88 protein-coding genes and 1 other RNA gene (1 of these 89 cut by a window edge) are annotated in these 109361 nt (G+C 40.8%); 46 read left to right on the forward strand and 43 right to left on the reverse strand.

The features are described 5' to 3' along the window. Positions 1 to 151, forward strand: the final stretch of a protein-coding gene (locus FC093_RS09640; RefSeq protein ID WP_137261565.1) for a nucleoside deaminase. Its footprint begins 323 nt before the window's first position; the window shows 151 of its 474 coding nt (coding positions 324-474); its start codon lies beyond the left edge, outside the window; the stop codon is at positions 149 to 151. 254 nt (positions 152 to 405) lie between these two features. Here FC093_RS09640 and FC093_RS09645 read toward each other — a convergent pair whose 3' ends face one another. From FC093_RS09645 to FC093_RS09655, 3 genes are all read right to left on the reverse strand, one after another. After that, positions 406 to 2022 (reverse strand): hypothetical protein, encoded by a 1617-nt coding sequence (locus FC093_RS09645; RefSeq protein WP_137261566.1) that lies wholly within the window; start codon positions 2020 to 2022, stop codon positions 406 to 408. Positions 2023 to 2041: 19 nt separating this feature from the next. After that, entirely contained in the window at positions 2042 to 3637 is a 1596-nt protein-coding gene (locus FC093_RS09650) for a hypothetical protein (protein ID WP_137261567.1), read from the reverse strand. Positions 3638 to 4043: 406 nt separating this feature from the next. After that, positions 4044 to 4964 carry a DUF6089 family protein gene (locus FC093_RS09655; RefSeq protein ID WP_137261568.1) on the reverse strand — a complete coding sequence of 307 codons (921 nt, stop codon included), beginning with the start codon at positions 4962 to 4964 and terminating at the stop codon, positions 4044 to 4046. A gap of 736 nt (positions 4965 to 5700) precedes the next feature. On the opposite strand from FC093_RS09655, the gene FC093_RS09660 reads away from it, so the two are divergent. After that, positions 5701 to 9063: a PKD domain-containing protein gene (locus tag FC093_RS09660; RefSeq protein ID WP_206106542.1), complete on the forward strand. Its 3363-nt coding sequence runs from the start codon at positions 5701 to 5703 to the stop codon at positions 9061 to 9063. 106 nt (positions 9064 to 9169) lie between these two features. On the opposite strand, the gene FC093_RS09665 is transcribed toward FC093_RS09660, so the two are convergent. After that, a complete protein-coding gene (locus tag FC093_RS09665) occupies positions 9170 to 11485 on the reverse strand; it encodes a Tex family protein (protein ID WP_137261570.1) in 2316 nt (771 codons plus the stop codon). 648 nt (positions 11486 to 12133) lie between these two features. Here FC093_RS09665 and FC093_RS09670 point away from each other — a divergent pair. The 4 genes from FC093_RS09670 (at position 12134) to FC093_RS09685 (ending at position 18903) form a co-directional block, all read left to right on the forward strand. Beyond that, positions 12134 to 14341 carry a Calx-beta domain-containing protein gene (locus tag FC093_RS09670; protein ID WP_137261571.1) on the forward strand — a complete coding sequence of 736 codons (2208 nt, stop codon included), beginning with the start codon at positions 12134 to 12136 and terminating at the stop codon, positions 14339 to 14341. 58 nt (positions 14342 to 14399) lie between these two features. Beyond that, entirely contained in the window at positions 14400 to 17429 is a 3030-nt protein-coding gene (locus tag FC093_RS09675; protein WP_137261572.1) for a Calx-beta domain-containing protein, read from the forward strand. A 472-nt stretch (positions 17430 to 17901) separates the two neighbouring features. Next, on the forward strand, positions 17902 to 18234 hold the full coding sequence (locus tag FC093_RS09680; RefSeq protein WP_137261573.1) for a YbjQ family protein: 333 nt from the start codon (positions 17902 to 17904) through the stop codon (positions 18232 to 18234). A gap of 45 nt (positions 18235 to 18279) precedes the next feature. Further along, positions 18280 to 18903 (forward strand): hypothetical protein, encoded by a 624-nt coding sequence (locus tag FC093_RS09685; protein WP_137261574.1) that lies wholly within the window; start codon positions 18280 to 18282, stop codon positions 18901 to 18903. Between the two features lie 5 nt (positions 18904 to 18908). On the opposite strand, the gene FC093_RS09690 is transcribed toward FC093_RS09685, so the two are convergent. Then, complete coding sequence (locus tag FC093_RS09690) at positions 18909 to 20234, reverse strand: exonuclease domain-containing protein (RefSeq protein ID WP_137261575.1); 1326 nt, start codon at positions 20232 to 20234, stop codon at positions 18909 to 18911. Positions 20235 to 20429: 195 nt separating this feature from the next. On the opposite strand from FC093_RS09690, the gene FC093_RS09695 reads away from it, so the two are divergent. From FC093_RS09695 to FC093_RS09710, 4 genes are all read left to right on the forward strand, one after another. Further along, positions 20430 to 20681: a hypothetical protein gene (locus tag FC093_RS09695; RefSeq protein WP_137261576.1), complete on the forward strand. Its 252-nt coding sequence runs from the start codon at positions 20430 to 20432 to the stop codon at positions 20679 to 20681. 194 nt (positions 20682 to 20875) lie between these two features. Continuing rightward, positions 20876 to 23548, forward strand: coding sequence for a valine--tRNA ligase (locus FC093_RS09700; RefSeq protein WP_137261577.1), 2673 nt, complete (start codon positions 20876 to 20878; stop codon positions 23546 to 23548). A gap of 148 nt (positions 23549 to 23696) precedes the next feature. Continuing rightward, on the forward strand, positions 23697 to 24185 hold the full coding sequence (locus FC093_RS09705; RefSeq protein ID WP_137261578.1) for a GNAT family N-acetyltransferase: 489 nt from the start codon (positions 23697 to 23699) through the stop codon (positions 24183 to 24185). 128 nt (positions 24186 to 24313) lie between these two features. After that, complete coding sequence (locus FC093_RS09710; protein WP_137261579.1) at positions 24314 to 25756, forward strand: NAD(P)/FAD-dependent oxidoreductase; 1443 nt, start codon at positions 24314 to 24316, stop codon at positions 25754 to 25756. A 268-nt stretch (positions 25757 to 26024) separates the two neighbouring features. Here FC093_RS09710 and FC093_RS09715 read toward each other — a convergent pair whose 3' ends face one another. From FC093_RS09715 to gyrA, 3 genes are all read right to left on the reverse strand, one after another. Continuing rightward, positions 26025 to 27125, reverse strand: a complete 1101-nt coding sequence (locus tag FC093_RS09715; RefSeq protein ID WP_137261580.1) for a class I SAM-dependent methyltransferase — start codon at positions 27123 to 27125, stop codon at positions 26025 to 26027. A 148-nt stretch (positions 27126 to 27273) separates the two neighbouring features. Further along, complete coding sequence (locus FC093_RS09720) at positions 27274 to 28590, reverse strand: hypothetical protein (protein WP_137261581.1); 1317 nt, start codon at positions 28588 to 28590, stop codon at positions 27274 to 27276. Between the two features lie 45 nt (positions 28591 to 28635). Further along, the gene (gene gyrA / locus FC093_RS09725; RefSeq protein ID WP_137261582.1) at positions 28636 to 31302 is read right to left on the reverse strand and encodes a DNA gyrase subunit A; all 2667 of its coding nucleotides are present in this window, start codon (positions 31300 to 31302) and stop codon (positions 28636 to 28638) included. Between the two features lie 385 nt (positions 31303 to 31687). Here gyrA and FC093_RS09730 point away from each other — a divergent pair, with 385 nt between their 5' ends. Next, the gene (locus tag FC093_RS09730) at positions 31688 to 32665 is read left to right on the forward strand and encodes an MBL fold metallo-hydrolase (protein WP_137261583.1); all 978 of its coding nucleotides are present in this window, start codon (positions 31688 to 31690) and stop codon (positions 32663 to 32665) included. A 63-nt stretch (positions 32666 to 32728) separates the two neighbouring features. Here the strand turns inward: FC093_RS09730 and FC093_RS09735 are convergent, their stop codons facing one another. Further along, positions 32729 to 34582, reverse strand: a complete 1854-nt coding sequence (locus FC093_RS09735) for an alpha-amylase family glycosyl hydrolase (protein ID WP_137261584.1) — start codon at positions 34580 to 34582, stop codon at positions 32729 to 32731. A 152-nt stretch (positions 34583 to 34734) separates the two neighbouring features. Further along, positions 34735 to 36126, reverse strand: coding sequence for an MFS transporter (locus FC093_RS09740; RefSeq protein WP_206106543.1), 1392 nt, complete (start codon positions 36124 to 36126; stop codon positions 34735 to 34737). 110 nt (positions 36127 to 36236) lie between these two features. Here FC093_RS09740 and sucD point away from each other — a divergent pair, with 110 nt between their 5' ends. The 10 genes from sucD to FC093_RS09790 all read left to right on the forward strand — a co-directional run bounded on the left by sucD (position 36237) and on the right by FC093_RS09790 (position 46880). Next, positions 36237 to 37109: a succinate--CoA ligase subunit alpha gene (sucD, locus tag FC093_RS09745; RefSeq protein ID WP_137261585.1), complete on the forward strand. Its 873-nt coding sequence runs from the start codon at positions 36237 to 36239 to the stop codon at positions 37107 to 37109. A 249-nt stretch (positions 37110 to 37358) separates the two neighbouring features. Next, the gene (gene rpsF / locus FC093_RS09750) at positions 37359 to 37724 is read left to right on the forward strand and encodes a 30S ribosomal protein S6 (RefSeq protein WP_137261586.1); all 366 of its coding nucleotides are present in this window, start codon (positions 37359 to 37361) and stop codon (positions 37722 to 37724) included. Continuing rightward, positions 37717 to 37983, forward strand: coding sequence for a 30S ribosomal protein S18 (gene rpsR, locus FC093_RS09755; RefSeq protein WP_137261587.1), 267 nt, complete (start codon positions 37717 to 37719; stop codon positions 37981 to 37983). The genes rpsF and rpsR overlap by 8 nt, the downstream gene beginning before the upstream one ends. 186 nt (positions 37984 to 38169) lie before the next feature. Further along, the gene (gene rplI / locus FC093_RS09760) at positions 38170 to 38616 is read left to right on the forward strand and encodes a 50S ribosomal protein L9 (RefSeq protein ID WP_137261588.1); all 447 of its coding nucleotides are present in this window, start codon (positions 38170 to 38172) and stop codon (positions 38614 to 38616) included. Between the two features lie 302 nt (positions 38617 to 38918). Then, the gene (pheT, locus tag FC093_RS09765) at positions 38919 to 41345 is read left to right on the forward strand and encodes a phenylalanine--tRNA ligase subunit beta (protein ID WP_137261589.1); all 2427 of its coding nucleotides are present in this window, start codon (positions 38919 to 38921) and stop codon (positions 41343 to 41345) included. A gap of 32 nt (positions 41346 to 41377) precedes the next feature. Further along, an RNA gene (gene rnpB, locus FC093_RS09770) (RNase P RNA component class A) lies at positions 41378 to 41740 on the forward strand. Positions 41741 to 42058: 318 nt separating this feature from the next. Then, on the forward strand, positions 42059 to 43150 hold the full coding sequence (locus tag FC093_RS24035) for a BON domain-containing protein (protein WP_206106544.1): 1092 nt from the start codon (positions 42059 to 42061) through the stop codon (positions 43148 to 43150). A gap of 288 nt (positions 43151 to 43438) precedes the next feature. Further along, on the forward strand, positions 43439 to 44620 hold the full coding sequence (locus FC093_RS09780) for an acetyl-CoA C-acyltransferase (RefSeq protein ID WP_137261590.1): 1182 nt from the start codon (positions 43439 to 43441) through the stop codon (positions 44618 to 44620). A 244-nt stretch (positions 44621 to 44864) separates the two neighbouring features. Further along, positions 44865 to 46385, forward strand: a complete 1521-nt coding sequence (gene lepB / locus FC093_RS09785; protein ID WP_137261591.1) for a signal peptidase I — start codon at positions 44865 to 44867, stop codon at positions 46383 to 46385. A 9-nt stretch (positions 46386 to 46394) separates the two neighbouring features. Beyond that, positions 46395 to 46880: a cytidine deaminase gene (locus FC093_RS09790; protein ID WP_137261592.1), complete on the forward strand. Its 486-nt coding sequence runs from the start codon at positions 46395 to 46397 to the stop codon at positions 46878 to 46880. 23 nt (positions 46881 to 46903) lie between these two features. Here the strand turns inward: FC093_RS09790 and FC093_RS09795 are convergent, their stop codons facing one another. The 5 genes from FC093_RS09795 to FC093_RS09815 all read right to left on the reverse strand — a co-directional run bounded on the left by FC093_RS09795 (position 46904) and on the right by FC093_RS09815 (position 53229). Beyond that, a complete protein-coding gene (locus tag FC093_RS09795; protein ID WP_137261593.1) occupies positions 46904 to 47926 on the reverse strand; it encodes a PorP/SprF family type IX secretion system membrane protein in 1023 nt (340 codons plus the stop codon). A 1352-nt stretch (positions 47927 to 49278) separates the two neighbouring features. Next, on the reverse strand, positions 49279 to 49770 hold the full coding sequence (locus FC093_RS09800) for a TlpA family protein disulfide reductase (protein WP_137261594.1): 492 nt from the start codon (positions 49768 to 49770) through the stop codon (positions 49279 to 49281). Between the two features lie 87 nt (positions 49771 to 49857). After that, positions 49858 to 50199 (reverse strand): heavy-metal-associated domain-containing protein, encoded by a 342-nt coding sequence (locus FC093_RS09805; protein ID WP_137261595.1) that lies wholly within the window; start codon positions 50197 to 50199, stop codon positions 49858 to 49860. A 124-nt stretch (positions 50200 to 50323) separates the two neighbouring features. Further along, on the reverse strand, positions 50324 to 52429 hold the full coding sequence (locus FC093_RS09810) for a putative porin (RefSeq protein WP_137261596.1): 2106 nt from the start codon (positions 52427 to 52429) through the stop codon (positions 50324 to 50326). Between the two features lie 143 nt (positions 52430 to 52572). Next, positions 52573 to 53229: an ABC transporter ATP-binding protein gene (locus FC093_RS09815; RefSeq protein WP_137261597.1), complete on the reverse strand. Its 657-nt coding sequence runs from the start codon at positions 53227 to 53229 to the stop codon at positions 52573 to 52575. A gap of 119 nt (positions 53230 to 53348) precedes the next feature. On the opposite strand from FC093_RS09815, the gene FC093_RS09820 reads away from it, so the two are divergent. Next, positions 53349 to 53570, forward strand: coding sequence for a DUF2795 domain-containing protein (locus tag FC093_RS09820; RefSeq protein WP_076374923.1), 222 nt, complete (start codon positions 53349 to 53351; stop codon positions 53568 to 53570). Positions 53571 to 53856: 286 nt separating this feature from the next. Here the strand turns inward: FC093_RS09820 and FC093_RS09825 are convergent, their stop codons facing one another. The 6 genes from FC093_RS09825 to FC093_RS09850 all read right to left on the reverse strand — a co-directional run bounded on the left by FC093_RS09825 (position 53857) and on the right by FC093_RS09850 (position 56809). Next, positions 53857 to 54435 carry a YdeI/OmpD-associated family protein gene (locus tag FC093_RS09825; RefSeq protein WP_137261598.1) on the reverse strand — a complete coding sequence of 193 codons (579 nt, stop codon included), beginning with the start codon at positions 54433 to 54435 and terminating at the stop codon, positions 53857 to 53859. A 9-nt stretch (positions 54436 to 54444) separates the two neighbouring features. Further along, positions 54445 to 54828 carry a DoxX family protein gene (locus tag FC093_RS09830; RefSeq protein ID WP_137261599.1) on the reverse strand — a complete coding sequence of 128 codons (384 nt, stop codon included), beginning with the start codon at positions 54826 to 54828 and terminating at the stop codon, positions 54445 to 54447. 6 nt (positions 54829 to 54834) lie between these two features. Further along, entirely contained in the window at positions 54835 to 55299 is a 465-nt protein-coding gene (locus FC093_RS09835; protein WP_137261600.1) for an SRPBCC domain-containing protein, read from the reverse strand. A gap of 6 nt (positions 55300 to 55305) precedes the next feature. Beyond that, positions 55306 to 55629: an ArsR/SmtB family transcription factor gene (locus tag FC093_RS09840; protein WP_137261601.1), complete on the reverse strand. Its 324-nt coding sequence runs from the start codon at positions 55627 to 55629 to the stop codon at positions 55306 to 55308. Between the two features lie 170 nt (positions 55630 to 55799). Next, positions 55800 to 56507, reverse strand: a complete 708-nt coding sequence (locus FC093_RS09845; protein ID WP_137261602.1) for an NAD-dependent epimerase/dehydratase family protein — start codon at positions 56505 to 56507, stop codon at positions 55800 to 55802. Between the two features lie 113 nt (positions 56508 to 56620). Next, the gene (locus tag FC093_RS09850; RefSeq protein ID WP_137261603.1) at positions 56621 to 56809 is read right to left on the reverse strand and encodes a cupin domain-containing protein; all 189 of its coding nucleotides are present in this window, start codon (positions 56807 to 56809) and stop codon (positions 56621 to 56623) included. A gap of 376 nt (positions 56810 to 57185) precedes the next feature. On the opposite strand from FC093_RS09850, the gene FC093_RS09855 reads away from it, so the two are divergent. Beyond that, the gene (locus FC093_RS09855; RefSeq protein ID WP_137261604.1) at positions 57186 to 59447 is read left to right on the forward strand and encodes a GH92 family glycosyl hydrolase; all 2262 of its coding nucleotides are present in this window, start codon (positions 57186 to 57188) and stop codon (positions 59445 to 59447) included. Positions 59448 to 59550: 103 nt separating this feature from the next. Here FC093_RS09855 and FC093_RS09860 read toward each other — a convergent pair whose 3' ends face one another. After that, complete coding sequence (locus tag FC093_RS09860) at positions 59551 to 60840, reverse strand: PQQ-dependent sugar dehydrogenase (RefSeq protein ID WP_137261605.1); 1290 nt, start codon at positions 60838 to 60840, stop codon at positions 59551 to 59553. A gap of 204 nt (positions 60841 to 61044) precedes the next feature. On the opposite strand from FC093_RS09860, the gene FC093_RS09865 reads away from it, so the two are divergent. Continuing rightward, positions 61045 to 62142 carry a hypothetical protein gene (locus tag FC093_RS09865; protein ID WP_137261606.1) on the forward strand — a complete coding sequence of 366 codons (1098 nt, stop codon included), beginning with the start codon at positions 61045 to 61047 and terminating at the stop codon, positions 62140 to 62142. Between the two features lie 53 nt (positions 62143 to 62195). Here FC093_RS09865 and pncA read toward each other — a convergent pair whose 3' ends face one another. Beyond that, positions 62196 to 62804: a bifunctional nicotinamidase/pyrazinamidase gene (pncA, locus tag FC093_RS09870; RefSeq protein WP_137261607.1), complete on the reverse strand. Its 609-nt coding sequence runs from the start codon at positions 62802 to 62804 to the stop codon at positions 62196 to 62198. A gap of 282 nt (positions 62805 to 63086) precedes the next feature. Then, on the reverse strand, positions 63087 to 63995 hold the full coding sequence (locus FC093_RS09875; RefSeq protein ID WP_137261608.1) for an NAD(P)/FAD-dependent oxidoreductase: 909 nt from the start codon (positions 63993 to 63995) through the stop codon (positions 63087 to 63089). A 170-nt stretch (positions 63996 to 64165) separates the two neighbouring features. Here FC093_RS09875 and FC093_RS09880 point away from each other — a divergent pair, with 170 nt between their 5' ends. Further along, complete coding sequence (locus tag FC093_RS09880) at positions 64166 to 64540, forward strand: Fur family transcriptional regulator (RefSeq protein WP_137261609.1); 375 nt, start codon at positions 64166 to 64168, stop codon at positions 64538 to 64540. Positions 64541 to 65010: 470 nt separating this feature from the next. Here FC093_RS09880 and FC093_RS09885 read toward each other — a convergent pair whose 3' ends face one another. Together FC093_RS09885 and FC093_RS09890 are read right to left on the reverse strand one after the other, a co-directional pair. Beyond that, positions 65011 to 65583, reverse strand: a complete 573-nt coding sequence (locus FC093_RS09885; RefSeq protein WP_137261610.1) for a dihydrofolate reductase family protein — start codon at positions 65581 to 65583, stop codon at positions 65011 to 65013. Between the two features lie 256 nt (positions 65584 to 65839). Beyond that, positions 65840 to 66580, reverse strand: coding sequence for an alpha/beta hydrolase (locus FC093_RS09890; RefSeq protein WP_137261611.1), 741 nt, complete (start codon positions 66578 to 66580; stop codon positions 65840 to 65842). Between the two features lie 561 nt (positions 66581 to 67141). Between FC093_RS09890 and FC093_RS09895 the strand changes: the two genes are divergently transcribed. Beyond that, a complete protein-coding gene (locus FC093_RS09895; protein ID WP_137261612.1) occupies positions 67142 to 67624 on the forward strand; it encodes an IS110 family transposase in 483 nt (160 codons plus the stop codon). A 14-nt stretch (positions 67625 to 67638) separates the two neighbouring features. Further along, complete coding sequence (locus FC093_RS09900; RefSeq protein ID WP_137261613.1) at positions 67639 to 68121, forward strand: transposase; 483 nt, start codon at positions 67639 to 67641, stop codon at positions 68119 to 68121. 43 nt (positions 68122 to 68164) lie between these two features. Here FC093_RS09900 and FC093_RS24605 read toward each other — a convergent pair whose 3' ends face one another. Then, on the reverse strand, positions 68165 to 68485 hold the full coding sequence (locus FC093_RS24605; RefSeq protein WP_137261614.1) for a type II toxin-antitoxin system PemK/MazF family toxin: 321 nt from the start codon (positions 68483 to 68485) through the stop codon (positions 68165 to 68167). Beyond that, entirely contained in the window at positions 68478 to 68708 is a 231-nt protein-coding gene (locus FC093_RS09910) for a hypothetical protein (RefSeq protein ID WP_137261615.1), read from the reverse strand. The genes FC093_RS24605 and FC093_RS09910 overlap by 8 nt, the downstream gene beginning before the upstream one ends. A gap of 210 nt (positions 68709 to 68918) precedes the next feature. Between FC093_RS09910 and FC093_RS09915 the strand changes: the two genes are divergently transcribed. The 9 genes from FC093_RS09915 (at position 68919) to FC093_RS09955 (ending at position 83104) form a co-directional block, all read left to right on the forward strand. Continuing rightward, positions 68919 to 70664: a hypothetical protein gene (locus tag FC093_RS09915; protein ID WP_137261616.1), complete on the forward strand. Its 1746-nt coding sequence runs from the start codon at positions 68919 to 68921 to the stop codon at positions 70662 to 70664. Between the two features lie 172 nt (positions 70665 to 70836). Beyond that, a complete protein-coding gene (locus tag FC093_RS09920; protein ID WP_137261617.1) occupies positions 70837 to 71256 on the forward strand; it encodes a nuclear transport factor 2 family protein in 420 nt (139 codons plus the stop codon). Positions 71257 to 71425: 169 nt separating this feature from the next. Continuing rightward, positions 71426 to 71893, forward strand: coding sequence for a cupin domain-containing protein (locus tag FC093_RS09925; protein WP_137261618.1), 468 nt, complete (start codon positions 71426 to 71428; stop codon positions 71891 to 71893). A 443-nt stretch (positions 71894 to 72336) separates the two neighbouring features. After that, complete coding sequence (locus FC093_RS09930; protein WP_137261619.1) at positions 72337 to 73494, forward strand: MFS transporter; 1158 nt, start codon at positions 72337 to 72339, stop codon at positions 73492 to 73494. An 82-nt stretch (positions 73495 to 73576) separates the two neighbouring features. Further along, positions 73577 to 76171, forward strand: coding sequence for a phosphatidylglycerol lysyltransferase domain-containing protein (locus FC093_RS09935; protein ID WP_137261620.1), 2595 nt, complete (start codon positions 73577 to 73579; stop codon positions 76169 to 76171). After that, on the forward strand, positions 76161 to 76811 hold the full coding sequence (locus FC093_RS09940) for an AcvB/VirJ family lysyl-phosphatidylglycerol hydrolase (RefSeq protein WP_137261621.1): 651 nt from the start codon (positions 76161 to 76163) through the stop codon (positions 76809 to 76811). The genes FC093_RS09935 and FC093_RS09940 overlap by 11 nt, the downstream gene beginning before the upstream one ends. 343 nt (positions 76812 to 77154) lie before the next feature. Beyond that, entirely contained in the window at positions 77155 to 80910 is a 3756-nt protein-coding gene (locus FC093_RS09945) for a DEAD/DEAH box helicase (protein ID WP_137261622.1), read from the forward strand. 550 nt (positions 80911 to 81460) lie between these two features. Continuing rightward, a complete protein-coding gene (locus FC093_RS09950) occupies positions 81461 to 81895 on the forward strand; it encodes a hypothetical protein (protein ID WP_137261623.1) in 435 nt (144 codons plus the stop codon). 90 nt (positions 81896 to 81985) lie between these two features. Continuing rightward, positions 81986 to 83104, forward strand: a complete 1119-nt coding sequence (locus FC093_RS09955; protein WP_170971045.1) for an NAD(P)/FAD-dependent oxidoreductase — start codon at positions 81986 to 81988, stop codon at positions 83102 to 83104. Here FC093_RS09955 and FC093_RS09960 read toward each other — a convergent pair. Both FC093_RS09960 and FC093_RS09965 read right to left on the reverse strand, forming a co-directional pair. Beyond that, complete coding sequence (locus tag FC093_RS09960) at positions 83099 to 83692, reverse strand: TrmH family RNA methyltransferase (RefSeq protein WP_137261625.1); 594 nt, start codon at positions 83690 to 83692, stop codon at positions 83099 to 83101. The genes FC093_RS09955 and FC093_RS09960 overlap by 6 nt on opposite strands. A 186-nt stretch (positions 83693 to 83878) precedes the next feature. Next, positions 83879 to 84400 (reverse strand): L,D-transpeptidase family protein, encoded by a 522-nt coding sequence (locus tag FC093_RS09965; RefSeq protein WP_137261626.1) that lies wholly within the window; start codon positions 84398 to 84400, stop codon positions 83879 to 83881. 136 nt (positions 84401 to 84536) lie between these two features. Here FC093_RS09965 and dacB point away from each other — a divergent pair, with 136 nt between their 5' ends. Continuing rightward, positions 84537 to 85997: a D-alanyl-D-alanine carboxypeptidase/D-alanyl-D-alanine endopeptidase gene (gene dacB / locus FC093_RS09970; RefSeq protein ID WP_137261627.1), complete on the forward strand. Its 1461-nt coding sequence runs from the start codon at positions 84537 to 84539 to the stop codon at positions 85995 to 85997. Positions 85998 to 86116: 119 nt separating this feature from the next. Here the strand turns inward: dacB and FC093_RS09975 are convergent, their stop codons facing one another. Continuing rightward, complete coding sequence (locus FC093_RS09975) at positions 86117 to 86830, reverse strand: DUF421 domain-containing protein (protein ID WP_137261628.1); 714 nt, start codon at positions 86828 to 86830, stop codon at positions 86117 to 86119. A 421-nt stretch (positions 86831 to 87251) separates the two neighbouring features. On the opposite strand from FC093_RS09975, the gene FC093_RS09980 reads away from it, so the two are divergent. From FC093_RS09980 to FC093_RS09990, 3 genes are all read left to right on the forward strand, one after another. Continuing rightward, positions 87252 to 87458 (forward strand): DUF1622 domain-containing protein, encoded by a 207-nt coding sequence (locus FC093_RS09980; protein ID WP_137261629.1) that lies wholly within the window; start codon positions 87252 to 87254, stop codon positions 87456 to 87458. A gap of 96 nt (positions 87459 to 87554) precedes the next feature. Next, entirely contained in the window at positions 87555 to 87794 is a 240-nt protein-coding gene (locus FC093_RS09985) for a hypothetical protein (protein WP_137261630.1), read from the forward strand. 417 nt (positions 87795 to 88211) lie between these two features. Next, positions 88212 to 88592: a hypothetical protein gene (locus FC093_RS09990; RefSeq protein WP_137261631.1), complete on the forward strand. Its 381-nt coding sequence runs from the start codon at positions 88212 to 88214 to the stop codon at positions 88590 to 88592. 213 nt (positions 88593 to 88805) lie between these two features. Here FC093_RS09990 and FC093_RS09995 read toward each other — a convergent pair whose 3' ends face one another. Then, a complete protein-coding gene (locus FC093_RS09995) occupies positions 88806 to 89051 on the reverse strand; it encodes a hypothetical protein (protein ID WP_137261632.1) in 246 nt (81 codons plus the stop codon). Positions 89052 to 89243: 192 nt separating this feature from the next. Between FC093_RS09995 and FC093_RS10000 the strand changes: the two genes are divergently transcribed. Both FC093_RS10000 and FC093_RS10005 read left to right on the forward strand, forming a co-directional pair. Further along, positions 89244 to 89546, forward strand: coding sequence for a hypothetical protein (locus tag FC093_RS10000; protein ID WP_137261633.1), 303 nt, complete (start codon positions 89244 to 89246; stop codon positions 89544 to 89546). A 74-nt stretch (positions 89547 to 89620) separates the two neighbouring features. Further along, positions 89621 to 90190, forward strand: a complete 570-nt coding sequence (locus FC093_RS10005) for a DUF4256 domain-containing protein (protein ID WP_137261634.1) — start codon at positions 89621 to 89623, stop codon at positions 90188 to 90190. 592 nt (positions 90191 to 90782) lie between these two features. Here FC093_RS10005 and FC093_RS10010 read toward each other — a convergent pair. The 3 genes from FC093_RS10010 to FC093_RS10020 all read right to left on the reverse strand — a co-directional run bounded on the left by FC093_RS10010 (position 90783) and on the right by FC093_RS10020 (position 94440). Further along, a complete protein-coding gene (locus tag FC093_RS10010; protein ID WP_137261635.1) occupies positions 90783 to 91592 on the reverse strand; it encodes an SDR family NAD(P)-dependent oxidoreductase in 810 nt (269 codons plus the stop codon). Between the two features lie 240 nt (positions 91593 to 91832). Further along, a complete protein-coding gene (locus tag FC093_RS10015; RefSeq protein ID WP_137261636.1) occupies positions 91833 to 92822 on the reverse strand; it encodes a YihY/virulence factor BrkB family protein in 990 nt (329 codons plus the stop codon). Between the two features lie 397 nt (positions 92823 to 93219). Next, on the reverse strand, positions 93220 to 94440 hold the full coding sequence (locus FC093_RS10020) for an MFS transporter (protein ID WP_206106545.1): 1221 nt from the start codon (positions 94438 to 94440) through the stop codon (positions 93220 to 93222). Positions 94441 to 94605: 165 nt separating this feature from the next. Here FC093_RS10020 and FC093_RS10025 point away from each other — a divergent pair, with 165 nt between their 5' ends. Further along, positions 94606 to 96234: an arylsulfatase gene (locus FC093_RS10025; RefSeq protein ID WP_137261637.1), complete on the forward strand. Its 1629-nt coding sequence runs from the start codon at positions 94606 to 94608 to the stop codon at positions 96232 to 96234. An 88-nt stretch (positions 96235 to 96322) separates the two neighbouring features. Here the strand turns inward: FC093_RS10025 and FC093_RS10030 are convergent, their stop codons facing one another. Together FC093_RS10030 and FC093_RS10035 are read right to left on the reverse strand one after the other, a co-directional pair. Next, complete coding sequence (locus tag FC093_RS10030; RefSeq protein ID WP_137261638.1) at positions 96323 to 97924, reverse strand: aryl-sulfate sulfotransferase; 1602 nt, start codon at positions 97922 to 97924, stop codon at positions 96323 to 96325. A 45-nt stretch (positions 97925 to 97969) separates the two neighbouring features. After that, positions 97970 to 99547, reverse strand: coding sequence for an aryl-sulfate sulfotransferase (locus tag FC093_RS10035; protein ID WP_137261639.1), 1578 nt, complete (start codon positions 99545 to 99547; stop codon positions 97970 to 97972). A gap of 219 nt (positions 99548 to 99766) precedes the next feature. Here FC093_RS10035 and FC093_RS10040 point away from each other — a divergent pair, with 219 nt between their 5' ends. Then, positions 99767 to 100447, forward strand: a complete 681-nt coding sequence (locus FC093_RS10040) for a sulfotransferase family protein (RefSeq protein ID WP_137261640.1) — start codon at positions 99767 to 99769, stop codon at positions 100445 to 100447. Between the two features lie 130 nt (positions 100448 to 100577). Here FC093_RS10040 and FC093_RS10045 read toward each other — a convergent pair whose 3' ends face one another. After that, entirely contained in the window at positions 100578 to 100820 is a 243-nt protein-coding gene (locus tag FC093_RS10045) for a hypothetical protein (protein ID WP_137261641.1), read from the reverse strand. 604 nt (positions 100821 to 101424) lie between these two features. Between FC093_RS10045 and FC093_RS10050 the strand changes: the two genes are divergently transcribed. Together FC093_RS10050 and FC093_RS10055 are read left to right on the forward strand one after the other, a co-directional pair. Then, positions 101425 to 102090 (forward strand): OmpA family protein, encoded by a 666-nt coding sequence (locus FC093_RS10050; protein ID WP_137261642.1) that lies wholly within the window; start codon positions 101425 to 101427, stop codon positions 102088 to 102090. 60 nt (positions 102091 to 102150) lie between these two features. After that, complete coding sequence (locus tag FC093_RS10055; protein ID WP_137261643.1) at positions 102151 to 103161, forward strand: DUF2382 domain-containing protein; 1011 nt, start codon at positions 102151 to 102153, stop codon at positions 103159 to 103161. A gap of 308 nt (positions 103162 to 103469) precedes the next feature. Here the strand turns inward: FC093_RS10055 and FC093_RS10060 are convergent, their stop codons facing one another. The 5 genes from FC093_RS10060 to FC093_RS24040 all read right to left on the reverse strand — a co-directional run. Next, a complete protein-coding gene (locus FC093_RS10060) occupies positions 103470 to 103829 on the reverse strand; it encodes a hypothetical protein (RefSeq protein ID WP_137261644.1) in 360 nt (119 codons plus the stop codon). Positions 103830 to 104241: 412 nt separating this feature from the next. After that, positions 104242 to 105522, reverse strand: coding sequence for a DUF2851 family protein (locus FC093_RS10065; RefSeq protein ID WP_137261645.1), 1281 nt, complete (start codon positions 105520 to 105522; stop codon positions 104242 to 104244). A 176-nt stretch (positions 105523 to 105698) separates the two neighbouring features. Continuing rightward, complete coding sequence (ccsA, locus tag FC093_RS10070; RefSeq protein ID WP_137261646.1) at positions 105699 to 108338, reverse strand: cytochrome c biogenesis protein CcsA; 2640 nt, start codon at positions 108336 to 108338, stop codon at positions 105699 to 105701. A gap of 14 nt (positions 108339 to 108352) precedes the next feature. Beyond that, positions 108353 to 108772: a cytochrome c maturation protein CcmE domain-containing protein gene (locus FC093_RS10075; protein ID WP_137261647.1), complete on the reverse strand. Its 420-nt coding sequence runs from the start codon at positions 108770 to 108772 to the stop codon at positions 108353 to 108355. A gap of 390 nt (positions 108773 to 109162) precedes the next feature. Next, positions 109163 to 109361: hypothetical protein (locus FC093_RS24040; RefSeq protein ID WP_206106546.1), on the reverse strand; the 199-nt coding region annotated here is incomplete at its 5' end.

Genomic DNA, 109361 nt, shown 5'->3' on the forward strand with positions numbered 1-109361 from the left:
GGCGGCTATTGGCTTTGACGATGAAGTGGTATATACAGAACTGCAAAAGGAGATAACTGACCGCAGCATTCCCATGCATTGCATCATCAGCGAAGAGGCGGTAGCTGTATTTAAAGAATGGGAAGAAAGAGGGAATAAACATTTGTATTAATTTTCTTTCACCGCGGAGAACAGAGAAGCTGTGTTAAGGGTTAAGGCAAGATTACTTTTTATAAATAATCTTGTTATTCGCTTAAAAAGAAGCTTTTATAGTTTGTAAAATATGCTGCAAAACCTATGTTAATACCATTCAACGTAGATCCTTCAGTTAATCAGTAAAGATAAATCAGTTGCGTAATCTTACTAATCCGCACAACTTCATTTAATATGGTATAACTCCTGTTCCCTGCAGTGAAAAGAAAAGGCCTAATAATCGTAATAATTATTAAACAAATTTGTTTTTATACCAACGGAAAACAGCATTTCGGATTGCTTAATGCCGGTGCCCCAACGCCTGCGATAGATTGCATCAGCCTGCACGCTTAACCGGTTTTTAGGATTGATAAGATAACCTGCTGAAAGCTGGTTGTAGAAATATTTTACCTTATTGCCCTGCAAGGTTTTATCACCAAAACGGATAATATCTTCCTCACCGCCCCATAGGTCTTCCCCATTGTTAAAGCTCGCTGGTTTATCTGCCGGACGCTCGCCCCTGATAGTAAACAGGTTTTCCATGGAGCCGTACCAGCGTTTGTTGGTATAGTTAAAGATAGAAATAAACTCATGGAAGTTAGCTGCAAACGGATCGGTAAGTGACTGATAATAATGGGTGTAATTGAGGCTGATGTTGTTGCCGACTCCATGCCCGTACACATAAGGGCGCACCCCATTCCATTCCAGGCGCCAGGTAAGATCTTTTACACCAAATACATTATTGTTCCATACGCCCAGTTGCAGCGCATATTTATTGCCATAAAACTGCCTGCCGCTATCCAGCGAAGCACCAATAAATAAGTCATCCAGGGCAAGTTGTCCATATACAAATCCCTGGTTAAAAGCTTTGTATTTAAAAGCTAAACCAATGATGGCATTGTCTGGCGAACCAATAGCAAACTCTATTGGCCGCATGTAAATAAGTGGGTTGAGATACGTAACATCAAAGCCACGGCGGAAATTGGTATCTCGGCCCAGCCAGGTGACCTGGTCAAAAACGCCTAACTGTAGCTTCTTCGATACATTGATACCGAGGTAGTGAATAGTGCTGTACTTTGGCTGACTTTTACCATCAACCAAATACCAGTATTTATTTTCATAACGATTATACAGTACATTATATGTAAGTTTCCACAGGCGCGCCTGCAACCGCAGGTAGGGATAACTGGTTGCGTTGTCTGATAAGAACAAACTACGGTAGCCATCGCCGATAAACTGCTTGCCATAACCGGCCGAAATAAGAAAATGTTTATTAGGGGTGTAAGTAAAATTGAGATTCACGTCGGCATAATTGAAACGCCTGTTTTTGCGCCGGTACGCTGCAATACTGCCTGGAATAATGTAGTTTTTGTTTACAATCAGGCTATCTACATATTGAGGAAATTGGTTGCTATGTCCTATAAAACTTGCATCAAAAGAGATTTTATTATTAATAACCGATTGCAAATGCAGGCCAGCCCCGCCACTAATGAGCGGTTTATCTTTTTCGGATGAAATGCCAATTGTACCATCGAGTACAGGATCTACTGCCAGCACACCGTTAGCACCGGCTGTTTTTATCCAGTTATCGGTGGTAAAATGGTTAAAAAAATAGCTGCCGTTTTCATTGGCATTCAACCCAAAAATACTATCTGTGATGGCTGTTTTCTGCAACACATTCAATTGTTGCAACTCCAGCCAGTTCATGCTGCGAAAAGAAGTATAAACAGACGAATCAGCATTGATTAGTAATTGGTTAAGTCTGTTTTGCACGTGTTGATTCAGCGGTATTTGCTGTGCAAATAAAACAGAGCTATATATGGTTAGTAGAAAAAGAAACAGTTTTCGCATGAATGAGATTTGAAATGGATTAAAAATCGTAATACAAATTGCGGAACGACATACGCACGCCAATAGTGGCAATGAGGTCTTCATATTTTTTTCCCAAACCCGTTTCGCGCCGGTAGGTAAGATTGCCTTCTATACGGAGATTACTTTTTTTATTTATAATATAAGCTACGCGTAAATCGCCGTAGTACAGTTTAGTTGCGGCACCTTGCCCGGTGGTTACATCGGCTGTGGGATAGTTTGTTCCCGTATTTAGAATATTGTGTCCGTAATTAATACCCAATGTATCATTGCCATATTTTGCAACAACCCCCTCCAGCCTGAACCACCAGTTTTTGTATGTATAATCAGTTACGCCCAGCAATTCTTTAAAGTTTGCACCCAATGGATGTGCCAGCGGCAGATAAGCTTGCGTGTAGGTAGTTTGGTTTGTATCGGAGCCATAGGTATAAGGACGTGCCGTGTTGTATTCCACTAAAATATTCCAGTTGGGTACTTTCAGGAAATCCGCCGCTCTTACGCCCAGTTGCGCAGCGTAACGGTTATCAATATCTTTTACCAGTTTTTTGGTATTGGCAGCAGCCTGTCCATATACATAAATGTTAGGAAGTACTTCATATTTCAAATTCAATCCAACCAGTTCATTATTCTCCAGCCCCGATTTGGATTGTCCGGCATGTAAAAACATGATGGGACTGGCGTAAGTGATACTTAAATCATTATGGTGTTGCGCATCCGCGCCTGCCCACATTACCGATTCAAACAAACCGGCGGTAAGGCGCCTGGTGGCTTTCCAATCAAGCAAATATGTTTGCCCCCATTTGTGCGGATATCCATACGCATACAGGCTGCGATCCTGGGTTGCCTCCGTAACATATTGCGACCACATGGCCGTATATTGAAAATTGCCAAATGTAAGTGCTGCTCTGAAATAGGGATGGTCGGTAGAATAATCGGAGAGGAGCATGGAGCGATATCCATCGCCAACGAAATTTCTGTTATATCCTAAATCGAATAATAAGTGGTTATTGGGAGTGTAAATAAGCCGGGCATTGGAATAATTAAAATCGAAGCCCAAACCATCGCCGATATTTTTAAAGCGGGCTTGTCGTGGAATAATCTTGTACCTACGAATAAAGCTATCTACATAAGCGCCAAAACGTCCCTGGTTTTCATAAAAGTTAGTTTCAAAATAAAAGTTTTTGCCAATGCTGCCACTTACTTCATAGCCGCGCGTGTTCATCATAGGCAGATGATAGTTATCGCCGCTGCCATTACGCGCTCTTATGGCACGTTTATCATAACCAATGTATTCATCTACCACAATATCGCCGTAAATTGTAAAACCGGGTTGCTGTACATTGAGCAAATGCTCTTCAAAAAATTTCCGGTGCAGCCAGCTTTGGTCAGACGGGGGAGTAAGCGTGTCTTCGTACATTACCGGTTTCCAGGCAGTGTGTGCAGCTCCGGTATTCTTATATAATTTATTGACGTCCCAACTATTGTACAGGCGCAAAGCCGTGGTTTGCGCATTTATATTGGAGTAGAAAATAATGGCAGTAAACATCATTAACGTACCAAGCCATTTTCTTTTATAAGCCGTTTGTTCTGGCACCATTAGTAAGCTTTAGAAAATCAAAATTATAAGAAAGCAAGTATAACGATGCAAAAATGCGGTATAGAAGAGAAATAAGTGTTGTTTGAACAGACGCAAAAATGTCTGATTGCAAAATTACTCCTGCAGGTAAACAGCAATGTTGTTGTATTATAGTCAGCAGAATGCAGGCAAGCTATTTCTGTATCAAGTAAGTATTGCTTTATAATACGAATCAATATGTATTTAAGGTAGAGTAATGATTGAAGGTAAAATTTGCAGAAACAGGTTTATTGGTTTAAATAAAGGTAGTAGCAAATAGGTTGCTTAAAATGTGGGGCAAAAGTAAAAGGGCAACTATATTGCCAATCCGATGGTGTGGAGCAGAGCTTTAGAAGTTTTAGTATTATTTTAAAATATACCTAAGTAATTAATTACCAATATAATCATAACCACGCCTATTATCAAAAAGGTAAGTAATAGTAAAGAAAAAGGAAGTATAAGAATCTTTGCTGGCATACCCTCTTGGCCATAATGTTGAATTCTCGCCATTAAGTCCCCTGTAATACAATTGTTTAGCTATTGTGGCGTTCGCTGGTGATAAATATTTATCAAATAAATTGGGGTCAATATAGGTAGTACTTACATCATCAATGTAATCGGTAAAGGTTTTACGGAAGCAGCCGCTAAGTGATATAAAATAACTATTGCTGATTCTGTATTTAACTCCCATTGTTATTGGCAGGTAAGGCTGTATTAGTTTATAATTTTTCTGCTCCGGATATTCGGTAAATCCTTGACCTTCGAGGTGCAATGGTTTTAAATCGTACCATTTGCCGGCCAGTTTTGCTTTGGGGTTAAAATGAAACAATCCGATGCCCGAACCTATAAACGGACGCACGCGAGCTTCTTCAAACCTAGGTATTAACTGTAACGGATACCATTCCACCTCAGCACTTAGTTCCTCAATTCCCGATTTAAAACTCAGATTACGATCAAACCTGCCTCGGGCATTACCTTGTTTATTTGTAATCAGGCTATCTGCCCCTGTTACTAAAGTATAATGCAAACCTCCTTTCACGCTAAGCCACTTATATGGAAAATAAGTGTAAGAAACACCCAAGTAGGGGCGGATGGTTTTGCTGTTGAAGTCTTTGGCAAAAGGCTTGCCCAAACCCTTAGTACCACCCAAATCACCTAAAAAAGTATTAGTACCAAAGTCAAAGTTAATACCACTGCTGCCCCTAATGTCCTGCATTGGCTCTATATAATTGGAGTACTGTGCAGTGCTACGATGTACCATTAGCAGCGCTGCGCACGCCAGCACCAGATGTAAAGTTTTGGTGAACATGAATACCGGAGTTTTGGTTTTGAATTACAGAATGCGAAAATAAAATGAAAATATATGATTAATCGAGATATGTATATATTTAATATTTATTTAATAAAACATCAAAGATAGCGCGAGTCGCCGGGCTTGGTTTTCCGTTTTGAACGCGGTAAAAAATTCATTACCTTATACTCCGTAATATTTCGAATACTTACTTTTAGGATAATATATTCAAAGATGTAATTGTAAGTTATCAGAAACAAACCTTGTGCTTTCGCTATTAATACCATTTCAGATTATGTTTTGGGATGGGTAAGATCACGTAATTAATTTATCTCCACTGATTAACCGAACTATTTACCCTGAAATGGTATAATATCTTTAATATTTAATAATTAATAATGTAGAAGATCCTGCCTGTTCGTAAAATGCTTACATAGGCAAACAGATTGGAATGATTTTATCTGCATTTTAATAAGGTAATAGGTTGATAAAAATAAATAAAGCGATGAAAAGATGGGTGTTGCAGATGTTAGAATTACACCTCAATGGCTTCGTCTAAAATAATTAATTTTTTTTATCTTACTTTAGCCGCCTGTAATTACAAAAGCTAAGCTGCAAATGGCATATAGATTGAATAAGATAAGCCCACACACAATATTACTACGTGGATTGTTGTTTATTGGTAAGGTTATCAACACAAAATAATTTAAATAAAAAACCACAGCAATCATTATTGCTGAAAATGCGACAGATAATGAAGCATATTTTTTCTGCCGTTAAAGACTATTGTCTTCAATACAATGCAAGGTTTTTTCACCTCACACCCCAAAAAACTTCTGCTGCTTACAAATTATTGGCCCTTATAGCTTTTTGCTTTATCGGTCACTTTACAAAGGCACAAGAACCTGTGCAGGCAAGCTTTAGTACTTTTGATTATCAGGGTTGCGTGCCTGTAAAAATTCAGTTTACTGATAATTCAACAGGTAGTCCAACTTCATGGTACTGGGATTTTGGCGATGGACATACGTCCACCCAGGCCAATCCGTCCAACACTTATACTGTTCCCGGCAGCTATATCGTAAAATTAGTAGTTAAAAATGCGGTGTCCACCGACTCAGCATCTAATGAAATTATCATCAGTGGTGCCAAAGCAGAGTTTGACTACACCTACACCAATATTTGTACTACGCCGGCTACCATCAACTTTGCAGTGCCTAACCCGCTTAATAAAATTATTTATCGGTGGGATTTTGGTGATTCAAATAAAGCCATTATTCCCAATCCCACTAACACATATAATAGCGCTGGCACTTATGAGGTGCATTTAACAACCATCAGCCCCGAAGGGTGCGAAGATTCTATAACAAAGGTGATAGAAATAGGAAACGGCACTGTTGATTTTAATGCGCCTGCTACAGTATGTGTAAATGAGCATGTTACATTTACCGATACCTCTACGCCACGTCCATTATCAGCTATATGGCTAATAAATAATAGAGTAGTGCAACAAGGTGCCGGCGACTTTACTTTTCAATTTACAAGACCCGGTACTTATACTATTCAGTTAACCGAAAATTTTGGAACCTGTAATAATACAGCAACGAAGCCAGTGCAGGTGTTGGATAAACCAACTGCATCTTTTGACCTTAATGGTATTACTAAAAGCTGTGCGTACCCCGATACTACCCGGTTTGTAAATACGTCTTTGAATGCAGTAGCCTTTAAATGGTATTTTGGAGATGGGGATAGTTCTACAGAGGTAAATCCTGTTCATGTTTACGGTGCAGGCAGGTTTTCGCCAATGCTGATTGCATTTAATGCCAATGGCTGTACCGATACGCTCGTAAAAACAGATGCCGTTTTTTTAGGTGGAGCTGTTATCAATAGTATCAACCTGCCCGATTCCGGTTGCGTTCCGCATCCGGTTACTTTTAAGCCCGACATTTCTTCGCCCGAAGCAATAGCTACTTACTCCTGGGATTTTGGGGATGGTAGTAATATCGATGCAAGTGCCCAGCCTACACACACATACAATAATACAGGTAGATATGATGTAGCTCTCACCATTACAACTGTTAGTGGCTGTACGACTACCAGTATTGTAGGTGATGCAGTATCGGTCGGCACCCATTCTATACCCGATTTTACAGCAGACAAAACTACATTATGCGGAGCAGATACTGTACATTTCAGCGGTACGGCAAGTGGGCCAGTTTCGTATTGGCACTGGCAGTTTAGTAATAACGCTGGTGCCTTTACACAGGACGCCAAATTTGTTTATGCCGATACAGGCAGCAGAGCTGTAAGGCTTACCATAAGTAATAGTGGATGTGTAGATAGTGTAGTTAAATACGGATATATAGTTATTAATCCGCCTACGGCATCTTTTAGAATGCAGTTTGATTGTAATGACCGGACAAAGGTTGGACTTATTGACCGATCTATTGCACCTGAAAGCTGGCATTGGGACTTCGGTGATGGTACTACTTCTGACCAGCAAGTACCACCTGAACACGAATATACAGCCAATGGTAGATACTACATTTCGCTTACCACCACCAATGGTGCATGTAGCGATACTTATACCGACACCGTTTATATATCTAACACGACACCTGTTTTTAGTTTTAATCCACCTGACAGGCACATTTGTCGGAAAGCTGATATGGAATTAGGGGTTGACAACCCAACTTATATCTTAGATTATTTGTGGGATTTGGGTGATGGACATACATTATTTAGTGATACCAGCATTCATTACTCTTATACCAAGACAGGAATATATTATCCTTCACTGATTGCACGGTACCACAACGGTTGCCAAGATACTCTGTACAGTCCTGACTCTATTGTTGTAACAGGGCCTACGGCCAGCTTTGCAACGGAATTGTCTGGAACTTGTTTAAACGATACTACGTCATTTATTGACAATTCGTTTTCCGATGGAGAACACGACATCATAAGTCGCGTGTGGAGCTATGGCGATGACATAACCGAAAGCAGAAATGATGCTCCTTTTACACATTTATACACCAGCAGCGGCTCTTTTAAAGCCATGCTGGCAATAGCAGATAATAATAATTGTGTAGACACGGCACGGTATAATGTAATTGTAAATGCGCTACCTGTCGTATCTGCCGGGTTGGATACCTTTGCTTGCGAAGGCAGCAGCGTGCAGTTGCAACCTTCGGGCGCACTTACTTATGTATGGGACCGCGATCGGACTTTAAGTTGCTTATCCTGCACAAACCCGGAAGCAGCGCCGGTTCAGGATAATTTGTATGTAGTTACCGGCACTGATGCAAGTTCCTGCCACGCTTCCGATACTGTGTTGGTAACGGTTGTTCATCCCTTTAGCATGACTGTGGATGAGGCCCCGCGTGATATTTGCCAAACAAAAGACGTTCAGCTCACTGCCAGTGGTGCGGATTTATATAGCTGGTCACCGGCAGATGGTTTGAACAGTGCAACCATCAGCAATCCGGTGGCTTCGCCAGAAGTCCCTACCACTTATACCGTTACCGGCACCGATAATAAAAGGTGTTTTAGTCAAACAGGCTCTGTGATTGTCAATGTACATCCGAATCCTGAAGTTACTATTACCAATAATGACCTTGTAGTAGAGAAGGGTAGCCAAAATGTGATTATTACAACTGGTAGCAGCAATATTCTTAAGTGGTACTGGTATCCATCTATAGGGCTTAGCTGCACTGATTGTCCTCAGCCTATATTAGATGCACAAAAAGCAATGACTTACAACGCGGTAGTATATGCCGACTTCGGCTGTACCGACACTGCACAGCTAACGGTGCATGTATTATGTGATCAATCAAAAATTTATATACCTTCTGCTTTTACACCTAACGGTGACGGCAAAAACGACCGCTTTTATGTAATAAGCAGCGTAGATAATCCTGTTCGTTCGTTTGTAATCTACAACCGCGCTGGCGAAATGCTATTTAATAAAAGAGGTAATATTACCAATTATTCGTCGGAAGGGTGGGATGGAACCTATAAAGGAAAACCCGTACCATCTGGTACGTATATTTACCGTATAGAAGTAAAGTGCAATGATGCGGTTGTGCCCTTTACCGGCACGATTACTTTAATCCGGTAAATCACTACAAAAAAAGCATATTTCTTTGTCCATAACTGTTCAATAAAAAATCTGCAGCGGATAAAAATCTTGCTGCAGATTTTTTATTGTAGCAAATTACAAAGCGCTACTTACCAAATTTTTTCTTCAGTGCATTCAACGCATCGTTCATATTCCTTTCCGAAGATGTGGTTTCTGTATGCTTGTTAGCCTGAAACTTGTTCTTTGTATTTTGCCCCTTATCTCTTGTATGTCGGATCCTGTCTTCTGAACCTTGATACTTGTGTCTTGTATCTTGTCCTTTGTTTCTTTCTTTTGCCGGTGTTTCCTGTGCCTGTTTAATAGAAAGTGCAATACGTTTACGCGGCATATCTACTTCCAGTACTTTCACCATTACCTTATCATTTAGCTTTAATGCTTCATTCGGGTCGGTAATATAGCGGTGTGCTATTTCGCTTACATGCACAAGTCCATCCTGTTTTACCCCAATATCTACAAAAGCACCAAAGCGTGTGATGTTAGTAACAATTCCCGGCACAATCATGCCCGCCATTACATCTTCTATTTTGTAAATAGGTGCAAATTCAAATTGCTGCATTTCACTGCGTGGGTCCAAACCGGGCTTTTTCAGTTCGCTGAGGATATCTTGAATAGTTAATTCTCCAATTTCTTCAGTAGCATATTTCTTTGGCTGAATGTTTTTTACCAAACTTGCATTGCCCACCAATTCTTTTACATCTACGTTAAGGTCGTTTGCCATATTTTCTACAATACGGTAGGCCTCGGGATGCACCGCACTTTTATCCAAAGGATTATCGCCGTTGTTGATGCGTAAAAAACCGGCACATTGTTCAAACGCCTTGTTGCCAAGGCGCGGCACGTTTAACAACTGGCTTCTATTACTAAATTTCCCAATTTCCGAACGGTATTTTACAATGTTATCTGCCGTTGCAGCGCCAATACCACTTACATAACTCAGCAGATGTTTGCTTGCTGTATTTAGATTTACGCCTACCGCATTTACACAACTCACTACCGTTTGATCCAAACGTTCTTTTAAGCGGGATTGATTTACATCGTGTTGATATTGCCCTACGCCAATGCTTTTCGGATCAATTTTTACCAGCTCTGCCAGTGGATCCATCAGGCGGCGACCAATAGAAATAGCGCCACGCACTGTTACATCCTGATCCGGAAATTCTGCTCTTGCAGTTTCCGAGGCAGAATATACAGAAGCTCCATCCTCATTTACCAGATATACCGGCAAACCAACGTGCATCCCTTTAATAAATTGTTCGGTTTCGCGCCCGGCAGTGCCATCACCAATGGCAAATGCTTCAATGTTATATTCTTTTACCAGTTTTTCAATGGTTTGTTTGCTCTGTTCCTCGCGGTTCTTTTCATGTACATAAATCAAATCAGATTTTAACAAGCTACCTTTTTCATCTAAACAAACTACTTTACAACCAGTGCGGTAGCCAGGGTCGATAGCGAGAATGCGCTTGCTTCCCAATGGCGAACTGAGCAACAACTGACGCAGGTTTTCTGCAAACACCGCAATCGCTTCTTCATCTGCTTTTTGCTTGAGTGCCGTACGAAATTCTGTCTCCAAACTTGGTTGTAGCAGGCGGCGATAAGCATCTTTTGACGCACGTTTCACGTGATCAATACTTTGATTATTACCCTCTTTTACATACAACTTCTCTATTTTTTCTAATGCTTCTTCTTCATTCGGTACAATGCCAATCCGTAAAAAGCCCTCTAAAAAACCGCGTAATACGGCTAATATGCGATGGGACGGTATCTTGTACACCGGCTCGTTGAAGTTGAAATAATCTTTGTACTTAAGAGCTTCGGCTTCTTTTTCGGGCACTACTTTACTTTCTACTACTGCTGTTTCTTCAAACAACCTGCGTAAACGTGCGCGCACTTCGGCATCTTCGTTTATGGTCTCGGCAATAATATCTCTTGCGCCCTGCAAAGCTTCATCATTTGTTTTTATCGTATCGTTGATAAATGCTGCTGCTTCATTATCAAGATCAATGTCTTTTTGTTCCAATATCAATTTAGCCAAAGGTTCAAGCCCGGCTTCTCTGGCTATTTGCGCTTTGGTTCTGCGCTTGGGTTTGTAAGGTAAATAGATGTCTTCCAGTTCGGCAAGCGTAATAGCTGCGTTTAATTTCTCCTGCAGCTCGTCAGTCATTTTACCTTGCTCCGTAATGGTTTTTTCTATAAATGTTTTACGCCCGGTAAATTCCTTCAGTGCGGCCGCTTCTTCCTGTATTTGCTGAATCTGCACTTCATCCAGCGCACCGGTCTTATCCTTACGGTAGCGGGCAATAAACGGAATGGTTGCACCTTCATTTAATAAGTTCAATACTGCTTCTGCCTGCTGCGGTCTGATGTTTAGTTTTGCAGCGACCTGTTGCGAAAATTCAATCATGATTAATTGAGCGATGGTATTTTCAATTTCTAAATAAAGGGGCAAAAATAGCCCTTCCACCTGTGTAAAAAGTTATATTTGACATTTTAGGGCAGTAAAATTTTCTTTCAAAAAGTAAAATCCAATCTGTGGTAATTTTTGTTAAAATAAGCTTTCTATTGTGGGCGGCTGTCCGCAGAAATAAAAATTTGGAATTGCATATAAAATATGAGTAACTTAGGTTACTTTATTTATTTATACCTAACCACCAAAGTTCCGTACACAGCTTTTAGTAAATACTTTTAAGACAAGTCATAAATGAAAACGGCGATTTTCTGATGTCTGGATGTACCCAATAATAATTTTGCCCTCCTTTAGTAATTGACCATTACGAACGGCTAGTAACTACAGCAACCCTTCTATCTGCAATAGCAGCATTGGTTAAACTCTTAATTCTGTATATAAACAAATAACTCTTTGTTTTCACAGACATCCTTTTACGCTTACTACTATATAGATCTGGTAATTTTTAGGCAGGAATTAACAATGTACTACGATCAGGAGAAAGATATTTTGTTTTAACAGCAGCATTACCCCTGTAACTACAATCAGCACACGTTATTAACGGCTATTGGTGAACCCTATCATAAACAATTAAATCCCACTCCTATGAAAAAGTTATGTTTACTCCTGCTTTTTTATGTTTTTGTTTTCAATGCCATTGGTCAGGCGGGCAGCCTTGACTCTTCCTTTGGCAATAATGGTATACAAACAACTGCTTTTCCAAACAACCTCAATCTTTTAAATGAGCATGGGCGTGTAGTGCTGACCAGTGCTAATGGGGACATCTTTGTTGTAATACAGATTAGCAGTTCCCTAAGAATTGCTAAGTACTTACCGGATGGAAAGCTGGATTCTTCCTATGGCACTGCGGGCTACTCCAAGGCTGTAAACATGAGTGAATCCAGTGCTGCTATGCAGGAAGACAAAATTATAGTGGCTGGATATACTATTATAAGTTCTAATAATTACAATAATGACTTTGCACTTGCCCGTTATACGGCTGATGGGGCTTTGGATATATCCTTTGGAAAACAGGGACTACTTACAGGTTATTTTCCTTCAACCAAAACTAATTTCACCAGTACTGTTCTTCAGGGAAACAAAATCATGGCTGCAGGAAGTGCACTCAACGATAGTAATAACTATGACTTTGCCCTCGCCCGCTTTACGACGAATGGTGTTCTTGACTCTTCTTTTGGAGTGAATGGAAAAGTAATTACTGATTTTAATAGCTCTACGGATGAAGCAAATTCTATGGTTCTACAGGGAGGTAAAATCATCGTAGCTGGATCTGGACACAATTATTCTGATTTTGCGCTTGTCCGGTATACTTCTGATGGTGCTATAGATTCTTCCTTTGGAGTGAATGGAAAGGTAACGACTGATTTTAATAATGATTATGCTGTTGCATATTCAATAGCGCTGCAGGAGGATAAGATTATTGTGAGTGGATCTACTCAAAATCCTGTCAATGACAATAATGACTTTGCACTTGCCCGTTATACCGCTGATGGCAAGTTAGATGCCTCCTTTGGAAAGAATGGAAAAGTAACAACCGATTTTAATAGTTCTGAGGATCACGCAAATACAATGGCGTTGCAGGGAAACAAGATCCTGGTGGGTGGTTATTCTTTAGGTGGCAGTGCAGACTTCGCGCTTGCGCGTTATACTACAGATGGTGTTTTGGATTCCTCCTTTGGAGAGAATGGAAAAGTAACAACTAATTTTGGCTTCTCTTCAGAAGATATTGCATATTCAATAGCGCTGCAGGGAGATAAGATTATATCGGCAGGATATACTGGTTATTATCCCATTTACGACTTTGCCCTTGCCCGCTACACGGCTGACGGTATTCTGGATTCTTCTTTTGGAGACAATGGAAAAGTAATAACAGCTTTTAATAGCTCAATTGATGATGAAAATTATGAGAGTGCAACTTCAATAGCCATTCAGGAAGACAAGATCATAGTGGCTGGATTTACTGGTGATAATCGTGGCAGTGCAGACTTCGCGCTTGCGCGTTATACTACAGATGGTGTTTTAGATTCCTCCTTTGGAGAGAATGGAAAGGTAATAACTCCTTTAGGAGGCTCCGCTACTATACAAGATATTGCTGTGCACCAAAACAGATTGTATGCAGTAGGCAGTACATCCCAGCCAGATGGAACCTATGGTATAATAGCCGCTTATGAACTGGAAGCACCAGTGCCCACTGTTAGCATTGCAAATGTAAAGGTGCTGGAGTCTAAAAAGCTAGCCGTTGTGACTGTTCGTCTTTCTGCACCCGCTAGTAAGTTGGTATGGGTACACTTTACTACCCGCCATAAGACTGCTGTGCGCAACCAGGATTACATTGGTATCAGCGGTACTTTATTGTTTATTCCCCACCTGAATACAACTGCTAAGATATTCATCCCCATTATTGATGATAATGAACACGAAGACGATGAACGGTTTGAGATCGTTTTAACCAATGCACGAGATGCCGCCATAAAGGATAGTATAGGCATAGTCACCATTCTCGATAATGATAATGCACTTATAGCTAAGCAACAGAGTGCTTCCCTGCACATCAATGTTAATCCAAATCCTGCCACGAACACCTTTACTCTTCAATTACAGGGCAGTAATCTCAAACAGCCGGTTACGGTGCGGGTATATGATGTAAGTGGTAGGTTAGTAGAACAAAAAAATAATATTGCTATTGGACAAAGCCTGCGCTTTGGCGATCAATATAAAGCAGGTACCTACATTATAGAAGCCGTACAGGGTAGCCAAAGCGTGCAGATGAAGGTAATCAAGACTGGTAAGTAAAACCATGCTAAAATAACTATCAATAGTCCCCTATCATAAACAATTAAATCCTCTTCTTATGAACAAGTTCTATTTACTGCTGCTTTACTGTGTGGTTCTATTCAAAGCAAGTAGTCAGCCAGGCAGCCTTGACTCTACTTTTGGCTACAATGGTATACAAGCAACTGGTTTTTTAAGCAATGTCAACCTTTTAAATGAGTATGGGCGCAAGGTGCTGACCAGTGCTAACGGAGATATCTTTGTTATTGTACAGGCATCTGATAATAATAGTGTCGCAAGAATTACTAAATACTTACCGGATGGAAAGCCGGACTCCTCCTATGGTAATGCAGGCTACTCCAATGCTGTGAACTTCAGTGTTAGCAGTGCTGCTCTGCAGGGTGACAAGATTATAGTGTGTGGAAGTGGACTTGCCCGCTATACTAGTAATGGTGTTTTAGACTCTTCCTTTGGGAAGAATGGAATTGTCACAAGCGTTAATGGAAGTTCAATAGCTTTACAGGGAGACAAGCTCCTGGTGGGTGGAAGTATGCTTAACGCTGTTAATAGCACTGCCGACTTTGTACTCTATCGTTGTACTGCAGATGGTATTTTGGACACTTCCTTTGGGGAGAATGGAAAAGTAACAACTGATTTTAACGGCTTAAATGATTATGCAAGTTCAATAGTGCTTCAGGAAGACAAGATCGTATTGAGTGGATCTACTGGTAATTATGGTAATAGAGATATTGCTCTTGCCCGCTATACGGCAGATGGTACCCTGGATGATTCCTTTGGGGAGAATGGAAGAGTAACAACTGATTTTAACGATTCTTCGGATGATGTTGCCAATTCAATAGCACTCCAGGGCGGTAAGATCATAGTGGCAGGAAGTACTAGTGATTTAGTAGGCTATCTCAATGACTTTGCGCTTGTCCGCTACACGGCGGAGGGTGTATTAGATACTTCTTTCGGAGAGAGTGGAAAAGTAATCACTGATTTTAATAGTGATTATGATGTTGCCAATTCAATAGTGCTGCAGGGAGATAAGATTTTGGTGTGTGGAACCGCTTATAATAACGATACATACACCGACTTTGCGCTTGCCCGCTTTACGGCGGATGGTGTTTTGGACTCTTCCTTTGGGGTGAATGGAAGGGTAATTACTGATTTTGGATTTGATGAAGATAATGCATATTCAATGGCTCTTCAGGGAGACAAGATCATAGTAGCTGGATCTACTTATACCCACCCTGGTAATAACTATAATACCGACTTTGTTCTTATCCGCTATACTGCTGATGGTGCCGTAGATGCCTCCTTTGGATTAAATGGGCTGGTTATAGGTTATTTTCCTTCAAGCCAAACCTTTTTCACAAGCACCATTCTTCAGGGCGATAAGATTATTGCAGCCGGGTATGCATTCAACGATAACAATTTCTTTGACTTTCTCCTTGCCCGCTTTACGGCTGATGGTGTACTGGACCCTTCCTTTGGAGTGAATGGGATGGCAACAATTAATTTTAATGGCTCCTCCTATGATCAGGCAAATGCAATAGCACTCCAGGGAAACAAAATTATAGTGGCTGGATTTACTGGTAATTCTCCCAATTTCGACTTTGCACTTGCCCGCTTTACAGCCGATGGCAGGTTAGATTCATCCTTTGGAGAGCAGGGAAAGGTAATCACAGATTTTAATAACTCCGATGATAAGGTATCTTCAATAGTGCTGCAGGGCAACAAGATCATAGTGGTTGGATCTACTGGTAATTTTGGCAGTAGAGACTTTGCACTTGCCCGCTATACTAGTAATGGTGTTTTAGACTCTTCCTTTGGGAAGAATGGAAAAGCAACAACAGATATTAATGGATCCTCGTATGATCAGGCAGATGCAATAGTTCTCCAAGGCGACAAGATCATAGTAGCTGGATCTACTTATACGTTTGCCCATTTCGCTTATGAAGTTACATTAGCTCGCTATACTACTGATGGGGTTCTGGACGCTTCTTTTGGAGTGAATGGGATAGTAGTGACCAATCTAAACAAGTCCACAGATGATCAGACAACTTCTATGGTCCTTCAGAGAGGCAAAATTATAGTGACTGGATCTACTAATGTTGACTTTGCCCTTGCCCGCTACACGGCTGACGGTATTCTGGATTCTTCTTTTGGAGACAATGGAAAAGCAACAACTTTTTTTAATAATGATTATGATGTTGCCAGTTCAATAGCGCTGCAGGGAGACAAAATTATAGTAGGAGGTTATACTCATGTTTATGAGATAACCTCTGAGTTTGCGCTGGCTCGCTTTACTGTTGACGGCGTGGTAGATTCCACTTTTGGAAATAATGGAAAAGTGATAACTGATTTAGGAGAATACGACTTCGCTTCTATACAAGACATTGCGGTACACCAAAACAGATTGTATGGCATAGGAAGTCTCACTCACCGCAGTACACGTGAAAGCTTTGGAATAGCAGCAGCTTATCAACTGGAATATCCGGAACCCGCCATCAGCATTGCAGATGTAATAGTATCGGAATCTAAAAAGCTGGCTATTGCTACTGCTCGGCTTTTTGCTCCTGCTAACCAGATTGTACGTGTACATTTTACTACAATGGATAAAACGGCGGTGCATCCTCAGGATTACATTAGCGTTAGTGGTCCCTTGTTCTTTATTCCTGGTGTTAACTCAACGGCTAAGATTATCATTCCCATTCCTGATGACAATGTAAGTGAAGATGCAGAGCAGTTTGAAATACATCTTACTAATGCACATAATGCCCGTATTCAGGATAGTATTGGTGTAGTCACTATCATGGACAATGATGATGCATGGATAACAAAACAGAATACTTCCCTTCGCATCCAAGTTCATCCCAATCCTGCTGCAGATGTCTTCACTGTCAGGCTACAGAGCAGTAATCTCAAACAATCTGTAAGTGTACGGGTGTATGAGGTGAGTGGTAGATTAGTAGAAGAAAGAAACAACATCAGCATAGGAGAAAGCCTCCGCCTGGGTGATCAGTATGCAGCAGGCACTTACATTATCGAAGCAGAGCAAGGTATCCAAAAAGTACAAACCAAAGTAATTAGAACTGGTAAGTAAAGCTGCGATAAAATGGTAATATTAGCTAAGATAATAGCAGCAGACCTGACAATAAAATAGCCTGATAAAATCTAATACTGTTTTTAGTATATTTTTCCCTGTAACCTCCTATTACATATCAGTGGAGGAGGTTACAGGCAGAGTATGCGTTGCTACTTTTTATTATAAAATGAGTATGCTTGTTTATTGCATTGCACAACGAAAAGGGGTAAAATTATACGCAACTTTTTGGGTAGTATTATTTTCAGCGTTTCCAAATATCCTTGTGCTTTCAATTGCATGATAAACCACATGGACACGATTGAAATGCAGGTATTCACATAGCAATTCTATATGTTTATTTTTATGTTTCCTTATAGGAAAAAAAACCATACTGCCATTAAGAACACTATCCCAATCTATTCTTTACCATTTGTAAAAACTGTCATTTATCTTTAAGTAAATAACGTAATTCTGTCTAAAAATTCAATCAATGGTTAATGAACAGTTGATCACTACTTCCAACTTATTAGAAGGATATAAAATTGTGCAGCATTTGGGTATGGTGCGCGGCATTACGGTGCGTAGCCGCAGTATGTTGGGCAATATTGCCGGCGGTTTTTTATCCTTATTTGGCGGTCGCAACTCCATTTATGTACAGCTTTGCGAGAAAACGCGTGAAGAAGCATACCGATTATTAATAGAACATGCCAATGAGCGCGGCGCCAATGCTATCATTAATATGCGTTATGATGCTAACGAAGTCATCAGCGGTATTACCGAGGTATTGGCCTACGGTACTGCTGTGGTCGTGGAGAAAATATAGATAAAATTATTTTAATATCTTATTTTTACAGCGTAAAACGTATAAATGAGAAAATATTTGTCCCTTACCCTTTTAATGGTGGGTTGTTCGTTGTTTGCTAAAGCACAAACTACAGGCAAAGACAGCTTGTTGAGTGTAATAGCAAAGGAAGTATGTACAGCACTTGAAAAGAAAACCATAGTTGCAAAAAGTACCGAAGAATTGCAGATGGAGCTGGGATTGATGATTATGTCCTCTATTACTTCACATACAGGTGCATTGAAGAAATATTATGGAGAAGAAAATATATCAAATGGCAACTTTGATAAAGTTGCAGAAGACATTGGTATAAAGCTAATGGTGGAATGTCCTGCTTTTATGAAGGTAATGCTGGCAAACCCCTCGTTACTGGCGAACACGGCAGACGAAAAGCAACCTGTTGAACAAACAATCAGCGGCACATTGCTTAAAATAGTACCGGGTGATTTTACTTATTTTCAGGTAAAAGACTCAAACGGCAGAATGATAAAAATCTGGTGGATGGAAGCATTTGAAGGTGCTGAAAAACTTACAGATCAACTGCTGAATAAACCGGTAATGGTCGCCTATATCGTAAAGCAGACTTACAATGCACAAATGCAGGATTACGTTGGGACGAAGATTGCAACAAAACTGCAGTTGGTTCAATAGTACTGTTACAGCAATGGCTTGTGTACTTTATTCGGATGCTTATATACGAAACTACTGATCATCGAGCGAATAACTTCGTTTTCAGGATAAGGCGTCAGCAGTTCTTTCAGTTGTTCTAAGGTCAAGTCATCGGCATTATTATAAATCAATCCCATACCATAAAAGTGGCCCTTTTCTACCAGTACGCAATTGGTGGCATCGCGGTGTTCTTCTTTTATCAAAAAAGTTTCTTTTTGCTCCTGCAGCCAGTCAATAGCCTGTTGCACTTTTAGGTTATATGCGGCAGGTTCTTCGGCGGGTGACGGTGCAGTAGTGTCCAAACAGCAAAGCCCGGCATCCAGGTTGAAATCTTTCACCAGCTTCCACAAAATGCGATAGCCTTCTGCCTTAAGGCTAAAACACACCAGCGGATGTAAGTGCTTTCTCTTCTTTTCTATTGTTAAGCGCAGGTAGCCACGCATATCGGTGTATTCATAAATGCCGTATTGCCATTCAAACTTTTTTTGGCTATGGTTAAATTGTGGCCAAAGCCGTTTTATCTCAATGCTTTCCAGCAAATAAGCAGCAAACTCAGTAGGCGTTTCTTTGTAAGTAACAGCATGAATGTGTTTCAAAAAATTCTGCCGCTTGCTGCCTGTATCAAAACCGGTAAAATGGCTGACTACGCGCTGCTTGATGTTTTTGGCTTTACCTACATAAATCACTTTACCTTTTTCATCATGAAAATAATACACGCCGGGCTGATAGGGCAGCCACTGCACGTGTTCTTTGGGCAGATTGGGTGGTAGTATTTGCTCACGGCTTTCTTTTTTCAAATATTCTTTTACCAGTTTTTCGCCACCGGCATTCAGTATCATACTAAACAGCGTAGCTGTTGCTTCAGCATCACCGCCGGCACGGTGGCGGCCGCCATTCATAATGTTTAACTGTTCGCACAGTGCATCCAAACCATACTTGCGCAAGCCGGGAAAAGCCGTGCGGCTCAAGCGCACAGTACACAGTTTACGTGCATGGTAATCGTAACCAACCTGTTGAAAATGGTGCCGGATGAAAGAGTAATCGAAGTTGACATTATGCGCTATAAAAATGCGTCCTTTCAGTAAATTATAAATCTTGTCTGCTACCTCACTGAAAGGCGGCGCATTGGCAACCATGTAGTCTTGTATGCCGGTAAGCGCGGCTACAAAACGGGGGATTTTATAGCCTGGATTAATCAGCGTTTCAAACTTTCCTTCAATTTCCTTTCCATTGTGCAGCACAATAGCAATTTCGGTGATGCCATTACTATCTGCATGGCTGCCAGTGGTTTCAATATCAACAATCGCGTACATATATCCTTATCTTGCCTTTTTATAAATACAGCTAAGCACGGCTATCCGGGAGGATTTTTTACATTATCTGCCGGGAGTAAAGCAGATCTATTTTGTGCTTAAATGGCTTCTATAAGTATTTTGAGTTTTTGAAGTAACAATTTTTTGTGAAAAACGTTTGTAAAGTTAATGCTCAGGCAGCGAAAACAAAAATGTATGTTATCTTTAAATAAGCATTTCAAAACCATCCCCATGAAAACCATCCGCCCATTAACAGTTGCTTTAGGCATGATTGCCTGCATTCACTCGCACGGCGATTACAAGCTGCTGCTTAAAGATAGCACATCTGCGGCAACTTGTTTAATAAAAAATACTCCTGTCGTCAACTATAAAAAGCCAGTGGTAAAAACTGCTCCGGATATGCCTTTCTTTAAAGACGTGCTCGACACCAAAAGATTGTTTTGGTAAACGTTATTTAAAATAAAAATAATTTAAAGGCCTTCCGGTATGGAAGGCTTTTTCATTTTGTACCTGCAATTGAAAAAACAGATTGCTATTTTTGCGCGCTTTTAATTTGAAAGTAAATCCTTTGCACTCAACAGCAGCACCCATTTTGCAAACCTGCATTAGCCTGCACGCTGATGCTTAACAAAGATAAGTTTATGGAATTAAGTAAAAATTATACACCCGCAGCAATAGAAGATAAGTGGTATCAGCTTTGGTTAAAAAAAGGGTACTTCAACAGCACCCCCGATGAAAGAACGCCCTTTACCGTTGTTATTCCGCCACCAAATGTAACCGGTGTGTTGCACATGGGACATACACTCAACGAAACAGTGCAGGATATATTGGTGCGTAAAGCACGTATGAGCGGCTACAATGCCTGCTGGGTACCGGGCAGCGATCATGCTTCCATTGCTACCGAAGCTAAAGTAGTGCAAATGCTGAAGGAAAAGGGTATTGATAAAAACAGTTTGAGCCGGGAAGCATTTTTGCAATATGCTTTTGAATGGAAAGAAAAATATGGTGGTATTATTTATAGCCAGATTGCAAAGCTGGGCTGCAGCGTGGATTGGAACCGCGTAACCTTTACCATGGACGATCATTACTACAAAGCAGTAATTAAAGTATTTGTAGAAATGTACAACCAGGGCTTATTGTATCGTGGTGCACGAATGATTAACTGGGATGTGCAGGCAAAAACGGCATTGAGCGATGAAGAAGTGGAATACAGAGATATTGAGGGCAAATTATATTATGTAAAGTATAAGATAGTTGATAGTTATGAGATAACTGACGACAGTAATGCTATCAACTATATCACTGTTGCAACACAACGCCCCGAAACCATAATGGGCGATGTGGCAGTGTGTGTAAACCCCAACGATGAGCGCTATACACATTTGCATGGCAAAAAAGTAATGGTGCCATTAATCAATAAAGCAGTACCGGTTATTACAGATGAATATGTGGATCCGGCTTTTGGCACCGGCGCTTTAAAAATTACACCTGCACACGATATTCATGATTACGAGATTGGTTTAAAACACCATTTGGAAGTAATAGACACCCTTACAGAAGATGGAAAAATAAGCGAAGCCGGACAAGTGTTTATAGGACTTGACCGCTTTGAAGCGCGTAAAAGAGCCGTTGAGCAGTTAAAGGAAGAGGGTTTATTAATAAAAGAAGAAGAATATACTACGCGTCTTGGTTTTTCGCAACGCACCAATGTGGTAGTAGAGCCGCGCATTTCAACACAGTGGTTTGTAAGAATGAAAGAATTGGCCGGGCCAGCTTTAGAAGCGGTAACAAGCGGTAACATTGCCATTCACCCTGGCGATAAATTTTTAGCCACTTACAAATACTGGCTGGAGAATGTAAAAGACTGGTGCATCAGCCGGCAGTTATGGTGGGGGCAGCAAATACCTGCCTGGTATGATGAAAACGGAAGAATAATAGTTGCAGAAAATGAAGCAGCAGCAAGGGAATTGTACAGTGGAAAATATGGCGTAAGCAATGCGCAGCTAAGACAAGATGCAGATGTGCTGGATACCTGGTTTTCATCGTGGCTGTGGCCGATAGAAGTGTTTTATGGAATAACAAACCCCGGCAACAAAGACGTTGAATATTATTATCCAACCAATGTATTGGTAACCGGTCAGGATATTATCTTTTTTTGGGTGGCACGTATGATTATGGCAGGTATGCAGTTTAAGCAGGAGAAGCCATTCAGCGATGTATATTTCACCGGCATGGTGCGCGATAAGCTGGGGCGAAAAATGAGTAAAAGTCTCGGCAATAGTCCGGATTTATTGGTGTTAATTGACAAATACGGCGCTGATGCAGTGCGTTTCGGCATTATGATTTCTTCTCCGGCCGGTAACGATTTGCTGTTTGACGAAGCCGCTTTGGAGCAGGGCCGTAATTTCAATAATAAGCTTTGGAATGCAATGAAACTGGTAAAAATGTGGGAAGAAAAACAAGCTGGGAGCAAAAAGGAGCAAACTTTAAGCAACGGGGAAGAAGGTTCGGGCGAGTCCGCTTTTGCTGTGCAGTGGTTTGAAAACCGGTTGAGCGAGGTGAGGGGAGAAGTGGAAGACTTGATGAAAGGATTTAAACTGAGCGAAGCACTCAAGACGATTTATTCACTTATCTGGGATGACTTTTGTAGCTGGTATCTCGAGTGGGTTAAGCCTGGTTTTGAACAGCCGGTTAATGCTGCCATTTATCAAAAAACCATTGCTTTTTTTGATGATCTGCTGCAGTTGCTGCACCCGTTTATGCCGTTTATTACCGAAGAAATTTATCATCTACTGAAAGAAAGAACCGATGATTTGTGTGTAAAACAATTTGCTCCGTTACAACCGGCAAATACAATTATTTTGGCAGAAGGTGCTTTGCTAAAAGCAGCCATTACCACCTTACGCGATGCGAGGAACAAAAACGGATTAAAGCCCAAAGATGCTATTCAATTGTATATTCAATCAGAAAACAGTAATCAGTTCAAGGCTTCTGAGCATATACTTGTAAAACAGGTAAATGCAGAAGGAATTGCTTATACGGAAGAACCGGTGCCGAATACCATTGTGGTAACGCTGGAAAAGGATAAATTTTTTATAGCAGCAGAAAACAAAGTAGATGTAGAGGCATTGAGAAATGAATTGCTCAAGGATATGGAATATCAAAAGAGATTTGTTGAAAGTGTAATGAAAAAGCTAACCAACGAAAAGTTTTTGCAAAACGCAAAACCGGAAGTGGTGGCTTTGGAAAGAAAGAAAAAAATGGATGCGGAAGCACGTATTAAAACTATTGAGGAAAGCTTGATCAACTTGTAATTTGTATTAGTAAAGCCATTAAGGCACTAAATAAAGAACTTGCCTGTCTTAAAGGCAGAAATATAAAAACAATAAGGGTGCTTGATATGTTTCTTCACATATCTATCTTGCTTAATTTTTATATGTTTTCCGTTTTGTAATTTTTCTTATGTTAAGTATTCAGCCGGCTGGTGTTAAAGAAATCTCCCTTATTCGTAAGCTTGCTTACGAGATTTGGCCGGCTGCTTACAATACGATCTTAAGTGCTGGTCAGCTCCAATACGTGCTGCAGCTTATGTACAGCGAGGAAGCATTAATTAATCAAATGAGAGAGGGACAGCAATTTTATATTGCTTACGATAATGGAGTGCCGGCAGGTTTTGCAGCTTTTGGGACTTATGGCGCAACTACTTATAAATTGCATAAAATATATGTGCTTCCGCAAATGCAAGGCAAAGGCACCGGCGGGCAATTGTTGCAATTTGTAATTGAAAAAGTAAAGGAAAATACAGCAACGGCATTAATATTAAATGTAAACCGCCAAAATTCAGCATTACATTTTTATAAAAAAATGGGATTTGAAATAGCGGAAGAAGTGAATATTGATATTGGCAGAGGCTATTTTATGAATGATTACATTATGAAGCTTGCATTATAGTTTTTATCATCATCCAAGTAATATTGAAATGATGCTACCTTACTAACTGCCTTATTTTCATGCCGTCGTACATATTTCAATAACTTGCACCGTTTTTGTTTTACTATTCAAACTGTAAATTTTTTTACATGAAAATAGTAATTATAGGTAGCGGTTTTGCAGGATTAAAACTTGCCCGCAAGCTAAATAACAAGCCGAACGTAGAAGTACTGTTAATTGATAAATATAACTATCACCAATTTCAGCCGCTGTTTTACCAGGTAGCCACGTCATCCCTGGATGCAAGCAATATTTCCTTTCCGCTTCGCAAAGCATTTCAGCATAGCAAAAATGTGCGCATTCGCCTGACTACTGTAACAGATATAGATACAACAAACAACTGTGTAAAGACGGATATAGGTGACTTTGACTATGATGTGCTGGTGCTTGCTACTGGTGCAGATACCAATTTTTTTGGCAACAAGCAAATGCAGGCACTTGCTTACCCGATGAAATCAACAGTAGAAGCATTGCGGCTGCGGCACCACCTGATACAAAACTTTGAAGATGCTCTAAGGGTTAAGAACAATTCTGAAGAATTGAAGCCTTATATGAGTATTGTTATAGTGGGCGGCGGACCTACCGGCGTAGAGTTAAGCGGCGCTATAGCAGAAATGCGCAATAAAATTTTGCCTAAAGATTATCCTGAACTTGATTTTTCTACCATGAAAATCTACCTTGTTGAAGGGAGTCCGAAGACATTGGGGGTGATGAGCGAGAAAAGCAGTGAGCAAAGCTGTAAGTATCTGCACGAACTGGGTGTAACGGTAATAAACAATACGGTAGTAAAAGAATTTGACGGGTACAAAGTAACCTTATCTACCGGAGAAACCATTGAGACAAAAACAGTAATATGGGCTGCAGGTGTAAAAGGAAATATTCCGGGCGGTATTGATCCAACGCTGGTAGTGCGGGGCAACCGTATAAAAGTGGACCGTTACAATAAGATATTGGGCTTTAATAATGTATATGCTATAGGTGATGTGGCCAGTATGGAAACGCCTAAATATCCAACCGGGCATCCACAATTGGCAAATGTGGCCATAACACAGGGCAAATTGTTAGCAAAAAACCTGCTGAAAATCAGCTCAGGCAGCAGGGAGCCGCTGGAAGAATATGAGTACCACGATAAAGGAAGCCTGGCAACGGTGGGACGTAACCGCGCTGTTGTGGACATTCCGCATCCCAAAATACACATTGGCGGCTTTTTAGCCTGGGTTTTCTGGATGAGTCTTCACTTGTTTTTGATTGTAGGCGTAAAAAACCGTGTGCAGATTTTTATTAATTGGATGTATAAGTATTTCACATTCGACCAGAATTTGCGCCTGATCTTTAGAGGACTTGGCATTACTGATAATGCACAGTTACCACAGCATCAGCTACCAACCGTACAGCAACATTTGCAAACATTGATACCTGATGAAAAAGCTGGTGTACCGGTAACACAATCTAATCAGGTAGTAACACCGTCACCGGCGCAAGTACCTACGCAACCTGCTTCAGCAACATCTGTAGCAAAGGTGGTAGTATAAACATAGAAACTGTTTACTTTTTACCTATTTTTAAAAGCACATTGGCTGGCAGATACACCAGCCAATGTGCTAATATTATTTTATTAGTAGGTTCAATTCTTTAAGCAGTCATAAAACCTGTATACAAAAATCAAAGTAGTTTTTTCCTATAATTTATATTATGTTAAGTTTAGAAAAGTATCTACTATCCGGCTGCTGTCGGTAGACCAAATTAGAAAGCTGTATTTTTATTGATGTACTTATTATCAAACAACATGCTCCCATATCTTTAAACAAACTTATAAGCAAGCTGCAAACCGGAAAGTAATGGGCGTTGCAGTCCTTTGTGCTGTACCAGTATTTTAAACTTGCTGCCCATATCGAGCATAAGCGTACTAACAAATTGTAAGTTTTTTTGCTTTTCTGCAGCGTTGTAATCTCTACTTTCCTCCATTGCTCTGAGGTAATGTACCAGGCCAAGAGTGCGCAGAAAATTTGCCTGATTGGTAAATCCGGTACACGTAAGTCCATTTTTGGTGCCCCACTGGTTTAAAGCTGAAAAATTTACATGTGCTGTAATATCCTGCTTCCCAATATTACTATAAACCTTGTCATTGATCTCATGCTTATAATAACAAACTATAGAACCCTGGCTCCTTTTTGGCTGATAAAATTCGGCTGAGGAGTATCCATAATCTATGGTAAGCACAAATCCCTTTTGTAGTGCATTGGCTACTGTGGTGATCCACTCTGTGGCTTGCAGATTTATTTCGGTGCGAAATCCTTTTGGCAGCTTTACATTCAGTTCCTCCAAATAATTTTTAAGTGCTGTGGAGGCAGGTTTTAGCACTTCTATAAAGCCATCCAGATAATCCACAAAAACTTCCATCAGCTCATCTTCCATTATTACCTGGTGTACCGGAAAATTATCTACCAACTCGTTGGACAAAACACATCCGCAAACTTCCGGGATCTCCTCAATAGCATCATACCAATATACTTTATCCTGTAAAATCATTTTTTCCTTTTGGCGCATCACTTCACTTTTTTCTATAATACAGTAAGTAAGATGCTCGTATAAATCTTTATTGTTCTGCAGGTAATTTAAAATATCCCGGCAAAGCACACCAGTTCCGGCCCCGTATTCAACAATAGTAAATGGCTTTTTATCCAGCAGGTGCCACATTTCCTCCAACTGTTTGGCAACCATTTCGCCAAAAAGGCGGGTATAATGAGGTGTGGTGTAATAATCGCCCGATATGCCAATTTTTTCCGCATTGGAAGTATAATAACCTAAAGCAGGATAATACAAAGTGATGTCCATAAAATCACGAAAGCTGATAGGTCCTTCCTCACGTATTTTTTGAATGATAATTTCAGATAACACCATGTTTTTAATCGGTTTAATTCAAAATATCCAATTCTATTCGCCAATTTATTTTGTTAAGATAGAAACTACAGGAAGACGCCTTTGCATCTACTCATCTGCAAAAAAAAGCCGCTCCTTAAAGCGGCTTTTGTATAAAAGTTCAGCAATACTACATTTTGTATTTTCCATGCTCGGCATCAAATTGTTTAAATTTGGCGTCATACTTATCGTAATCTTTAGTAGCAGCAGCCGAATTAGTTCCTTTTGTTTGCTCTCTTTTCCACATATACAGGTTGGCTAAATAGTCCACTGCATGATCCAAAGAATTAGCTTCAATTCTGTCGCGGTCTGTTTTTGCTTTCAGTATCTCATACCCCTTTTCAAGCCATGCGATAGCCGAATCGGCATACACCTGTTGTTGCTTTTCCACCTCTGTGCGTTGTGTCTTCAAAGCAGCACTTTCACCGCGAAGAGCATAACGTCTATCTTCCAGATCGTTGAAAATATTATAATTCAGCAAACCGGCATTGTAAGCATAAATACCCTGGTTAGGATTTTGGTTAAAAGCGCGCTTGTAAATGCCTGCCGCTGTAAGCTTGTATTGTACTTGTTTGTTACTGTCTAAGCTTTGCAACTGCTGCGGGTTGGCAAAAGTCTCTGCATAATTTACCAACTGGTCTTCTGTTAAAGTGGTAGCCGAATCCTGCTGATATTTTGTCATAATCTGATCTAAGGATGCGTTCTGGCTCATGTTGCTCATTTCCATTTGAGACCACAAATTTGCCTTGTCGGGGTACAACTCTTTTGCAATGGCTAAGTACTTTGTAAACTTTTCAGGCTGGTTCATTTTAGAATAATCATCCAGCATGTATTGATACATAGGCTGCAGATCGGCTCCACCTGTTTTCAGATCGGCCAACTTTTCGTAATAAGCTACAGCACTATCCGGCTTCCCCATATTTTGGGCAGCATAGCCAGTGTACAGAACAGTAAAAGTGTCAATAAGAGATTTATTGGAATTAAATCCGTTTTTATTGATAAACTCACTCAATTCTGTTGCACGCTTAAATTCCTGAAAAGCTTCCGGCCATTTACTCTCGGTGAAGTATTTCTTACCATTGTTGAAAGAAGCTGAATATAACCAGGCGAGACCGTTGATAGCTGCACTAGCATTACCTTCTTTCAGCATCTTCAGCGAAGGATCTTTTTGTAAATACGTATTAAATGCAGCCATAGACTGTTGAGCAGCATCCGGATATTTGCCGGTTAAGGCACTATCGGCATACAGCTGGCCGTAAATAGCAGCTTTCCACAGGTATGTTTCTGGCTTATCCTGTGCTTTGCTGTCGGTACTGAGCTTGTCAATATCACTTTTAGCATCTTCATATTTTTTAAGCTGATAATTCAGCATAACCTTGCTGTAGTCCTGCGCTGTAGCTGCAATGGCAAAGGCGGCAAACAATAAAAAAAGAAAGGTTTTTTTCATATACTTGGTTGATTATTAATGTTCTCAGGTTATTAGTTGAAACTTTTATTCAATTGTTGTATCGGCCACATCAGTATCTGAAGCAGGTTGCGTTGTATCTGGCAATGCTTCATCTGTGATTTCGGCTATTTCATTTTCAATAACTTCCTCTTCTTCAATGGTTGAAATGGCTGCAATTTCGTCGCCTTCATCCAATCTTATCAGGATAACACCTTGGGTATTTCTGCCGGCTTCTTTAATGTTTACAACCGGTGTACGTAAGGTAATGCCCGATTTACAGGTGATGATTAGATCTTCTTTTTCGCTAACGTTTAATATACCTACTAACTTTCCGGTTTTTTCAGTAACATTTATCGTTTTCACACCTTTACCACCCCTATTGGTTATGCGGTAAACATCCTCCCCTTCGCTCACCAGCGGCGTACGCTTGCCGTAGCCTTTTTCGCTTACTACCAGGATGGTTTTTGAAGCGTCCTCCTTATTAACACATATCATACCAATTACCTCATCTGTACCGTCTTCTACGTCAATTCCTTGCACACCAATAGCACCACGCCCGGTAGAGCGAACTTTGCTCTCGGGGAAGCGGATAGCACGGCCACTTTTTACCGCCATCATTATCTCGTTATTGCCGTTTGTCATTTGCACCTGCAGCAGTTCATCACCATCTACAACGGTTATTGCATTTACACCATTCTGGCGCGGACGGCTAAACTCTTCGAGTAAGGTTTTCTTGATAATGCCTTTTTTAGTACAGAGCAAAATGTAATGACTATTAATGTATTCTTTATCGTCTAAATTCTTAACATCAATAATTGCTTTTACTTTGTCGTCTGCCGGTATTTGTATCAGATTCTGAATGGCGCGACCTTTGCCCGACTTTTCACCTTCGGGTATTTCGTATACTTTTAGCCAGTAGCAACGGCCCTTTTCGGTAAAGAATAAAAGTGTATGATGGGTAGAAGCTACAAACAAATGTTCTACGTAATCTTCTTCCCTGGTTTTGCTGCCAATAGCACCCCGGCCGCCACGGCGTTGCTGCCGGTACTCAGTAGCCGATGTTCTTTTGATATATCCTAAATGCGAGATGGTAATAATTACATTTTCATCTTCAATCAGGTCTTCAATGCGCATTTCGTCGGCGAGGTATTGGATTTCGCTTTTACGGGTATCGCCAAATTTTTCCTTTATTTCTAATAATTCAGTCTTAATTAAATCGTATCGCAGGTCTTCACTACCCAGCAAAGCAGTAAGTCTGGCGATGGTGCGCATAATATCGTTAAATTCATCTACAATCTTGTCCCGCTCCATACCCGTAAGGCGCTGCAGGCGCAATTCCAGTATGGCTTTTGCCTGCGCTTCGCTTAATCCAGCCTCCTGGTTGTAAAAAGTTTGATCTATTTCGGCAAAAAGCGACTCATTCAGATACCAGTTTTCTTCCCTGCTTTTATTGATTAAAGTCTCTTTTGCTTCATCAGGCGTGCGGCTGTCGCGAATGAGGCGGATGACTTCATCCAAATGGTCGAGCGCTTTGAGATAACCTTCCAACAGGTGTGCGCGTTCTTTGGCTTTACGCAATTCAAATTTAGTGCGGCGTATCACCACATCCATTCTAAACTCTACAAACTCACTGATTAAATCTTTGAGGTTCAATATGCGCGGCCGCCCTTTGCTCAGCGCCACGTTATTGATACCATAGCTTGTTTGCAGCTCGGTAAACTTGAATAAATGATTAATAACAACATTAGCAATAGCATCCCTTTTCAAATCCACTACAATGCGGGTGCCTTCGCGGTTATTACTCTCATTGTTTACGTGCGCAATGCCATCAATTATCTTATCATTTACCAGCTGTCCAATCTTATCGGTCAAGGCATCGAGCCCCACCTGGTAAGGTACAGCAGTAATAATGATCTGCTCGCGGCCACTTTGCTTTGTTTCAATGTGGCATTTACCACGCACCACTACCCTGCCGCGCCCCGTCATCATGGCTTGTTTTACCCCTTCCATACCATAAATAACGCCGCCGGTGGGGAAGTCGGGCGCTTTTACATACTGCATCAATTCTTCAATCTCAATGGCGCGGTTTTCAATATAAGCCACGCAGCCGTCAATTGCTTCACTCAGGTTATGCGGCATCATATTGGTAGCCATACCTACAGCAATACCGCTACTGCCGTTTACCAGTAGTTGTGGTATGCGGGTAGGTAAAACGGTTGGTTCATTTAGCGAATCGTCAAAATTGAGCTGAAAGTCAACGGTTTCCTTTTCAATATCTTCCAGCATAGCTTCGGCAATGCGCTCCAGACGTACTTCGGTATAACGCATGGCAGCCGGCGGGTCGCCATCCTGGTTGCCAAAATTTCCCTGCCCATCTACCATCGTATAGCGCATTGTCCATTCCTGCGCCATACGCACTAAGGTATCGTAAATAGAAGCGTCGCCGTGCGGGTGGTATTTACCCATCACCTCTCCCACTATACGCGCCGCTTTTTTGTATGCTTTATTGCTGTTGTTGCCCAGTTCGTTCATCGCGTATAGTACGCGGCGATGCACGGGCTTAAATCCGTCACGTATATCCGGCAGGGCTCGGCCTACAATTACCGACATTGAATAGTCAATGTAGGCGGTTTTCATTTGCTCCTCAATATTTACCTGGATAATACGGTCGTTGTCGTTTGTTTCTAACGGAGTAATCTGATTCTCTTCCATGAAATGGTACTGCTTGAATGCAAGCTGTTTATACTAAATATTAAAGCTACAAAAGTAACGTTTTCGGGGCAGTATTGCTAATATAAAACGCTTTTTTAACGGCGCTTTTTTGGCTGTTGTAGGCAGCGAGTGAGGTGTTTGATTTTTAAAATGATTGGTGAAATGTTTTCTCGAAAACGGAGGTGAAAGGCAGTCTCATCATGCCATCCAACCGGAGGCGAGCCGACCTGACGATGCTACGTTGTTACTTTAAGAGTACACATAAAACTAATGCTAACTTAAAACGCTCAACGCTCTCTGTTATGCAAACAGATTGGGTTCTTTATTAATGGCATAGAATTTATTCATTAAAACATAAATCATTTTAAAGCACAAACAATCTTCTATGGAAACCACTGAAAAGCAACCGGTAAAAGAGAAGTTTTACTTTCAGGTAGCGCCCAACGTTTGGGGCACAAAAGACATTTTTGTAAATATTTACATGATTAAAGATTCGGAAAGCGATAAGTGGGTATTGGTAGATGCCGGATTAAAAACCAGTGCCGGCAAAATTAAAAAGATGGCTGCCGATTTATTTGGCGAAGACAACAAGCCCAAAGCCATTATTATGACACACGGGCATTTTGATCATGTAGGTTCATTGGAAATATTGGCTAACCAATGGCATGTGCCGGTGTACGCACATTATCTGGAGCTTCCTTACCTTACAGGTAAATCTTCGTACCCCCCACTTGATCCTACCGTTGGCGGCGGACTCATGTCAACCATGGCATTTTTGTATTCTACCAAACCTGTGGATGTAAGCAGTTTCATTACTGCACTGCCTGAAGATGGAACCATACCTGTGTTGCCGGGGTGGCGCTGGATACATACACCAGGCCATACACCGGGGCATATTAGTTTATTCAGAGACGAAGATAAAGTGCTGATTGCAGGTGATGCTTTTGTAACCACCAAAGCTGAGTCGGCATTGAGTACTGCCTTGCAGAAAAAGCTGGTTTCAGGGCCGCCGGCGTATGCTACAACCGACTGGGTAGCGGCATATAACTCGGTAAAAAAACTGCTGCTTCTGCAACCTGAAACGGCAGCTACCGGACACGGCAAGCCGATGTATGGCACCGAACTATTACGTCAATTGCTTGATTTATATGAACATTTTGACGAAATAGGTATTCCGGAACACGGAAGGTATGTAAAAGAAGCTGCAGTGCAAGATGCAAACGGTATATTGTATGTACCGCCAATGAGCGCGGAAGACAATTATAAGAAATGGATTTATATAACCAGCGCAGCTTTATTTGCAGCTTCTATTTTGTTGGTTACAACACGGAAAAAGAAGAAGAGATTTTCCTTACTGAAATAATAGGTTGTGGAAATGAGAAGCCATCGTAAATGAATGAAATTACGATGGCTTTTTTTATCTCTTTTACTTCCTCAACTCCACCACCCACATTTGCTTTGCAGGTATTTTAAAAGCTGGCAACACTTCCTGTCTGGTAAGTACATTACGTCCACCGCTAAAACCAGTGGTACGCTCCGGATAATTATCAAAGCTCACTGCCTTCTCTGTATCGCTGGTATTCATAATGCACATGATTGTTTGTGTATCGGTATATCTGAAATACACATACAAGCCATCCACCGGAATATATTGCATCAGCTTGCCTTGCGTAAGCGCCGGCGATGTTTTACGGAAGTTAGCCAAGGTTCTTATCAATTGCTGCACACTTAATGCCGTATCGCTTACTCCTTTACCGGTAAAAGCACTTGCTGTATCGCCATTCCAGCCGCCGGGAAAATCCAATCGCACCCAGCCATCAGGATTGGTAACGCCTTTCATCAGCACTTCATCGCCATAATACATTTGCGGAATACCACGACTCGTAAGTAACCATTCAAAACCCATTTTATCTTTTGCCACATCTTCATTCACTACCGAAAACCAGCGGCTTAAATCGTGGTTATCTAAGAAAATGCAATTGCGGCTGGCATCTTTATACAGGAAATCGTTACTTAAAGTCTGATACAATTTCATCACGCCATCTGTCCAGCCAAAAGGTTGCATGAGCGCAGGTTGTATGCCGTAAAAAAGGGTTTGAAAATCGGTAACACCGGGCAGATTGCTTTTGAACGGCGCATTAATCGTATTATCTGCAAAATAAGCCTGGTTAGCCGTGCCGTGCACCCAGGTTTCACCAAACATGGTGATTTTTGGAAATTCATCCAGCAATGCCTGATTGCAGCGGTTCATAAAGGGTAAATCGTTATAAATATAGGTATCAATGCGCCAGCCATCTACGCCAAATGTTTCTACGCTCCAAATGGCATGCTGTATTAAATAATTGGCTACATACGGGTTACTTTGGTTAAGGTCAGGCATTTGAGTAGTAAACCAACCATCTGCTAATTGCTTCTCCTGGCTTTTAGCACCGTGCGGGTCAAAAGCCGTTTGTTCGCGGTAATTGGTTTGCGTGAATGTAGTCCATTGATGCAGCCAATCTTTCATGGGCGGGTCCTGTACCGTAAAATGATACAAGCCCACGTGATTGTACACAGCATCCTGTATCAGTTTCATGCCGCGCCGGTGCAACGAATCACTTAATGCTATATACTTTTCAGCACCGCCAAAGCGTGGCTCTATTACATAATGGTTGGTAAAAGCATAACCATGCTCGGTGCGGTTGGGCATGTCATTTTCCAGCACCGGCGTCATCCACAAAGTAGTTACACCTAAATGTTGCAAATAATCTAAGTGATTAATTACGCCCTGCAAATCGCCGCCATGCCGCAAAAAAATAGAATCGCGGTTGAGCGATTGATCACGCATACCTGCAATCCGGTCGTTGGTAGTATCGCCGTTGCTAAAGCGATCGGGCATTAAAAGATAAACAAAATCAGATGCATTCACACCTTGCGCAAACTGCGTTCCGTTGCCGGTGCGGCGCTTCTTCAATTCATAATTGACAGTAAAAGTGCTGTCGTTTTTCTTAATAACAATCCTGCAAATACCTGGCTTTGCAGTAGATGCAATTTTTACATCCAAAAACAAATAATTCCTGTTCTCTACTTTGTTGGTTTTGATTAATGCAACTCCGGGATACGACAAACTTACAGTTGCGCCAGATGCAATATTGGGATGATGCACCATCAACTGCAGGTTTTGATTTTTCATTCCCACAAACCAATTAGTAGGATATACTTCTATTGATGATTGTGCAAATGCATACAGGTTACATACAATCAACCCAATAACAAACAAATATTTTTTATTTTTTAGCATAGATAAAATAAATTTTTTTGGACTCCGAAGACACAACGAATGCAAAGGTGTACAAACCTGCCTGTTGGCTACAGCGAAGAACAAGGAATAATACAGTAATATTTGTGTTACTTTATCTCTTTGCACCTCCGTGGTTCAATACTTATATATTTTTAGTCCGCAGCAGTATTTGCCAGTTCTATATCTTCTGTAATTTCTTTGGCGGTTTCGGCGTGGTCTTCTTTTACTATCACATTCAGCAAACCGGCAATAATCATAGAGATGCCGCCCACCAGCAAGGCATAAATGCTTTGGTCGTTAAAAACGCTTTTTACAATAAAGCCTAAAATAGCAGCCGCTAATATTTGCGGAATAACAATAAAAAAATTGAATACACCCATATAAAAACCCATTTTACTGGCGGGCAACGCACCTGCAAGAATGGCGTACGGCATAGTAAGTGTAGAAGCCCATGCCAGCCCGATGAGCACCATAGAAAGCAATAATGTTTGATGGTCTTTTATAAAAAAAATGGAAATAAAGCCAATGCCACCTACTACCAAACAAAGCAGGTGGGTAAAACGGCGGCTTATTTTGGCGGCAAGCATCGGCAGCAGGAAAGCAGCGATTGCCGAAACACCATTATATACCATAAACATTACGCCCACCCAATCGCCCGCATCTTGAAACGCTTTTGAAGTGGTATCGGTAGTGCCGTACACATTTTGCGCAACGGCTGCGGTAGTATAAATCCACATGGAAAAAAAAGCAAGCCAGGTAAAAAACTGCACAATTGCGAGTTGCAGCATTGTTGGCGGCATAGCGCCAATGCCACGTACAATTTCTCCAAAAGCATGCGCCACCCCTTTGGATTGTTTTTTCTCCTGTTCCCATGCCTGCATATTTTCGGGCGGATATTCTTTGGAAGTAAAAACCGTCCACATTACAGCAGCTAAATAAATAAAACCACCAATGTAAAAAGAATATTTTACTGAATTGGGTATAACACCTTCCGGAGCTGTATTGGGAATATTAAATACATTGGTAAAAATATAGGGTAGCAATGATGCGATAACTGCTCCCAGCCCAATGAAAAAAGTTTGCATAGCAAAGCCGGTAGTGCGTTGCGAAGCGGGCAGCTTATCGCCTACAAATGCCCTGAACGGCTCCATAGATATATTAATGGAAGCATCCAACACCCACAGCAGCAAAGCCGCCATCCACAGCATATAGGAATTAGGCATCAGAAACAGCGCCAGCGAAGCCAGGATGGCACCTATAAAAAAGAAAGGGCGCCGCCTGCCCCAGAACGGGTGCCACGTTCTGTCGCTAATGTAACCGATAATAGGCTGAACAACCAAACCGGTAAATGGCGCGGCAATCCAGAGAATAGCAATTTTATCTAAATCGGCACCCAGCGTTTGAAAGATACGGCTGACGTTGGCATTCTGCAGTGCAAAGCCAAACTGAATACCAAAAAATCCAAAACTCATATTGAAGAGCTGCCCGATAGAAAGTGCAGGCTTTGGAGTGCCTGCAGCATTGGTTGGAAGGGATACGGCCATAAGCAATCGTTTAATGGAACAAATATGGATAAAAAAATGGATTGCTCCTTTGATTACTTTTAATTATTACGGCATACACCTTACATTTGCTCCACTTTAAAAAATAACCTATGTCTGTTTTGGTAAATAAAGACTCCAAAGTAATTGTACAAGGCTTTACCGGTACCGAAGGTACCTTTCATGCATCACAAATGATTGAATATGGGACCAACGTAGTAGGCGGTGTAACGCCGGGCAAAGGCGGCAGCACGCATTTGGACCGTCCTGTATTTAATACCGTTGCCGATGCAGTGAAAGCAACGGGCGCTAATGTAAGTATCATATTTGTACCACCGGCGTTTGCCGCCGATGCGATTATGGAAAGCGCTGATGCGGGTATTGCGCTGATTGTATGTATTACCGAAGGTATTCCAACACAGGACATGGTAAAAGTGAAAAACTATCTTAAAAGTTACTCTTCCAGGTTAATTGGTCCAAACTGCCCCGGCGTAATTACAGCTGGCGAAGCCAAAGTAGGCATTATGCCCGGCTTTATTTTTAAGCCTGGTAAAATAGGTATTGTATCTAAAAGCGGTACGCTTACTTATGAAGCTGCTGACCAGGCGGTGAAAGCGGGCTTAGGCATTAGCACCGCTATTGGCATTGGCGGTGACCCGATTATTGGTACAACCACCAAAGAAGCAGTTGAATTATTAATGAATGATGAAGAAACGGAAGGCATTATTATGATAGGTGAGATTGGCGGCGGCATGGAAGCCGAAGCTGCCCGCTGGATAAAAGAAAATGGTAAAAAGCCGGTAGTTGGTTTCATTGCCGGACAAACCGCGCCTCCCGGCAGACGCATGGGACACGCCGGTGCTATTGTAGGCGGCGCTGAAGATACCGCTGCGGCAAAAATGCGCATTATGGAAGAATGTGGCATTCATGTGGTTGCCAGCCCGGCTGATATTGGTAAGACCATGGCTGCGGCTTTGAAGAAATAAATGTTTTCACATTAATATATTACGCTCTGCAGATTCTGTGGAGCGTTTTTGTTTTTGATAAACCAGTACAGGCTCTTAAGATTATACGAAAGACCTTAACCTTAAAATGCTTAGACCAAAGCCCTGTGTTATCATTTGAATATGTCTATCCCTCTTGTCAATTAACAATATTCCACTTTTAATATTCAATATCTTCCCTTACCTTCGCCGCCCGAAATTTTATTTTTTAATTAAACAAACAACAGGGTAATGAACAATTACGAATTGATGGTGATTTTTACCCCTGTGCTTTCTGAAGACGAATTTAAAAACGTTCAGAAAAAGTACACCGATTTCATTACAGAAAACGGTGGAACAATCGTGCACAGCAACCCCTGGGGATTAAAATCACTGGCGTATCCTATCCAGAAAAAAACCACCGGTATCTACTGGGTTCTGGAATACAGCGCGCCATCCAGCTTCAATGAGAAGTTAAAGATCCAGATTTTACGTGATGAGCAAATTATGCGCTTCATGTACACTGCACTCGACAAATACGCCGTTGAGTACAATGCTAAAAAGAGAAGTGGCGTACCTACACAGGTAGATAAACTGGAGGAGGTAAACAATGGCTAAAGCCAACGAAATCAAATACCTGACCGCCATTAAACAGGAAAAGCCAAAGAAAAAATTCTGCCGCTTTAAGAAATATGGCATCAAGTACGTGGATTACAAAGACGTAGAGTTCTTGAAGAAATTTATCAATGAGCAAGGTAAATTGTTGCCTCGCCGTTTGACCGGTAATTCTTTGAAATACCAGCGCAAAGTATCTGATGCGGTAAAGAAAGCCCGCCAAATGGCACTGCTGCCTTACGTAACAGATTTGTTGAAATAGCTTTGTCAATTGTGAATAGTGAGTTGTAAATAAAGCGCTCGATTATGATTTTTCACACAGCCACCTCATCCTCCATTGACAATTCACAAAAACACTTACAATCATTAGTCACCATTCCCTAATCCCGATGCAATCGGGAGACAGCACCAAACAGTTGGGCTCTTGGGAACTAAAATTTTAAAAACCATGCAGGTTATATTAATTCAGGATGTAGATAATTTGGGAGGCGCCAACGAATTGGCTACTGTAAAAAACGGTTATGCCCGTAACTATCTCATTCCAAAAAAGCTGGCGGTAGAAGCTAATGCTTCTAATCTTCGCCAGTTGGAAGAAAAACAAAAAGTAAAAGCAAAGAAAGAAGCCGCTATGCTGGCTGAAATAAACAAGGTAATTGCTGTGTTGAAGGAATCGCCGGTAAAAGTATCTGCTAAAACCGGCACCAGCGGTAAGATATTCGGCAGCATTACTGCTTTGCAAATCGCCCGTGCTATCCGCGACCAGAAAGGTTACGAGATAGACCGCAAGCGCATTCATATTTTAGATGAAGTAAAAGAATTAGGCACCTACAAAGCTTCTGTAGATTTTGGTAATGGCAACACTACCGAAATTGAATTTGAAGTAACAGGTGAATAAAGAGTTTATACTACTTATATATCTAACCCGCAATAGTCTTATTGCGGGTTTTTTATTGTATGAACTGGATTTAAAGGATTGTTGGGATAGATAGGATTGGATGAAAGTAAGCGTTTGTCAAAATGGAGCTTGTTGCTGATATTCCGAAAGCCGCTGGCGTTCGGAATATCAGCAACTTACAAATCCTCAATCCAATAAACCTTTCTAAGGTATCCTATCTTCTCCCAATCGCCGATATCCTACAAATTACAAACATCTCAGTTCAGACATTTATCTTTGCAGCCCTTTAAATTTCAGATTACATGACCATTTCTTATAATTGGCTTAGCGAATATTTGCCCCAGACCATTGCACCCGAAGAATTGTCTAAAATTTTGACCTCCATTGGTTTGGAAGTAGAAAGTATGGAAAAATACGAAAGTATTAAAGGTGGACTGAAGGGTTTAGTGATAGGCGAAGTATTGACCTGTGAGCAACATCCGAATGCAGATAAACTGAAAAAAACTACTGTAAACATTGGCGGTAATGAGCCTTTACAAATTGTATGTGGTGCATCCAATGTAGCTACCGGTCAAAAGGTAGTTGTAGCACCTGTAGGCACTACCATTTATCCAACATCTGGCGAGCCAATAACCATGAAAGTTGCTAAAATCAGAGGTGTGGAAAGCTATGGAATGATTTGCGCCGAAGATGAAATAGGCATAGGCGAAAGTCATTCAGGCATTATGATCCTTCGCAATGATGCACAACCTGGAACACCTGCTTTTGAATATTTCAACACTTATAATGATGTCATTTATGAAATAGGTCTCACGCCCAACCGCATGGATGCAATGAGCCATATCGGGGTAGCAAAAGATGTATGTGCGTATTTATCTTATCATAAAGGGCAGGAAATCAAACCTGTTTTGCCTTACAACAATGAATTAATACCGGATAATCTTGATTTGCCTATATCTGTTACCATCGAAAACGAAGAAGCCTGTCAGCGGTATGCAGGTGTAAGTATTAGTAATGTGCAGGTAAAGCCATCGCCTGAATGGCTGCAAAACAGGTTAAAAGCAATTGGGATCCGCGCTATCAACAATATCGTGGATATTACCAATTTCATTCTTCACGAAACGGGTCAGCCGCTCCATGCTTTTGATGCAGATGCGATAACAGGCAATCAGGTGATTATAAAGAACCTGCCGCAAGGCACGCCTTTTATCACCCTGGATGGCAAAGAAAGAAAACTTAATGCGGCCGACCTGATGATTTGCAATGCCCAAACGGGCATGTGTATCGCGGGTGTATTTGGCGGCGCCGAAAGTGGTGTAAAAGAAAGCACCACTAATATTTTTCTCGAAAGTGCCTGGTTCAATCCCGTTAGCATCCGCAAAACGTCTTTTACACATGGCTTGCGCACCGATGCAGCTACCCGATTTGAAAAAGGCGTTGATATTTCCAATACGGTAAATGTATTGAAGCGTGCAGCTTTACTCATAAAAGAACTTGCTGGTGGCAGCATAAGTAGCGATGTGGTAGATGTGTATCCTCATCCGCAACCAAAAACAATTGTAACGCTTACGTATAGCTTCTTAAAAAAGTTAAGCGGCAAACAATATTCACCCACAGAAGTTAAAACAATTTTGACAGCTTTGGGCTTTGAAGTGGTGCTGGAAAATGAGATTGAGCTTACACTCGCTGTTCCCTTCAGTAAGCCTGATATTAGCCTGCCTGCAGATATTGTAGAAGAAATTGTGCGCATTGATGGCTTGGATAATATTGCCATTCCAACAGCCATCACTATCTCTCCTGCAATAGAAACCATTGGTTTTAAAGAAGCATTGAAAGATAAGCTTGCACAGTATCTCACTGGTTTGGGTTTTATAGAAATAATGACCAACTCTATTACTAACAGCAGCTATTTTAATGAAGCAACACTGGCGCATACAGTAAAAATGATCAATAATCTCAGCGCCGATTTAAATGTAATGCGTCCTTCGATGCTGGAAACCGGTTTGGAAGCAATTGGATATAACCTCAATCGTAAAAACAACAACCTCCGGTTCTTTGAATTCGGCAAAACTTATTTTACCAGCGAACTTGGTCATTATAAAGAGGAAGAACATTTGTGCCTCTATGCCACGGGGCAAACCGGTGAAGATGAGTGGAATGGAAAAGGAAAGGCATTTGATTTTTTTGACGTTAAAGGTTTTGTTGCAGCGGTGCTCACCACTGCCGGTATCAAACATATTTCCTTTGATAAAAAGGAATCGGAAAATAGTATTTCTTTGAATGTCTTTTCAGGCAAAAACAACGTAGGTACCGTTTCCTATTTATTACCGAAACAACTCAAACAGTTCGACATTAAACAGCCGGTTTGCTTTGCAGATATTTCTTTCGACAAACTGATACAGGCAGTGCAGGCAAAAAAGATAGCATACGAAGAAGTGTCCCGCTTCCCATCAGTGCAGCGCGATTTGTCCATTATCGTAAATAAGCGTGTTACGTATGCTGATGTACAAAATGTTGTAAACAAATTAAAGCTGCAAAAGCTCACCAACATGCGTTTATTTGATGTGTTTGAAAGCGATAAGTTAGGTATTGGCAAAAAATCTTTCGCCATTAGCTTTACCTTTATGGATGAAGAAAAAACACTGACTGATAAAGAAATAGAAGCAGCAGTTAACAAAATTATACAGGTTTTAGAAAAGGATTTAGAAGCAGAAATACGCAAGCAGTAGATTTCGATTATAAATATTTATTTTTGTATTTGCTACAAACCCGCGCTATCGTGGCGCTTTAAAGTGCCAAGGAAAGTCCGGACAGCACAGGGCAACCCACCGGTGAACAGCCGGCTGTCTTGCTCAAGGCGAGATAAGAGATAGTGCCACAGAAAATAACTGTGGTCCCTCCTTAAGCGGGACCATGAGGGTGAAAATGTGAGGTAAGAGCTCACAGCTTTGTACAGTAATGTGCAAAGCGGGCAAACCTTGGGTGCTGTAATGCCATGTAAAGGCTCGCCAGCAGGGCGGCCCGCCCGATGAGCCAGGGTAGGCAGCTACATCGCGGCAGTAATGCCGGGAGCAGATAAATGATAGTGTAAAAACAGAATCCGGCTTACGAGGTTTGTAGCTTTTTTTTGTTGGTGTAGAAAATAAAACCCGCTTTACTGTTTTACGTATTCCAGCGGTGCTGCCATCATCCCATCTGATGTTTTTTATAGTTAATGCTTCTTCTTTTTAAAGCTACGCTTCACATTCAATATCTTTTCCGGCTTTCATTAAACCTCGCTTTCCTATTTACTATTTATACATTATACATAAAAAATTTCTATTTCTTATCCTTCCTGTTTTATAAACCCGCAATTTTAAGATTCTGTTTAACGGGTGTTAGTTTATGGGTACAGTTTTTTCTATACATGGATATTCCTATAACAATTTAAAACATAAATTTTATGGAACAGAACACTCGTAACAGACGTTCTTTCTCTAACGAAGGAAATTATGATCAGAACCGAAACCGCTACAATCAAAGCGGCTATGGCAACAACAGAAATTTCAACTCCGATTATGGCGATAATTGGAATAGCAGCAGAAATTACGGCAATAGCGGCCGCAGCAATTACGGACAGGATTATGGCGACTATGACAGAAACCGTATGAACCAGGACAGAGATTTCGACCGCTGGAACGATGATAATAATTCGTTTTATGGCAATAGGGGCAACAATTACGGCAAATCGGGCAGCTACAGCGATTGGGACTTTCAAAACGGTAGAAACGGAAGCCGCGATTTTGACAACTTCAGCAATGATTACAACAACCGCAACACCGGCGGAAACTACGGACAAATGTATGGCAGCGGCTTCGATTATGACCATGGCTATGGCGAAGGCACACATAATTTCAGACAAGGTAATTATGATAACCGCTATGGCTCGCAGGATTATGGCCGCTATAACCGATCGCAAGACTATGGCCACAACCGCAATTGGGACAACGATAATCGCAGCAACTGGAATGATAGAAATGACCGTAACTGGTGGGATAAAACAAAAGATGAAGTAGCATCGTGGTTTGGTGACGATGATGCCGAACGCCGCCGCAGGATGGATGAAAGAAGGGAAAATAATTATCGCGGAAAAGGTCCAAAAAATTACACCCGCTCCTCAGACAGAATAAAGGAAGATGTAAACGACCGCCTGAGCGACGCGTGGGATATTGATGCCTCAGATATTGACGTAAGCGTGGATGGAAATGAAGTAACACTTAGCGGTACAGTACCTTCCAAACAGCAAAAACGCCGTGCCGAAGACATTGCCGAATCAGTAAGTGGTGTACACAACGTACAAAATAATCTGCGCGTAAAACAGCAAGAGTTCAATCAGCGCAACGATTGGAACCCCAGTGGTTCATCCACAAGCGGAAGTTCATATTCCGGTACTAATACGGGCACAACTACCGGCAGTTCTTCCACTACGGGAACTACAGGTACAACCAGCAGCCCATCCAACCAGGTAAAAATAGAAAAATCAAGTGCCAGCTAAATTTGCATTGGAGCTTTAAACAAAAAGGTCACGACTTAGCCAATAAGTTGTGACCTTTTTGTTTGAATGGAGGTTCATGAAATTAGTGAAATAAAGGGGATTATCGAGAATAAAATAATTGTATAAATTTTAAAAAACCTGCGCGTCCCGGTGCCTTCAGTTTAATGATCCTACCCATTCAAAAGCTCCTTCTGTTTCCCGCTTCATCATCATCAAACTTTATCAAAACCGCACAACTCCCGCACCGGCATCGCTCTTATCTTTGCGGTCTTAAACATTGCATTTGCCATGAATAAAGAAGTTTGTATTGTATCGGCAGTTCGCACGCCTATTGGCAGTTTTGGCGGCAGTCTTAAAGATTTTTCAGCTACGCAGTTAGGTGCTGTTGCCATTAAAGCAGCCATAGAAAAAGCAGGCATTCAGCCACAGCAGGTTCAGGAGGTGATAATGGGCTGTGTGCTGCAGGCAAATTTGGGCCAAGCGCCGGCACGCCAGGCCTCTATGCAGGCGGGCTTGCCCGAAAACGTAATTGCTACTACTGTAAATAAAGTGTGTGCCAGTGGCATGAAAGCAGTTGCCATTGCAGCGCAAAGCATTGCGCTGGGTGATGCAGATATAATTGTTGCCGGCGGTATGGAAAGTATGAGCAACGTGCCGTATTATAACCCTTCGCAACGCTGGGGCAACAAATACGGCAACGTGCAACTAATTGATGGTTTGGCAAAAGATGGTTTGACCGATGTATATAATAATTATGCAATGGGCAATGCCGCCGAACTATGTGCGCAGGAGTGTAATATCAGTCGCGGTGAACAGGATGCTTTTGCAATTGAAAGTTATAAAAGAAGTCAGCAAGCATGGGAAAATGGTGCTTTTCTGGATGAAATAGTACCACTTACTGTTCCTCAGCGGAAAGGAGAACCGTTGGTAATTGCAAAAGATGAAGAGCCTTATAACGTAAAGTTTAATAAAATACCCGAATTAAAACCGGCCTTTGTAAAAGAAGGCACTGTAACTGCTGCTAATGCCAGCACTATGAATGATGGTGCAGCTGCGCTGGTACTGATGAGCAGGAATAAGGCAAACGAATTAGGCCTACAACCATTAGCTATTATTCGCAGCTATGCCGATGCAGAGCAGGCGCCGGAATGGTTTACCACTTCGCCTTCGCTTGCAATGCCCAAAGCAGTAAGTAAAGCCGGGCTGAGAATGAGCGATGTTGATTTTTTTGAATTGAACGAAGCTTTCTCGGTAGTAGGTATCGCCAATATTCAAAAAATGAATCTTGATCCCCAAAAAGTGAATGTGCATGGCGGAGCCGTATCCTTAGGTCATCCGTTAGGCTGCAGCGGAGCGCGCATTTTGGTTACTCTTATTAATGTTTTGAAACAAAATAATGCTAAGCTGGGTGCTGCAGGTATTTGTAATGGTGGTGGTGGCGCCAGTGCCATGGTGATAGAGGTGATGTAGTTATTGTGAACGGTGAATTTGCGAGTGGTGATTGAAGTAAACCCGGAAAATTACGTAAGTTCCAATTTTTACTCCCCTTTCGTATTCACAATCAGCAGCTCTCCGGTCACTATTCACAGCTCACCACACACTACATCATTGACAATTAACAGCTAACAATAAACAATCTCTTAAGAAAACTTTGTATGCTTTCGTTTTGACAGGTAATTTATAATGGTACATTTGCTCACCTTAAGCTAAAATTATGGGTTGGGTTCTCTTTATTATTGGTACGTTAGGCTGGCACATTGGCATGTATGGCATGTTTAAGAAAGCAGGTATTACGCCATGGAAAGCGTTCATTCCATTTTACAACACCTGGTGTATAGTAGAAAAATGTAAAATTCCAAAAGTGTGGTTCTGGCTACAGTTGATACCGATTGCCGGACAGTTTGTTACCATCTGGATTACCATCATTTTTGTAATGCACTTTGGTAAATTTACCGTTATTGACCATGCACTTACCGTTTTTCTGCCATTTATCTATTTTCCCTATTTAGGCTTTTCAAAAGAAAGATACAAAGGGCACGAAATAATGAAGCTGTACAAAAAGCCAGCTTCGCGCGAATGGATTGATGCCGCCGTTTTTGCCATAGTTGCTGCTACCCTTATCCGCACCTTTATTTTTGAGGCATATGTGATCCCCACCGGCAGTATGGAGCGAACTTTACTGGTTAATGACTTTCTTTTTGTAAACAAAATGAGTTACGGACCCCGTATTCCGCAAACGCCGCTGAGCTTTCCATTTGTGCACAATACCATGCCTTTCTCGCAAACCACACCTTCTTACCTTACCTGGATCCAATTGCCTTACAAACGGCTGCCGGGCTTTACCGAAGTAAAGCGTTATGATGTGGTAGTGTTTAATTTTCCTGCCGGTGACACTATTATCAACGAACCTGGCTATATGAGCGAGAACCCGTATTACGATGTGCTGCGCAAAAACTACGGTGGCAACCGCGACCGGCTTCGTTCGGAACATGACATTATTGTACACCCGATGGATAAAACCGACAACTATATAAAAAGGTGTGTAGGTGTGTCCGGCGATATTTTGCAGGTAAAAAATGGTGAATTATATATAAATAATAAGAAGGCCTACCATCCGCCTACCGCTATGATAGATTATAAAGTCATTACCGACGGTACGCCCCTGTCGCTGGATTTCCTGCAAAATGAATTGAACTATCAGTTTACAGAAGAGGAAACAGCTTACGATAAGGATGGAAATTATTACACAGCAAACGGCAACACCTATTTTTTGAATCTTACGCCTGAAGGCGCAGAAAAAGTGAGGCATCAGCCACATGTAAAAGAAGTAACGATGTACAATGAGGTGGAAGAAAACCCGGATGTTTTTCCGTATGATACTACCCTTTTTCACTGGAACAGAGATAATTATGGTCCTATTACTATTCCTGCAAAAGGCGCTACTATTACACTATCGCCGCAGAATATTGAACTGTACCGGAGAGTTATTAGTGTGTACGAACATAATACGTTAGTAGAAAACGGCAATTCTTATACAATAAACGGCAAGCCTGCTACTACTTACACTTTCAAATATAATTATTACTGGATGATGGGTGATAACCGCCATCGCAGCCAGGACAGCCGCTATTGGGGCTTTGTACCGGAAACTAATATCGTAGGTAAAGCATCATTAATATGGTTTAGCTGGGATAAAGGTCCGCGTTGGAACCGCATTTTTAAGGTAATCCAATAATGGAAGCTAATGGTAATCAGAGATTTCGGTTTTCAATTTGAGGAGTATAGTTCGGCTGCTCAGCTTTCGGGGCAGGATAAATTGTTACTGCAAAAAGCGAGCGAGGCTACTAAAAGTGCATACGCCCCTTATTCCCAATTTTTAGTTGGTGCTGCTGCCCTGCTTGCTAATAATGAAATTGTAACTGGCAGTAACCAGGAAAATGCCAGCTTTCCGGCGGGTATTTGTGCCGAAAGAGCTTTGCTTGCATCTGCGGCGCAGCTCTTTCCTAATGTAGCTGTTAAAGTGATGGCAGTTACTTACCATCATTTAAAAGGTAGCAGTGACACGCCGGTTACACCTTGCGGACTTTGCCGGCAGGTAATGACAGAATATGAATTAAGAATGGATATGCCCATGCGATTGATACTGAGTGGCACTACCGGCCCTGTGTTTGTTATTCCTTCTATTGCCATGCTACTCCCCTTAGCTTTTCAGTTGGGAGTTACGGAGTAAAGTACTACTTAACATAATTTTTATTACCAAACATTTCTGGGGCACCAATCGCCCCAGTTATTGCCAATCAAAAATCCAATCAAAATTTCATGGCTTCCACCGGTCACCGGCTTTAAGGCAGAAGTAGTTTGATCGTAAGCATAGCTAATATTAAAGGTATTATTGATATTTAAACCCAACATCGCTGCATAACCGTCTTTATACCGGTATGAGGCGCCTATCCATAGAAAATCCCTATACTGGCATTTCGCATTAAAATCGTAGCTAACCACTCCCGGTTGCAGGTATTTAATCATAATACCTGGCAAAAAATTGATGTCTTCTGTAAGTAAGAAACGATAGCCTGACGTAAAAAACAGGTGTGGAACTAACCTGCCTGATTGTTTTTTTACGGTATCATCATCAAAAGCAAAACTTGCCGGAACAATATTTTGCGCTGCTATGCCTGTAAAAAAGTGAGCCGAATACAACCACAATCCGGCATTAATATCTGGTTTCCAGGTATGCAAAGTGCCTGTCCCGGCAATAGCCGGGTCTATTCCAGTATTTTGACCAAAATACAACTTATTGGTATTCAGACTCATATTCTGAATGCCGGCTGAAATGCCACCGCTGATACTCATTTTTTGTGTTAACGGCAAATGATACGCATAAGCTGCTGTAAAGGAAAACCGGTTGAGTGGACCGGTTTTATCGTTTAAAATAGTTACACCAACTCCGGCGTGTGGATCTGTAGCAGTGTAATCATTCCAATATTGCTCTCCGCGTGGGTTCTCTCCGACTGGATGAAAACTGGTCGGGCTCTCCCGCTTTTCCGTGCTTTTATGTACTGGACCTTGTATAGTAATATATGTAGTAATGGGCGCTCCGTCAATGCCCATCCACTGGTGCCGGTGGCTCACTTTTATATCAGTATAATTTTCAATACCCGCTACTGCCGGGTTGATAATATAAGTATTGAGAACATATTGGGTATAATAAGGTCGTTGTTGCGCGGAAGTAATGGTGCAATTGGCAAAAAGGGCAATTATAATAAGCAGTCGCATGAATACAAATTAATATTTTATCCTTAATAGCAGGCGCTATTTGTTTTTTCGGACACATACTTGTAAAATAATCTTTAATAATTGTCTTCTTATCTATTTTATACAATTGGATATTTAAATTAATTGATGATCAATCATTTAATATAATTTAAAGTTTACTAAAGTATTTAAGTTCATTTAATAAGTATTAAGGTTGTTTTAAATGTTTAAGTATGCTTTAAAAATTAATGTGAATGATATAATTAGTTGTAAATAAGCATTATATTATAAGATATGGAACTAATGAAGTTAGTATAAAATTATATCCAACTTAGCATATAATAGCTAATTAAATTAGTTATGTATATTATATGAATTTCTTGCCTCTAACAGGTTTTAAGTGGATATAAATGATGAAGTATAACTTATATTGATTTGGAAGTGAACACAGGCTGAAACTACCGGTATTCTAAACATGCCTTTTATAGTTGTAAGCAGGGCAACAAGTTTTCTTACTGGCAAAGCGAAGCAGCTTATGCTAAATCTTAAATCAATATGGATGGCTTAATTGGATTTTACTACTATGCCCAGGTTGTTTTGTTTTATTTGTAAGGACATAATGCAGACTTGTGCTTCAGCAGGCTTAGGACACTTGTAGATTGAACCTCATAACACAGGGGAAGGTGCAAAGATTAAATTGATGTCAGAAGCTTTCATTGAACGCTAATTTAATCGAGCTGCAGTTAAAAAACAGCTTTGCTGCTTATAAGGAGATGCTAGAAAAAAGAATATCACTGTTAAGTAAACTGAAATAGGCTTTATTAACCCAAAACTTCAGCTTAATGTATCAAAGAAATGGAACATACGAAACAGCAAAATATCACCCTTTTGGGATTAAAGATGTGCTAATTGGTAAAGCGATGTAATAATTTCATCTGTTTTGTAGATTAGGGCGCCTGAAGCGGTAACAGGATTAACAAATTGATATGGAACTGAAATTACAGGCTTTTTTTCTATATATCCCTATCAACAAATTTTTATTTCTTCCCTTACTGTAGTGAAGTATTATATCATTCAGCAAAAGAATTGACTAATGATAAACAATATATTTTTAATAAAGTTGAAATAAAACGTTTGCGGCAGCGCCTGATGGAAATGAACGCTCTATTCTTGCAGAGTTAAATATTTTGCAGGAGACGGATGTATATGTCTATGCTTACAAAGACCATTTGCTGTCAAGAACTCCTTCTAAAATGCTTCACTCAAATCTGCATTGGTTTCTCCGCTCTTCCCCCATAAAAGCTGATAGCTACAAACATCTTAACATAAGAAAAATTATTCAATATAAATAGCAAGTGGAAACCGAGAAACAGTTACTGTAGTTTACCCTGGAGATACTTATCCAATTCATCCGGCTCGGCATTGATGGCTATGATATTTTGATTGCCGTCAAGCAAATAGGTGTTGGGGATAAAACTTACGCCCCAGTTATTAGCAGTATTGCCTTGCTGGTCTATCACGTGCAGCCATTTAGTGCCATCCTCAAATAAAGCGCGTTTCCAGGCATTCGCGTTTTCGTCCAGCGAAATACTGTAAATTTCCAATCCTTTAGCATGGTACTTACTATACAACTTTTTCAATCCCGGCATGGCGCGGCGGCAAGGACCGCACCAACTTGCCCAAAAGTCAATCAGCACATATCTGTTACTTTTAAGAGACGAAGAAAGTGCCACGCTATCGCCTTTGGTATTTGGCAAAAGAATTTCTGGAGCCTTCTGCCCTTCGTGCATAGACTGTGCAAATGAACTATTGCAAATGGCTGTAAACAGCAGTACAACAATAAAGATGCGGAATAACCTAACCATGAGTTTGTTTGAAAATTATCTTATAAAAGCTTCAACCTGCAAAAGGACAATCTGCTGCAGGTTGAAGATACAATATTTACTACTTTATTATTGCACTGGAGTCATTTTGGTACGGTCGTATTGGCAACATTCTTCCAGATTTTTGTAAGCCGCATCCGGTGCCTTTACATCGCGCGTGTCGTGACCAACCGATGCAATTTTCTTCTCAATAGCCAGCAGACTCGTTTTTGCATCATCGTATTTTACAGCTAAAATCTGGGTTTCATCGCTCCAGTTTGCCGAGATAGCACCGGCATCCATAGCCGCTTTTTCAATACGTTTTTTGCAACTGCCGCAATTGCCGTTTACTTTTACACTATCAGTATTTTCATTTGCAAACGCACTCAATCCAAAAACAGTCAACAAGGTAAACAGAACAAGTCGTTTCATATAAATCTTTGTATTTTGTAAATATTTCAGAATAAATAAACTAAAATCAATTAATTATAGCACTTTTCTTCTTACAAAAATACCCTACGTACTACAAAAAGGTGAAAATGTAATTGTTAAATAATCAGTTTACAAAGCTCCACCAAACGCCAAACCGCAGCCAGAAAGCATTTTGGGGGTAATTCGGCGCTACAAAATTGTAATGGGTAAAGCCAACTGACTTACCATTTCTATCCAATGTATTTAAATTCTCCGCACGCACAAAGCCTTTAAAACTCTTAATCCGGAAATTTAGATAAGCATTGACATCAGGGCGGTTATTGATCGTAATATCATTCTGATAGAAAAATTGTCCGGTAAGTGGGGAGTAATTATCTGCTTTGTAAGGTGTATAATACCGTATTTCGATGCCTGTAGAAAGGTCCAGATTTTTGAAGAAATTACCTTCAAAAGCAAAACGGTTACGCATGAATATTGCCGGCAAATGTACCGGCGGATTGCCGGGCGCCTGCTGAAAATGCACATCGGTGTACCATGCAAGATGTTTGGCAAGGCGAAAACGCTTATCCAAACCAATATCCAGTACATTGAACAAACCGGAATATTGATTGCTGGTCTGGAAAGAATCGTAATAAATATAATTGGTTACCGCATAATAATTACCCGTTAAATGCAACTGCAATGCCGGCAGATAAACGGCAGCAAACAGGCGTGAAATATTGGTTTTATTCAGGTTTTCTTTTGGCCTGACCGGAAAAGAACCGAAACCTTCGCTTACATACGTGGGCGATTTGTTTACGTTTTGAAAACCCACCTGCAACGAGCCTACTTTTTTACTCAGTTCGCGTTGCAGGCTAATGTAAGCACTGTAATCGCCGCTGGAGCCGCCGGTTACATACAATCGTCCGGCTGCTTCCAAATCCCATTTTTTGTTTTTGGTGCGGTTGCGATATTCTCCTACCAAATAAGTATTGTTGTAATGTGTAGGTCCTGTATTGGCAGAATCGTTGCTAAATGTACCCTGCAGAAGCTGCAAGGCCGCGCCTACTTTTAAAAACTGGGCTGTATTTTTTTTATCGGGATACGTATAAATGCTGAACTCATTGGTTAAGTCGTTCCATTTATCGCTAAAAAGGATGGAATCGCCCCTGGGGTGATAATTAAAATAAGTAGCGTAATCTAAAGAGTCCAGCGCCAGATCGTTGTACTTATACTCGTTAGTAGAATAGGTAAGCGTATGCTGAAACCGGAGCCTTGTATAAAAAAGACGCACCATCGTAGAATCATTGACCTGAAGGGAATCTTTTTGCCCAAAGTCATAAAAATGCCGCAAGAGAAATGTACCCTCGTCGTAGTTGGTGCCAATGGCAACATTGGTGCTAAACGGGTTTCTGCCCTGGTCGCTAAGGGCAGTCCCCAATCTTGTATAAGCACCAAACGGGTCGCCAAGCGATAAGTTTTTCAGATCATCCGGATTTTGCAGTCCGCCGTTCTCGCTCGATTTAAGCCGGTTCTTTATATAAATGAAGGATAAACCATAGCGTTTGTTTTCGGTTTGATAAGATCCGCTCACCCGCAAACCCGAATGCGCCGTATTTTGATTTTTAAAGGCACCCGGCGAGTTGATAAGCCGGTAATCAAATGTAAAATTAAACCTGCCCTGCTTTCGTGTTTGCGTATGCAGCAAGCCAATTACCTGCTCCGAATTACTGCCAAGCAAATAAGCCAGTTCTGTATAGGGCCGCGTGGAGGTATAAAACTTAGTGCCGTCAATGGTGTAACGGTAAATATCGTAAGAATGAAAACCGGCATCAAAACCGGGTTTCATATCAGGATTAAAAATGAAAGAACGCGCAGCAGTTCCATTATTCCCTAAATCAATATAATAATAAGGTACCGGAAAGCGCGTGTAAAAATCGGAAACGGAAGAATCTAATTTATTTACCCGGCTAGAATCGTAATAACGATAGCTGATGGTAATAGAATCTTCGTTTGGATCGCGATGCTGTAGCGAATCTTTACCGCCGCTGCTGTTTTGCATGCCGCCGCTTAATCCTCTCAGCCGCTGCGAAATATCCCTTTGCGCACCGGCTTGCTTGCTGATGAATACCAACATCAGCAAAGCAGCACCATAGAGTATTTTATGAGTTATAAATATGCGCAAAGCGGTACAAAGCTGCAAAGTAAACGGAAAGCTGTGAATGAAACGATAAAAGGCTTTGTTGACCACAGATTAAACTCATGGTTTTTGATCGCAGATTGAGCTGACAAATAGTTTGATCTCCTCACAGATTTGATACTGATGGGGCTGATAATGCGGAGCAACTTAACAATCCTAAAAGTTTATAATAGATGATTCACCATTCACCATATTTATTCCGCCACAATCTGCCCGTCGCGCATGTGCAATACGCGGTCGCTCATGCCTGCAAGCTCTTCGTTGTGGGTTACTATGAGAAAAGTTTGATTAAACTGATCGCGCAGCTCTACAAACAAGTGGTGCAGTTCTTTGGCATTCGTACTATCCAGGTTGCCGGTTGGTTCATCGGCAAATACAATAGAAGGATTGTTAATCAAAGCTCTTGCCACTGCCACGCGTTGCTGCTCGCCGCCACTTAAGGCTTGCGGCTTATTATCAAGCCGTTTACCAAGGTTAAGCGTTTGTAACAGTTTAATGGCTTGCTGTTCGGTTTCCTTTCTTTTGCGTCCGGCAATCCAGCCCGGAATACACACATTTTCCAGTGCTGTAAACTCCGGCAGTAAATGGTGAAACTGAAATACAAAACCAATGTATTTATTGCGAAAAGCAGCGAGTGCTTTGCCCTTAAGCGTATGCAATGCCGTATTATTCAGATAAATTTCACCACTATCGGGCGTATCTAAGGTGCCGAGTATATGCAGCAGCGTACTTTTGCCCGCACCCGACGAGCCAATGATAGAAGCGATCTCCTTTTTATTGATCTGCAAGCTCACGCCTTTAAGTACATCTAAAACGCCGTAAGCTTTATGAATTTCTTTTGCAACCAGCATAGATTTGCAAACGTATTGAATAAATAAACTTTATACAATTATTTACATGCAGGTGATAAAGCTACATTTGGAAATACCATTTGAACTGCTACATTTGCAAAAATTTTAAAACGGCTGTTATGTTCTGGACACTCGAATTAGCAAGTTACCTCGAAGATGCACCTTGGCCTGCAACCAAAGACGAACTAATTGACTACGCCATCCGTTCCGGAGCACCCATCGAAGTGGTAGAAAACCTACAGGAACTCGAAGATGAAGGCGAAGTGTATGAAAGCATCGAGGATATTTGGCCCGATTATCCAAGTCAGGAAGACTTCATGTTTAACGAAGATGAGTATTAAGTCATTCTTTTTTATAAAAGAGCAAAAGCTATCCTTTTGGATAGCTTTTTTGTTTTTAGGTATCAAGCAGTAGTGCCATTATGGAGTTTTGGGTGTAGCCTGTGGCGCTACAAGCGCTATCACTCCTTTCAACACCTGTACGTACTTCTGCAAGACTTACCACTTTACACTTTACCAACGCTGGAAGGGTTTCATACCCGGTCATCGGTATCAGAGTGTATTCAGGCATTTTGTCAATCAAAACTTTTCTCCTATTGCGTATTCATAAAACTATAATAAATCTTTATCAATCGTCCAACCCTTTTCCTGCCAGCATTTGCGCTATGCTTTTTTCAATTCTCAACATTCGGGTTTTGGGTTGTTTAGGTTGTGAAAAGTAAAGGAGGTAGCCCCTTTGTCGCCCAGGTGTCAAACGCTCAAAAGCGGTTTTCAATGCTTTGTTCTCATCCAATCTCTTCTGAAATTCTTCCGGTATGTTATATTCCGTTGTTTTTTTGAAAGCAACTTTCAATCCCGCTTTTTCCACTTCCATAGCTTCATAAATATATGCTTTCAAAATAGTTGCTTTCTCCTCAATTTCTGCAAGATTTTTAAACCTGATTTGCCTTGCAGCCTGAACATATTCTGTTTGTTGTATTAGAATATTATGACCATCTGCCAATAAAGCCCCTTTGTGGAAGAGAAGCGCGCAGTATTCCTTAAATCCATGAATTAATACGATGTTGCTCTTCTGAAAGGTGTAACAAGGAACTCCCCATTTCAATTCTTCGGTTAAACCACAATCAAGGACAATCGTTCTTAATGTTGCATATTCTTCCTGCCAGTTTGTTTCTTTATTAAAAAACCAATCAACTTTTGGGTTCATAACGTTTATTTATTGATTAACTAAAATCGCTTTTCTATTCGCAGGCCTGAAATACCACGATAATACAGTTAGAACAAGTAACAGTAAAGGCCCAAAAAGTTCTTCAGGACTGTCACCATTGGATAAGTGAGAGAATACAGCGCCTGATGCAACAAAGAAAAAGCCTGCATACGCCCATTCTTTTAACAAAGGAAGTTTAGGACTAAGCACCGCTATTACTCCCAACATTTTCCAAACACCTATAATTGTGAGAAAATACAATGGATAGCCTAAATTCTGCATCTTTTCTGCTTCCTCTTCCATTTTAAATATTTGCACAATACCGGTTGATACCATTCCTAAGGCAAGCCAAAGCGTGGTTACCCAATAGATGATTTTGTTTCTCTTGGTCATGATGTGTTATTTTAGTTTGCTTACGATGTCTTGTAATCGGTTATGCGCCATATTTATACCTTGTGCAAAAGGTAGCTTTAGCATATTGTCCCGGTCTGCAACTGATTTATACACGATGTGCATAGTGAGTTTGCTTGTTTCGTCTGTAAGTTTTTCAAAACTTAAAAACTCGAGCTGAACGGGGAAAGAGGTATTTTCCATTTCAAACGTCCGGGTGATTTTTTGATCAGGAACAAGCTCGTGAATTGTTCCGTTAAAATAGTGTCTGTTCCCTTTCGGATCGGTAGTTTCAAACTGGTAACTACCATGTTTTTTACTGTCTAGTTTAAGCACTTTTGTCCCCATCCATTGCTCAACAATTTCGGGATTAATATATGCTGTAAAGAGTAATGCTATAGGCAAGTCAAATTCCCTTGTGATTACTATTTCCTGCTTACCATCTTCTGCATTAATTTTCGTTTTCCGTTCCATATCATTCTACTTTTTTGATTTGTAATTCTTCATGATAGATTCCAGCTTATCAAACCGGTCGTCCCACAGCTTGCGGAACGGTTCAATAAAGGTTGCTACCTCTTTAATTTTTTGAGGATTTAAATGATAATACATCTCTCTGCCGTTTTGCTCTTGCTTTAGCAGTTCGCACTCGGTGAGTATTTGCAAGTGCTTTGAAACGGTGGGTCTTGCTGTATCGAAGTTTGAAGCTATGGCTCCTGCGGTCATCGCTTGCGAAGCAACCAACAAAAGTATTGCCCTTCTTGTTGGGTCTGCTATGGCTTGAAAAACGTCTCGCCTTAGGTTCATTGTGTAGTTATTTGACTACAAATATAAGCGTAGCTATTTAACTACACAAATTTTTCTGTAAAGATCAGTGAGAGGTTGTGTTACAAAAATAGCTGAGAGGAGTTGTGCTGTTGATGTTGGATTATGTTTGCCGAATAATGACTTGCCGGCAGACAAATACCCCGCTGACTTTAAGAATGTAGGGTTATACGGTCGTTTAGCCTTGCCGCCAGCGCAATAATATCGTTTCCTTCCACTACCCTTTTTTCAAACCCGTTTTGTGCCAGATAAATCATGCAGAGCGCCAGCTCTTTCATAGTACAAAAACCTTTCGGGTACACGCTTCTTCCTATCGGAAACATCCAACTGATATACTTATAAAACGGGTGGGTATGCTGCAAGCCTTTGAAAGAGTGAATAAAACCCGGACGTACAGCATATACCGCTTTAAAAGGCAACTTCATCAAATCATTCTCCGTTTTGCCTTTTACCCTTGCCCACATACGCCTGCCTTTTTCCGAACTATCGGTGCCAGCACCAGATATGTAGCAAAAAGTCATGTCTTTATTCAACTTACTTAATGTTTCAGCCACACCCATAGTAAGCGTGTAAGTAACATTAAAATACTCAGGCTCTTTCATGCCAATGGAAGAAACACCCAGACAAAAAAAGCAGGCATTATAACCACCAAGCTGGTTCTCAATTGCAGAAAGGTTGTAAAAGTCAGCATGAATAATTTCCTTTAGTTTAGGATGAGCAATGCCGCATGGCTTTCGGTTGATAACCAATACGGCTTCTACTGCCGGATGTTGCAGGCAAACATACAGCACACCTTCGCCTACCATGCCCGTGCTGCCGGTAATGATAACCCTGATCTTTTCATTCGGAAAACTATCCATGATGTAAGTAATTGTAGTTTAAAGATATGGCTACTTTACAAGCCGGAGGAATTGTGTGGTTAGATTGTTTCCAAATTATCTCTCTTTAGTTTTCCTCTCGTACTTCCTTGTATTTACAGTGGCAGCATGCTCAAACAACATAACCGTACTTCACTTTCCGCTGTCGGCCGATGCTCAACACCTTTAGCTACTATCAAAAATTCATGTTCATTTATTTCTATCTTTTTATCGCGAAACTCCATAGTAAAATTGTCTCTTATTACATAAAACCGTTCCTCTTCATTATCTTGTTTATGCCACACAAGCGCATCTTTAAGTTTACTTGTTGCACGTTCAACTCCCCTACAAATCCTGAGTTCCGGTAATCGTTAAAAAAGAAAAAAATTTTCTGCAAGGTTTACTTTTTCCATGTATCTGTTTTTGTCCTTGTTTTAATGGCAGAAAGGTAGTTTTTACCACATAGGCAACATAGGAACATAGGTTTCATATAGGCTCTCTCAATGTGTTTTTTTCTATGCTCCTGTTGCATATAAATAGTGCATCATACAATTGAAAACAGGCCTTTTACTACATACATATCAAAATATTAGAAAAAATAATGCAGAGTTAAAGCTATGCAACTACCTTGTACTTTTACCACTGTTTTCATTTTTAAACGGTTTAAAAAATTCCTCACTAATGCAATATGTTCATCCCTTGTTTGTATGCATAAGAAAAAATTTACTGCTTCTTATTTTCATTTCATTGCAAGCAACGGCACAAAGCTATACCTCCTTTGTTGACCCTATGATTGGCTCGGGCGGGCACGGGCACGTGTTTGTAGGCGCCAGCGTTCCTTTTGGAGCAGTGCAGCTTGGGGCCAATAATATTTTTAAAGGCTGGGATTGGTGCTCGGGTTATCATGCTTCGGATAGTATTCTCATTGGTTTTTCGCATACGCATCTCAGCGGCACCGGCGGTTCCGATTTAGGTGATGTATTAATTATGCCTTATACCGGTGCAATTAAAACAGATAAAGGCACGCAAGAGCATCCATCCTCCGGTTATGCTTCGCACTATTCTCATGCACGCGAAACCGTTAAGCCAGGCTATTATGCGGTAAAGCTCGACGATTACAACATTGATGTACAGTTGACTGCTTCGGAGCGCGTGGGCTTTCATCAATATCATTTTCCGCAGGATAAAGCAGCACATGTGATTATTGATTTGAAAGAAGGCATTGGCGATAAAGCAATGGACACTTACATAGAACAGATAGATGACTATACACTAAAAGGTTATCGTTTTTCCAAAGGCTGGGCAAACAATCAACAGTTGTTTTTTGCCATTAAATCTTCGCTGCCTTTGAAAGATTTTGTGGTATATGACGATAGTACATTATTAAGAGGTAAAAAGGGAAATGGAAAAGCAGTAAAAGGCTTAATTTCTTTTGATAAAGCACCGGAAAAGCTGATGCTGAAAGTAGGTATTTCGCCGGTGAGTGCCGATAATGCGCTGGCGAATATTGCAGCCGAAATTCCGGACTGGGACTTTGATAAAATAATAAAACAGGCAGATGAAAAATGGAATAAAGAGTTGTCTAAAATAAAGATTGAAGCTAAAAGTGATACGGATAAAACAATATTTTACACTGCTTTATATCACACCATGATTGATCCGGCTTTGTTTAATGATCATAATAAAGATTATCGCGGCACCGATAAGAAAGTATATCCAAAAGCAGCCTTCAACAACTATACGATCTTTTCATTATGGGATACATATCGCGCCCTCAATCCTTTATACACCATTATTCAGCCCGAAAGAACGAATGATATTATCAACTCCATGTTAGCTATTTATCAACAACAAGGTAAATTACCCATCTGGCATTTAGAAGGTTGCGAATCGAATCTGATGCCTGGCATGAGTGGTGTGCAGGTTGTTTGCGAAGCATATTTAAAAGGCTTTCATGGCTTTGATAAACAACTTGCTTTTGAAGCGGTAAAAGCATCTACCATGCGCAACGAATTTGGGCTGAAATACGATAAAGCGTTGCGCTACATTCCTTCCGATTCTGTTCAGGAATCACTTGCAAAAGCGTTGGAATACAGCATATCTAATGCGAGTGTGGCACTCATGGCAAAAAGCATGAACAGTGCAAAGGATTATAATTATTATCAACAGCGCTATCACAATTACCGGCAATATTTTGACTCATCCACCGGCTTCTTTCGGGGTAAAAAAGCCGATGGCAAATGGAACCCGGTTTTTAACCCTACCAAATCTTCTCACCCGTGGATTGACGATTTGAGTGAAGGCAACCACTGGCAATACTTATGGCTGGTGCCGGAAGATGTGGAAGGTTTAATGCAATTGTTGGGTGGAGAAAAAATGTTCATCAGCAGGCTAGATTCTTTATTTACTATCACAGCAGAACCCGACCCGAACGCACCGCCAGACATTACCGGTTTGATTGGTCAGTATGCACATGGCGATGAGCCGGGGCATCACACCATTTATTTATATGCGTATGCCGGACAGCAATGGAAAACTGCGGAAAAAGCGAGATATATTCTGCACAACTTGTATCATGATGATATGGATGGATTGAGTGGCAATGAAGATTGCGGGCAAATGTCGGCTTGGTATATATTTTCATCCCTTGGTTTTTATGCCGTATTTCCGGCAAATAATGCGTATGTAATGGGCAGCCCATTGTTTGATAAAGCAACAATTGCTTTACCTGAAGGAAAAACATTTACGGTGGAAGCTGTAAATAACAGTCCCGAAAATATGTATATACAAAGTATGGAACTGAATGGTAAGCCATACACCAAAAGTTACCTCATGCATGAGGATATTGTGAATGGTGGTGTACTAAAAATAACGATGGGCAGCCAGCCAAATAAGCAATTTGGTAGTACTGTAGATGACCGTCCTAAATCTGTTTATGAATAACTGAATAACCGCTACGATGCGAAAGCGCGAAATTTTTTATTTACTATAAAGGCACGAAGCATTTAAAAATGCTTCGTGCCTTTATAGTAAATATTCAATCCACCTATTTACCCTTATAAACAATTTTATAAATCGTTCCGCCCTGGTCGTCACTTACATACAAAGCGCCATCCGGACCTTGCGCCAAACCGGTGGGACGATGCTTTGCTTTGCCGGGCGAAGTATATCCATCCGGACCAGCAAAATTGTCGGCAAATATCTCCCAGTCCCCACTGGGCTTTCCATCCTTAAAGGGAACAAACGCTACAAATGCTCCTTTTTGTGGTTCTGGTGCTCTATTCCACGAGCCATGAAAGGCAATAAAAGCACCGTTTTTATATTTCTCCGGAAACATATCGCCGGTATAAAACAACAAACCATTTGGTGCCAAGTGTCCCGGAAAAGCAATTACCGGATCTATATAACTTGCATCAGCTTCTTTTTTACCATCGCCACCATACTCTGGTGCCAGTATTTTTTTATGCTGAATCTGATCGTAATACATGTATGGCCAGCCTGCGTTATCGCCCTGGTGCAACTCATACATACACTCTGCCGGCAGTTGGGCACTTTGTTCAGTAGTATATAAATCAGGAAAAATATCATGCAACTGGTCTCTGCCATGCTGCATTACAAACAAGCTGTTGGTTGCATTGTTCCAGTCAAGCCCCACCACATTGCGTAAACCAGTTGCATAGCGCACGCCATCGCCATATGTCTGGTTTTGTTTATCGGCTTTAAACATCCAAATGCCACCTGCAGAATCAAGAATAGGACACGGTTTCATGCCCATTGAACCTTTTGTTCTGTCCTTCTCCTGGCATGAGTTGGAATAGGCGCCTATGTTTACATAAATATTTCCGTTATTATCTAATGCAATAGATTTCGATTCGTGCTGGTTCTCCATTTTCAAGTCCTTAATAATCAACTCGGGGTTGGAGGGATCAATCACATGATTATTTTCATCCAGTTTGTAGCGGTACACATTGCTGTTGGAAGAAGCATACAGATAACCATCTTTAATAGCTATACCCGTGCCGCCATAATCGCCAAAGCCATTATTCTCTTCACCGCTTTTGTTAATGACTACAATGCCTTTTTTACTTCCGTTTGGTCTTGCCAGCTTTACATACATATCGCCTTCGTTAGTCACTGCAATATGCCTTGCATTGCCTGCATTGGGTGCTACAATAGTGGCATTAAAACCTGTTGGTAGCTTCAACCCTGCATTGTTTGCAGTGTTGCTTCCGGTCGTGGATTTATTTGTTTGGGCAAATGACAATTGCGGTGCTGTTGCAATTATTCCGGTTGCAAGCATCAGCAACAATATTCCTTTAAATGCTGCTTTTTTCATGGTTATCTTATTAGATTAAGATTGTAAAATTAAGAACTAACAGTGATGTATGCCTTTAGCCAAGCATTTTGTTTAGTAAGCCGGCAATAATGGCAGTGTTTTTTTGGCTTGTACTTATAAGATAAAAGAATAACAAAATTAAAATGCTTTATACAGGCAGAAAGTATTCACAATTTCATATACATTTCCGCACCAAACTAATGTATGTTTATAAGACTTTTACAAACCCTGTTTCTTATTACTTTATCAGCAATACCACGCTTCAGCTTTGCCCAGTCCAATTTCAAAGAGGGTTATATAGTTACACCTACCGATACAATGCATGGTTATTTAAAAGAAGACATAGAAAACAACTTAACTAACGGCATAACGTTCAGCAATAATGCTTCGGGAACACCGGCGCAGTTTTATTCGGTAAAAGAAGTAAAGGCATTTTATTTTAATGGAGAAAACCACTTTCAACTGGTATCGTTTATTGATGCAAACGGAGCACAACAGCAATATTTTGCCAAGCTGTTGCTCAAAGGCTATTACGATTTGTATGCTTTTCGTAAGAGTGACAGGCAATATTTTATAATATCCAATAATGATACTTCGGTATGCCTGTACGACGATAAGATGCTAACGAATGGACAACTGGATGAAAAGGGAAACTTCAAAAATATACTTCATTTCCTTTCAATAGATTGTAACCAGCTCATTGGTGAACCGGAGCGGTTAAATTACAACGAAAAAAGTTTGATAGCTTATACTACAAAACTCAATCAGTGCAAAGCCCCTTCAGCTAACAATACTTCTTATTATGTAAAAGCAAAGTCGAAAATGAATATATATGCGTATGCAGGTGCTTTGCCGTTAGGTAAACAGTCGGAATATGCCGGGCGCATCATTGCACGCTTTTCTTTGCCTTCTGTAAGTAAAAATACCTCAATTAACACCGGCTTTTCTTACTTGTCGCGTACTACGGTAGAGGCATACAATTACTCCTACTATAATCCCGCCAATCCACCTGTAAAACAGCAGCGCTTTTATAATATTTACAGTGCAGGATTAACCCTTCAGAATAACTTTACTACAGGTGTGGTACAGCCTTACATTGAAGCGGGTTTAGGCTTTGCTTTTAAGAAAGAAAAGATACCAGTTATTAATAATATGGATGCAAGACAGAAATATGGTATAGATATTATTGCGGCAGTGGGTGTGGAAGGTTTTATTACCTCGCGGCTGGCAGTAAAAGTGGATTGGCGATACGAATTGATAGTGAATTACCCTACCATAGGGATAGCTTATTTCTTTAAATAGATTTTTATCGCTTAAAAAGCTTGTTTTTTGTTTAACAGGTGAGGTTGACTCTTTTACATCACTTCATCACTGTTGATAATCTTACCGCCTTTGCTGATAATGTCCTGCTTTGCTTTTTCAAAGTCATTATTATCAATAGCTCGAATTGCACCTTCGATCAAATAGGTTTGAAAGCCTTCAGCAAGGGCATCTTTGGCAGAAAAATATACACAATAATCACCTGCTAATCCAACAATGAATACATCAGTTATTCCTTTGCCTCTTAAATAATCGGCAAGCCCGGTGGACTTTAAATGACCATTGTCATAAAAGCCACTATAGCTGTCTATTGCAGAATTGGTGCCTTTTCTAAAGATCGCTTCTATCCTATTCATATTCAGCTTTGGATAAAATGCAGCGCCGCTTGTTCCCTGTACACAATGGTCTGGCCAAAGCACTTGTTCCAATCCGCCCAATTCTATTTTCTCAAACATTTTCCTGCCTTCGTGTTGCGAAGCAAAGCTTTTGTGGTTGGATGGATGCCAGTCTTGTGTGGCAACAACCAAATTAAAATGATCCTGTAGTTTATTTACAGTATCAATTATTTTATCGCCACCAGGCACCGCCAGTGCACCGCCCGGAATAAAATCGTTTTGGATATCTATTAATAACAGTGCTTTCATAGTGCAAAGGTGATGGTTATTATTGTATAGTTTTATGAACGGGAATTCTTTAAATTATACTACTACCGAATTTCTAAATTGCACATTGTTATACCAAATGGAAATGTAATTAGCCACAGATAACCTGCCTTATAGCAGCGCGTTTTAGAAATAACTGGCGCAGCTATTATGTATAATCAATCTTTTTAAGTACATACTTTTTATATTTTACCTGATATGTACGCATTATGTACAGCTACCATAACGGAAAACATGCAGCTATATACTGCATTCTTTTTACGTTTAAAATTGTTCCTCAATAAGCTCTTTGTTTATCGCGGCACCTGCAAAAGTTCCCGTTGCAATGGCAGTAGATACTGAACGCATAGGCGATATATTATCTCCGCAGGCGTACACGCCATCAACAGTAGTCTTTTGAAAGTCGCCTGTTTTTATATAGCCCTGCTCAGTCAGTTCGCAACCTAATTTTTCAGGAATATCACAATGCTGTATAAACGGTACTTTTGAATACACTGCTTTGATTGAGGAGGCAGTTCCATCCCTGAAAATGATTTGTTCAATGTATCCATTTTTATGTTCAAAACGGTCAATTCCAGTTTCAATAACAGGAATGTTGTGCACCTGCAGCTTTTTTGTCTGCTCTCCGGTAAGCGCCGATTTTCCGTTGGTAAATAAGGTTAAATCCTTCGTCCAGTTAGAAATTAATTTGGCATATTCAAACGCATGATCACCATTCCCCAAAATACCTGTTTTTTCGTTCCTTACTTCGTAACCATGGCAATAAGGACAATGAATAACCGAAATACCCCAACACGCTGTAAAGCCTTTTATATCCGGCATCACGTCTTTTATGCCGGTTGCAAACAGGAGTTTTTGGGCAGTGAATATCCGGCTGGATTGTGTAGTAATTTCAAAGCCATTCCCAACCTTTTTTCCTGCTGTTGCAACGTCCTGACGGAAATGTACCGTGTTGTATTTCAGTACCTGTTCTTTAGCCAAAACTGAAATTTCTCCCGGCGTTTTTCCGTCCTGTGTAAGGAAGTTGTGAGAATGGGGTGTTTGTCTGTTGCAAGGCAATCCGCTGTCAATTATTAATACATTTCTTAACGCACGCCCTAATGCCATTGCCGCTGAGAGGCCTGCATAGCTTCCGCCTACTATAATTACATCAAAATCTTTTTTATCTGTCATACAGTTGTGGTTTTAAAATGAAAAACAAAGAATGGCAAGTGGCTAAACGACAAAAAAGGATATGCTGTTGAGCTATCAATTTTCTGCAAGTAAGCACCGGTGTTATTTTGTAAAGGTAACAGCTTTTTCGTTATTGCGACAATATCGCAATAAAGTTTTAAATTTGTACTATGCCTAAGCGGAATACAAAAACAAAGCAATTGATTTTTGACTCTTTAAAGAAGGCTGATACAGCAGTAAGCCAGGAAATTTTACAGGCAGAACTGGGCAATGCGGCGGATAGAGCAACGATCTACAGGGTGCTGAACAGCTTTTGCGATGATGGTATTGTTCATAAAATAATAGGTGACGATGGGAAACAGTATTTTGCCTATTGCCTAAACTGTGCTGAAAAAAAACACAGCCACAATCACTTCCACTTCCGCTGCCTGCAATGCGGAAAGGTAGAGTGTTTGCCTGAGGAAGTTGATTGTAAGCTTCCCAAAGGTTATCACGCTGTAAACTTCAACGGATTTATTTCGGGTTATTGCTCCTCATGCTCGTAATAATTAAGGCAAGTTGTACGTTACAGATGGAGGTTTGGCATAGAGGGAAATAGTGTTTTGTCATTTATCCTGTTGGTAGTTCAGGCACTTCTCTCCTAAGGTCTAAAAGTGTCTATTAGTTACGTGTTACTATCTTTAAAATAACATCTTCATCAGCTATATAAATGCTGTAATGAAAACAGATTAAACTTCTAAAACGCCTTGTATCAAAGGTAAAATTTCTGGTAGTCAGCCTGTAGTTGAATTTGCACAATCGCTGAATAGCATGACAAAAAATGTTCAGGGTTTTATGCAGGTTGGGGATTAGTCTTCCGCCCGTCCACAGCTCGGAAGATTGAATATATGAAGATGAAATTAAGAACAACAGCCGGTAGTTATTCGTCTGCCGAAACTGAAGCCTTGATTTGCAAATTGCTGATGTTTGCTGGTCAAGCCCAACCTGTATAAAAAACAATGTTAGCGGTTCGTTGTTATTGTCTGTTCACTGTGTAATTCAGTTCAGTTACCCCGCAAGTAAATTGCCGGGTCGTCAATAATTTCAGTTTTATTTTGTCTTTTATGTCTACAAACAATGGAATGCCTCGTCCAAGAATAATTGGATTAACAAATAGCCAGTAGCCGTCAATTAAGTTTTGTTGAATAAGTGAATGTGTTGCGGTCGGGCTGCCAAAGAGCAAGATATCTTCACCTGCCTGTTGTTTTATTTCATTTATGCTGTCCGAAAGGTTGTCGCTAATAATTGTTGTGTTCGTCAAATCTGCATCTTTCATTGTTTTTGATAAAACAACCTTGTGAGCTTTGTTATACCACTTTGAATGTTCAATGTCGTGCTTGCTCGCTGTCGGCTCGTCTCCTGCGGTAGGCCAGTAATTTTCCATCATCTGATAAGTTACTCGTCCATATAATGCAGTGTCGCCTTCGCCTATGCGCTTACCGATATAATCGAAAATTTCTTCATCCACTTTAATCCAGTCCATTTCTCCGTTCGGCCCTGCCACAAAACCGTCAAGCGATATGTGCATAAATGAAATTATTTTTCTCATACAGTTCTGTTTTTTATTGTTGTCTATGGTTTGTTATTGTTTTTTTACAATGACCACTAATGGCTCTGGCCTGGTCATGGGCTGGCGTTCAATATACATTCTGCCCCAACGTCAGCCGAGCTGCCGGCAGGCAGGTTGAAAAACTGTAGTCGAAGGTAAATACAAAAAGCCGATATTTATTCGTCTGCTGTAACTGTTGCTGATAGTGAATCACAGTCTATTGTTATTGCTTCAGCCAACCTATTGCCAAGCCCTGTTATATGCCGTTTTTTATTTCATTCAAAAACTCAATAATGTCTTCAACTGTTTGTTTCTGCTGTTCTTCAAGAGAAATGTCAGCACTGTTGTCCATTAACAGTTTTCCTAAATATCCAAATTGAGAATGGTTGCCGCCTTTAATTAAAATTAACTTTGAGTTTTGAGGAAGTTTGCTTTTGTTTTCCATTACTTCCGGAACACTGGCAAGTCCGTCTTTTTCGGCATATATTTTTATTGTCGGGATTGTAAATGTAGACAGGTCAATGTCTCTCGGATGCGAAGTGCCTAATAAAAATAGCCCTTTAAACAAAGCCGGATTTTCGTAAACAATTTGAGCCGCCATTTTTCCGCCTTGTGAATGTCCGCCCACGACATAACTACCACTATCTAAATTAAAGAGTTCTAGTGTCTTTTTATAATCATATTGAGGAAGTCGCCAATCCATTTTCATTAAGTAGCAAGTAAATCCATTTTCAGCAAGTTGCCGGCAAAGCGGAGCATAGGCTTTGGGGTCTGTCAAACCACCCTGAAAGAAAATAACATTTATTCCGTTTTTTGCCGTGTCAGACTGGAAAGTTATAAAGTCGTCTGATTGTGTAACAGTTACCAGTTCAGCGTTCTCAAATGTGTCTCTTGGTAAGTTTCTGGATTGAAAGGTTGTCCAATTCCAGACAAAGAAAACAATGACTAAACTAAACCATATGGTTTTAAAAATTTTTCGTTTGCTCCAGCGTTTCATAAACTTTTTGTAAGCAATAAAATTCCTGTCAATAAAAGTATAATGACCATCGCTGAAACAACCCAAAGTTTCTTTCTTTCTTTTGTTTTTGATAAGTGTTCTCCTAACATATTTTGTAAGTTTTATTTTTTCTAATGAATTGATGATGGTTGCCCTAAATGGCTTATAACGGATTAGGTATTTGCGATGGTGCGGCAGGCTTGCACGTCAGCTTGGATAAAGCTATAGAGTTTAATAGAATTCCTCATGTTCAGCCAAGGTTCGTCGAGCCGCTATGGCAGCAAACCTTATCCTATGTTTACAATTCAGTAAATTCACTATAGAGAAGTAAAGAGACAATTGAAAGAACAAGGGAGCGGAATAAGATGCTCAAACCTGATAGGCATGTAAGCCTTTACAACATGATTATCCCTGCTCCTTTTCTTACCCGATGCTGAATAGTTCACCAGTACTTTACTTAGAAAAGTCTGAATTAGGATAGATAGCACAGTGTAAGAGCTTGTTCTTCCTTGTTTTCCCTACTTTAAAACTACAACTTTTCACCAATCAAAATGCAAGGGTATGAAAAATGAAAAATTGTGCTGTGGTATTGATGTATCACAAAACACACTGGATGTTGCCTATCAGAATAATCTTGGTGACATCTTCCATATCAAGGTAGGCAATAACAACAAAGGCTTTGAAACCATCCTGGCACACACCGGCACCACTTACCACTTTGTTATGGAAGCTACGGGTGTTTACTACGTGCGCCTTGCCTTCTTTTTGCATGCAAAAGGATTTGCCACAAGTGTAGTTAATGCACTGAGCATTAAGCGCTATATTCAGATGCAAGGGGAAAGAAACAAAACAGATAAGAAGGATGCCGGATGGATATGCCGCTATGCTATGGACCAGTGTCCTGAGTTGTGGCAAATGCCTGATGCAGCTTATTTTGAGAGCAAACAGCTTTACAATACTATACGCGACTATAGTGAACAGATCAAGCGTTATAATAACCAGCTGCACAGCCTGCGCTTATTGCCAATACAAAGGATGCAATAAGGTCACTGGAGAAAATGAAAGTACTGCTTGAAAAAGAAATGCACTCAATAGAAGTAAAACCTGAAGCTTTGCTGATGCAGTGGCAACCTCAGCAGGTTAAAAATATAAGCAGCGTTAAAGCTATTGGAAAAAGAGCTACCGCTATGCTCATCATCTTTACCCAAGGCTTTCGTTATACCCACAACTACCGCCAACTGATCAGTTTTGCTGGTCTCAGTCCACGACAATACAGCAGTGGCACCAGTATAATCGGTAAGTCTAAAATATGCAAGAAAGGAGGCAAGCCCATGCGTGATGTGCTGTACATGTGTGCTATGAGTGCTATCAAAACCAATACTGCATGTAAAGCTTTGTATGAGCGATTGAGAGCAAAAGGGAAATCGGGTAAACTGTCCCTAATAGCAGTATGTAACAAACTGCTCAAACAGGTTTTTGCAGTGGTAAAAAACAACACTTTATACCAACCAAATTATTGCTCCGCCAAACCAGCAAATTAATTTGGTTTTTTACACAGTTCATGTTAGCGGTATGTGCCTTTTGTCAAGGTAATTGAAATAAGAGTTTGAGTTTGTTATTTAATTCTGTCATTTCCGTTGGTCCAAGTCTGCCCAAAAGTCCTTTGGCTAAAGACCTGTCTAACGTCGCAATCTTACTTGTTCGGATGAGTGATTGCTTTCTAAGTCTGTTTGTGGCAGTTGGAGTTAGCAGCACGTCAGTAGGCTCTTGCCAGCCAAGTTGTGTCGTAATAAAGCAAACTGTAATGTCAAGGTTTGTGTTAGCAAGAACAACAGCCGGACGGAGTTTACTACCGCTCAGGTCAGTAAAGGGAAAAGTAATAAGCACAATGTCGCCCTTAGCCATTGTACACTTCCTTTAAGTCATCTACTGAATAAAGGTCTTCTTCATTATGTAAAAAGTCGAAAGTCTGGCTGTCGGAAGTCAGCTTTTGAATGCCTTGCATCAATAAGTGCTCCTCATAACGTTTGGTCACGAAGTCGGCAAAATCAGAAATTGCTTCTGCTTTTTCTTCCGGTAATTGGTTAATAGCCTTTATCGTCCGCTCAATGATTGCTTGTCGAGTCATGTCAATGAATTTATCACGTCCGTAAAGATAACAATTTTGAACAAGTAGGAAATGTCACAACGGCATTACAGCCAACTCTCAAATATACGCAACTCCAAATACCAAACGTTCGCAAATTCATTCAGAAGCAGGTGTATATACGCAATACACAGCAGGAAAACATTCGTATTCGTCAATTTTTCTGTAACTTTCCTTTACTAATTGCCCTTTATGAAAAAGCTCCTTCCCCTGTTGATAGCAGCTTTTGCTTCTGCTGCATTCATCCATGCAGGTATCACTTCACACCTGTCTTCAAAAGAAGCTGTTCAGAAAACTTTATGGTACAAAAAACAATACACCCTAAGCTGTAGCCCCAACCTGGTGCTGTTTGATGTGGATGACAGTGCCAATGCCATTCCCCTGCTAAGCGGCTGGGGCGATTATCGCATGCCGGTATCTGAAACAAACGACAGTGCACGCATTTACTTTGAGCAGGGCATTAATATGTATTATGCTTTTCATATCATCGAAGCAGTAGCATCGTTTGAAAAAGCTACTCAATTTGACCCAAACTTTGCAATGGGCTATTGGGGCAAGGCATTAGCTTATGGACCAAACATTAACGATTATGGTTATGCTGCCTCACCCGACGCATTGGTGGCTGTGGCGAAAGCTATTGCCAATAAGAATAACTGCACACCGGTAGAGCTAGCTCTTATTGACGCAATGACTGTCCGATACAGTGCCGATACAACCCAAACACGTGAGCACTTAAACCAACTATATGCTGATGCAATGAAAAAAGTATATCAGCAAAACACCAATAATCCCGATGTAGGTGCTTTATATGCCGATGCCCTCATGCTGTTGCATCCATGGGATTTTTACAATAAAGCAGGTAAAGAAAAAACGTGGACGCCGGAGATCGTGCAAACGCTGGAGCGTGTTTTGAAAATAAGCCCCAATCATCCCGGTGCGGCACATTATTACATACATGCAGTGGAGGCTTCAAGCCATCCTGAAAGAGCATTGGCAGTTTCGGATATGTTGCCTTTGCTAATGCCTGGCTTATCGCACATAGTGCACATGCCGGCTCATATTTACATCCGTACAGGCAATTATAAAAAAGGCGAAGCAGTTAATGATCTGGCAGTAAAGCGCTATTACGATTACCTTACTAAATATGCTCCGGTAGCTAACAATACACCACTGTATCTCATTCACAATCTTCACATGCAGGCAACATGTGCCAATATGGATGGTAAGTTTAAAACAGCCGAAAAATTATCAATAGATACGCGCAACAGCTTTGATAGCAGCTGGCAAAGTATGCCCGACTTCTTTGGTGTATTTGTACAATATATTTATATGACACCTTATTTAACCCTTATCCGTTTTGGTAAATGGGATGATATTTTGCAAACACCCGAAATACCTGCCAGCTACGTGTACGGCAATCTGATTTGGCATTATGGAAGAGGATTGGCATATGCAAGAAAGCATCAGTTTGATAATGCATCAAAAGAATTGCAGGCGGTACAACAGGGTATGACCAACAGCCAGTTGAGTGCACCGGCACCCTCCTATGCAAATCCGGGTATTAACGGTGCAGGCGTGGCAGAGAAAATATTGCAGGGCGTGATTGCTGAAGAACAAAATAATCTGCCCGCTTCCATCCTCTTTTTGCAGGAAGCAGTAAACAGGGAAGATTCGATGATTTATAATGAACCCAAAGACTGGGTGCATCCTGCACGGCAATACTTAGGCACTGTTCTATTGAAAGCCAAACAATATGCCGCAGCGGAAAAAGTGTTTAAAGATGATTTGTACTTCAATCCAAACAATGGCTGGTCTTATACCGGATTAAATCGGGCTTTAAGGCTTCAGGATAAAAAGGGCGAAGCGGCTGCCGTACAGCAGAAAGCAGCAATAGCTTTTGCAGATAGTGATGAAAAAATTACTGATGCCGTGTTTTAATGTATTACCTATTGCAGCATATCTTTCCCCGCTCTATATTTTTATTGCTGGGGACATATTCAGCCGCTGTAGAAATTACATTTTTTCAGCATATCGGTTCATAAAATAATTTGTATAACCGCTTATTTTTTATTTATCTTCAATTAACCTTCCACCTAAAACATTCATACCCATGAAAACAGCTAATGATTTTCTCACTGAAATTGATTATCTCACAGAACACAATGGCATCGTAAAAACATTACAGTATTACATTGATGGCTCGCGTGCCGGCAACAGCGATTTGATGCGTCCCGGCTTTCACCCCGACGCTACGTTGGTTGGCTATGTTGATGGCAATTTGTTGTTTACTCCCATTAAAGTATTATTTGACTGGATTGACGAGAATGGACCTGCACCCGACATTGAACCCGATTTTGCCAGTATTGAAATCTTAAACACCATTGCGGTTGTCCGGCTTGAGATAAAGCAATGGTCAGGCAATCTTGCAGGCTCTGGCGTTCACATGTCCGATCTTTTTAATCTCGTTAAAACGGAAGACGGCTGGAAAATTTCGCAGAAACTGTTTCACTGGCATTCGCAGCAAATGTAAGATTGCTTACTGCTAGTGGGTGTATCATCCGCCAGTAGTAATTTAAAATGGGATTTTGTTGGTAGCAACCCTATTCTGACACTTCGCAAAAGTGTGAAAAAACAATTGCATGAGACACTTCTTAAAAATTACCAGAAAAAATAATTTTTTCATCCTTATAACATAAATCATGAAACAAGTTAAACGCAACATTTACTTCTTTATACTGATTTCGGCTTTATTGCTAATTAGTTGTAATCAGTCTGCAACTACTTCAGAAAATAGTAATATGGATACCACCTCATCTGTTACAAACACGGATACAGCTTCAGCGTTCGCATACGACCCGGCAATGGATCCGTTGACGGTAGGAGCACAATTCTCTAAAAAGCTTGGTGATACTTTGAATATAAAGATGTTTGAGGTGACACTAAAACCGGGAGATTCCGTTGCTATTCACACACACCCAGACCATTCCTTTTATGTTATACAAGGAGGCAAAATTGAAGTGACCATGCAGGGAATGGATAAACAAATAATGGAATTAAAAGCAGGAACCGGATGGATAGGTGGCCCCACAACAGACTTTGGTAAGAACATTGGTAATACTACAGTAAAATGGGTTGAAACTGATGTTTACAGGCCACGAGGTAAATAAATTTTAAAAAGATAAGATACATCTCCCAACAATTTAACCTTTAAAGTGTCTTCTTTTTGTGCTGCTACACGCGTTATAAAGAATCCACGGCAGAGAAGCCGGTAACAGACAGTTCTGCCGAATAAGCAATAGCTTTTGTGTGGCTGCACAAAAAAGAAGATATAGAATTGTAAGGGATTTTTTATACTACAGAGACTGATTTGATAATCATACATTTCATTCCTTTATCTTCTTTACGTTCCGGTTTTATCTATCCACGCTGCGCTTTTATCATATTGTAATTTAAAGATAGCCCCAATCCTAAAATAAAGTAGCAACTAGTTTACATGACTACATTCCTGTCAAAAATTATTAAATGCTGTAAAACAATACCATGTAAGAATATAAAATTTTAAACGCTTTTCAAAACGGCGGGGTGCACGTTTCACTTTATTTTTGCAGTAATGCAACTGGTTTCTAAGGCTACATTACCACGCGTAAAACACCGTGCCGCTACCCTTGTTTACTTCTTCATGTCGGGCTTTGGCTATTCCACCTGGGCATCGCGCATACCTACTATACAGGCACAACTGCACCTCAACGAGGCACAACTGGGCACTGCCTTGCTTGCAGCCCCCATTGGTATATTGCTGACGGTGCCTTTTACCAGCAACCTGCTCAACCGCTACAGCAGCAAGAGCATCATGATATTCGGGGCTGTCTTTTACAATGCCGTGCTGGGTATTTTAGGGTATGTTACCCAGTTTTGGCAATTGTGGTTGGTGCTGTTTTGCTTTGGCTCTTCGCGCAATTTGCTCAACCTCAGCATGAATGCACAAGGTGTGGAAGTACAACGCCTGTACGATGAATCTATTATTACCACATTCCATGCAGTGTGGAGCATGGCCGGTTTTGCAGGTGCAGCAGTAGGCTTTTTGTTTGTATCGTCGGGTTTGCCGTTAAAAGTGCATTTGCTTTCGGTAAGCGCCTTTTTATTATTACTCTCGATTATATTTTACCCGAATACCTATTATATAAAACCTACAGTGCAGCCGCGCAAAAAATTATTTATAATGCCCGACCGCTACCTGATGGTGTTTGCAGTAATAGCCTTTGCTTCAATGGCGTGCGAAAACGTGATGTACGACTGGAGTGGTATCTATTTTAGAAAAGCAGTAATGGCGGATAAGGAGACTGCAACAGCAGCCTTTGTATTGTATATGGTATCTATGACAACCGGGCGTTTTTTAGGTGATAGAATTGTAAATAAATTGGGCATTCTTACTATACTGCGCTACAGTGGCTTACTGATATGTACCGGATTACTCATTGCAAGCTTGCTGCCATACACTGTTACGGCAGGTATTGGCTTTGTACTCACCGGTTTGGGTGTATCATGCATTATACCGCTGGTATTTAGCCTCGCCGGAAAATCTAAGACCATGAGCAGCGGTACGGCTATTGCATCGGTATCTACCATCAGCTATTTTGGCTTTTTGGTAGTACCGCCGGGCGTGGGTTATATAGCGCAGGCAATCGGGTTGCAATGGTCGTTTGGCATTGTTGCAGTGTTTGGTGCTGTTATTTTCGTATTGGCAACCACTATCCGGCAACAGGAATAAATATGGTGATACGCGTGTAGGATACCGTGATATTCCTGCATATTCAGCTTTCATCGGCCTAATCAGTTATCCTTACAGTCTCATGCAAATAACTTTTTTTAAAAATATACGCCTTCCTAAAAAGTTTTACTGGCGCGAGGTACTGGCCGTCTTTCTGCTGGTGGTGTGCATTTATTTTTTTCATCAGCAGCGCCGCGAAATAAGCCTGATTTTACCCTACCTGCATCAAGCCAGTAATAGTTGGTTGCTGCTTGCTGCGGTGGTCACCGGCATATTTGTACTTTGTCAATCTGCCATGTATGCCTTCAGTTTCAATGCTATTAAAACACCATTTCCGTTAAGCAGTGCCATTGAGCTTTTTCTCAAACGCAATTTTCTTTCTACTTTTTTGCCCGGTGGCGGTGTAAGTGCACTTGCGTATGTTCCTAAAAGTGTTAAACGCACCGTACCTGATAGAATGAAAATACACCAGGCTTCGGGCTTGTTTGGCTTTGCCGGTATTTTATCAACCTTTATTATCAGCCTTACGGTGTTGTTGCTGGCAGCAGGCGGCGGCAACAGCAAAGACATGCAGCAAACAGCCATTGGTATGGGTGTATTAACAATATTGATTGCGTTGCTGCTGTTTGTACTATATAATATTCGTAAAGAAAAAGCATTATATCAATGGATAAAAAACCGCTATCCTAAAACAGCACTTACTTTATTGCAGGTTACCGGTGCATCGGTAGATGGCAAGTGGTATTTACTTACCGTATTCGCTTCAATTGGCGTGGAAGTATGCGGCATTGCGCACCTGTACATTGCTATGCTGGCCGCCGGCGTACATCCATCGTTGCAGGCAGCGGGGCTGGCGTATGTTATCTCTGTTTTGTTGATGGTGGCTTCACCGTTTTTGAGAGGTGTGGGTGCGGTGGAGTTATCCGTAGTGTATATTTTAGGACACTTTGGATATACGCCGGTAGAGGCGTTAGCGATTGCGCTTATCTATCGTGCATTTGAATTTTGGTTGCCCATGTTGTGCGGCTTGTTTTCTTTTTTGGTAAAAGGGAAAGCACTTTTTCTTCGCATTTTTCCAGCTTTTACTATCTTTTTGCTGGGCGTTGTCAATATTCTTTCGGTGCTTACGCCACCTGTTGCGCAGCGCATGAAAATGCTGCACAATTTCGTAAACGCTGCGGAAATTCATGCTTCCAATACATTGGTTATTTATATAGGCGTTGCACTCATTGTTACGGCAACATTCCTCATAAGAGGGCTGCGTAATGCGTGGTGGCTGGCGTTTATATTTACGCTGGTATCGCTGGGCGGGCACATTACCAAAGGGCTGGATTGGGAGGAAGCAATACTTGCCCTGATAGTATTACTTTCTTTACTTTTTTCCAGAAAACAATATACTGTCCGCACCAACCCACGGCTCATCAGCCGGGCACTTACGCTGGCTATATCCACTTTTGTAGCAGTAATGGTATATGGTTATATTGGTTTTTATTTTTTAAAGACAAGGCATTTTGGTATTGATTTCAACAGGTACCAATCGCTGGGCTATACGCTTCGTATTTTTTTGTTGCAAAAAATTGACCTCGAGCCGCTTACCCCTTTTGCCAGCGAATTTCTAATTTCGATGTATGCGCTGGCGTTGGGTGCCTGGATTTTTTTGCTGTATGCCCTGGTAAAGCCTTACCTGAGCAAATCGTATATAAATAAAGAAACCGACAAAGCATTACAACTATTGCAAAAGTATGGCTGCTCATCGGTGGATTTTTTTAAAATAGCCAATGATAAACTGTTGTATTTCTCCAAACAATACGAAGCTTTTGTAGCTTATCGTATCGAAAACGGTTTTGCACTGGTGCTGGAAGTGCCGGTATGTGCCGAAGAAAATTTATCTGCTGTGCTCGAAGAATTTTCAGATTATTGTAACCATCTGGGATTAAAAACGGCATACTATCGTGTGGATGAAAACAGTCTTTCTTATTTTGAACAACAACGAAAAAAAAGTCTGCTCATAGGGCAGGAAGCAATTGTAGATGTTGAGCAGTTTGACCTTGCGGGAAGGGATAAAAAATCATTGCGTAACGGGCTGAATAGCCTGCAAAAAAAAGGGTATATAACAGCAGTTTACTGCCCGCCCTATTCAACCGAACTCATGCAACAACTTAAAGCCGTATCGGACGAATGGCTGCAAGTAACCAATCGCACCGAAATGATTTTTTCACAAGGCAGTTTTGATGAAGACATCAACCTTCAGGAACTCATTATTACTAAAAATGCGGATGGCATGCCGGTTGCTTTTCTCAATATCATTCCTGATTTTGCGCCTGGTGAATGCACCTACGACCTCATACGCAAAACATCGGAGGCGCCGGGTGGCTGTATGGATGCGTTGATCATAGAACTAATAAAATATGCCAAAGAAAAAGGCTGCCGCTTTGTAAACCTTGGGCTTGCGCCCATGTCTGGATTAGAGCACGCCGATAAAACACTGGAACGGCTGATGCGCTATGCGTACGAAAAGATCCGCCGTTTTCGCCATTACCAGGGCTTGCGGGCATTTAAAGAAAAGTATGCATCGCAATGGCTGAACAAGTATCTGGTGTATGATAATGATTTTGATTTGCTGCGCCTTCCGGCAGTGTTGAATAAAGCAATGAAACCAATAAAGCATGATGAATAGTGTAAAAGTATTGCTGATCTTATTTCTTTTTATAAATACAAAAGTGATGGCGCAAAGTCTGCCCGTTGATACGTTTAACAGCAACGATGTACAAAAACCACTCATTTTTTACCTGACCGGTGATGGTGGCATGAACAATTTTTCGAGATCGTTTGTAAAAGAGTGGAATAGTAAAGGTTATCCGGTGGCCGCACTCAATATAAAATCTTACTTGTGGAAAGGCAAGACGCCCGACAAGGCAGCCGCAGACATTACCGGTTTATTGCGCCGGTATATAAACGACTGGAAACGACAAAGTGTAGTACTCATTGGTTACTCTTTAGGTGCCGATATATTACCATTTGTACAAACGCGGCTGGCTGCCGATGTAAGTAATCACGTTTCGGATGTGGTGCTCATATCTCCATCTGCTACCACCGATTTTAAAGTACACTTACTATATGGTTCGGATGGTGTAAACGTGCCTGCTGAAATTAATAAACTCACCAAACCAACGCTTGTACTATTTGGCAATAATGAAAAAAATGTACCCGAAAAAAGTATCATTAATAAGCATGTTGCCATTTTAAAAGTGCCGGGCGATCACCATTACAACAATGAAGTGGCTATGCTTGTACAGCAGATTACAGATAGATTGTAGCTAATGTTTAGTTGGCTAATATGTTCCTTTATAAACTGTGTTTAAATATGAAAGAATCTTTGCTTACGGCTATACAGTTTCATTCAACAAGCAAAGGATGTATAAAGCCTTTCCACAGTTATAGTTCACATTCAACCAAAAAACTTATGCTTTAAACTAACGCCTACAATGTTCAATGCCCTGTGGGCGTTGTGCTATCTTCTGCCATTTGTTAACAAAGCATTTAACAAGTTTATGTTTATTATCATTTCATAACTGCCCTTAATTTTTTTAATTTTGCTACTTGCCCTTTTGCGAACGACAAGCTTTACAAAAGGTAACTTTTAGTATTTAAAACCGAATTGTGGCATTACCCTATCTTACAAAATATATCTATAACAACGGAACGGATGAAGTGATACGCCGAGGCAAAAAAATTCATGCTATTGGTAATGTAGAACTGGTGAATGTGGACGACCTCATGGGGGCTATCACCTTCCGCGTAAAAGACGATATGTATGCAACCTACTACAAGGTGTATATAGATAAATACAAGGACGAAAAGAACCTGGCCATCCGTTGTGGCTGTCCCTATAATTTGGGTGAAATATGCAGGCACGAAGCCGCTGCCCTGTTTCAGTTGCAGGAGATGCTGGATAAAAATATGCTCGGCGAAAAGGACATTACTTACAGCCAACGGCATACGGTAATAAAGATGAAGCAACTGGAAATGAAGCTGATTAAGTTGCTTTCTTCGCCCGAATCCATTGAAAAAGCAGAAGCATTTTTAAATACTTCCAAAGCTGCCATCATCGAGGCAAAAGATGAGCGGGTTGTAGCGGAAGTAAAGCTGGACGATGGCGCCTATAGAGTAGTTATTCAAAAAAATGAGGAGCGTAACTTTGATACAAGTTGTAACTGCGATAGTGAGCATAAACATCCTTTGTGCATGCACAAGACCATTGTGTTGGTGCAATTGCTAAACAGCTACGGCGCCACTTATTTCGACCGTATCCGCAACTGGGATAAAGAAAAAAACAAACTGCTTTCGTTGTATGGCTACTCACTGGAAGATGACCTCAGCGGTAAGTTTGAGTTTACCTATAAAGACGATAAACCTTTTTTGCGCGTGCTGGATACCAGCATTAAACGGGTAATGCCAGGTGCCGTACCTGTAAAACCCAAGCCAGTGCTGGAAAGCGTACCTGTTATGCCTGCTGAGGACGAAAGTTTAAAGAACCGTACCCGCTTAGGTATTGTTATTTCTTACAATGCACACAACTATCCATATACACAGGTAGATGTAGTACAGGGCGAACCCAATGATGAAAATACTGGTTATTTAGGTAAAGTAGAAAAGCTGGATGTAGCGCGTTTTGTAAGTACCGAAGTGCTGGATGAAGAAGACCGTCACTTGCTGCAACAGGTGCGCAAAATTTTGAGCAGCGAAGTAAGCCGTTATCTCAACCGTAACTCACCATTTAGCGGTATTTGGGAGAATATTGTGCAGCAACACGATGATGAACTGCCCGAAGAAACACGGCAGTTGATTATTGAGTATTTACATCCGAAATATAAAAAGCTGTTTACCGATATGGCAGACAGTAATTTTACTTTCTTTTTGCCGCGCAGCAAGCCGTTGCAAACAGCCAATTTGCAGCCGGCAAATTGTTCCATTAACTTTATTACCCCCGAAATAAATGTACATTTTACAGGTACACAATACGAAATAACCTGTACGGCAAGAACACCGCTCGGCAATAAGAATGTTGCAGATAATGTGTTGTCTTCTTCGCTCTTGTTTCAGCAGGAAGACCAGTTTTATTTGTGGCAAAAACCCGAAGATGTACTGCTGGTTGAAAAGTTTTTGCCATCGGGTAAAATCGTGGCAGAGCCGCTGGAATGGAATTATACGTTACAGCATTTTATTTTGCCCTTAACCAAAGAATACAACGTCAACTTCAGCAATATACAGAAGGAAGAAATGCGCGACGTAAAGCCGGAAGTAAAGGTGTATTTAAAAGAAAAAGGCGATTACCTCCTGTTTCAGCCGGTGTTTACCTATCACGGGTACGATGTAAAACCTTCCGATAAAGAAAACATACTGCTGCCACAAGCCAACAGACTGTTGGTGATTCATCGCAATATGACGATGGAGCATTCTTTTGTAGATAAGCTGAGAAATTTACATTCCAACTTTGTAATGCCAGAAAGCAATAATACGCTGGCATTGAAAGGTGCGGAGGTATTAAGGAACAACTGGTTCTTTTTATTCATTGATGCGGTACGCGAAATGAATGTGCCGGTGTATGGTTTTGATGCACTGAAGAACTTCCGTTTTAATACAGCAAAGCCTTCTACTAAAATATACATCAGCAGCCATACCGATTGGTTTGATGCTAAAATTGATATTCACTTTGGCGAACAAAAAGTAACGGTAGAAGATGTAAAAAAAGCATTGGCCAACAAGCAACAATTTGTACATCTGCAGGATGGCACCTTAGGTATTTTGCCGGAGGAATGGATAAAAAAATATTCTCTGCTCTTTCGCGTGGGTGATGGCAGAACTGATGATATTAAGCTCAGTAAATATCACTTTAGCATAATAGAAGAGCTGTATGAGCAGCGCAATGAAGAGGAATTGATATTCCAGTTGGAAAGTAAGTATGAGCATTTAAAAGAAAACCATTCTATTAGTCCTATCCCGGCGCCACTACATTTGCAAAAAATTCTGCGTCCTTATCAAACCTCGGGCTATCAGTGGCTCAACTATTTGCACGATGTGCAGTGGGGTGGCATTTTAGCCGATGATATGGGTTTAGGTAAAACATTGCAAACGCTTACTTTTTTACATTATCTCAAAGAAAAACAAGGTCATTTAAAAGCACTGGTGGTTTGCCCAACGACGCTGATGTTTAACTGGGAAAATGAAATAAAAAAATTTACGCCTACGCTTACGTATTATACGCATCATGGCAGCCTGCGTATGAAAGATACCTTGCATAAAACAAAAAGCGACATTATCATCACAACTTATGGAACGTTGCGCAGCGACATTAAACAATTTGTAGAAGTGCCGTTTGATTATGTGATTCTTGATGAAAGCCAGGCTATAAAAAATCCATCCAGCAAAGTAACGAAAGCTGTTTGTCTGCTGCGCGCCAAAAGTCGTTTGTGCCTTAGTGGTACGCCGTTGCAAAACAATACATTTGATATTTATGCGCAGATGAATTTCTTAAATCCCGGCATGTTAGGCAGCATGGATCATTTTAAAAATGAGTTTGCGGTGCCCATTGATAAGTTTGGCGAAAAAGAGCAAAAAGAACATTTGCGCAAACTGTTATATCCGTTCATTCTCCGCCGCACCAAAGAGCAGGTAGCTAAAGATCTACCGGAAAAACAGGAGATGATTTTGTTTTGCGAAATGGGCGACGAACAACGCGCCATTTATGATGCTTACCGCAACGATTACCGCGATAAAATACTCGGCGTGGTAGAAGCGCAGGGCATACACAAATCACAGTTGTCTATACTGCAAGGCTTAATGAAATTGCGGCAGATCTGCGACAGCCCGGCTATCATTAAAGAGGAAGAGCAATATCCTAATGTATCAGTAAAGCTGGAAGAGCTGGCAAGAGAAATCACCGAAAACATAGGCAACCATAAAGCATTGGTGTTCTCTCAATTTTTAGGTATGCTGGCGCTGATAAAAGATAAACTGAAAGAGCTGGAAGTGCCATTTGAATACTTCGATGGCAGCACATCAACAAGCGAGCGCGAGCGCGCCATCAACCGCTTTCAAAATGATGATGAATGTAGAGTATTTCTTATTTCATTAAAGGCTGGTGGCGTTGGTCTCAACCTTACTGCTGCTGATTATGTCTATATCGTTGATCCGTGGTGGAATCCTGCTGTAGAGCAACAAGCGATTGACCGTACGCATCGTATTGGTCAAACCAAAAACATCTTTGCGTACCGCATGATTTGTAAGGACACCGTAGAAGATAAAATACTGCAATTACAGGAACGCAAACGCGCTTTGGCAGCCGACCTCATAACCGATGACACAACATTTGTGAAGAGCCTTACGAAGGAAGATATTGAGTACTTATTTAGTTAACCATTTTTATAACCGGTATCATATGGATGTTTTACTGATAATACTGATGAAGTAGAATATTGGCTACGAAATTGGTGAGCGTTTCGGTGCTTTTTACGTCAGTGCGGTTGGCAGCGAAGCATTCTGAGGATAGTTGTAAATCATTATGGATGGCTTACTTTGAACTTTGTAGTAGTTGTTCAATGCTGCAGATTTATTTTGATTTTACTACAAAGCACAGATTGTTTCGCTGCCGCCTGTAATGACGTTCAAATTGTGTTCCTCTGTGGTTCAAAAAATATATCTATTTAATTTCCAGGTTCACAATTACCATTTATCATTCACAACAGCACCTGTATCATCACCATACATTTTTTGTTCGCTTTCGTTACACTCTCAATGGCATTAAGAAAGTGTAAACATTTTATACTGTTTGGTAATTTGCCATTTATCCATATCCTGTTTCCGCTCATCCTTCAAAACAGGCATTTTGTATTGCTTTTTCAAATCTGTTGGCATATGCGGTACGTTGTTGAAAGTATAGATAGCATCAAGTTTAAAAACAAATTGTATGAAAAAGCTATCTATATTTTTACCAATCCTGTTTGTAGTAACATTGGTATTTGCAAACAGATTGTTCTCGGGCAGCGACTCAAAGCTGGTGAATAAAGAAGTTGACCTCGCCATATTTACTGATAATAATTACGACTATGCAGCTTATGATAGCTCGCTGGCGCAAGTGGAAATAACCGTGCAAAGAGTAAGTGGCAATGCATCTTATACAGCATTTACCAAAACATACGATGCCATGCAGTTGAAGCAGTATGCAACCGAAAAAAATGCACTTACCGAAAAAATGAATATACAAGCGGTAAAAGATGACAAAGAAATACTGGTTGTAACATATGCCATTGCGTACAATACCAAAGGGAGTAAGCTTATTATTGAAAGAAAAGAAGTGATAGGCAGAGGGGAAGTGCAAAAAAAGATTGACGTAGTTATATAAGAGAAGTAAGATGGGTTGTAAGCGTACATCACAAATCTTTGTTGATGTACGCTTTTTTATGGTACTCTACTTATGTTGTATCTTTCACCTATGCAAGTATCTATCTGGGAGAAAGAGAGTTTTTTTGCGGAGCGTGATCTTATTATTGTCGGTGCAGGCTTATGTGGGTTGTGGTGTGCGCACCATTTGATAATAAAAAATCCAACACTTAAAATCTTAATTGTTGACAGAGGCATTATTCCATCCGGTGCTTCTACGCGCAATGCTGGTTTTGCATGCTTTGGCAGTCCTACAGAATTATTGCATGATGCAGAGGTAATGGGTGCAGAACAGATGTGGCAGATAGCCGAAATGCGCTACAAAGGCATTCAGAAAATAAAACAACATTTTAGTGCAGATGATATAGATTATGAAGACTGTGGTGGATTTGAATGTTTGCAAAATAGCAAGCATGATATTGAAGCATTAGGTGAAAGATTATTGTGGCTAAATGCAGGCTTACAAGCTATTACCGGAGTAAAAGAAACGTTTGTATGGGCAAATGATAAAATGAAATCGTTTGGACTGTCCGGCTTTGATGCCATGATTGAAAACAAACTGGAAGGTGCCTTGCACAGCGGAAAACTGGTAATGGCATTAACTAAAAAAATTCAAAGTCTTGGTGTAGATATGCTCACCGGCATTGATGTTCATCATTATGAAGAAAGGGATTCAACAATCATTCTTACCACAAAACAAAACATATCATTTACAGCAAAAAAAATACTAGTTTGCAGCAATGCTTTCACGGCTCAATTTTTAACTGACTTTCATGCCACACCGGCACGCGGTCAAATTGTAGTAACATCGCCTATAAAGGATTTGCCTTTACGCGGTACTTTTCACTTTGATGAAGGCTTTTATTACTTCAGAAATATTGGAAACAGATTATTACTCGGCGGTGCGCGCAACAAATGTTTTGATGCCGAAGCTACAACCAACTTTGAAACAACCACGATTATTCAGGAAGAATTAGAACACTTTATAAAGATACATTTATTGCCATCTCAGCCGTTTGATATTGAATATCGCTGGAGCGGCATTATGGGTTTTACAGAAGATAAACAACCGATGGTAAAACATATTTCAGATAAGGTAACGGCTATTGTTGCCTGCAATGGAATGGGCGTTGCACTCACGCCTGTTATTGCAGAACAGTTGCAATTATAGGTTTTCGTCTATCAATCCCCATTGCTGCATGAGCGCAGTTTTTTGCTGTTCTGATAGCGTAGATTGGTTGTAATGCCCGGCATTATTCTTTTGACGAAAAGCCTCATAAATACTTACTGCGCAAGCCACAGAAATATTCAGGCTTTGAATAATACCCACCTGTGGAATTAAAAAATTGCCGTCGGCAAGCGCACGCATCTCTTCACTTACGCCTTCGCGTTCGTTGCCAAATACCAGCGCAATACTGCCGGTAAAATCAATACTGTACAAGCTTATTGCTTCAGAAGATAAATGCGTGGTGAGAATAGTGTTATATGTTTTTCTCAATTGGTTCACACATTCCTGTGCGTTATTAAACTGGTGAACAGTAAGCCATTTGGCTGCACTGCTGCTGCTTTTAGCGCCCCATTTTTTTGGTCGGGGGGCTTTATTGCTGATAACATAAATATCCTGTATGCCTACTGCATCGCACGAGCGCATTACGGCCGAAACATTATGCGGGTCCATTACATTCTCCATTACTACCGTAAGGTTGGGCTGTCTTTTAGCCAATACATTTTCCAGCCTGGTTCGTCGTTCCGGTGTCATAAGTTATTGCGCTTTGAAAGCGCAAAGAAAAGCAATAGCACATGGACGACACGGCTAAATAGTGGATTATTTTTGAATAAGGATGGTATTAAGAAGAATGCTGATGAAACTGATTCATTTGCTTAATACATCCTTTCTCATCTGTGTCATTCATGTGCTACAATTCCGCTTGGAATTATCACAGCCCTATTTTTGTATCGAAACCCTTGTTCCCACTGGAATTATATTGAACAACTCTATCACATCTGCGTTTTTCATACTGATGCAGCCTTGTGTCCAGTTGTCGTAGCGGTCTATAGCAAAGTCTTCATGTGGCCAGGTACCATGTATGCCCACACCGCCGCCAATTTTGGCATTGGCAGGTATAATACCTCTTTGCTTGCGCATATTAAACTTCTGAATGCTTTCGGCATTAGGAAAATCTAGCATCATCATGCGGCACCACTTATTGTGTATGCGCTTGCTTGTTATCCTAAAATTACCTTCCGGTGTTTCACGATCGCCTTCCACCATTTTATCCTTTAAATCTTTATTCCCAAATACTACCGGATACGTTGCCAGCCAGCCTTTTGCATCATACACTATGAGCTCGTATGCGTGTTTTTTGATGACGATATAGTACGCATCGGATGCAGGCCCCGAACTATTGAAAAAAGAAGTATTTATAATAAATAGTAGCAGCAGAACAACAGTAAGGTCTTTTTTCATCAGGTAAAACATTTCTACATCTTAAACGTAAAAAATGCCGTGTGGATTATTTAAAGATTGCAAAATTTTATTAAGAACAGATTTTGTAAATGACAGTTGCTGAATGGAAAATTATTGTGTTGCGATAAAGCAGTAAATGATGCAAAAAGTTTACACTTTGCCTTATCTCTTCTATTTTCGGGGCATGTTTAAGCCACCTCTTTTTATATTCTTTTTTCTTTTCTTATGTAATGCTTTACAAGCGCAAACAGTAGCGCAGCAATTAGCCAATAAAATAAAACTAATGCAAAACTCGCCGCAACTGGAGCATGGCATTGTAAGCCTTTGCGTGGCGGATGCTGCCACCGGCGACATACTGTACAGTACCAATGAGCAAATGGGATTGATGCCAGCCAGTAATATGAAAGTATTTACTTCTGTTGCTGCACTCGACCTGCTGGGCGCAGATTATCGTTTTAAAACAGAGATTGGCTATAGCGGCAACATACAAGACAGTACTTTATACGGCAATTTATTTATTGTAGGCCACGGCGATCCCACTACCGGAAGCTGGCGTTACAGCCAAACTAAGCCTGATAGCATTATGAGCCAGATAGGTAACATACTGCGCAATGCCGGCATCAGCAATATAATGGGCGACATCATATTGGATGGCTCGAAATTCAGTTTTAACCCTGTACCTGGCGGTTGGTCGTGGGACGATCTGGGCAGCTACTATGGTGCGGGCAACTGGGGACTTAACTGGCACGAAAACCAGTACGACCTGGTGCTGAAGCCTACAAGGACAGGCGATACCGTAGGCATTAAAAGCATGGCTCCTGAAGTGCCTTATGCCAGCTTTGTAAATGAACTAAAAACGGCTGCAGCAGGTACGGGAGACAACAGCTATCCATACCTGCCACCATATGGTGATATTGCAGTAATAGAAGGCACTGTGCCTGCGGGCGGACTGTTTACTGTTTCCGGCTCATTGCCTGAGCCTTTTACGCCTATAGCCGCTGCCTTAAAGCAATTTTTTATTGATCATAACATAGTGCATACGGGCACAATACAAAGCTCTATGGATTATACGCTGTCGCAAAAAAGTTTGCCGCATTACAACGCACTCATTGGTACATTATATTCGCCTACGTTGGACAGCATTATTTATTGGTTTATGAAGAAGAGCATCAATATGTATGGCGAAGATTTGATAAAAACCATGGCAATGGAAAAATACGGCGTTGGCACTACCGATAGCGGCGTGGCTATTTTAAGAACTTACTGGCAAGAGCGGGGCATTGAAAAAAGTGCTTTTCGCATAACAGACGGCAGTGGTTTATCGGCTCAGAATCATGTAACTACACACGGATTGGTGCAGGCTTTATTGTATGCAAAAACACGCCCCTGGTATGCTGCATTTTACAATTCGTTGCCTATATACAATGGTATGCACATGAAAAGTGGTACTATCGGCGGTGTGAAATCGTTCTCCGGCTATCACACTTCTGCCAGGGGAAAACAGTATGTTTTTTCTATAATTGTAAACAATTATGATGGTTCTACTGATGCTATTGTAAACAAGATGTACAGTGTATTGAATGAGTTGAAGAAATAAATGGCTATTGCTATACCAGCAGGTTTACTATTGATGAGCAGGTAAAGGAAAATACAATTTACATCAATGAAACTTTGTAATTGCAATGGCGCCATGTTATGCCGCATAGCAGCTACTTCTCAGATCAATCTTGTTTCATTGATGGACTTTACCCAGCAGCAATGATTACAAACCGGGCAATGTTCTTTTTTCGTGGGTTCCAGCATCATAGTATGGCCACAATAGGTACAGGAGTAATGATCGGTCGCGGTAATGTCTTCAACAGCATCGTTCAATAACTGGGGCAGAATAGGCAAACCATATTTTACTTCTTTGTCCTGAAAGTAATAGACACTTAATTGCCCTGTTGGTTCAAGTATAACCTGTTTTAATTGCCCAAGATGTGATACGCTGTTAACACGTAACTGAGCAAATAGTTCGGGTTTGGTGATGGTTTCATTTTCAATTGTTTTTAAAACCAGTTTGCCTTCGTGTACAATATCTTTTGGCACGCCTTCTACCCATTCATCTATCCAATCGTTTTTACCAACCACAAATTTCAATACGTGGTAGAGACCTATTACTATTGCAAAAACAAGGATGCAGGATAATATACCTACGTCTTTATAAAACATGGGATCGCCTGCAGCAGAACCTAAGCCAACCACCACCCCTAGTTCAAACACCGATAGTTGGCTGATACCCCTTTTTCCAAGCATCCGCAAGCCTATCAAAATCACCAGGAACATGGCAAATGTTCGCATGGCTATCATTAATAAAAACTGCCAGTCACTTTCTCCTAACAACAAATTTTTCCAATCAAATTTGAGCATAATATTTTCTATCGCTATCATAGGTTTTATTTTTCATTTACATTCATACTGATGTTGTTATCACTCTCCATTAAAGCTTTTGCCATTGCTCCCAATTATTCAAAGTTTTCTTTATCCTTGCCGTTCGTTCTTTATGCATATTTATCTGTTTGTTATCATAGGCACCATTAGCAGTCTCATTATCCATTGAAAAGCGGACCATGAAAATCCGGCCAATCGAGGATAAATCCCCATCCTGTAACTAATGCAATCAGCAGCATACCATTTTTATCTGCATTGTCACCACCAGCCGTTGCATTTTGCGAAGATTACCTGTAATACCCATCACAAATACACTGGTGAATACAGCAGAAAACTTTGCCAGCTTTATCTGCAGCGTCTTCCATTTTTGAAAATTATTAATTCAAAAATCAAACCTGTCTTCACTTGTTTGCCGCTGTGTATGGCACCGGAACTTTTATTGGTGCAGAATATTCATTACTGCTGTGGTGCCCGCCTGGACGATATAGGAAAATTAGCAGCTATTGCAGCAGCAAGCACCGTACTGAATTACTTTTTGGAACGTGACCTGAAAAGCTGGCAAAATGAAAAAGATGCGGAGACGGACTTAAATGAAGAAGTAGTACAAGACAGCAAACTACCTGGCTGATAGTGAGAACGGCAATCAAACAAAAACGTACATACTTATTATCACTTTTCTTGCTGTTGGAGTGATAATTGCAATATCATTTGCAGCAACAACTGCATGGAAAAGAACGATTATACTTACCTTATCTTGCAGTGCTTACTTGTTCTCTTTTGCGGCGTAGTAGGCCTGGTTGGCGTATGTATTGAAACTACGCTGCCGCGCGAAGTAGCCATTCTCTTTGCAATTGTGTTTTTGTTGTGTTTTATGGTCGCTTTATTTTTTCTTATCCTCATCAGATACAAAAGAAAGCAGGAGGCTGAAGACCGCCTTATTGATGCTATAGGAGAGGCTGAATAAGTTTTAGGGAATAAATACCTGCCTCATATTCCTGCCTTGCAGTGTGCATTTATACAGTACAATAACAGCTAAAAATTGTACAATTTCAACCACGCGTTTCTGACCGCCTCACATTCCAGAATCAGCATAGTACGAGACCTCCTTCAAAGACAATTTAAAAATTAAAGGTCTTTTTCGTTGATGTTATTGTTGCAAAGCATCCTTTGCTAATAAAATTAAATTTGTTAACCTGAGCAGATGAGCAAACAAGATATAGGTTTAGCTGCATACAAGAGCGGCTTTGTTACGGCAAAGTTGAAGAATATGGCATTAGCTAATTATCTTTAATGAACAACAGTAGCGGAGTAAAGCAACAGAATATATTTCTGCTATCACAAAACCCTTTTCAATTGGTTATCACGAGTATTATTTAGTGTTATGGAAATAAGAAACCTGCTCATATTACTTATTGTATGTTGTTTAGCATGCAACAACACACAGGAGGAAAAACCCGGAAAACTAACATCGGAGACAAACAGCGATGTGCCATTTAGCAAAACAAAGTGGGCGACAAAGGATGGCGAAGACTATCCTTATAGAGATAAAATGCTTAAAGACTTAATGGCCAATTATTCACTTCATGGATTAAAGAAAGATACGCTTGAAAAGCTGCTCGGACCGCCGGACAGAACCAATAATGGCTATCTTTACTACAATATAGCTCAGAAACGTTTAGGCTTTCTCCCTCTTCATATCAAAACATTAGTATTTAAATTAACTAAAGATAGCATAGTAGAATGGAGAAAGATTCATGAATAAAAGTATTAAAAGCATACAACAACAGAACAGCCGCCAAGCCCCACTTTTAAGCGCTAATAACTTTATAGGATAATTTTGAACATTGCTACTTTAAAGTGCTTTAGTATAATGATTTACGCCGGATAAACGCTACGGTATAGGGCTAAAATACAAGGTGTTGTTGTTTTAAAGTGAAAATTGCTACCCTCTTATACGCCCGCTCAAAAAAGTAAATTACCTGTTTTCTCTTTTTCCAGAGAGATCAAATGAATGATATGTCTTTCTGAGGCTTGGTTGTATTACATTATTTTTTACCGGTGAAAGTGCCATTGGCAAGTCATTCTGGTTTAGGTCTTTATCTAACTGCCTTTCTAAATCCTGCCTGGTACACCTTCTACCATGTTCGCTTTCCAGTTCCCAGCGGGTATTCGTTGCATTAGGATAGCGTGCATGATAATTCTGCTTTACCGGTCTTGGCACTTCTGAGACAGGAATATGCTGACCATCCCCGCTTTTTACTGGATAGACACTGTGGTTTTCTTTAGGAGTAGCAAAGGACGCTTGTTAAATAATGGTTCTGTGAAAAAATATCTTCCATTTACTTTGCGTTTCAAAGTACTTTTTATACTTTCAAGTTCTCAAATAATTTTCAATACCTTAAATCATTATTAAATGGAAACGAAGACATTTGGTGTTGTTACCTCTATATCAATGGTATTAACCCTTACGGTAGCTGTACTCAGCATTATTGGTGTTGCAATCACTGGTCTTTATCCGGGCGTTATTGTGTTATTGTTAGTGGCGCTGATTCCCCTTGCTTCTAAGTTTTACGCTAAAAAAATTATTGGCCGATCCAATGGCTTTCAAAGAAATTATTACACAACGCTCACAATTATTAATTTGCTGTCAATGCTGGTCGTGCTATGGATGACATATGTAATCATGCATGACCGTGTTCTTCATGACTGTTATTGACTGCGCTAAGCCGGTGGACGCTTCCGGTAAGGCTAAACAATCGGATAAACCAACACTTGCAAATAAAAAATATTATGACAAAGGAAAACAGAAAGGAGTTATTACCAGAACAGCGAGAAGAACTACTCAGTGTATTAAAAACACGTTTTGAGAAAAATGGTAACCGCCATAAAGGTCTTGAATGGGCAAACGTACACGCAAAGCTGGAAGCCAATAAGGAAAAGCTGTGGTCGCTCGCTGAAATGGAAAGAACCGGCGGTGAACCGGATGTTGTTGGTTATGATAACAATACAAACGAATACGTTTTTTATGATTGCTCCGCCGAAAGCCCTAAAGGTCGCAGAAGTGTTTGTTACGACCATGAGGCGCTGGAGGCAAGGAAAACACATAAACCGGAAAATAGTGCGATTGAGATGGCAGCGGACATGGGCATCGGGCTTCTAACTGAAGCGCAATACCGGGAGCTGCAGCAGCTTGGAAATTTCGATACAAAAACGTCGAGCTGGATAAAAACACCTGCTGAAATCAGAAAGCTTGGTGGAGCGCTCTTTTGTGACCGTCGCTATGATACTGTCTTTGTATATCATAATGGTGCAGACGCATATTACGGTGTCAGAGGATTTCGTGGCTCGCTAAGGGTCTGAATTTTACATAGAAAGTGATTAGGAGTTGCTTGTTACACGTTTCAGACCTGCCTTGCAAGCATGCACAAAAGTAGCGTCGTTTTAATATCTTATGTTTAAAATATGGTGTGCTTTTGTTTTTCAAAGGCACCACAACAGTCGTAAAAGTGCTATTTAAATAAAGGTATTCAAGATCTTAAAGGTGAGGTTTAAAACAGGAAATACTAAATAGGGAAACGAAATTATTACCACCCTTGTTATGCCTGAAAAATATAGTGTAAAAGTGGCTTTGCTATCAGCAACAAAATAAACAAGCGCGGTTTCAGGGAGTTTCACAATGGCATGTGGAGTGGCGACATCAGTCTGGCATATACTGATACAAAGCGGGAATACGCCATGCTTCATTTGGAACAGTTTCAGCTTAAAGCGCAAACTAAACGTTTCGAAGATGCCTTGCGCATAATTGCCAATCACAATTAATATAGATAACTAACAACAAGCTGCCAGCACAAGTACTGCTGCAAATAGAACCCATTTATATTTGGAAGAACAAGGTCCGTGTGTTCACGAGCCTTGTTGAAATAACTTTTCAGTTTATAATGCGATAATCACCCTATTGCTCTTCTCCTTTCGGTTGCTGTATCTTATTCATCTGCTCGGCTACCATGTGTTCGGGCATTACATTGCTCATGCCTACCATTACTTTGTTTTTCAGGCCCGAAATAATTTTATCATCGCCCTTCATCAATGCATTATAGCCATCTCTTGCCACATCCGCAGGATCGGAGAGCTTGGTATCCATAATTTTAGAGTCCTGCATATCGGCTTTGTTGAAGAAATCAGTATCGGTAGCACCGGGCTGCAATGCGGTAATGGTTACTTCCGTATTTTTCAGCTCAACCACCAATGCCTCTGTAAGCGATAATACATACGCTTTGGTAGCATGGTACACTGCCTGCCATGGCCCAGGCAGTTGCGAAGCAATAGAAGCCAGTTGCAGTATCTTACCTTCGTTGCGTGCTACCATGTCTTTAAGGAATAAATGCGTAAGTGCGGTTAACGAGGCTGTGTTGAGCTGAATGAGTTGCAACAGGCGATGAATATCCTGCTCTACAAACTTACCAAATTGCCCTTGACCTGCATCATTCACCAATACGTTTACGGTAATGCCTTTGTTCTTTACCTCATTATACAATTCAAAGGGCGCTTTGGGGTCAAACAGGTCTTTGGCAATGGTGGTAACTGCTACACCATACTGCTGTGTAAATTCCTGTGCTCTTTGCTGCAATTCTTCCTGCGAGCGGGCTACCAGCACGAGGTTGTACTGATCTTCGGCGAAGCACTTTGCCAGTTCGTAGCCAATACCACTGGTGCCGCCGGTAATGAGTGCATGCTTATTTTTGTTATTATTTTCAGTTGCCATAATCTATAATTTTTTAGAATAATTAAATGGGGTTTTAAAGAGTAATTAAAGAAATAATCATTCCATTATTTGCATTACGGCAGGCGTTCTAAATAACTATATTGACTGTTTTTAATTATTTAACGTTGAAGCTCATTTAGCCCACAAAGGTCACAAAGAAGTAGAAAGAAATACCTCGTGGTACATAGCGTTCTTTGTGCCTTTGTAGTTTCCTCTGCAAAAATGTAAACAATTGCTCGTTTAAGCATTAGCAGTACGGTCCTTTTCCTGTTGCAATACTGCTGCCGTTCTTTTTTCATCTTCTTCATTCTCCTGCACGCTCGCTTTATTACTTTCGATATTCACCTGCTGATAAGTAGTTGCGTAATCATTAGGCTTTATTTTACCACCATATTTTACTGCATACGCCTTGGTAAACTCGGCACCAAAATACAGGATCATAGAAGAATAATATACCCACAGCAACAGCACCACCAGCGAACCGGCTGCGCCATATGTACTGCCAACATTGCTTTTACCAATATAAAAGGTAATTCCAAACTTACCAAGCATAAACAGGATGGCTGTAAATATGGCCCCGACTGCTACATCTCTCCACTTGATAACTGCATCGGGAAGTACTTTGAAAATAATAGCAAATAAAGCAGCGGTAATTAACAGGGTAATCACTAAATTGATAACATACAACAGCACCACTGTTATATCCGGAATATGCCTTTCCAGTACGCCCATTAATGCTTCTATCAAACTGTTTACTATCAGTGAAACCAGGAGCAGGAACCCAAGACCAATAACTAACGAAAAAGAGTACAACCTGTTTTTAAGTGCCACTTTCCAACCGGCACTTTCTTTTACTTTAAGTCGCCAGATGGTATTAATAGAGTCCTGGATTTCGGAGAAAACAGTAGTTGCACCAATAATGAGTACCACAAAACTGATAATGGTAGTAAACGTACTGCCGGTAATAGCAGCGTTTTGTATAATGGTTTGTATTTGTGCGGCGGCGCTATTGCCCACTAAATCTTTCAATTGCTCAAACAACGCTCCTTTAATAGCATCCTCTCCATAAAACAGTTTGGCAAAAAATATAACGATCAGTAACACCGGACCTAACGAAAACAGTGTGTAATACGATAAAGAAGCGCTCAGTTTCGGCACTTTGTCTTTCATAAATCCGCTGCCTGTCTGCTTTAGCAAATGCCAGATATCTTTTACTTTAATTTTACCCATACTTCCATTATTTGGTTTATGTACTCCTTAGTAATATGGTGGAGCCACAAAAAATAAACCATGAGAAAATGATAGCCGTAACCGCATTGCTTTACTGTGTGCTTATATTACTACACATTTGGCTGAAATTGCTGGCATGTAGCGCTATTGTAAGAAAGAATAAAAACAGCAATAATTAGTACCCTCATCAAAAAATAGTAATCAAAAAAATGTTCTATCCGCTATGAATAAAACTTTTGGGAAACGCTTGTACTTGTTGGTTACAATGTGTAAGCCCTGTAAGGGTAATATGTTTGTAGCATCAATTGTAAACATAGCACTCCTGCAGAGCGCTTTTCTTTATGGCATTGAGCGGCTGCCTTGGGTTATATATGATCATTCAATTAAAACAGAGACGTTATTGAGCGGCTATTTTTCCGGCTTTACTAAAATGAAAAATCAGAAAGCCAAGCGACAGCAATAGCAGAAAACCGGCAGCCAGCATAAACGTAGAAGAAAGTGATAATGATTTTAAAACAGGAAAAATGACGATGGGCGATAAAAACTGCCCAAGAAACCAAAAGGTAGCCAATTTGCCAATTTCTTTTCCTCTTACTTCGGGCGGAGCAATCTTCATTACCCACATATTGGTATTGGGGATCATCATACCCATACCAAAGCCCGATAGCATCATGGCAACTACCACTAATGTATAGGTATGGGCAACTGCAATAAAGGAAAAACCTGCTGCCATCAGCAAATAACCCATTGCAAAAATAAACAGGAAACTAAAGTACCCTTTTATTTTGGAATAAAAGAAAGAAGAGATTGCAGAAGCAGCCGTGCTTATAGCAATACCAGCGCCTATCAGCGCATTTTTTTCTACGCCAATTGCTTTGAGGTAAAAAGGGATTTGCACCGGTATTATAAAGAAAATAATCCACATCAACATGGTATTGATGAACAGCATCCAGATGATGGACGGTACTTTTATAGGTGTTTTCATCCCGTTTGTTTTTGCTGCTACAGCGGGCTCTTGGAGATACAGTATGGTGAGTGGGAGTACAAGGAGCGAAAACAAATAAATAAGGAAAGGATATCGCCAGCCAACATCGGCAAGTAAGCCGCCCAGTCCGGTAAACAATATACCGCCTATGGACATAAACGCTATTTGTATGCCCACAAATTTTTGCCGTTCTATACCTTCAAAATAATCAGCAATTAATGTAATTACTATCGTCATAGACATGCCAACTGCCAAGCCAAGTACTGCACGTGATAAGAGAATAAGATACAAATTATTGAGGAAAAATCCACTCGTTCCGGCTATAGCATACAACGCCAATGATAAGCGCAAAATTTTCAGCCTGCCGTGCCGGTCTATCAAACGCCCGGTAATGGGCGAAAACACAGCAATCATCAGTGCAGGAATGGTTAATACCAGCTTAACCAAAAATGCCGCATTTGGAACATTGGAAAACGCTATTGCCATTTGAGGCAGTGCAGGCGAAATAGTGATGATAGACATGATGGTAAGGCTACTCACCAACAGTAATGTAAGCTTTAGTTTCCCTGTTCGCCTGGATATAGAGGTGCCATTACCATTATAGATAATTCTGTTTGGTTCAACGGTTATCATGAGTATGCTGTTTATGTTAAGCTAAATGTGTACGCATAAAGAGTGACCGTCTAAGCTTTTCTTATGTTGTTTCTGCTATATTATGCTGTTAAATTACCGGGGCTGTTGGCTATTTACTACCTTTAAGTGATGGCATACCAAATATAAACCAAAGATTGCGTACCCGTGAAAAACAATTATTTTATACTTTTTGTGCTGTGCTGCTTATTTCTTTTTGCAAAAAGGCGGGACGGAACAAAAAGGCCGAATATTATATTAATTGTTGCCGATGATTTAGGGTATTCGGATGTAGGATGTTTTGGAAGCGAAGTTGCCACGCCCAATATTGATGCGCTGGCAAAACAAGGGCAAATTTTTACCGGTTTTTATACAGCGGCTGCCTGCTCGCCCTCACGCGCTATGCTGCTTACGGGCACGGATAATCATATAGCCGGACTTGGCAACATGGCAGAGCATGTAACTTATTTTCCGCAGCAGGTAGGGCAGCCGGGCTATGAAGGTTATTTGAATAACAGCGTTGTGTGTATTGCACAACTACTAAAAGACAATGGGTATCATACATACATCGCCGGCAAATGGCACCTTGGACTTACACCTGAGCAAAGTCCGGCTGCCAAAGGCTTTGAGCGCTCTTTCGCCTTGCTCGATGCTTATGCAAACCATTTTTTCCCCGATACACGTACCAATCCTTTTTGGGAAGACCAACATTATGCGGAGTATCCCAATGGGCAATATTCCTCCAATGTGTACACGGATAAGATGATTAGCTTTATTAAGCAGGATCGTGCAGATAAAAAACCTTTCTTTTTGTATGCAGCTTATACCGCACCACACTGGCCACTACAGGCACCACCCTCTTTTATTAAAAAATATAGTGGCAAATACGATATTGGTTATGACAGCCTGCGGTCTTTACGCTTTCATGCATCGCAGGCAAAAGGGATTGTTGCCACCAATGTACAATTGCCACCGTTGCCAGCAGTAAAAGGTGAATTGTATGAAATTGCTGATCGTCCTTTATTACCGTGGCGGTCGCTCAGTAAAGAGGAGCAACGGATAGAAGCGAGAAAGATGGAAATATATGCAGGGATGATTGACAATATGGATTACAATATCGGCAGGTTGATCCGCTATTTAAAAGAAATTAACGAATACAACAATACGTTGTTTGTTTTCTTATCCGACAATGGTCCGGATGTATTTGAAGGAAATGTAACGCCCGATAAAATGAATCCTTATTCATACATGGGCACTGCAAATTCCTTCATTGCTTATGGGCCACAATGGGCACATGCTTCGAGTGCAGTAAATAGTTTTTATAAAGGCTATAGCGCAGAAGGCGGCATTCACAGCCCTATGATTATTAAGATGCCTTTCCAGGAAAAAGGAAACAGCATTATTACTGCGTTTACCACCATTATGGATTTGGCGCCCACCTTTCTTGATATTGCCGGTGGCACCTATCCTTCCTCCTACAACGGAAATCGTTTGGCACCTTATAAGGGAGCATCATTGCTGCCTTTGCTAAATAAAAAAAGTGCTTATGTGCATGACAGCAATTATGTAATGGGCTGGGAGCTTTTTGGAAGATGCGCTTTGCGAAAGGGTAAATGGAAAATCACCAAAATAGAACCACCTTTTGGTAAAGGGACATTTGAATTATTTGATATAGAAAAGGATCCCACTGAATCGCACGATTTAGCCAATTTATACCCTGATACATACAAAGAAATGCTGGATGCTTGGAAAAGGTATGTAAAGGATAATGGAGTAATAATGGCCGAACATTTATAATAACACCGTAGAAAAAAATCTCCAATAACTTTGCTTGCTGGAAACACTATGACGGAGACCTTTCTGCAGATACTTTTATCTTTTATTATTATTTACCAGGTGGCGGCAAAATAAATGGTGTTGGTTGCGGAACTAATGGTTCCAGCTTTTTGTTGGCAAGACCAGGGTGATTTGCCGGAATAAAGTTAGCCCGGAACGAAAAATAGGTCATTGGTACAGGTGAAACAGGGTCTCCGTTTGGCTTGCGGATATCGCCACGGTAGGGGTTTAAATATTCCCAAACTATTTTACCTTCTCTGGTAACTTCAAAAAATCGCCCTCTGGCACCTTCATCTATAAACGTGTTGCCATTAGGCATCCGCTGTGCGCCGGAAATAAAACTACTGAAAAAAGAAAGTGTGTCCGGAGCCATATATACCCATACAGGTTTTTCAGGGCCAAAGGGTTTGTCCTTTTCTATGATATACTTTCCGTTTTTATCTGCGGGCGGAGTGAATTCGTACACGGCAGAATAATTACTGCCTGTATTGCCCATATCACTAAAATCTATTTCTCCGGGAAGGTGATTGTTGAATACCATTAAATCTCCGGCACCAGGCATTCCTTTCTCAATCCATCTAACATCATGCTGCCCAAACAATTGTCGGTCAGTCGAATCTCCCCTTTGATAATTCTGAGGGTTTCCCCAGCGATATAAAAAGTCGCCCCCTTTTCCCCAGCGGCCACCTTTGTGGCTTGCCGCCTCTTTTGTTGTTGTACTGTGATCAATAATAAATATTTCGTTCAAATTGGGTGAGCTAAAAACAATCTGGTCCAGACCGGGGTTGTATTTAATGGCATTGAAATGAAAAATGTCTGCTCCTCTGTTATCAGCAGTTTCGTTTCTGTCAGCCATTCCCTTAGCCTGCAATATGTCCATACTATCCTGGGTTATTGCCGGCGGCAATGGTACGCCTTTACAATTAAAGTCTAATAATTCCGGGTGATCTGCCACCTTACCATAATTTGCTTTTTTTGCATCAAAATCCTGGATTAAATGGTCGCGAAGATGCCACTCCCATACGATGTTGCCGTCCGTTTTTCCTTGTGGTTCAATCTCTATGATTTCTTCCAACCAAGGGCCTGATTTAGGTGTCTTATCGGGTTTTCTTCCGTTTGCAATAGCATCATCATAGGGCTCAGCTTCGTAAGCTAAGGCAAGTATATGCCCGTTGGGCATGACGCTAAAATCGTGATGTACAATATGTTCCTTATTAGCATATTCAAAATCCCACAACATTTTACTATCCCAGCTAATTTTTTGTATTCGTCCATAAGGTCCGCCAAAACCAAAAACAGGAAAATCGGGATCGAGTGCGCTTTGTACAAGGGATCCATCATCCTGTAAGTAGGCTGCTAACACAGGATAATTTCCCTTCCATTGATGCACTATATCTCCTCTGCGGTTAAGCAAATAAACTAATGAGGAATTAGGTACAGCATACATAATATAACCATCAGCCAGCCCATCGCTATTCATTTTTAAGCCGCGTGGTATATGAAGTCCAAACATGTTTCTGTCCCTTAGCGGTACTGTTGCTTTTTTGGCTGATGTGTCTTTATTATTTATTGAGTCTTTGTTACTTACCTGGCAGAATGAGCCTATTGATATACATAGCAACAGACAAAGAAGTAATGGCGTCTTTTTCATGTTGAATTAGTTTGTGGTACATGAAGTTTTGATCTTCCTGCTTTATTATTTACTACCTGCTGCCGGTGCAGGCAAAATAAATGGTGTTGGTTGCGGTTGTAATGGTTCTAATTTTTTATTGGCTACGCCCGGATGATCTGCCGGAATAAAGTTTGACCGGAATGTGATATAGGTTAATGGCACTGCAGGGTTCGGATCGCCATTGAGCTTGCGTACATCACCACGGTAAGGATTTAAAAATTCCCACACTGTTTTACCCTCTTTCGTTACCTCAAAAAAACGTCCTCTGGCACCTTCATTAATAAACGTATTGCCATTAGGCATCCGTTGTGCACCGGAAATAAAACTGCTCCAGAAAGAAATAGTATCCGGGGCTATATAGGTCCACACCGGCTTTTCCGGGCCAAAGGTGTTGTTTTTATTCATCACGTAGGCACCTTTACTATCTGTAGGTGGCACTATTTCGTAAATGGCAGAATAATTCATGCCGTTGGGATTATGAACATCATTATCAAATATGGTCAAATGACCGGCACCCGGGCAACCTTTTTCTATCCAGCGAATATCGTGCTGTCCAAACAATTGCTCGTTGGTAGAATCGCCGCGACGATAGTTCTGTGGATTGCCCCAACGATACAAAAAATCACCACCTTTTCCCCAGCGTCCACCGGTATGCCCTGCGCCTTCTTGCGTAGTAGTGCTATGGTCTATGATGAAGATCTCGCTTATATGCGGAGAACTAAAGGCAATTTGGTCCAGGTCGGGATTGTATTTAATAGCGTTAAAATGATAAATGTCCGAACCCATATTTTCAGGTGTTTGATTCCGCCAAATGCCTCTCCCCTGCTTTCTCAATATATCCAGGCTATCCTGCGAGATAGATGCGGGTAAAGGCTCGCCAACATTAATATCCAACAACTCCGGATGGTCTGCAGGATTGCCATAGTTTTTTTTATTTTTATCATAATCCTGTACCAAATGATCCCAGATATGCCATTCCCACACTACTTTCCCATGTGTCTTATCCAGCGGTTCTATCTCTACAATTTTATCGGGCCATAATCCTGCTTTTGGTATTAATACAGGCTTTCTGCCTGCTGCCAATGCTTCATCAGCAGTTTTGGCTTCCCAGGCAATCGCCAGAATGTGTCCGTTGGGCATTACTGCAAAATCGTGATGGTGCAGGTATTGCTCGGTAGCATATTCAAAATCCCAAACTACTTTACTATCCCATGTAATTTTTTGTATTCTACCAGATTCCCCACCACCGGCAAATACCGGAAAATCGGGGTCGAGAGCGTTTTGAATGATCGAGCCGTCATTCTGAAGGTAAGCAACTGAAGCTGCATTGCCATAATTGCCCTTCCATTCATGCACTACTTCACCTTTACGATTAATAAGATATACCGAAGCAGAATTGGGTACTGCATACAAAACATATCCATCTGCCAGTCCATCTGAGGTTTTGGTTAAACCACGCGCAATGCCAAGTCCAAACATATTTCTGTCTGTTGGAGGGGATGCTGGTTGTTTGTTTGCAGTCTCTTGATTGTTTACTGTTGTTTGGCTAAACGATAATAGTGCGCATAGCAGCAGGGGTAAAAAAAGGGAGGATTTTTTCATGATGAATGTAGTTGAGGTTAAAGGATACAAATATGTTAAAGCAGAAAATTGTAGCAGAACTATCAAACCTACAAAAAATTCATAGTTTATTAAAATTATTTCTATAGCTTGCTGTCAAAAGCGGAAATACCCTTAACGATTGGCTCCATACTGCAAAAGAAAAACCCTGGCACACTTCCATTGCTATTCACCTTTCATAAACAATAAAATACCTTCACTATGTCAATCAAAGTAATCGGAGCCGGCTTTCCGCGTACCGGCACAAACACCCTCAGAGAATCGCTGCAAAAGCTGGGTTATGTAAAGACCTACCACATGAAAGAGCTTATTGTACATCCGGAGAATCTGCACTATTGGGAAACGCTAAGCAAAACCGGAACTACCAACTGGGAAGAATTGTATAATGGCTACCAGGCTACTGTTGATTTTCCCTGCTATCCCTGGTATAAGGAACACTTAAAACAATATCCGGATGCAAAAGTGATATTGACGATGCGACCTTTTGAAAACTGGTATTCCAGCGTTTACAGCACTATCTGGCAGGCGCAAAACCCACCTGAATCACAAAAAGCAGAAATGAGCCAAAAAATCACTGCTAATCCTCATCTTCAGCTGGTAATGAAGGTTATGGAATTTGCAAAAACAAACTTTACAGATGCACCATTCCAGGGCAAGTTCTTAGATAAAGATCTTGCCGAAAAAGTATATAATAAGCATAACGAAGAGGTAAAAAAGTATGTACCGGCAAAGCAGTTGCTGGTGTTTGATGTAACCGAAGGATGGGAACCACTCTGTACTTTTTTAGGTATGCCGGTACCAGACGAACCGCTGCCTCATACCAACAAGCGCGAAGATTTTAAAGCTATGCTGGGCGAACTGATGAGCGGGCATCTGGTGTAAAGCAAACAGTTATTTTGCAATTATTTGTTCCTTTATTATATGCAGCAGCACTGATATTCACCTGAATGCAGTTGATTTTTTTTAAAGCATTTACTGATGTGTAGTGTTAAATATGCCGAAACAATACACATCAGTGCTTAGGCTTATTTGCCTTTTCATCAGGTACATTGGTGTAGTAATCTGTAAGGATAGTACCATCAAAAATATCTCTGTTGAAAAAGCTCTTCAGCCTTTTTTTGATGTCGGGCTCTACCGTTTGGCTTTGATAGGTTTTTTGCAAATCCCCTTCGGATACGCCTATGGCATTAGCAAGGTCAGCCTCCTTAATGTGTTCTCTTTCTACATATAATTTTATCAATTCACCTTCGTTCATTTTCTTATTTTTTAATAAATGAATAAAAAATTGTTTACCAGTGTATTGTAGGAAGCTCAAATAAATCAGGCATACGCAGCAAGCTTATAACTACGCAAATTATACAGCTTGATTGAAAATAGTATTGATCATTAACCGGTAAAATATTGCTATTCTTACAACAGCAAATAATCTACCAAGGTGAAACGGCATTGCCTGCTGCTGGTCAATGTATTTGCATAACACTATTAAAAATATTCTACTTGCTTACTCTTTTGTATTTACAACAAACAATTAAACTTTGTGCTTGTCATTGGCAGGAACAAAGTACCTGCACTTAAACATAAATCAAAGTATATTTAAACAGCGATTTACCTATAATCCTCAGATGCCTGATTCCCTGCATGCAGGGAATCAGGCATTACAAAGGCGCTTTTGATTTTAAAATCAAACTGCATAAAAGTGGGCGTCCATATTTTTCGTACGCCTCAATACATCCTTTACCTGCAACAGTTTTTAACACTAGTTTTTTCTGATTGAAAAACAACCTGCTGGCACGTAGTCACATAAAAACGGCACGGTATTTAAGACACGTGCTTTATTACAACAGCGTTTAATATAAGTTATGGCAGAATTGAGTGTACAACCAAAGAAGAAAGGTATTCCTTGTTTGGGTTGGCTGTTTATTGGTATTGTTATTCTTGTTATTGCGCTTCTCCTTATGCGCTCGTGCAACCATACAAGCGACAGCACCATCAATACGGCTGACACCAATGTAGCAGTAGGCACTACTTCGCCAGTTACTCCGGCAAACGATACTGCCTTAGCCGGCCGTACACCCGGTGCTGATGACTGGGACGACATTGAAAAGAACGCACCTAATATCTCTTACGAAGAAATAACGGATAAAGATATTAGTGTAAGAGGCAACGACAATTATGGCATTTACGATTTGGGCAACAATATTTTGTTTGACCTCAACAGCAACAAGCTGAGAACAGGCGCAGCACAAAAGCTCACGCAAATTGCAGCTTCTATCAGCAAGCGCTTTAAAGGCGGTGAGGTGCGCATTTATGGTTTTGCCGATTCTACGGGCAGCGCGGCATACAACAAGCAATTGGCCGAAGAACGTGCTGCTGCAGTGCGCAACTGGCTGGCTACCAAAGGTGGTATAGACTCGTCCCGTATTTCGCTGCATCCGATTGGCGAAGCCAGGCCGGTAGCAACCAACAGTACACCGCAAGGACGGGAGCAAAACCGCAGGGTAGAAATTATTGCCAAAAAGCCCTGATAATAACACGATTTTTTTCACCCGGAGCTTTTGCAGAGAAAGCCCACAAAACGATATAGTATGAAAACAAATGATTATGCAGGCGCTCGCCTGTGTCGCTTAAAAGGTAGCGACTACGAAGTGGCTGACGGACAACCCGATATTCGTGGCTGGGATGTAAAAGATGTAAATGGCAAAACCATAGGCGAAATAGATGACCTCATCTTTGATGAACAATCACTAAAGGTGCGGTATATGGTGGTAGATTTGGATGATAATGATTTTGACCTGGATGATGATCGCGATGTGCTGATTCCCATTGGTCTTGGCGAAATTCCGGAAAAAGATGATGTGGTAATTGTTCCAAACATCACGGCAGCACAATTGGCAGCACTGCCCGAGTATGATAAAGATGAAACAATAACTCCACAGTACGAATACAACATCCGTAATGTATTTGCAGGTGCAGGCGCCGTGAGCGCTGGTGCAGCAAGTACTGATATCATCAACGATGATTTTTATAACCATGAATATTTTAACGAAGACAACCTCAACCGGAGGCGCAAGTCCAAGTATGCAAATACAGGAGATACGACTATAGATACAGCAAGGGATACAACAAGAGATAAAGTAACAGATACAACAGATACCTATTCTACCACAACTGATACTTATTCTACCAATGTAACGGACCGCAACCAGCAAAGCACTACCATCCCGGTAATTGAAGAAAATGTGGAAATAGGCAAACAACAGGTAAAAACCGGTGGCGCTTACATTAAAGCGAGAATTGTGGAAAAACCAATCGAAGAAACCGTAAACCTGAAGGAAGAACACTTAAACATTGACCGCAAACCAGTTGACCGCCCCGCCAACAGTACTGACTTTGATACATTTAAGGAAGGCGTGATAGAAATGGAAGAGCGTGCAGAAATACCGGTGGTAAACAAAGAAGCCCGTGTGGTAGAAGAAATAAACATCAACAAAGAAGTGTCTGAACGTACCGAAACCGTGCGCGATACGGTAAGAAAAACGGAAGTAGATATTGAAAACTTAGGAAATAAAGCAGATACATACAGGAATAATGATTAACAGGTAAATACGTATTTTATACGTATTAAAGATGGAAGCCGGTTGGCTTCCATCTTTAATTTAAGAGTTATATCCATACCGTTGCGTGCCTCTGCCAATAAGATTGTACTAATTTTAAAACGAAAATGGCTACAGGCAAAAGCATAAACTTTTATCTGCAGCCATTTTATAGTTCTTTTTTCATAGGTTAACAACAGGCATTTCACTCAAGCAAATTCAGAAGCAATACATACAAGCAAATACTTTCCGGATAAAATTAAATACATCCATGCCCGCTGCGGATAGCTGTGGCCAACAGCTTTAGCGTATTACAATTTGTCTATCAGCTCGTACACAAAAGAATAGTCCACTTTACGCATGTAAATACATAAGTTATATTCATCGGCAGCCAGCGCCATTACATTGGGCGATAGTACCAGAATGCAATATTTAATATGCTTTTCACCATTAATATACGTTTGCAAATACCACCGCTCATCAATATCCATGTAAATGTTATAGGTAGCCAGGGTTTCCACGCCATCATTTACGGCTATTAATACTGCTTCTTCAGCCAGGTTTTCTATCAGATAAAAAGTAAGCACTTCGCCTGGTTTTTCGTTGTGCCAGGTGCCTACAATACAGTTTGCATATTCTTTATATTGCTCAATAATGGTATGATTATTCATAGTGCTTTGCAATTCATTATTATATTGGATGGTTACAAAAAATATCTTTATTCAAGCAAAGCAACAATACCGCCAAAATAGCTGCCAGGCAAATATTTTACACAAGAATATCGCATAATGGTATAAACAGGCAACACTAATGTGTATTTGTTTGCCCGACAGCTTACTTTTTGCACTTATTTGCAGTGCGAAACAGGTTTGTAAGCAAAATGGTTAGAGCAGAATACGAAATAGCAATTTAGTTATATATCACTTTTACTTAAACTAAATTATGTTAGTGCAAGCTGCCTGTTATTCCGCACAAAGCCGCCATATAGTCGTAAGTATCACATCTTTTGTAAAGGCGGTCGTACTTAAGGCAAAACGAAATGACAAACTCCTGCATATATTCAAACTAATTTGTAATAAAAATCTATACTGCCGCACCTTTTAAAATCTTATTACCAACGGCACAATCGAGGCAACGTTTTACATCGCAATAATGCTTCTTCAATTCAAGCAATGCCTGCGAATGCAAAGCATTACTGTTTTCAACATTGTGCGCTCTCCATTGTTTGGTAATATTATTTGTTTCGGGTGCCAATTGTATCAGCCATTCTATTGCTTTGTCTTTGTATTGCTGCTCTTTAATATAAACACCATAAGCAAAAAGTACAGGCACAATAGTATTAATCATAATATTTTCCATCATTTGTCTGCCCAGCACTTTAGGCTTATAGTCTGCCGGCTCGCCGGGGCGATAATGATAATGCCAGTAATCATTGGCGGTTACATTCAGCATTGCCATTACTTCATTCAGCGTTGCGGCTTCTTTTATTTTAGAAAAAAGGTGTGCAGAAGTGGCAACGAGAGAAGCCAGTTGTGCCAGACGAACCGTAGGAAAATTAGAAGGTCGCATCCGCAAGAAAACGGGCGTTATACCAGGCGCTTTGAGCGTATATTTCTTTTGTAAAAAAAGATATTCGCGCTGCAATAATTGCACATAACCTTCATCAAAATCAGCATTCAGCAAATTAGCTTGTCCCAACAACAGCGCTTCTAACTGGTGGATTTGATTTTTATGTTTTGCCAATATATTCACCGGAATACTTTGCGCTATTGCTTCAAACGCATCAGCATTCACCATAATACCAAAATTGCGTGCAAGCAGCCACCACAATACTTCTTCCCAATGGTTATTGCTTTTATATAAATGCTCAAATACTTTGGCGGAACGCTTTTGTAATCGTTCAACCAGCAAGCGTTCTTTCCAGCTATCCCACGCAATGGAAGTGAGCACCGGCAGTAGATTTTCGCAAGGCACAAACTGGTGCAACTGCATTAGTTCATTATAATGTTCCAGCATCAGTTTTGATACTAATGGCTGCATTTCCAATGCAGCTAATTCATTACCACCTTTATCTTTTACTACTTTATCATTTATCCACACTACATGCAAAATAATGCTGTTGTACAAGTCATCTTCGCCATGATGATGCGCCTGCCAGTCGGATGCCTTTAGGTGTAGTTCTATATTGCCTGCCCAAATCGTATTACCAATTCTTATTTTAGCCTGTAAAAAATCAGGCCCCTGATTGGTATTGTATATACCGGGATAAATAATCTGCAAAGGCTCGCCTTTAGCAGTAAACAGGCTTTTATTATTGAAGTATTGAAATTGCCAGATGAATTGCAACAGCCGCTCGGAAAGCATAAAAGTTTTGGTTGTGTATCAGCCAACAAAATACATCATCCGGCGCAATTGGAGCGAAGAAATTGTTATTAAAATATTGAAACGCAAAGAGGCATCTAACGACACAGAGCAGCACAGACATTAATTATTAAATAGTGTGCTGCTCTGTACTTTATATGTAATACTGTGGTTAAAGCTTACACATTCACGGGCTTTCTTGCAACCACAGGTTTGGTGCGCAGCTTTACTACGCGCTGGCGAATACTTAAAAGCGTACCAAGTACCATCACAAGTATTCCAATCCACAATAGATTGATATACGGGAACAGTAACACTTTCAACGTAAGCAAATCGGTGATAGCACCATTTTCTTTAACGCCCACTTCCATTTTACCCACTTTTGGGTCAAGGATTTTATTGAAGTTTAAAACAAGACTTTGTGCAACCACCGTATCGGGCAGGCTGCGCATGGTACTGTCGTTCAATATGGCAATCGCGGGAGTTGCAGGATAACGCCTGCCATTTTTGCTAATCACTTCCAGGTCTAAACTGATGGTCGTTTCACCAGGACGTGCGCCTTTTACATCGGGCTTATTCACATCCACTTTCTTTAAAATCATTAGCCCGTTGGAGTAAAAAGTAGTATCACCCACTTGCATAGCTGCTGGTCTGAATTGCGCCGTATCTTCTGCGTGATTATTTTCTATCCACGAAGTAACATACGCAAAAATATCACGGTTTAGGTAGTGCTTTGAATCGGGATTGGGCGAAAAGCCTTCCTGCCCTTTGGTGTTGCGCAATACATCCGGATAAATAGTGAATGTTTCACCATTTTGCTTATCCTTGAAGTGTAGGACAAAATACTTTTTACGGTCGGTTACATCAAAAGAGTCTTTGCTGTACGTAACCATGTATTTGCCCATATCGGTAGCAATCCCCTTGAACAGAGTAATATTTTCAGCAGGAGTGCCGGTGATTTTATTGCTTTCTTCGGTATTCTGCAACGGCGAAACGCCCGTGGTGTTCCAGCTTAGAATTTCTTTTTTGCTCGATGAAATGAGGATAGCCAGCAGCACCATTCCAAAGCCAACATGCGCAATGGCAGCACCGGCATTTTTCATCTTACCCTTTAACCCAATCCAGATGTAAGCCGCATTAGCTACAATAGAATACACCGCCGCAAAGATGGCTATATGAATTGCCACTAAAAAACCAATACCTTTTTTATCGTAATCAATATTGCCAAAAATGGAGATGGCAAGACTGGCAACTAAAGCAATGATAGTGGGAACAGCAATTTTTTTATAAAAAACCGCTCTTGGCGTTTGCTTGTATTTTAAATACTGGGTAACAGCCGTTAATATTCCAACGATAATGGCAATAAAAATCTGTATTTTATTGTAAGAAAACTCAGCATCCGAAGCCTCTGCCATTTTTTGATTAAATGCTTTATTAATCACCGGCAAAGAGGTTTGACTGATGATGATAACAGCACCTAAAAAGAATACTAAAGCGCCAATAAACATCCAAAATTCGCGGCTGTAAATATCTTCCTCCCTATGGATAGCGGGAATATTTTTATCTCTGTTTACCTGTATGCCAAACGCAACAAGGAAACCCACCAGAGAAAACAGCCATAAGCTAGGTGTAATAGTCTCCGGCAAAAGGAACGTAAGCAGAATGATTGCAGCAATAATAATAGCTACGGTTATTTTACCTTTTTTGTTCGATTCAACAAAAGAAGGCAGCCATACAAACACGCTTAAAAACGCAAGTAACTGCTGATTCATTCCTTCACCGGTAAAAGCGTGCACCGAGGTATCGCCCAATATACCACTGCGTGTAAGGAAGGTAGAATACAGCACAAGTATAAAAGACAGCACATAAAAGATATACGTGCTCTTGAGTGAATAACCGGAGTGCCGGTAAATGAGGTTGGTATGCAAGCCAGCCACCATCACCAGCCATGGCACAAGCGATGCATTTTCTACCGGGTCCCACGCCCAATAACCGCCAAAAGTAAGGCTCTCATACGCCCAGGCGGCGCCCATCATAATACCGGTGCCCAACATGGCAACCGAAAACAAGGACCAGGGCAGGGCTGCTTTTGTCCAGCTATGCTCTTTGTTGGTAAGCCCTGCATACGCAAAGGCAAATGGTACAATAGTAGAGGCAAAACCGAGGAATAAAACAGGCGGGTGAATTGTCATCCAGTAGTTCTGAAGTAGCGCATTCAGGCCGGAGCCGCCGGATCGATACAGTAATTCTACATAATTTTTACTCAAATTGCCTGAGGCATCGTGCAAAAAAGGCGCATTATCCAAAATGCCTTCATTGCGCAGCAATACAAATGGGCTATGCCCTACTTTAAACCCGAAAAAGAAAATACCCAGCAACATGGTGGCAATACAAAACTGTGCAAAAGAAATAACGGTGAGCACCGGTGCACGCCACTCTTTTACACGCCAGATGATGAGCCAGCCCAGTACGCAATGCCAGAAGCTCCAGAGCAAAAAGCTACCCTCCTGCCCTTCCCAAAGGCAACTGAAAATATATTGGGTTTGCATGGTGTTGTCGCTGTGTTCCCATGCGTATTTGTATTCATAATAATGATTGGCAAGAATGTAATAAATGCAGCCGATGATGCTAACCACACAGATGGTCTCCAGCAAAAAAGCACCTTTTGCCAGGCGCATCCAGCTTTCCTTTTCGCCCGGTAATACGGCCTTATTAGACTTATAAAAACTAATGGTAGCAACCAGCGAAACGACTAACGAAAGTACTGCAAAGAAATGCCCGAGCTGACCGGGCAATAGATGTTCACCTGTATAGTTCATTATAAAGTATTAGTTTATTTCATCGCCTGCTGATTGATCGCTTTCTTAGCAGCTTCGGGATCGTCTTTGTATTTGGAAGGACATTTTATCAAAATCCCTTTTTGGTCATGAATCTGGAACACACCGTTCTCCATTTTTCCTTTCAGCACAATGCGCTCGCTTTTCTCCATATCATACGGCTTTTCGTAATAATACGCCACTTTCATGCGGTCGCCCAGTGTATCAATCGCTTCAAAAGTGAGATAGTTGGGGTTTACGGCAGGATTGTATTGCACGGTAGCTTTATCCAGCTTGGCAATCACAGTTACCGTTTTGCCACTTTTTTGCTTTGCAGAAGCAATCGTTTCATACGCTGTTACATTTACCATAGAGCTGATGAGTACAGCTATAGCAATGCCTATAAGAATGAGAGCTGCAATGTGCGATTTTTTCATCGTGATGTTTATGAGATTTCAATGGCAAAAGTATATTAAAAATAACCTTTGCGCAAACAGTAACACCTTTACTGTAAGGGGATAAGTGTTAAATATTTGCATTCATTTAAGAAGCTGATTAAAAATAACTTATTTGAATTGCGGAGAAATAAATACGCAAAGAAATACAGTTGAGTTGTGTAATCATCAGGCAAGAAGGTAAATACAGGTATAAAAAAGTCTCGTAGAAGCCTATCTGTTTATAATAATAATCAGTGGTGAGTGCAATTGGCTCCAACAGAGTCTCCTTTTAGGGAGCAGTAAAAGCAGAGGTTCCTATAGAGCTTAAGTAATCCTGCGCAGTTCTATAAATAGGATGCTCCAATCGAAGCTTAGGCAAAGCCTTATTAACTAATCAATGCATGGCAGCAACATTGTTCCGTAAGTAAAGAATACTTCATATAATCTCCTCTTTTTGAGCTTTCGTTCTAATCTCTTGGGGTTAGTTCCGCGAAGCTCTGCTTCGCCTTTGGTATTATCTTTATGTAGTGAGTGAATATATCCATAAGAGTCATAATGTATCAGTTTTATTGTATCATTATGTATGTCC

Origin of the sequence: Ilyomonas limi, assembly GCF_005233845.1 — a bacterium.
In the GTDB taxonomy this organism is placed as follows: domain Bacteria; phylum Bacteroidota; class Bacteroidia; order Chitinophagales; family Chitinophagaceae; genus Ilyomonas; species Ilyomonas limi.

Coding starts and splice junctions, on each gene's coding strand:
- FC093_RS10050 (WP_137261642.1), top strand. CDS start 101,425: ATGGCAGAATTGAGTGTACAACCAAAGAAGAAAGGTATTCCTTGTTTG.
- FC093_RS10055 (WP_137261643.1), top strand. CDS start 102,151: ATGAAAACAAATGATTATGCAGGCGCTCGCCTGTGTCGCTTAAAAGGT.
- FC093_RS09690 (WP_137261575.1), bottom strand. CDS start 20,234: ATGTACGCGATTGTTGATATTGAAACCACTGGCAGCCATGCAGATAGT.
- FC093_RS09800 (WP_137261594.1), bottom strand. CDS start 49,770: ATGGTTAGGTTATTCCGCATCTTTATTGTTGTACTGCTGTTTACAGCC.
- FC093_RS09650 (WP_137261567.1), bottom strand. CDS start 3,637: ATGGTGCCAGAACAAACGGCTTATAAAAGAAAATGGCTTGGTACGTTA.
- FC093_RS09700 (WP_137261577.1), top strand. CDS start 20,876: ATGGAATTAAGTAAAAATTATACACCCGCAGCAATAGAAGATAAGTGG.
- FC093_RS09815 (WP_137261597.1), bottom strand. CDS start 53,229: ATGCTGGTTGCAAAAGAAATTCATAAAGCTTACGGCGTTTTAGATGTA.
- FC093_RS10075 (WP_137261647.1), bottom strand. CDS start 108,772: ATGAAAAAATCGCACATTGCAGCTCTCATTCTTATAGGCATTGCTATA.
- FC093_RS10065 (WP_137261645.1), bottom strand. CDS start 105,522: ATGCTTTCCGAGCGGCTGTTGCAATTCATCTGGCAATTTCAATACTTC.
- FC093_RS09685 (WP_137261574.1), top strand. CDS start 18,280: ATGAGAAAATATTTGTCCCTTACCCTTTTAATGGTGGGTTGTTCGTTG.
- FC093_RS09855 (WP_137261604.1), top strand. CDS start 57,186: ATGCAATATGTTCATCCCTTGTTTGTATGCATAAGAAAAAATTTACTG.
- FC093_RS24605 (WP_137261614.1), bottom strand. CDS start 68,485: ATGGCTAAGGGCGACATTGTGCTTATTACTTTTCCCTTTACTGACCTG.
- FC093_RS09885 (WP_137261610.1), bottom strand. CDS start 65,583: ATGAGAAAAATAATTTCATTTATGCACATATCGCTTGACGGTTTTGTG.
- pncA (WP_137261607.1), bottom strand. CDS start 62,804: ATGAAAGCACTGTTATTAATAGATATCCAAAACGATTTTATTCCGGGC.
- FC093_RS09675 (WP_137261572.1), top strand. CDS start 14,400: ATGAACAAGTTCTATTTACTGCTGCTTTACTGTGTGGTTCTATTCAAA.
- FC093_RS09790 (WP_137261592.1), top strand. CDS start 46,395: ATGGTAATCAGAGATTTCGGTTTTCAATTTGAGGAGTATAGTTCGGCT.
- FC093_RS09695 (WP_137261576.1), top strand. CDS start 20,430: ATGTTATCTTTAAATAAGCATTTCAAAACCATCCCCATGAAAACCATC.
- FC093_RS09710 (WP_137261579.1), top strand. CDS start 24,314: ATGAAAATAGTAATTATAGGTAGCGGTTTTGCAGGATTAAAACTTGCC.
- FC093_RS10060 (WP_137261644.1), bottom strand. CDS start 103,829: ATGAATAATCATACCATTATTGAGCAATATAAAGAATATGCAAACTGT.
- FC093_RS10045 (WP_137261641.1), bottom strand. CDS start 100,820: ATGAACGAAGGTGAATTGATAAAATTATATGTAGAAAGAGAACACATT.
- FC093_RS09780 (WP_137261590.1), top strand. CDS start 43,439: ATGAATAAAGAAGTTTGTATTGTATCGGCAGTTCGCACGCCTATTGGC.
- FC093_RS09915 (WP_137261616.1), top strand. CDS start 68,919: ATGAAAAAGCTCCTTCCCCTGTTGATAGCAGCTTTTGCTTCTGCTGCA.
- FC093_RS09960 (WP_137261625.1), bottom strand. CDS start 83,692: ATGACACCGGAACGACGAACCAGGCTGGAAAATGTATTGGCTAAAAGA.
- FC093_RS09730 (WP_137261583.1), top strand. CDS start 31,688: ATGGAAACCACTGAAAAGCAACCGGTAAAAGAGAAGTTTTACTTTCAG.
- FC093_RS09985 (WP_137261630.1), top strand. CDS start 87,555: ATGGAAAAGAACGATTATACTTACCTTATCTTGCAGTGCTTACTTGTT.
- FC093_RS09645 (WP_137261566.1), bottom strand. CDS start 2,022: ATGCGAAAACTGTTTCTTTTTCTACTAACCATATATAGCTCTGTTTTA.
- FC093_RS09980 (WP_137261629.1), top strand. CDS start 87,252: ATGGCACCGGAACTTTTATTGGTGCAGAATATTCATTACTGCTGTGGT.
- FC093_RS09845 (WP_137261602.1), bottom strand. CDS start 56,507: ATGGATAGTTTTCCGAATGAAAAGATCAGGGTTATCATTACCGGCAGC.
- FC093_RS09940 (WP_137261621.1), top strand. CDS start 76,161: ATGATGAATAGTGTAAAAGTATTGCTGATCTTATTTCTTTTTATAAAT.
- sucD (WP_137261585.1), top strand. CDS start 36,237: ATGTCTGTTTTGGTAAATAAAGACTCCAAAGTAATTGTACAAGGCTTT.
- FC093_RS09950 (WP_137261623.1), top strand. CDS start 81,461: ATGAAAAAGCTATCTATATTTTTACCAATCCTGTTTGTAGTAACATTG.
- FC093_RS09820 (WP_076374923.1), top strand. CDS start 53,349: ATGTTCTGGACACTCGAATTAGCAAGTTACCTCGAAGATGCACCTTGG.
- FC093_RS09920 (WP_137261617.1), top strand. CDS start 70,837: ATGAAAACAGCTAATGATTTTCTCACTGAAATTGATTATCTCACAGAA.
- FC093_RS09735 (WP_137261584.1), bottom strand. CDS start 34,582: ATGCTAAAAAATAAAAAATATTTGTTTGTTATTGGGTTGATTGTATGT.
- FC093_RS09830 (WP_137261599.1), bottom strand. CDS start 54,828: ATGACCAAGAGAAACAAAATCATCTATTGGGTAACCACGCTTTGGCTT.
- FC093_RS24035 (WP_206106544.1), top strand. CDS start 42,059: ATGGAACAGAACACTCGTAACAGACGTTCTTTCTCTAACGAAGGAAAT.
- rpsR (WP_137261587.1), top strand. CDS start 37,717: ATGGCTAAAGCCAACGAAATCAAATACCTGACCGCCATTAAACAGGAA.
- FC093_RS10030 (WP_137261638.1), bottom strand. CDS start 97,924: ATGAAAAAGACGCCATTACTTCTTTGTCTGTTGCTATGTATATCAATA.
- FC093_RS09840 (WP_137261601.1), bottom strand. CDS start 55,629: ATGAACCTAAGGCGAGACGTTTTTCAAGCCATAGCAGACCCAACAAGA.
- FC093_RS09865 (WP_137261606.1), top strand. CDS start 61,045: ATGTTTATAAGACTTTTACAAACCCTGTTTCTTATTACTTTATCAGCA.
- FC093_RS09705 (WP_137261578.1), top strand. CDS start 23,697: ATGTTAAGTATTCAGCCGGCTGGTGTTAAAGAAATCTCCCTTATTCGT.
- FC093_RS10000 (WP_137261633.1), top strand. CDS start 89,244: ATGGAAACGAAGACATTTGGTGTTGTTACCTCTATATCAATGGTATTA.
- FC093_RS09665 (WP_137261570.1), bottom strand. CDS start 11,485: ATGATTGAATTTTCGCAACAGGTCGCTGCAAAACTAAACATCAGACCG.
- FC093_RS09655 (WP_137261568.1), bottom strand. CDS start 4,964: ATGTTCACCAAAACTTTACATCTGGTGCTGGCGTGCGCAGCGCTGCTA.
- FC093_RS09860 (WP_137261605.1), bottom strand. CDS start 60,840: ATGAAAAAAGCAGCATTTAAAGGAATATTGTTGCTGATGCTTGCAACC.
- FC093_RS09965 (WP_137261626.1), bottom strand. CDS start 84,400: ATGAAAAAAGACCTTACTGTTGTTCTGCTGCTACTATTTATTATAAAT.
- dacB (WP_137261627.1), top strand. CDS start 84,537: ATGATGCAAAAAGTTTACACTTTGCCTTATCTCTTCTATTTTCGGGGC.
- FC093_RS09955 (WP_170971045.1), top strand. CDS start 81,986: ATGCAAGTATCTATCTGGGAGAAAGAGAGTTTTTTTGCGGAGCGTGAT.
- FC093_RS09930 (WP_137261619.1), top strand. CDS start 72,337: ATGCAACTGGTTTCTAAGGCTACATTACCACGCGTAAAACACCGTGCC.
- FC093_RS10040 (WP_137261640.1), top strand. CDS start 99,767: ATGTCAATCAAAGTAATCGGAGCCGGCTTTCCGCGTACCGGCACAAAC.
- pheT (WP_137261589.1), top strand. CDS start 38,919: ATGACCATTTCTTATAATTGGCTTAGCGAATATTTGCCCCAGACCATT.
- FC093_RS09895 (WP_137261612.1), top strand. CDS start 67,142: ATGAAAAATGAAAAATTGTGCTGTGGTATTGATGTATCACAAAACACA.
- FC093_RS09890 (WP_137261611.1), bottom strand. CDS start 66,580: ATGAAACGCTGGAGCAAACGAAAAATTTTTAAAACCATATGGTTTAGT.
- FC093_RS10010 (WP_137261635.1), bottom strand. CDS start 91,592: ATGGCAACTGAAAATAATAACAAAAATAAGCATGCACTCATTACCGGC.
- FC093_RS09680 (WP_137261573.1), top strand. CDS start 17,902: ATGGTTAATGAACAGTTGATCACTACTTCCAACTTATTAGAAGGATAT.
- FC093_RS09880 (WP_137261609.1), top strand. CDS start 64,166: ATGCCTAAGCGGAATACAAAAACAAAGCAATTGATTTTTGACTCTTTA.
- FC093_RS09670 (WP_137261571.1), top strand. CDS start 12,134: ATGAAAAAGTTATGTTTACTCCTGCTTTTTTATGTTTTTGTTTTCAAT.
- FC093_RS09910 (WP_137261615.1), bottom strand. CDS start 68,708: ATGACTCGACAAGCAATCATTGAGCGGACGATAAAGGCTATTAACCAA.
- FC093_RS09900 (WP_137261613.1), top strand. CDS start 67,639: ATGAAAGTACTGCTTGAAAAAGAAATGCACTCAATAGAAGTAAAACCT.
- FC093_RS09720 (WP_137261581.1), bottom strand. CDS start 28,590: ATGAAAAAAACCTTTCTTTTTTTATTGTTTGCCGCCTTTGCCATTGCA.
- FC093_RS09975 (WP_137261628.1), bottom strand. CDS start 86,830: ATGATAGCGATAGAAAATATTATGCTCAAATTTGATTGGAAAAATTTG.
- rplI (WP_137261588.1), top strand. CDS start 38,170: ATGCAGGTTATATTAATTCAGGATGTAGATAATTTGGGAGGCGCCAAC.
- FC093_RS10015 (WP_137261636.1), bottom strand. CDS start 92,822: ATGGGTAAAATTAAAGTAAAAGATATCTGGCATTTGCTAAAGCAGACA.
- FC093_RS09660 (WP_206106542.1), top strand. CDS start 5,701: ATGAAGCATATTTTTTCTGCCGTTAAAGACTATTGTCTTCAATACAAT.
- FC093_RS09835 (WP_137261600.1), bottom strand. CDS start 55,299: ATGGAACGGAAAACGAAAATTAATGCAGAAGATGGTAAGCAGGAAATA.
- FC093_RS09805 (WP_137261595.1), bottom strand. CDS start 50,199: ATGAAACGACTTGTTCTGTTTACCTTGTTGACTGTTTTTGGATTGAGT.
- FC093_RS09825 (WP_137261598.1), bottom strand. CDS start 54,435: ATGAACCCAAAAGTTGATTGGTTTTTTAATAAAGAAACAAACTGGCAG.
- gyrA (WP_137261582.1), bottom strand. CDS start 31,302: ATGGAAGAGAATCAGATTACTCCGTTAGAAACAAACGACAACGACCGT.
- FC093_RS10020 (WP_206106545.1), bottom strand. CDS start 94,440: ATGATAACCGTTGAACCAAACAGAATTATCTATAATGGTAATGGCACC.
- ccsA (WP_137261646.1), bottom strand. CDS start 108,338: ATGAACTATACAGGTGAACATCTATTGCCCGGTCAGCTCGGGCATTTC.
- FC093_RS10035 (WP_137261639.1), bottom strand. CDS start 99,547: ATGAAAAAATCCTCCCTTTTTTTACCCCTGCTGCTATGCGCACTATTA.
- lepB (WP_137261591.1), top strand. CDS start 44,865: ATGGGTTGGGTTCTCTTTATTATTGGTACGTTAGGCTGGCACATTGGC.
- FC093_RS09935 (WP_137261620.1), top strand. CDS start 73,577: ATGCAAATAACTTTTTTTAAAAATATACGCCTTCCTAAAAAGTTTTAC.
- FC093_RS09875 (WP_137261608.1), bottom strand. CDS start 63,995: ATGACAGATAAAAAAGATTTTGATGTAATTATAGTAGGCGGAAGCTAT.
- rpsF (WP_137261586.1), top strand. CDS start 37,359: ATGAACAATTACGAATTGATGGTGATTTTTACCCCTGTGCTTTCTGAA.
- FC093_RS09990 (WP_137261631.1), top strand. CDS start 88,212: ATGGAAATAAGAAACCTGCTCATATTACTTATTGTATGTTGTTTAGCA.
- FC093_RS09925 (WP_137261618.1), top strand. CDS start 71,426: ATGAAACAAGTTAAACGCAACATTTACTTCTTTATACTGATTTCGGCT.
- FC093_RS09740 (WP_206106543.1), bottom strand. CDS start 36,126: ATGGCCGTATCCCTTCCAACCAATGCTGCAGGCACTCCAAAGCCTGCA.
- FC093_RS09715 (WP_137261580.1), bottom strand. CDS start 27,125: ATGGTGTTATCTGAAATTATCATTCAAAAAATACGTGAGGAAGGACCT.
- FC093_RS10005 (WP_137261634.1), top strand. CDS start 89,621: ATGACAAAGGAAAACAGAAAGGAGTTATTACCAGAACAGCGAGAAGAA.
- FC093_RS09795 (WP_137261593.1), bottom strand. CDS start 47,926: ATGCGACTGCTTATTATAATTGCCCTTTTTGCCAATTGCACCATTACT.